Raw genomic sequence first — 113,944 nt, 5'->3', positions numbered from 1 at the left:
ATCGCGGTGCTGACCGTGGTGCTGGTCATGCGCCTGCTGCCGGCCGATCCGGACGAGCCGCGGCAGCGGCCGCTGCGCGAACTGCGCGCGTTCAACCGTCCGCAGGTGTGGCTGGCGCTGGGCATCGGCTCGGTCGGCTTCGCCGGCATGTTCTGCGTGTTCAGCTATCTGGCGCCGACCCTGACCCAGGTCACCGGCGTCTCCGAACGCTGGATTCCGTTCGCGATGGGCGCGTTCGGCTTCGGTGGCCTGCTCGGCAACCTCGCCGGCGGTTGGCTGTTCGACCGCCTGCAGTTCCGGGCGGTGCCGCTGGTGCTGCTGTGGTCGATGGCGGTGCTGCTGGCCTGGCCGCTGGCCGCGCAGTCGCCGTGGACGGTGCTGCCGGTGGTGGTCGCGGTCGGCACCATGGGCGCGCTGGCGCCGGTGCTGCAGACCCGGCTGATGGACGTGGCCAGCGAGGCGCAGACCCTGGCTGCGGCCTCCAACCATGCCGCGTTCAACCTGGCCAACGCGCTGGGCCCGTGGATGGGCGGCATCGCGATCAGCGCCGGGCTGGGCTGGACCTCGACCGGCTACGTCGGCGCGGCGGCGGCGCTGGGCGGGCTGCTGGTGTACCTGTGGGCGCGCCACGACGCGCGCCGCGCGCGTTTGGCGACTGCCAGCTAGCGCGCATCGGCGGACATGGGCAGCGCGCGCTGCGGTGCGCGTGGCGCCTGCATGCGAAGTGGCGGCACATGTTCTGCGCCGAGCGACGCGCCGGTTCGCTCAGCGCCGCGCCTGCGCGTTGTGCGACAGCCGCCGCAACGCGTCCAGCTTGGACTGGTAGCGCGGCTGCGCGGTCTTGTCCGCGTGCTCCAGGGCCTGTTGCATCGCCCAGTTGGCGCGGCGCGGATCGCCGTTGAGCAGGTAGGCGCGGGACAGTGCGAAGTACAGCAGGTGCGCGCTGTCGTACAGGCGCAGCGCATGCCGGTAGTAGCCGATGGCGGCGGGGTAGTCCTGGCGCCGTTCGGCCTCGTTGCCGAGCAGGTACTGGTGGAACGGATCGGTCAGCTGCACGCGCTGCAGCCGCTGCAGCATCGCCGCCTCGCGGCGGCTGTCGCCCAGGCGCCGGTACAGGCTGGCGGCGTTGGAGAGGGTGGAGACATGGCCGGGATCGATCGACAGCGCGGTGGCGTAGTCGGCGGCGGCGCCCTGCGTGTCGCCCTGGCGCAGCGCCAGCACGCCGAGGTTGTTCCAGGCCGCGGCGAAGTCGCGGTCCATCTGCAGCGCCATCGCCAGGTGCTGTTGCGCGGCAGGCAGCGCGCCGTCGGCCATCAGCTCGGCGCCGCGGTTGTTGTAGTAGTGGGCCAGCGCGCGGCGGTCGGAAATCGGCTGCGGCCCGCGCCGTTCCATCAGCACGCTGCGGTCCAGGTCGATGCTGACCCGGCGTCCGTCGATGCGCACGCCGACGTTGACGTGGCCGGCGTTGTACAGCGCGTCGCCATCCTCGTACCAGCTCAGCACGCGGCCCACTTCCTGCACCTGCGCCTCGACCCCGGCGTCGCGCGCCAGCGCCACGAACAGCAGGGTGAAGGCCAGGCAGTTGACGCGGCGGGTGGCGTAGCTCTCGGCGACGCTGTGGGTGGCCTTGGCGTCGTATTGCAGGTTCAGACCGTCGGCGTCGAACGCCAGTTGCACCAGCTGCTCGAGGCGGTGTTCGCGCGAGGCGCGGGGATCCACGCGCTGTTGCACCAGGGCGTGCAGGGCAGGCGGGATCCGCAGCAGCTGCTCGGGCGAGGGCGGTGACGGCGGCGGTGGCGCGATCGCCGTTGCGGCGACCAGGGCGAATGCGGTCCAACCGAACATGGCGCACCTCGCAGCGACCCGGCAGTGGGCCTCCCCGCCAATATAGACCTTCGTCGCCGCCCTGGATGTGCCGGAAGGCATTGCCTCGAAGCCGGGTAGGCGCGCGGCGTGACCGCGGCCCGGTCGCGCGTATTCATCCACAGCCGCTGTGGACGAAACCCGGGCAGCCGTGTGGATAACCGGCTTCGCGTCCACTCACGCAAGGCGGCGCCCTGCCTTGGCGAAAATATCACCAAGCTGTCTGCGCGCAGCGATGAACACCTGTTCATCGCCGGCAACGATGCGTGACGACGATGCGGCTGCGGCTCACGTGCGCTTTATGCCGCCGCGCCCAGCATCGCCCTCAAGACGCAACGCGGCAAACTCTTCATCCGCGGCCGAACGACATCCAGGGGAACACGACCCGACGTGCCCGTTGCGCGATGTCGCCGGCCCACCGCAGCAAGGAGTTCCATTCATGAGCATTCAGAGCAAGACCACCCACAGCCTCAACGACCTCATCGCCATTTCCCGTGACGGCAAGCAGTTCTACGAAGAAGCCGCACAGAAGGTCGGCGACGCGGAGCTGTCGGCGCTGTTCCTGCGCATCGCCGGGGTCAAGTCCGACATCGTCAGCAGCCTCAGCGCGGTGGTGCAGGCGGTCGGCGGCAAGCCCGAGGAACACGGCACCATGGTCGGCAGCATGCAGCAGATGTACGGCAAGCTGCGCGCCGCGCTGGGCGACACCAAGTACGGCTACGTGGCCGAACTGGAAGAGTCCGAGGATCGCCTGGTGAAGGCGTTCAACGAGACCATCGCCGACAGCGACACCCCGGTCGCCGCGCGCGATGCGGCCACCCGCCTGCTGCCGGAAGTGCGCGCCTGCCACGACGTGATGCGCAATCGCAAGCTGGCGATGAAGAACGCGGCGTAAGCCGCCGGCCGGACCGCGCGTCCGGCCGACTTCAGCGGCTCGGCATGGTGCTGCCTTTGCGGGCAGTATCGCGCTGGTGCCGAACAGGCGAAGGCCGACTGGATCCGTCCGGTCGGCCTTCTGCGTTGCGGGCAGGCCACCGCCGCATCGCGGGTTCGCGCCATGCGCCTGCGACAGCGTGCTTGCTACCATGGCCGCCCGATCCATTGCCGAGCGTCCGCGGTTTTTGCCGCACCATGCCGATGGCCCACGATGCTTCCCCCGCAGGCGCGCAGTTCTCGCTGGGCTTCGCCGCGCCGGCACCGCGCGAGAGCCTGTTCTTCGCGCTGCTGCCGGACCCGGCCACCGCGCAGCGCGCGTTCGCGCTAAGCGAGCGCCTGCGTGCTGCACATGGCCTGCGCGGGCGAGCGCTGCCGCCCGAACGCCTGCATGTCACCGTGCACTATCTCGGCGAATACGCCGGCATCCCGCCGCGGCTGCTGCAGCAGGCGCATGGCGCCGGACAGGCGCTGGCGTCGGCGCCGTTCGAGCTGTGTTTCGACCGGGTCGCCAGCTTCGGCAACCGGACCGGTGTACGGCCGCTGGTGCTGCTCGGCGACGCCGAGCCGGCAGGATTGCGCCAGCTACGCGAGGCGCTGCAGCGGCAGCTCGGCCGCCACGGCCTGGCCACGCGCGCCGATGCGGCCTATGTCCCGCACCTCACCCTGGCCTACGACGAGCGCGAGGTGCCGCCGCAGCCGCTGCCGGAACTGCGCTGGACGGTCGCCACGCTGAGCCTGATCCGCAGCGTGCAGGGGCAGGGACGCTATCTGCACGAAGCGACCTGGCCGCTGCGCGCGGACCTAGCCTACGAAGCGGGCGACGGCGGAGCGAACCGATGAGCGATCCGATGCGCGAACCGGCGCCGCTGGTGCTGCCCGACGCGCAATGGACGCAGCTGCAGGCGGCCTACGCCACGCCGCCGCGCGCGTATCACCACTTCGGCCACGTGAAGGCGGTGCTGGGACACTACGCCGAGGTCGCGCACGCGCTGGGCTGGCGGCAGCCGCGCGAGGTCTACCTGGCGGTGCTGTACCACGACGCGGTGTACCAGGCCGGACGCGGCGACAACGAGACGCAGTCGGCGCGCCTGGCGCAGGCGGCGATCGCGCAATGGCTGCCCGATGCCGGGCTGGACGCGGCGCGCGTGACCGCGCTGATCGAGCTGACCGCGCGCCACGGGCAACTGGCCGCCGATGCGGTGGACGCCGAGGCGGCGCTGTTCCTGGATTGCGACATGGCCATCCTCGGCGCCGATCCCGCCGCGTTCGCCGCCTACGATGCCGCCATCGCCGAGGAGTACCGCGGGGTGGTGCCGGGCTGGCTGTACCGGCGCAAGCGCCGCGCGTTCCTGAAGACGGTGCTGGCGCAGCCGCGCATCTTCCTCAGCGACTGGTTCCATGCGCGCTACGACGCGGCCGCTCGCGCCAACCTGCGCCAGGCGATCGGCTGAGCCGTGGCCGTGCGCTCGACACTTGCCTCTGTGCGCACGCTCCGGCGTGCCCTCCGCCGCGCACCGTGATGCCCGATCCCGCGTCCGACCCCGCCATGGCCGATCCGCGCCCGCAGCCGCCCGAGCCGCCGGCGCCCGGCGACTGCTGCAACAGCGGCTGCCCGCTGTGCGTCCACGACCTGTACAACGAGGAGCTGGAGCGCTATCGGCAGGCGCTGGCGGCATGGCGGCTGCGTCATCCCGAGGCCGCGCCGGACGCGTGAGCGCCTGCCGCGCGCCGCCGCCATCCGCGTCGGCACCGCGATGCGGCGGGCGCAGCGGCCAGGCCGTGGCGGTGCGCTCACGTACCTCGCATGAACCGGCGCCGGTGCCGCGCTTCGCGCTGCCGCCGTTCGGGCTTATCTTTACACGCCTTTTCAGGATTGCCGGATGATGCGAATGCGTGGCGGATGGATGTGGGGAAGTGCGTTGGCCGGGCTGCTCGCGTCGGCGGCCGCCTCGGCGGCGCCCGGCGCAGCGACGCCTGCAGCGCCGGCCGCCGCCCCGGAAAAGCTCAGCCATGGCCGCTTCGAACAGGTGCCGGTGCTGTTGCCGCAGGGCGACGCGCAGCGCGTGGTGCTGTGGTTCGCCGGCGGCAAGCGCGATGCCGCCGCGCGCGCGCGCCAGATCGAGGCGCTGCGCCACGACGGCGCGATGGTCGCGGTGATCGACAGCGCGCACCTGCAGGCGGTGCTGGCCAAGATCGACGGCACCTGCGGTTTTTCCGCGGGCGACGTGGAGAACTTCTCGCGCTACGTGCAGGCCTATTACCACATGCCCACCTACCACCTGCCGCTGCTGGTCGGCGATGGCGACGGCGCCGCGCTGGCCTATGCGGTCGCGGCGCAGGCGCCCAAGCAGTTGCTGGCCGGCATAGTCACCGAGGATTTCTGCCCGGTGCAGCTGCTGGACGACCAGATCTGCGGCGCCGGCATCACTGCGCCGGCGCGCGCGCTGCAGCCGGCGACGTTGCCGTTGCCGTGGCTGGCGGCGGCCGCGGCCAAGCCGGCGACGCGCTGCAGCCAGCAGAGCGATGCGTTCGTGCAGAAGGTGGCGCAGGCGCGGCAGTTCCGCCGCAGCGCCAGCGGCGATGTGCTGCCCGGGTTGCGCGCGGCGGTGCGTTCGCTGGGCGCGCAACCCGGGGTCAGCCTGCCGCCGACGCCGGCCGATCTGGCCGGACTGCCGGTGGTGGAAGTCCCGGTCGCGGCCGACACCGCCGCGGTCGGCAATGGCGAGGTGTTCGCGATCTTCGTGTCCGGCGACGGCGGCTGGGCGGGACTCGACCAGCAGGTCGCCGGCGCGCTGGCGCAGGCCGGCATTCCGGTGGTCGGCGTGGATTCGCTGCGCTACTTCTGGAGCGAGCGCACGCCGCAGGGCTTCGCCACCGACCTGGACCGGATCTACCGCCACTACAGCCGCCTGTGGCGGCGCGGGCGGGTGGTGCTGATCGGCTTCTCGCAGGGCGCCGACGTGCTGCCGGCCGCCTACAACCAATTGCCGGCGCCGATGCGCGCGCAGGTGCAGGCCACCGCGCTGCTGTCGCTGGGCAAGACCGCCGATTACGAATTCCACGTCTCCAACTGGATCAGCTCCGGCGACGACGGCCTGCCGATCGCGCCGGAAGTGGCGAAGATGCCGGGCGCGCACACCCTGTGCATCTACGGCGAGGACGACGACGACGCACTGTGCCCGGACCTGCCGCGCGGCGGCGCGCAGCTGGTGAAGCTGCCCGGCGACCATCACTTCGAGGGCGACTACGCGGAGTTGGCCAAGCAGATATTGCAGCGGATCGGGGTGGAAAGCCGGGACCGGGGACCGGGGACCGGGGACCCGAAGAACGTCTCCCGGTAAGGCCCCAAAGCTTTTTCGTTTGATTTTCCGGGTTCCTGGTCCCCGGTCCCGGCTTCACTCCGGTTTCCTGGGATCCAGCGAAATCAGCCGCGTCACGTCCAGCAGCGCCGCCGGCAGGTGCATGCCGCCGGGCGCGGCCAGGTAGCGGGTGCGCCAGACCGGGGCGAACTTGGACTTGAAGCGGCGCAGCCCGGTGAAGCCGTAGAAGCGTTCGCCGTGGCGCACGATCAGGTTGCCGAAGCGGTTCCAGCGCCCGGCCAGGCGATGCTGGGCCAGGCCCGACAGCGGCGCCATGCCCAACGAGAAGCGCTGGTAGCCCTGGTCGCGGCCCCACAGGAACAGCTCGATGAACAGGAAATCCATCGTGCCCTTCGGCGCGTCGGCGATGTGCCGCATCAGGTCCACCGACAGCTCGTGCCCGGCCGGCGCCTGCCACAGGTTGGCGAAGGCGACGATCTTGCCTTCGGCCTCGACCACCGCGATCGGGAAACGGCGCAGATAGGCCGGGTCGAAGCTGCCGAGCGAGAAGCCCTTCTCCTCGCCGGCCTTTTCCTCCAGCCATTGCTGCGAGACCTCGGCCAGCGCCGGCATCAGCGCATCGATTTCCTCCAGCGGCACGATGCGGAAGCTCAGTCCGCTGCGCTTGCCGCGGTTCCAGGCCTGGCGCAGGTCGGCGCGGTCGCGGCCCTCCAGGTGGAAGCCCTCCAGCGACACCATCGCTTCCTCGCCGAGCTTGACCAGGGTCAGGCCAAGGTCGAGATAGGTCTGCCAGTGCTGCTCGCCGACCTGGTAGAACACCGGGCGCAGGCCGAGCCGGTCGGCCTCCTCGCGGAAGCGCCAGATCAGCGCCCGTGCGACGTCCTGCGGCCCCACCGGATCGCCCATCGCCACCAGCGAGCCGCCGTAGCGCTGCATCATCACGAAGCCCCGGCCGTCCTCGGCCGGCAGCAGCGCCTTGTCGCCGGTCAGCACCAGGCAGGCCTGGGTGTCGGTGGCCGTGGCCAATACCGGCGCCAGCGCGTCCAGCTGCGCCGCGTCGGCCGGCGGCAGCGGCGAACGCGTGCTGTGCAGCAGCCGCGCCATGCCGAACACCACCACCGCCACGCTGACCAGCAGCACCGCGCGCAGCGCCCGCGGCGCGTTGGCCGAGGTGGCGAACTGCCACCACAGCTCGTTCTGGTATTCGACATGGCTGTAGACGAAGAACAGCAGCCACACCGTCGCGATCAGCACCAGGCCCAGGTTGCGGATCCATGGCCACGACCAGGCCTCGTCGAGCAGCGCGCCCTGGCGGTAGAACTCGCGGCGCGCGCCCCACAGCCCGGCCGCCACCACCAGCGAGGACAGCGCCACCGAGGCGTGGCCGCCGCGCAGCCAGGCCGGCAACGGCAGCAGCACGCAGATGCCGATCGCCAGCATCCACGCCACATGGCTGCGCCGCTGCAGGCCCTGGCCGATCAGCAGCAGCACCACGCCGCCGAGGCTGGCCAGCAGGTGCGAGGTCTCCACGATCGACAGCGGCGCCATGCCCAGGCGCCGCTTCGGGGTCGGCAGGGTACCGTCGATGACCAGTGCCGCGCCGACCGCGAACACCGCCATCGCGATGATCTGCGGCAGCCACGGGCGCAGCGTGCCCCAGGCCACGCGCACCCCGCCGGCGCTCGCCGCCAGCGGCCGGCGCAGGCCGGAGGCCGCGGCCATCAGCACCGACAGCAGCAGCGGCACCACGTAGTAGGTGATGCGATAGATCAGCGCCGCCGCCAGCAGCGCCGCCGGGGCCACGCCGGGCAGCAGCTTGAGCAGGCTCCATTCGAACACGCCCAGCCCGGCCGGCACGGTCGACATCAGCCCGGCCACCACCGCGACCAGGTACAGGCCGACGAAGCCGACGAACTCGATGCCCGATTCGTTCGGCAGCAGCACGTAGAACGCGGCGCTGGCCAGGCCCAGTTCGACCACGCTCAGTGCGGTCACGCCGAGGGTGGTGCGCCGGTCCGGCAGCCACAGTTCGTGGCTGCGCCAGCGCAGCGTGCGGCCCTCGCGTCCGGCCAATAGCAGCATCAGGCCGAAGCCGGCCAGCAGCGCGATGCCGATCGCGCGCACCGCCGGCGCGGCCAGCGGCAGCGCCAGCGCGGCCGACGCCGGCTCCAGGGTCAGGGCAAGCGCCAGCAGCAGCCACGCGCCGAACACGAAACCGAGCGTGCTCATCAGCACCACCTGGCCGATCTCGGCCAGGCTCAGCCCGACCCGGCCGTAGCCGCGCAGGCGCACCGCGCCGCCGGTGAGCGCGGCGAAGCCCAGGGTCTGGCCGACCGCATGCGCCAGGAACGCGGTGACGCCGATCCGCATCGGATGCAGCTTGCGTCCGCTGCGGTGCAGGCCGACCGCGTCGAAGCCGATCAGGCAGGCGTAGCTGCTCAGGCCCAGCAGCAGGGTCAGCGCGATCTGGCCGGCGCCGAGCTGGTTGAAGGCGTGGCGGATCGCGCCGTAGCCGTGGGTGCTGAACTCGGTGGCCAGCGCGCGCAGCGCCAGCGCCAGGATCACCAGGCTGATCACCACCGGCAGCGCACGGCGCCAGCCAGCGGCCGAGGAGGAGGAAACGGGAGGTGCGGCGTCGGTCATTGCAGGGCAGCGTAAGCGAAGAAGAAGGGCGGCAGCGCGCGGGCGCCGGTAGCGTTGCGCACAGGTGCGGTACTGGCGGTGCGGGCCGCCACTGGGGCGAGCCTGCAAGCAGGGAGGGGCTGGTCCATCGCGATGTCGGGTCGCCTAGGGCTGGTCGGCGCGGCCGCGGCGGACCATGTTGCTATGCGCGGCGCCGCGGCAACATGCCCGCCGGCTCGCGCCGCGCACGCTCGCCCGGGCACCGGCTGCGGCACTCCGGCGGGCCGTGCCTGGGCGCGCATCGGGCCGCGTCATCCTGTGCTGGCTTGTCGGCATACGATCAACTCGTTCTTCCTTACCCGTACGTGCCCAGACATGGCGCGACCTGTTGCAACGGCGTCGACCGGCCCTGGGGGGCTGTGCCGGCGGCGCCGGCGTCGCGCATCATAGTGGAATCGCACGTCGGTACCGCGTCGGTGCGCGCCAACGGTGCCGGCGCGGACCTGCCGCACGCGTCGCATCCCCGATCCGATCCGGAGCCCTGCCCATGCCGTCGCCCATGGACCTCGTCCCCGCACCGCCGCGCTGGCCGTGCGCCGCCGGCGCGCTCGCCACGGTGCTGTGCCTGTCGTTCCTCGGTACCGCGCTGGCGCTGCAACTGCTGCGCGCCGACCTGCACTGGCAGCAGGCGACGCTGAGCCTGTACCTGCACGGTCCCGGCGGGCTGCTGCTGCGCGTGGTCTACGTGCTGCTGGCGGCGGGCATCGTCGCCTTGGCGGCCGGCCTGTACGCGCAGGCTCCGCCGCAGGCACGCAGCGCCGCGCCGCCGTTGCTGTTCTCGCTGGCCGCGCTGGGCCTGTGCGGCGTGGCGATCGGCGACAGCTACCTGCCGCAGCGCGCACCGTTGCTGGCGCCGTTGCTGCATGCGGTGTCGGCGCAGACCGCGTTCCTGTGCGTGACCACGGCCATGCTGTTGCAGAGCGCGTGGCTGCGTCGGCAACCGCGCTGGCGCGGCGCCGCCGTCGCCTTGCCAGCGCTGGCCGCCGCGGCGTTCGTGGCGCTGTGGGTGCACGTGCTGTGGCGCGCGCCGCCGCGCGGACTGACCCAGAAACTGGCGATCGTGCTGATCCTGGCCTGGCTGCTGCTGGCCGCGTATCGGTTGTGGCGTCCTGCAGCGGCGGCGCAATCGCGCGACAATGGCCGCGTTTCCCCTTTTCAGGACAGCCCATCATGATCCAGCGTTTCGATACCGGCCCGCGCATGTCGGAAATGACCGTGCACAACGGCGTGGCCTACCTGGCCGGGCAGATCGCCGACGACACCAGCGCCGACATCGCCGGACAGACCCGCCAGGTGCTGGCGGCGATCGACGAACTGCTGGCGCGTGCGGCCAGCGACAAGAGCAAGGTCCTGCGCGCGGAGATCTTCATGACCGACCTGGCCGAGTTCGCCGAAATGAACAAGGTCTGGGAAGCCTGGGTCTGCCCGGGCAGCACCCCGGCCCGCGCCACCGTGCAGGCCAAGCTGGCCAATCCGGAGTGGAAGGTCGAGATCGTGGTTACTGCTGCCGTGTGAGTTGAAGGCCGGGATTGGGGAGTGGGGATTCGGGATTCGATCCCCACTTCCAGCCGCTTGACCATGCGATCGGTCCAAGGGCCGATCCGCATCACGTCGCGCTTCAGTGCACGCGCCCTGCTTTTGCCAATCCCGAATCCCCACTCCCGAATCCCGGCGCTTCAGCGCCTGACGAACCGGTCCAGCCGCTTGACCATGCGATCGGTCCAAGGGTCGATCCGCATCACGTTGCGCTTCAGAGCGCGCAGCCCGCTTTTGCCAATCTCTAATCCCGAATCCCCACTCCCGAATCCCGGCGCTTCAGCGCCTAACGAACCGGTAATGCGCCACGCCCCATTGCTGGCCCTGGTCGTAGCCGAACAGTTCCGCGCAGGCCATCCAGAACATGCGCCAGCGCTGCCACCAGATCCTGGCGCCGGCGCCGTAGGTGGCTTCCAGAACCGGCATCAGTTCGTTGCGGTGCCGGTCCTGGTTGTGCAGCCAGGCGTTGGCGGTCTTCTCGTAGTGTTCGCCGGACAGCAGCCAGCGCCGTTCGATCGACAGGTCGTCCTGGAACTGCAGCAGGGTGTCGGCCGCCGGCATCAGCCCGCCGGTGAAGAAATGCCGGCCCATCCAGTTGTCCTCGCCCTGCACCTCGAACGGGTAGGCCAGGTCGCGGTGGCAGAAGATGTGCACGAACAGCTTGCCGCCGGGCACCAGCCAGTGGCCGATCCGCGCCAGCAGCTCGCGGTAGTTGCGCATGTGCTCGAACATCTCGATCGAGACCACGCGATCGTAGCTGGCGGTCGGCAAGGCGAGCGTGTTGGCGTCGTGGGTGACGACCTTGACGTTGTCCAGGCCGCGCGCGCGGCACTGCGCCTCGATGTGCTCGCGCTGCGGCCGCGAGTTGGACACCGCGGTGATGCGCGCGCCGGGGAAGCGTTCGGCCATCCACAGCGTCAGCGAGCCCCAGCCGCAGCCCAGTTCCAGGATGCGCTGGCGGTCGCGCAGCTGCGCGCGCTCGGCGTACAGCTGCAGCATGCGTTCTTCCGCCGCGTCCAGGTCGGCGGTGTCGGCGTCCCAGTAGCAACTGCTGTACTTCAAGCGCTTGCCCAGGCACAGCTCGAAGAAGCGCGGCGGCAGCTCGTAGTGCTGGCGGTTGGCGGCGTCGGTTTCGATCGCGATGGCGCTGGTGCGCAGCGCTTCGACGAAACCGCGCTGGCGCTCCCACGCCGCATCCGCGCCGCCGCTGCGCTCCTCGCGCAGGCGCTGCGTGCACAGCTTGCGCATCGCGCTGCGCAGCAGCGCATCGGGCAGCAGGCCGGACTCGGCGATACGCGTGGCCAGCGGTTCGGCTGGCAGCGACGGCGGGGGCGAGGTGGCGAAGGTGCTGGACATCGGCGGTTCTCCTGGAAGCGGGATCATTGCCGCGGCGGCAACGGAAAGAAGGCGCTGGTGCGGCGCTGATAATCGGCGTAGTCCTGGCCGCGCGAACGCAGCGCCTGTTGTTCGGTGTAGGGAATGCCGGTGACGCGGTACAGGAATGCGAACATCAGCAGCGGCCCCAGCGCGGCGACGCCGACCCACAGCGCGCCGCCGCCCACCGCCAGGAACACGTAGGCGAACCAGTGCACGAACTCGAAGAAGTAGTTCGGATGCCGCGAGTAGCGCCACAGGCCGCGGCGGCAGGTCTTGCCCTTGTTGCCCGGATCGGCGCGGAACGCGGCCAGCTGGCGGTCAGCCAGGCTTTCCCCGCCCACCGCCAGCAGCCAGGTGAGCAGCGCCAGCGTGGTCCACACCGTCCATTGCGGGAGCGGATTGTGCGCGGCGACCGACAGCGGCACCGCGAACGCCACCACCACCAGCGCCTGGCCGAGGAAGAACGCCAGGAAGCGGCGCTGGTCGCCGTGCCAGTGTTCGCGCAGCGCGCGATAGCGGCCGTCCTCGTGCGCGTCGCCGAACACGCGCACGCCCAGGTGCCAGGCCAGGCGCGCGCCCCACAGTGCGCCCATCGCGGCCGTCAGCACGCGCGGCAGCGCGGCGCCGTCGGCGCGCCAGGCGCAGTACGCCGCGGCCAGTGCCATGCACGCGGCCCACAGCACGTCGACCACGCCGGCGTTGCGCGTACGCCGCTGCCAGGCCCAGCCGACGAGCATCGCCACCACGGTGAACAGGCCGACGTGCAATAGCGGCCAGGCGTTCATGGCGCGGCTCCGGCGATGCGCGGCGCAGGCTGCGCCGTCGCCGACAGACGCCGCGTCGCCAGGCTCAGCACGGCCAGCGCGGCCGCCCAGGCCAGCGCCAGCGCGAGTACGGCGTGCAGCAGCGGCGCGCCCAGCGTCACCGCCTGCCAGCCGCGCGCGGCCAGTACATAGCCGAGCGGGCCGAACACCGCGCCGAACAGCGCCGCGCGCCACGGGCGGTGCATGACCCAGGCCAGCGAATGGTTGAAGGTCAGCGCGAAGCCAGCCCACAGCGCCAGGATCCACAGCGGCGCCCATGGCGCCGGCGGCAGCGCCGCCGCATAGCGCACCCAGCCGCCGGCGGCCAGCGCGGTGTCGACGCCGGCGCCGAGCAGCAGTGCCAGCGCCATCAGCGTGGCATCGCCGCGCGCGCGGCGGCGCGGCTGCAACTGGTACAGCGCGAACAGCGCCAGTGCCGCCGGTCCGCACCAGGCCAGCCCATGTCCGGCGCCCATCACCGCAGCCAGCCACAGTAGTTGCAGCGCGACGTAGTTGGCCAGGTGGCTCATGCGTCGTGCGCCAACGCCGGCGCGAACTGCGCCGGGCGCGCGCCCGGCTTGCTCAGCCACAGGTGCACGTCGCCGATCGAGCGCTCCAGGAAGCCGCCTTCGCAATAGGCCAGGTAGAACTCCCACATGCGGATGAAGCGTGCGTCGTAGCCCAGCGCGCGCACCTGCGGCAGTTTGGCCATGAAGCGCTGGCGCCAGGCGCGCAGGGTCAGCGCGTAGCTGGGGCCGATGTCTTCCAGGTTGAACAGGCGCAGGTCGCTGGCGCGCGCGATCGCGCCGGTCATCGCCGCCACCGACGGAATGAAGCTGCCCGGGAAGATGTGGCGCTTGATGAAATCCACCGATTTCAGCGCCTGCGCGTAGCGGTGGTCCTCGATGGTGATCGCCTGGATCAATGCTTGGCCATCGTCCTTCAGCAGCGCGCCGACCTTGCCGAAGTAGGTGTCCAGGTACTGGTGGCCGATCGCTTCGATCATCTCGATCGACACCAGCCGGTCGTAGCGGCCATCCAGGTCGCGGTAGTCGCGCAGCAGCACCTCGACGCGCTCGCCCAGGCCGGCAGCATCCACGCGCTGGCGCGCCAGCTCGTACTGCTCGCGCGAGATGGTGGTGGTGGTGACGCGGCAGCCGTGGTGGGTGGCCGCGTACAGCGCGAAGCCGCCCCAGCCGGTGCCGATCTCCACCAGGTGATGGTGCGGTTGCAGGTCGAGCTTGGCGCAGATGCGCTGCAGCTTGCGTTCGGCCGCGCGTTCCAGCGCGGCGTCGCCGAGCGCGGCGTCGTCGTCGCGGAAGATCGCCGAGGAGTACATCAGGTTGCGATCCAGGAACAGCTCGAACAGCGGGTTGCCCAAGTCGTAGTGCGCGGCGATGTTGCGGCGGCTGCCGGCGCGGGTGTTGCGGGTGAGCGCGTGCAGGCCGCGCATCGCCATCCCGCCGAGCCGCGCCAGGCCGGACTCCATCGCATCCAGGCGGTCGCGGTTGCGCACCAGCAGGCGCACCAGCGCGACCAGGTCGTCGCAGTCCCACAGCCCGTCCATGTACGCCTCGCCGACGCCGACGCTGCCGTTGAGCGCGGCCTGGCGGTAGAAGCGCGGGTCGTGGATGCGCAGGTGCGCCTGCAGTGCCTCGCCCTCGGCCGCGGCGCTGCCCAGCGTGGTGATCGCGCCGGGTTCCTCGATGCGCAACTGGCCATCGCGCAGGCCGTCCAGCGTGGCGAACAGGCGGCGTCGCAGCAGGCGGTCCAGGCCGCGCAGCGGTGGTGCCGCCGGGGCCAGCGCGACGGCGTCGGAAGAGGGCGCGTGCGGAGCGTTCATCGGCGTTCTCGCGGAAGGGGAAGGTTGGGGTGGTCGTGCACCGGATTGCCGCGCAGCCACAGGCGCAGCGCCTGCCAGTGGATCTTGGCCACGACTTGCAGGGTCATCGCCGGGTAGCGCAGCAGCGCGCGCGCCAGGCTGGCGCCGCTGAGTTCGCGCCGCTGCAACACCAGCGTGGCGTCGAAGCGCCTGGCCGCCGGCGCGGCGTCCAGCACCTCCATGTGCACGCGCAGCTGCGCGCCGGGCGCGCTGCAGCGCCACGCGTAGTCGTGCGCCATCGCCATGAACGGCGAGACGTGGAAGCACTTGTCGAAGCGCCACGCATGCACGCTGCCGTGACTGCGCGCCGCCGCCACCGGCAGCACGTAGGCGTGGCGCTGCCGCCACGGCGTGTTGGTGATCTCGGCGACGATGCTGTGCAGGCGCTGCTGCATGTCGTGGCAGTAGTAGAACGTGACCGGGTTGAAGCAATGGCCGAAGTAGCGCAGGTGGGTCAGCATGCGCACCGCGCCGAGCGGGCGCTCGCCGGTGTGCTGCTGCACGCGGTCGCGCACCGCCTCGTCCAGCGGCTGCGCCGGATCGCCCAGGTAGTCGCTGCGGCGGAATTCGACCAGGTTGCGGCGGCCGACCGACCACAGCCAGCGCCGCGCGAACACCTGGTCGAGTTCGGCCAGATCCAGGTACATCAGGAACAGCGGATAGCGGAACGCCAGCGCTTTCGGTGTGTAGCGGCGATGCCGGACCCAGCCGCTGTACAGCGCGCTGTGCAGGCCGTGCGTGGTCGTGCCCGCCGCCGCCGGCGTTGTCGGGACGGCGCCAGCCGGCGGGACGGACACGGTAGCGCTGCGCAGCAGATTCATGGCCAGGGTATCCCCAGCCCGGCGGCGACGTCGACCGCGCTGCGCAGGCCGTCCTCGTGGAAACCGAAGCCCCAGCCGGCGCCGGCGAACCAGGTGCCGCGCTGGCCCTGGATCTCGTGCTTGCGCGCCTGCGCGGCCACCGCGGCCTGGGTCTGCAGCGGATGCCGGTAGCGCATGCGCCGCAGCACCTTGGCCGGGTCGATGTCGCCGCTGCGGTTGAGGCTGACGATCAACGGCTGCGGCGCGTCGAGCGACTGCAGCGCGTTCATCCAGTAGCTGACCGTGCACGGCGCCTCCGCATCGGCCGGCACGTGCGCGTTCCACGCTGCCCAGGCGCGGCGGTTGCGCGGCAGCACGCGTGCATCGGTGTGCAGCAGGGTGTCGTTGTCCTGGTAGGTGATCGCGCCGAGGATCTCGCGTTCGGCGGCGCTGGCGTCATTGAGCAGACGCAGCGCGTCGTCGGCGTGGCAGGCCAGCACGACATGGTCGTAGTGCTCGGTGTCGGCATCGGTCAGCACCGAGACGCCCTGCGACAGCCGCTGTACCGAGCGCACCGGCGTGCTCACGCGCTCCTCGACCCGCCAGCGGCTGCGCAGGGTGTGTACGTAGCTGCTGGAGCCGCCGCGCACCACCTGCCATTGCGGCCGCCCGCTGAGCTGCAGCATGTGATGGTTGGCCATGAAGCCGACCAGCTGGCGCATCGGGAACTGCAGGATCCGCTGCGAGGGCGAGGACCACAGCGCCGACGCCATCGGTACCAGGTGCGCGTCGCGGAACACGTCCGAGTAGCGGTGGCGCCGCAGGAACTCGCCCAGGGTCAGCTGCGCCTGCGCGGCGTCGCTCAGCACATGCGGCGCCTGCCGGTAGAAGCGGCGCAGGTCGCGCAGCATGCGCCAGAAGCGCGGGTTGGCCAGATTGCCGCGCTGGCAGAACAGCCCGCCCAGGCTGCCGGCGTTGTATTCCAGCCCGGTGCGCGCCTCGTGCACCGAAAAACTCATCGTGGTCGGCTGCGCCGCCACCTCCAGTTGCGCGAACAGCCGGCTCAGCAGCGGATAGTGCTGCGGGTTGAACACGATGAAGCCGCTGTCCACCGCGTACTGCACGCCGTCCAGCTCGATCGTATGGGTGTGGGTGTGCCCGCCCAGGTAGTTGGCGGCCTCGTACAGGGTCACATGGTGCTGTTGCGACAGCAGCCATGCCGAACCCAGCCCGGCGATCCCCGAGCCGATCACGGCGATGCGGCTCATCGCGCGCGCGCCTGTGCACGCAGCAGCCCGGGCGGCACCGGCTTCAGCTCGCGCACCAGTCCGGTCCACGACAGCACCTTCAGGCCGTACCAGGTCAGGTCGCACTCCCACCAGCGGAAGCCCTGGCGCGCCGCGCCGGGGAAGAAGTGGTGGTTGTTGTGCCAGCCCTCGCCGAAGGTCAGCAGCGCCAGCCAGGCGTTGTTGCGGCTGTCGTCGCGGGTGTCGAAACGGCGGCTGCCGAAGCGGTGCGCCAGCGAGTTGATGGTGAACGTGGCATGGAACAGGGCCACGGTGGAGACGAAGAAACCCCACACCAGCAACTGCGGCCCATCGGTGCCCAGCTGCGGATGGTGGCGCTGCAGCCAGCCGCCGAGCAGGAACAGCGCCAGCGCCAGCAGCACCGGCAGCAGCAGGTCGAAGCGGTCGAGGAAGCGCAGCTCCGGGAAGCGGCGCAGGTCCGGGATCGCCTCCCAGTCGGTGCGGAAGCCGCGCGGGGTCAGGAACCAGCCGCTGTGGCTCCACCAGAAGCCGTGCTGGCGTGGGGAGTGCGGATCGGTTGGCGTGTCGGTGTGGCGGTGGTGGTTGCGGTGGTGCGCTGCCCACCACAGCGGGCCGCGCTGCACACTGGTGGCGCCGAGCGCGGCGAACAGGAACTGCACCGGCCGCGAGGTCTTGAACGCGCGGTGGGCGAAATAGCGGTGGTAGAAGCCGGTGAGCGCGAACATGCGCACGGCGTACATCGCCAGCGCCATGCCCACCGCGAACCAGGACACGCCGACCCAGAACAGGCCCAGGCAGGCCAGGTGCAGGCCGAGGTAGGGCGCGGCGCGCAACCAGTCGATGCGGTCGGCGCGGGCCTCGTCCAGTTCGATCTCCGCACCGGTATCGAACCAGCGGCGCAGCGTACGCGCCACGTTGCCGCGATGCGGCGCGGGCACCGCGGCAGACGCTGCGACGGGTGCACGGGGAGGGTCCGGAACGGCGTTCGGCACAAGTGCATCTCGTGAGGATTCGGATACCGATACGGGCAAAGCTGGAGATCGGATGCACGTGTGACGTGTCTTTCATGCATGGCGTTGCTGGGCGGCCTGGCGTACGCGCATTTCCGAGCTTCGCCCGTACCCTCATCCGCGGCTGCGGGGCACCTTCTCCCGTGGGGAGAAGGGAGCTGCGAGGCTGTGCAGAGAGCGCCGCGGTTAGCCCCTCTCCCCTCGGGAGAGGGGTTGGGGTGAGGGTGCGTCGGCACGAACAGCCTGGCGCACCGAAATTTCCGAGGCTTTCGCCCGTACCCTCATCCGCCCCTGCGGGGCACCTTCTCCCGTGGGGAGAAGGGGAACTGCGAGGCAGTGCAGCGAGCGCCGCGGTTAGCCCCTCTCCCCCCGGGAGAGGGGTTGGGGTGAGGGTGCGTCGGCTCGGACAGCCTGGCGCACCGAAATTTACGAGGCTTCGCCCGTACCCTCATCCGCCCCTGCGGGGCACCTTCTCCCGCGGGGAGAAGGGAGCTGCGAGGCTGTGCAGAGAGCGCCATGGTTAGCCCCTCTCCCCTCGGGAGAGGGGTTGGGGTGAGGGTGCGTCGGCTCGGACAGCCTGGCGCACCGAAATTTACGAGGCTTTCGCCCGTACCCTCATCCGCCCCTGCGGGGCACCTTCTCCCGTGGGGAGAAGGGGAACTGCGAGGCAGTGCAGCGAGTGCTGCCGTTAGCCCCTCTCTCCTCGGGAGAGGGGTTGGGGTGAGGGTGCGTCGGCACGCACAGCCTGGCGCACCTGGATCTGTGAGGCTTCGCCCGTACCCTCATCCGCCCCTTCGGGGCACCTTCTCCCGATGGGAGAAGGAACAGCTGGCACCGCGGCGGCCTGCCTACGGCGCCAGGCGCAGCGTGCTGATGCCGCCCTTGGCGACGACCGGGCCGGTGGCCACGCCACCGGGTGCGCCGCCAGGCGGTTCCATCGTCACCGCCAGCACTGCGCCATCGCTGAGCAACGGCATCAACGCATCGGGAATGCGCGCCGCACGCGCCTGCGCGTCGTCGAACACGCCCATCGAGCGTGCCTTGCCGTCGGCCGGGATCAGCCATAGCTCGGGCACGCGCTCGGCATCGCGGCGGCCGGCCAGCGGGGTCAGGGTAATGCGCTTCTTGTCGGCGTCCATCAGCACCACGTAGCCAGGCTTGCCGTCGTCCTGCATCAGCGTCGAGGTCATCGCGATGCCGGTGTCGGTTGGCACTGTCGCGGCTGGCGGCGTGGGCGTTTGCGGCGGTAGCGGCTGACGCGCGACCATCAGCGTGAGCATGCACGCCGCTGCGGTGGCGAAGCCGCCAGCGCTCAGCCAACGCCAGGCGCGCACGTTTTCCCAGAAGCCAGGCGCTGCCGTCGGCGCACGTGGCGCTGGCGCATCCAGTCCCAACGAGGCACGAATGCGCACCCACACGCGGTCGGGCACCGGCACCGGCGCGATCTCGTCGGCCAGCGGCATCAGGTGCTGCTGCCATTGCGTCACCGATACGGCGAAGTCGCCATCGCTGTCGATGCGCTGCTCGGCGGCGCGGCGTTCGTTTGCATCGAGCACGCCAAGCACGTATTCGCCGGCCAGCACATCGCGCGACGGCGGGATTTCCTGCGGATCGGGCACGGAGGCGTTCATCGTTCCAGGCACGCCTTCAGCTTGGCCAGGCCGCGACGGATCCAGCTCTTGACCGTGCCCAGCGGGGTGCCGCTGCGCGCAGCCAGTTCTTCATAGGTGATGCCTTCGAAGAATGCGGTGCGGATGAGGTCCCCGCGCGGCGGTTCCAGTTCGCCCATGCACACGTCCAGGCGCCGTCCGGCGACGCGCCATTCGGTCTCGGCCAACGGATCGCGGCCCTCGTCGTGCAGTTCGCCGGCATCGTCCAGCGCCACCGACTGCCGCGCCGGCGCGCGTGCGCGCAGATGGTCGATGGCCTTGTTGCGGGCGATCATGGTCAGCCAGGTCAGGCCGCGCGCGCGCAGCGGATCGAACTGCGCGGCCTTGCGCCAGACCGAGGCGAACACGTCCTGCAGCACGTCTTCGGCGTCGCCGCGCTGCGGCACGATGCGCAGGCAGACGCCGAACAGGCGCGGCGAGGTGGTCCGGTACAGGCGCTCGAACGCAACGCTGTCGCCGGCCGCGGTGGCGACCAGCAGTTGTCCCGCTTCGTCGTGGTCTGGCGTCTCGGTCATGCCGGGGAGCGGTGGCGTAGGTCGCGGCGATGCTACAGGCTTTCGGCGTGGACGTCGCTCAACGGCGCTGTCCGCGCCACAGCGCCAGTGCGGCGAGCAGCAGCAAGATCTCGAAGACGGCCAGTCCAGTCGTGGTCGGCCCCACCGGCCACAGCCGCAGCAGGCCGACGCTGCGGTAGAGCACGATCGGCACGTAGAACGCCAGCGCCAGCAGCAGCCCGGTGTGCAGCTGCGCGGTGCGGGCGAAGTAGCCGAACAGGAACGCCATGCCCAATTGCAGGCCGCCGTAGATGACCAGGTACTCGGACTGGCCGGAGCGGTCCAGGCCGACGTAGCCGACCGCGGCGGCGGTCTGCGCCGGCAGCAGCGTGCACCACAGCGCCAGGACCGCATAGAGCGCGGCGTTGAACCACAGATAGGCCTTGGCCATGGATGTTCCTCGTCGTGGGATGGACATGCGTGCATGGGGAGGTCGGCGGCCGTGGCCGCGCTGTCGGCTGCGCTCAGCGCGCGCCGCATTGCGCGACCAGGGGGCGTTGCAGGGCCTGGTTCCAGGCGTCGTCGCCGGCCTGCGCACGCAGGCGCTCAGGAAATTCGATGCGCACCCGCGGATAGCGGCCGTGCGCATCGCGGAGGTTGCCGATGCCGCGGAACTCGAGCAGGCGCCGGTCGCTGCGCGCATAGGCCACCGCGATGTCGGGCAACAGGCCGCCGTACCAGGCGGACAGCGCCAGGGTATAGCGCTGCACGCCGGCATCGACCGCGCCGGGCTTGATCTGGAAGTCGAGCGTGCGCAAGGCGCTGGGCAGCACGAAGGCGATGCGCTGCGGCGCGCCGCTGCCCAGCGCATCCCAGTGCATGCGCAGATAGGCGTCGAACCCGGCATCGATCACCTGCGGGGCGTCCGCCGCCGGCAACGGCGCGCGCCGTTCCGCCTGGCCTCTGGCCTGGGTGAACATCTCGCGGCCGGCGCCGGCGCGGCGCACGCCTTCGCGATAGCCGCTGCGCGCATCGACCAGTTCGAAATCCGGGGCGATGCTGCCGTCGGCGATACGCTTGCGCGCGAAGGCCGTGCCGTCGGCGCAGCGATACAGCACCAAGCGCGCGCCGTCGTCGCGCACCCAATGACGTTCGCGGTACAGCAGCTGGCCGCCGTCGGCGGCGTAGGCCAGCCCGTCGTACTGCAGCATCGCCTGCGCCGGGACGGCGGCGCCGAGCGCGGCGAGGCCCAGCAGCGCCAGCGCGCGCGGCGGCGGGACGAACGGGGAACGGGCGGTCGGCATGGGCATGCGCGGCGCTTCCGAGGTGGATGACAGCTAGCGATACGCGGCGGGCGCCGATCCGGATGCGCCGGCGGTCGCGTCGGCGACGCATGCCGCGCTCAGCGCAGCTCGATGCAGTCCACCGGGCAGGCCGGCACGCACAGTTCGCAGCCGGTGCACAGCGGCGCCAGCACCGTGTGCATGTGCTTGGCGCCGCCGACGATGGCATCGACCGGACAGGCCTGGATGCACTTGGTGCAGCCGATGCAGTCGGCCTCGATCACGAACGCCACCTGCGCCGGCTTGTGCGTGCCGCGGCTGCGGTCGTAGGGCAGCGCCGCGGTGCCGAGCACGCGCGCCAGCGCGCGGGCGCCGGCATCGCCGCCGGGCGGGCAGCGGTCCACCTGCGCCTGCCCGTGCGCCATCGCCTCGGCGTACGGACGGCAGCCGTCGAAGCCGCACTGGCCGCACTGGGTCTGCGGCAGCAGGCGATCGAGGCGTTCGAGCAGGATGTCTTGGGCGGGCTTCATGGCGGATTCGGCGCGTCGGATGCGGCGCGCTGCAGGACGAGGGTCAGGGTCAGGCGACGCGGTGGCCGCCGTACCAGCGCTCGTGGGCGAGCGCCAGCATCGGCCGGTCCTCGCGGCTGTCGCCGTAGGCGTAGACGCGCGGACAGGCGGCCACATCGTAGCGCGCGCGGATCAGCCGCGCCTTGTGCGGCCCGCAATCGCCATCGGCGTAGCGGCCGGTCAGGCGGCCGTCGCGCGCCTCCAGGCGGTTGCAGATCAGGTCCAGCCCGTGTTCGGCGCACCACGGCTGCAGGTACAGGTCCAGCGACCCGGACACCAGCGCGATCCGGTGGCCCTGCGTGCGATGCCAGGCGATGCGCTGCATCATCTCCGGCCGCAGCAGCGTCGGCAGCACCTGGCGCGCATACGCGTCGGCCTGCGCGGCGATCTCGTCGGCCGCACGGCCGGCGAACACGACCCGGGTGACCCGCCTGCGGATCGCCTGCGCCGACACCAGGCCCAGCCGATAGCCGGCCAGCCACGGTCCCACCGACCACTTCGCCCGCGCCAGCTGCTGCGGCGTGGCGATGCGGCGCAGGAACCGCGCATAGCTGTCGGCGGTGGTGACCGTGTGGTCGAAGTCGAACAGGGCCAGGGAGCCGGGATTGGGCATTGAGGATTCGGATTTGCAAAGGCGGTTCATGCAGCGGATCGAGCAAGGGACCCGCTTCAACGAATCCCCAATCCCGACTCCCCAATCCCGGCCTTCAACGCACCGGCATGCCCGGTTGCGCGCCGCTGTCGGCATCGAGCAGCGCCAGCGCGCCGCCGTCGAAGCCGGCCGACAGGATCATGCCTTCGCTCAGGCCGAAGCGCATCTTGCGCGGCGCAAGGTTGGCGATGAACACCACATTGCGGCCGACCAGCGTTTCCGGCTCGGCGTAGCTGCCGCGGATGCCGGAGAAGATCTGGCGCTTGCCCAGTTCGCCGGCATCCAGTTCGAAGCGCAACAGCTTGTCCGAACCTTCGACGAATTCGCAGGCCAGCACCTTGCCGATGCGCAGGTCGAGCTTGGCGAAATCGTCGATGCCGATGAGGCCGGGATTCGGGAGTGGGGATTCGGGATTCGCGGCAGCCTTCGTTTCGGGCTTGGCCGGTGCCGGCTTGGCGGCGGCGGGCGCGGGGGCGAGGGTGTCCTTGGAGGCGTCGGTCATGGCGTCGATCAGCTTGGGGTCGATTCGGGTGAACAGCGGGGCGTAGGGCTGGATGACGTGCGCCAGCAGCGGCGCGTCGAGGTCTTCCCAGGCGGTGAGCGGCGCGGACAGGAACGCCTCGGCCTCGGCGCTGGTGCGCGGCAGCACCGGCTTCAGCGCGCCGGCCAGCACCCGGAACAGGTTCAGGCCCTGGGTGCAGACCGCCTGCAGCTGCGCCTCGGCACCGTCCTGCTTGGCGATCACCCACGGCTTGTGCTCGTCGATGTACTTGTTGGCCTCGTCGGCCAGGGCCATGGTCTGGCGGATCGCGCTGGCCGGGTCGTTGCGCTCGTAGGCCTCGCGGATCGGCGCCAGCGCGGCGGCGAAGCGCGCGTACTGCGCCGGGTCCGGCAGCGCGTCGGCCAGGGTGCCGCCGAAGCGCTTGTCGATGAAGCCGGCGCAGCGGCTGGCCAGGTTGACGAACTTGCCGACCAGGTCGGCATTGACCCGCGCCACGAAGTCGCCCAGGTTCAGATCCAGATCGTCGACGCCGCCGGAGGACTTGGCGGCGAAGTAGTAGCGCAGCGCTTCCGGCTCCAGGCCCACGTCCAGGTAGGTGCGTGCCATCACGAAGGTGCCGCGCGACTTGGACATCTTGGCGCCGTCGACCATCAGGTAGCCGTTGACGTGCAGCCGGGTCGGCGCGCGGTGGCCGGTGCCGTGCAGCACCGCCGGCCAGAACAGGCCGTGGAAGTTGACGATGTCCTTGCCGATGAAATGGTGCAGTTCGGTGGCGGTGCCGGCGGCCAGGTGCGGCTCGAACGGCTCGCCCAGGCTCGCGCACAGGGTCTGGAAGCTGCTCAGGTAGCCGATCGGCGCGTCCAGCCACACGTAGAAGTACTTGCCCGGCTGGCCCGGGATCTCGAAGCCGAAGTACGGCGCGTCGCGCGAGATGTCCCAGGCGCGCAGCCCGCCCTCGCTGTCCAGCCACTCCATCAGCTTGGCCTTGACGCCCGGCAGGGCCACGTCGCCGGCCAGCCATTCGCGCAGGAAACCGTCGAAGCGGCCGACCTCGAAGAAGAAGTGCTCGGAGTCGCGCAATTCCGGCGTGGCGCCGGAGATCACCGACTTCGGCTCCTTCAGCTCGGTCGGCGCATAGGTGGCGCCGCAGACCTCGCAGTTGTCGCCGTACTGGTCGGCGCTGCCGCAATTGGGGCAGATGCCCTTGATGTAGCGGTCGGGCAGGAACATGCCCTTGGCCGGATCGTAGAACTGCGCCACCGAGCGCCGCGCGATGTGGCCGCCGGCGTCGAGCCGGGCGTAGAACGCCTCGGTCAGCGCGCGGTTGGCGGCCGAGTTGGTCGAGTCGTAGTGGTCGAAGGCCACCCCGAACGCGGCGAAGTCGCGCTCGTGGCTGGCCTGAATGTTGGCGATGAAGTTTTCCGGCGTGACCCCGGCCTTCTCCGCGGCGAGCATGATCGGCGTGCCGTGGGTGTCGTCGGCGCAGACGAACCAGGTGCGGTCGCCACGCAGCCGCCGCGCGCGTACCCAGATGTCGGCCTGGATGTAGCCGACCAGGTGGCCCAGGTGCAGCGGGCCGTTGGCGTAGGGCAGGGCGGTGGTGACGAGAGCGGTGCGGGTCATGGCGAACGGCGATCCAGGGGGATCGCGATTATCGCATTAGTCGTGAGGCCGGGACTGGGGACTGGGGACTGGGGACTCGGGACTGGGGACTCGGGACTGGGGACTCGGAAGTCAAAAAAGGCGCCTTGCGGCGCCTTTTTGACTTTGGAGCTGGGTGGGAACCAGGTGATGTCGTTGACGCCTGCTTTAGCCCGCCGTTCCGAGTCCCGAGTCCCCAGTCCCGATTCCCGGCTTCACTCCCTGACCCACGTCTGCGTCCGTCCCAGCGCCTCGATGCCGATGTAGCCGCGCATCTGCAGCTTCTTGCCGCCGTCGCTGAGGGTGACCTTGGCCTTGTAGGTCTTGCCCTTGGCCGGGTCCAGCACCGAACCGCCGCTCCAGGTCGCGGTGCCGTCCGGCTTGAGCCCCCACAGGATGGTCATGCCCTTGATCGGCTTGCCCTTCTGCGCGCCGTCGCACTTGTCGCACAGCGGGTTGGGGCCCTTGTCGGACTGCAGGATCTCGATCACCTTGCCGCTGAGCGTGCCGTTGCCGGCCTGCTCGATCTGCACGATGGACTTGGGCTTGCCGGTTTCGTCGTCGATGGTCTGCCAGCGGCCGACCGGCGAGGTGTCGGCGGCCTGCGCGACGAACGCGGCCACGCTCAACGGCAGGGCCAGCATCAGGGTCTTGAAGGTGGTGCGCATGTGTCCCCTCCCAGGGTGTGTGCGAAGCGGTCGGCGCGATGCCGACCTGGAGCCGACTGTATACCCAAGCGTATGGTGCTGGGAATCGCCGGCCGCGGGCGGTTCAGCGAGTCGCCTGCGCTGCCGGGCTGCCGGGCTGGCGGCCGGGGCCGCCGCGCGGCCGGACTGCGGCGCACGGCACCCCGCCGCCGAAGCGGCGGCGCCGGTTACTGCAGCGTCACCTGCTTGCGGTTGTCGTTCGAGACCCGGTCGATCAGCTTGTTGTACGGATCGAAGCCGGCTTCGCTGGGCAGGCGCTCCACGGTCACGGTGATCGTCGGCGCGGCGGTGGTCACGTGCAGGCGCTGCAGGTACAGCACCTTCTCGTCGCGTTCCTTGCCCGACGGTCCCTTGGCGAAGACGCCGACCTCGATCCAGTCGTCCAGCGCGCCGTCTCGCTCCTTGCCCTTGCCGTCCACATAGTGCTTGGCGGCGTGCAACTGCAGGGTCACGTCGTAGCGGCCATCGGCACGCTTGCGCGCGGTCGCCGCTTCGACCCGGTTGTCGTAGAAGGTGATCTTCTCGAACAGATCGGTGATCAGCGCTTGCTGCTCGGGGCCTGCCTCGGCGCGGATGAACTGCAGCAGTTCGGCCGACGTGGTGTAAGGCGGCTGCTGGAAGGCCTTGGCCAGCAGGAACTTGTGCAGCGCGCGGTTCAGCGCCTGCTCGCCGATCTCCTCGCGCAGCCGGTAGAACACCAGCGAGCCCTTGCGATAGTGGATGTACTGCTGGTTCTCCACGCGGTACAGCGGCAGCTCCTCCAGGCTTTCGCCGCCGCGCCCGCTCAGATAGCGGTCCAGTTCGTACTTCAGGAAGCGGCGCATGTGCGCGCGTCCGTACTCCTGCTCCATCACCATCAGCGCCGAGTACTGCGCCAGCGATTCGGACAGCATCGTCGCGCCCTGCATGTTGGCGCCGATCACCTGGTGCGCCCACCACTGATGCGCCACTTCGTGCGCGGTGACGTAGAACACGTAGTCGATATCGTCCGGGTCGCGCAGGTCGGCGATGAAGCCGATCGACTCCGAGTACGGGATGGTGTTGGCGAAGGACTGGGCGAAGCTCTGGTAGCCGGGAAACTCGATGATGCGTACCTGATGATGCTGGTACGGGGTGAAGTGCTGCTCGTAGTAGGCCAGCGACTTCTGCACGCCCTCGATCATCCGCTGCACGTTGTACGGATGCTTGGCGTCGTAGTAGACCTCGATCGGGATGTCCTTGTAGCGCGCCTTCTTCACCTGCCAGCGTGCCGACAGGTAGGCGTAGAAGTTCAGCATCGGCCGGTCCATCGCGTAACTGAAGCAACGCCGGCCCTGGCGAACGAATTCCTTCTGCAGATAGCCGGGCGCCAGCGCGATCTGGTCCGGCGCGGTGCAGATGGTGGTGGCGAAATCGATCCAGTCGGCATCGTCGCTGATATAGGTGTTGGCGCGCGCAGCCTGGTCTTCGAGCTTGGGCATGCGCGTGGGTTCGCCGAGCCCGCGCTTGCGGCGCTCGTTGCGGTCCTCGATCTGCTGCTGCTCGTTGTAGCCGAACCACGGCAGCATGCTGCTGTTGAAAAAGCTGCCGTTGCCGACGATCTCGCTCTGCGCCTGGCGCACGGTGAGCCCGTGCGGATGGCGATCGACACGGAAGCGGAAGCTGCGTTGCTCGCCGGGCTGCAGCGGCGTGCTCAGCCGGTAGATGCGGTAGCCCAGCGCCTTGTCGTGCTTGACCAGGGTCTGCCCGCCCAGGTCCACTGCGACCAGGGTGCCGTCGCCATCCTCGCCGCTCATGCCCAGGTGCACGTCGCCGATCGGCGTGGCGTGGGTATTGCGCACGGTCCAGGTGGCGTCCACGACGACCGACTGCGTTTCCGGGTGCAGGTCGACCTGGTTGGTGACCGCGACGATGCGCGGTTGCGGCAGGTCCTTGTATTTGCGGTACTCGCGCTCGTAGCGGGCCTGCAGGTCCAGTTCCTGGTCGGGCGAGCGGAACGTGTTGTAGATATTGGTGTTCCAGTAGATCCAGCCGCCGACCGCGGCGAACGCCAGCAGCGACAGCGCGGTCGCGACCCCGGCACCCCCGCGCAGGCGCTGCCGCGCCAGCCGCAGCCGCTGGCGCGGTCCGTTGCCGACGCCGCGCGGCCAGAACGCGGCCGCCAGCAACAGCAAGGTCAGCAGGAACAGGCCCCAATAGCCTTGCAGCCACAGCTGCCCCGGCAGGAAGTGGCCGAAGCCGTTCATGTCCGAATACGGCGCATTCGGCCAACTGCCGAAGTTGTACAGGCTCTGCGTGTAGTCGAGCATCGACAGCGCCACCTGCCCGATCAGCAGCAGGATTAGCAGCGCATAGCCGAAGAACTTGTTGTTGCTCAGCACCTGCAGCACCAGCGCCATGCCGCCCATCAATACATAGAACACCGAACCCAGCGCCAGCGTCTTCAGATACAGCAGCGGCTCGATCCGGGTATAGCCCTTGCCCAGTTGCACCGCGACCGAAGCCAGCGCGCCGACCGCCTGGAACGCCGCGATCACCGCGATCAGGGTCAACAGCTTGCCCAGCAGCGGCACCCAGTTCGGCACCGGCATCGCATCGGTGATGCCGTCGATGCGCACGCCGCGTTCCTTCCACACCAGTTCGCCGGCATAGAACAGCACGATGATCACCAGCAGAAAGCTGTAGCTGTTCTGCAGCCCCTGCAGCATGATCGAGGTCACCGGCCAGATGTCGGTGCCGTAGTAGTTGCCGCCGAACAAGGCCTGCGGCACGAAGTTGGCGATGCCGAGCAGCAGCAGGACCACGAACGGCGCGCTGCGGAACACGCCCAGGGTGTCGAAGCGCACCTGCCGCAGCAATTGCCGCCAGCCGGCGCCGTTCTGCGCGAACGGGACGACTGCCGGCAGCCGCACGGCGCGCGCAGCGATCGCGGCTGCGGCCACCGGCGCCGCGACGGCCGGCGCCGGCTGCTTGCGGCCGAAACGGCGGCGGGTACCGCTGCGTTCGGTGCGGAACAGGGCGAAGGTCGCCGCGAACAGCAGCACCGACACGCCCAGCCACAGCGCACGGTTGGCCAGCAGGTAGCCGCTGAGTTCGGGCAGGTTGTGGTTGCGCTCTTCCGCCGACCAGTAGCGCAGGGTCTGCGCCAGCGCGCGGATGCCGAGCGGGTCGGACAGGGTGGCCGCCCAGACGTTGTCCAGGTCGGCCAGCACCGCGCGGCTGACCCCGTACAGCACCAGGAACACGATGACGCCGACATACACCCACAGGATGTTGCGCGCGGTCACCGCCAGCAGCGACAGCAGCGCGGTGGCGAACAGCACGTTCGGCAGCACCATCACCGCCAGCGTCCACAGGTAGGACGAGACGGCCACCGGCCCCAGCCGGACCGGATCGATCCACGGCATGAACTGGGCGATGAAGATGCCGAGCGCGACGATCAGGTACATCACCATGCAGGCCAGCAATGCCGCGCCGATGCGTCCGACCAGATAATCGCGGCGCCGTACCGGGCTGGAGAACACCAGCTCGGCGGTGCCCAGTTCGAAGTCGCGCAGCAGCGCATTGCTGACGAACAGTGTGGCCACCAGCAGGCCGATCAGGGTGAAGGCGGTCATCATCGTGGCGACGACCGAGGGCGCATTGCGGTGGACGTTGCCGATGCCGCCGCCGATCTGCACCGCGTCGCTGGAGCTGGCGCCGAAGGCGAGCAGGGCGAGCAGCGCGGCCAGCAGCCACAGCAGGGGAGAACGCAACTGCTCGCGCAGCTCGAAGCGCAGGAAAGCCAGGATCATGGTCGGCGCTCCGTCAGGCGGCCCGCGCCTGCTGGCGCAGGCGCTGGAAATACACGTCCTCGAGGTCGGGCGAGACCGGTTCGAAGCCCGCTTCCGGGCACTCGGCGCTGAACACATGGATCACCGGGCTGCCGGCCACCAGCCGGGTGGACAGCACAGTGAAGCGCGCTTCGTACTCCGCCAGCGCGCTCTTGGCCACCTGCTTGCGCCAGACCTGCTGGCTGAGCGTGGCGATGGCGTCGGCGGGCCGGCCGGTCAGCAGGACCTGGCCCTTGTTCATGATCGCCATCGCCGGGCACAGGTCGGTGACGTCCTCGACGATGTGGGTGGACAGGATCACCACCACGTTCTCGCCGATCTCGGCCAGCAGGTTGAGGAAGCGGTTGCGTTCCTCCGGATCCAGGCCGGCGGTGGGTTCGTCGACGATGACCAGCTGCGGATTGCCGAGCAGCGCCTGGGCGATGCCGAAGCGCTGGCGCATGCCGCCGGAATAGGTGCCCAGCTTGCGCTTGCGCGCATCCCACAGGTTGACCTGCTGCAGCAGCCCCTCGACCAGCTCCTTGCGCTGGCGGCGCTCGGTGAGCCCTTTCAGCACCGCGAAATGATCGAGCAGGTCCAGCGCGCTGACCTTGGGATAGACGCCGAAATCCTGCGGCAGGTAGCCGAGTTTGCGCCGCAGCGCGTCCTTGTCGCGCAGCACATCGATCGTCTGGCCATCGGCGGTGGTGAGCGTGGCGCTGCCGGAATCGGCTTCCTGCAGCGTGGCCAGGGTGCGCATCAAGGAGGACTTACCGGCGCCGTTGGGGCCGAGCAGGCCGAACATGCCGTGCGGTATGTCCAGGGTGACGCCCTTGAGCGCATGGACGCCATTGGCGTAGGTCTTGGACAGCTCGCGGATCTGCAGCATGGCGCACCTTCCCCTGGTCGATGCCCGAGTATTGGTGCGATCGCGCGTTGCCGCATGCGCCGGAAGTCATTGCCATCTGTAATGCTGCGTGCCGGCGAGTGCGGCCGCGGGGAGGATGCAGCGGGTGGATGCGGCGGGACCGGACGGCCCCGGGCGTGGCGCCGCTCAGCCGCCCTCGTACAGCTCCAGCGGCAGGTCGTCCGGGTCGGCGAAGAAGGTGAAGCGGCGCCCGGTGTATTCGTCGATGCGGATCGGCTCGGTGACCACATCGTGCGCCTGCAGGTGGGCGACGGCCGCATCCAGGTCGCTCACGCGCAGCGCCAGGTGGCGCAGGCCGCAGGCTTCCGGGCGGCTCGGCCGCGGCGGCGGCGCGGGGAACGAGAACAGTTCGATCTGGGTACCGTCGGGCAGGGCCAGGTCCAGCTTCCAGGAGTCGCGCGCGTCGCGGTAGACCTCGGCGACCACGCGCAGGCCGAGGATGCGGCAGTAGAAATCCTTCGAGCGCGCGTAGTCGGAGGCGATGATCGCCACATGGTGCAGGCCGCGCAGGGTCAGGCTCATCGGCACAGCGCCTGGCCGAACTGCAGCAGGTGGCCGTCCGGATCGTGGATCGCGAACTCGCGCATGCCGTAGGCGAACTCCTCCAGCGGGTAGGCGATGCGCGCATGCGGCTGCAGCCGCTGCCACCACGCGTCCACGTCGTCGGTGCGGAAGTACAGCGAGCCGGGGAAGCCGGAAACCGCGGCATCGCCCTGCGCCTGGCGCGCGGCCAGCATCAGCGCCAGCGGGCCATGCCGCAGCGACGCCCAGCCGGCGTCCGCGCCGCCACTTTCGATGCGGAACTCCAGCAGGCCGGTGTAGAACGCCAGCGCCGCGCCCAGGTCGGCGCTGCGCAGCATCGGGGTCAACGCGGTCAAGGCCATGCGCTGCTGCGTTGCGGAGGGAAGGAAATGAGCCATGCAAGGAGCATAGCGCGGCGTCGGATATCCGGCCCTGAATCGTGCGGGCATGGCGGCGTTGGCGTGCGCGGCGCGCGCATCTGCAGCGTGCGTTGGCCGCTTCAGCACGTCGCCGATGCATTGCAGGAGGGGCTTGTGCCGGTAACGCCCGGTCGGGGCCCAAGCCCCTCCTACGCAAGCGACGTGGATCGCCGCTGCGCTCAGCCCTTCTTGCTCGCCACCCAGCGTTCGATCTTTTCCTGCAGCACGTCCAGCGGCACCGAGCCGTCCTTCAGGATCTCGGCGTGGAACTCGCGGATGTCGAACTTGGCGCCGAGCTGCGCACGCGCGTAGTCGCGCAGTTGCATGATCTTCATCTCGCCGATCTTGTAGGACAGCGCCTGCCCGGGAATGGCCATGTAGCGCTCGGCCTCGGCTTCGGCGTCGGTGCGGCTGGTGGCCGAGTTCTCGAGCATGTAGTCGATCACCTGCTCGCGGGTCCAGCCCTTGCTGTGCAGGCCGGTGTCCACCACCAGGCGGATCGCGCGCCACAACTCGTTCTGCAGGTAGCCGAAGTAGTTGTACGGGTCCTGGTACAGGCCCAGGTCCTTGCCCAGCGATTCGGTGTACAGGCCCCAGCCTTCGATGTAGGCGGTCTCGCCGCCGAAGCGGCGGAACTTGGGCAGGTTGGTCAGTTCCTGCTGCAGGCCGAGCTGGAAGTGGTGGCCGGGAATGGCCTCGTGCAGGTACAGGTCTTCCGCGTCCCAGGTCTTGCGGCTGGGCAGGTCGTAGGTGTTGACGTAGAAGATGCCTGGGCGCGAGCCGTCCTCGCTGGGACGCATGTACGAGCCGCCGGCCGCCGACTGCGCGCGGTACGGTTCCACCGGGCGGATCTCGAACGCCGCTTTGGGCTTGAGCGAGAACATGCGCGGCACCGCCGCGTCCACCCGCGTCTCCAGGCCGCGGTAGTAGGTCAGTAGTTCGTCCTCGCTCTTGAAGGTGAAGCGCTTGTCGGTCTGCATGAACTTGAAGAACTTCGGCATCGAGCCGCGGAACTTCACCTGCTTCATCACCGCCTGGATCTGTCCCTGGATGCGCGCGACCTCGTCCAGGCCGATCTGGTGGATCTGCGCCGGGCTCAGTTCGGTGGTGGTGCTCTGGCGCACGTTGTACGCGTACCAGTCCGCGCCGCCGGGCAGCGCGCCGACGCCGGCGGTGCTGCGCGTGGCCGGCAGGTACTCGGTGGCGATGAAGCCGCGCAGCGAGCGGTACGCCGGCATGATCCGGTATTCGATCATGCGCTTGTATTCGGCGGTGATGCGCTGCTTCTCGGCCTCGGGCATGTCCGCCGGCAGGTTGCGCACCGGGCCCCAGAACAGGCTTTCCTCGGCGGTGGGCTTGATGATCGCGTCCAGCTGCGGCAGCACCTTTTCCATCAGTGCGCGCGGCTGCACCACGCCGGCCTTCATGCCCTCGCGCATGTTGGCGATGGCCTGGTCGAACAGGGCCGGGATGCCGAGCGCGCGCCGCGACCAGTTGTCGTAGTCCTTGGCGGTGCGGAACGGCTGCGCGCCGGTGCCCGAGCCGAGCATCACCATGATGCTGCCGACGTTGTAGAACTGGTTCACCGGCTGCATCCAGCTCGGGTACTTCTCCGACTCCAGTGCGTTGCGTGCGTCGCCGACGAAGATCTCGTAACTGAGCAGGTCCTGCCCGCTGAGCCCGTCCTTGCCGATCGCCTCGGCCTTGCCCAGCCACTGCACGGTGAAGTCGTGCGACTGCTGGCGGAACGCGGGCGACAGGAAGTTCGGCAGCTGGTCGTTGTAGCGGCTGTCGCCCTGGAACGTGGCCTGCAGCGGATTGAGCTTCAGCGAGGCTTCCCAGTAATCGTCGTACAGGCGATTGAGCTGCTCGGCCTTGCTGCGCACCACCGGCGCCGCGGCCGGGCGCGCCTTCCTGGCCTTGCTGGCCTTGGCGCGGGTCTGCGCGGTCTGCTGTTTGGCGGTCTTCTTCTTGGCCGCGTCCGCCGGTACGGCCAGCGACAGGCTCAGGACGGCGGCGATGGCGAGCGACAGCAGACGGGGAAAGCTGAGCGGCATTGCGGGCTCCAACGACAAGCGAGCACGGGAGCTTGCCCGATCCGCACCGTGGAGGCCACCCATCGCCGCATGCGCGGTCAGCAAAAAGCCGGTGCGGCGCCACGCGGCCGGCGCCTGTGCGGCCTGCTTGCGGCGGTGCGCAGGGCCGGCCGGGCGGATGTCTGCGGCGTTTGCGCCGGCCGTGCGTGCGTGGTCGCCGCGGCGCAGCGGCGACGCTGGCGGCATGCGAACGGGCCCGCGCTGGGACGCATAAATCCCAGGCGCGGCGCCGCGCCTGCGCGGACATGGCGCAGGCTCAGTCGGCCGCGGCTTCCTCGCGCAGTTGCGCGGCGCGGGCAGGAGTCAGGTAATCGGTGATCAGCCGCCGCATCAGGTACAGCAGCGGGATCAGCAATACCGCCAGCAGCATCTTGCACAGGTAGTTGAGCGTGCTCACCGCCAGGAACAGCGGGATCGACCAGTGCTGCGGGCCGAGCACGAAGGCGATGTAGATGACCACGAAGCTGTCGATCAGCTGCGACACCGCCGTGGAGCCGGTGGCGCGCAGCCACACGTGCTTTTCGCCGGTGGCGTTGCGGATGCGGTGGAACACCGCCACGTCGATCAGCTGCCCGGCCAGGAACGCGACCAGCGAACCGGCGATGGTCCACAGGCCCTGGCCGAACACCGCCGCGAACGCGGCCTGGTAGTCGGGCACGCCCTGCGCCTGCGCCGCGCCGACCCAGAACCCGGCCGGCGCCAGCGCGATGGCGGCGAACGCGAACAGGAAGCCGTAGCCGATCAGCGCCACCGCCAGCCAGGAAATGAAGCGCACCCCGCGCCGGCCGAAGAATTCGTTGATGGTGTCGGTGAGGATGAACACCAGCGGCCACAGCAGGGTGCCGGCAGTGAAGTTCATCGAGCCGGCCTGGCCGAACAGGTTCCAGTTCAGCGGCGCGATGCCCAGCGTGTCTTCCAGCGCGAAGATCTTGACCCCGATGAATTCGGCCAGCGCGGCATTGACGCAGAAGAATGCGGCCAGGCCGATGAACAGGCGAACGGCGCGATCGTCGAGCGTGCCGTTGCGCATCTGCCTTCCCTCAGCGGTCCATGGTGCGGGTGAACGGTACGCTGTCCGGCGCCACCGCGCCGCCGGAGATGATGAAGCTCATCGCCTGGTCCACGCTCCAGTCGGTGGGGGTCAGCAGCTCCACCGGCACGATCTCCAGGTAGCCGGAGGTCGGGTTCGGCGTGGTCGGCACGTACACCGCGGCCAGTTCGCGGCCGGTGCCCTGTTCCTTGATCACCCGCGTCACCAGGCCCACCGACTTCATGTCGCGGTGCGGGAAGTCGATCAGCACCACGCGCTGGGTGCTGCCGGGCTGGGTCTGCAGGATGTCCAGCAGCTTGCGCGCGCTGTCGTAGACCACGCTGGCCAGCGGAATGCGGCGCATGACCGCCTCGAACCAGCGCAGCAGGCGCTGTCCGACCACGCGCCGGCTGAGGATGCCGACCAGCAGGATCACCGCCAGCGTGGCGATCAGGGCGATGGTGTTCTGCACCCACAGCGCGGTGGCCCAGCCCATCTCGCGCGGGAACGAGGCGGCGATGCGCGCCGACAGCGGCACCACCCACGGGCTGCTGATGCCCGACAGCAGCACGAACACGAACTTGACCACGACCCAGGTCAGCCAGATCGGCAGCAGGGTCAGCAGGCCGGTGAAGAACAGCCGTTGCAGGGACGGGCGGGGGTGCGGAGCGGGGGTTTCGGGCGACATCCGCCTAGTGTAGTGGAGCGCTGCGCCGACCGCTGCGCCCGGCGATCAGGATGGCGCACGCCGTGCAGGTGCGATTGGGGAAAAGCGACGCGCGCTTCGCGCTGGCTTCGGGCCACCGGTCGCAGCGAACGCAAGCCCTTCCCGCGGTACGCCCGTGGGCTGGCGCCGGTCCCTGTGGGAGCGACTTCAGTCGCGACGAGCGCAGCGGATGGCCTGCGGACGTCGGGAGTCGTCGGAGCTGTTCGGCTCGACGCCGCATGGAACTCTTCCAGCTAGGCGGCTACGCGATCGACCGAGCCGCGATCGCGGCAGGTGTCGCTGTCGCGCCGCCGTTACCGCGCCGGCTTGCGCTTGACGTACAGCTGCTTGCGCGTGCGCGCGACCACCTCGCCGTGCGCGTCGAGGATCTCGTTGTCGAACCAGCGCAGGTATTTTTCGCCGCCGGCGGTGGCGGTGCGGATCTCGTCCAGCAGCGCGTCGTCGAGGCGGAACTGCGCGGTCACCGTGCCGCGCCCCGGGCGCACGAACTCGATGCTGCCGGCCTTGTCCCAGACGTAGTAGGCGCTGCCCAGGTTCTGCATCGCCAGCAGCATCCAGAACGGATCGGTCATCGCGAACAGGCTGCCGCCGAAATGGGTGCCGACGTAGTTGCGGTTCCACGGGCGCATGCGCAGTTCGACCCGCGCGTATCGGTAGTCCGCACTCAGCTCCACCAGGTGGATGCCGGCGAACAGGAACGGCGGCCACAGGTTCAGGCCGAAACGGAACAGCGAAGCATTCATGGCGGATGGAGGACAGGACGCGAAGCGGCGAGCTTACCATTCGCATGGGTATGGTGCGCCAGGCCTGCGCTGCCAGCGGGCGATGGCAGCGCAAAATTTCCACGCCGGGGTGCGGACGCGTCGGCGTCGCGGTCGCCTATCGCCGGCCTGCACCCGTTGTTGCTTGCCGCGCGCGCCGAACCACGGCGTGGCGAGTTCATCGCTTCCCAAGGCTTTGGCCGGGCGTGCTGCACGCATAGCCGTCGCGGCCGGCGGTCTTGGCCCGGTACAGCGCCGCGTCGGCCTGGGCGAAGAAGTCGCGGTTGCGGGTCTCGGCGTCGACCGTGGTGCTGTGCACGCCGAGGGTGACGGTGATCGGCACCGGGCCTTGCGGCCCGGGCACGGTCAGTTGGCGGATGTCCTCCAGCAGCGCTTCGGCGATCTGGCGCGCGTCGTCCAGCGCGGTGTCGGGCAGGATCATCGCGAACTCGTCGCCGCCGAAGCGCGCGGCCACGTCGTGCGCGCGTCGCGCATGGCGTGCCACGGCCGCGGCGACCAGGGTCAGCGCGCGGTCGCCGCTGTGGTGGCCGAGGGCGTCGTTGTAGCGCTTGAAGTGGTCGATGTCGACCACGATCAGGGTCAGCGGCTTGCCGCTGCGCTGGGCCATCGCCAGTTCCTGGCGGAACGCCAGTTCGAAGCTGTGGCGGTTGGCCAGCCCGGTGAGGCCGTCGCGGTGGGCCTGGCGCTGCCAGTGCGCGATGCGCAGGCCGAGCCAGCCGGCCGACACCAGCGTCACCGCCGCCAGGCACGCGGTCGGCGCGAACCAGCGGCCGCTGGCCAGCGCGCACAGCAGGCTGCCGGCCACGATCAGCGCCAGCATGACCGGCAGCGCCAACCACGGCCAGCGCCGGTGGCGGACCGAATAAGTCATGCCGAGCACGGCGAGCAGGGCCAGCAGCGCCGAGGTGCCGATCTGCTGGTTCTTCGACAGCGGCGTGATCGCATGTCCGCCGAGCAGCATCGCGGCCACGTTGGCCTGGTATTCGGCGCCGTTCATCCAGCTTTCGTGCGACATCGGGGTCAGGAAGCGCTGGCCCAGGCCGGTGGCGCCGACGCCGACGATCACCCGCCGGCCGCGCAGCGCCTGCGCCGGCACGCGGCCTTCCAGCACGTCGACGTAGGACAGCTGCGGGAAGCTGCCGGGCGGCCCGGCGTAGCGGACCCCGACGTAGTCGTCGCGGTGCCAGCGATACGGCATCGCATCCGCGGCCGGGCCGGCGTCGGAAGCCAGGCCGGGCCACGGCGGGGCCAGGCCGGCCAGGGCCACGCCCAGCGCCGGCCAGTGCGCATTGCCCAGCCCGGCGCGCAGGTAGATGCCGCGCGACACGCCGTCGGCATCGATCTCGATGTCGGTATGCGCCAGCCCGGCCGCGGCACGGGCGATGGCCGGCACCGGCAGCAGTTCCTGCGGCATCTCGCCGGCGTCGGTGCTGCTGGTGGTCACCGGCAGCACGGTGTTGCCGTTGCGGCGCAGCGCCGCGGCCAGCCGCGCATCGTTGTCCGGGTCGGCCTGGTCGGGTTCGCTCAGCACCAGGTCCAGCGCCACGCGCTTGACCCCGGCCTCGCTCAGCCGGTCGAGCAGGCGCGCGTGGGTGCTGCGCGGCCACGGCCATTGCCCGAGCGCCTGCAGGCTGCGGTCGTCGACCATCACCAGCACCACGCTGGAATCGGGCGTGTAGCGCCAGTGCGTCACCAGCGTGTCGTAGAGCGTGTTGTCCAGCCGCCACAGGCCGTCGGACAGGCCGAACCCTGCGGCCAGCGCCGCCGCCGCCGCGGCCGCGAGCCAGCGTAGCGGCGTGGGTGCCTTCACAGCAGCAACCACAACAGCAGCGCGCCGGCGCCGCCGCCCAGGTAACAGCTCCGGCACGGCAGCGAGATCACCTGGGTCGGCGAGAACGGCGCCGCGTAGCCGTCGTCGTCCACCTGCTGCACGCGCACGTACCAGGTGCCGCCGCGCGGTCGCGGCAGCGAGATCTGCGGGGTGTCGAGGGTGCGGTCGAGCAGCAGCGGCGCGGCGAAGTCCGGCTTGCGCGCGATCTGCACGCGATAGCGCTGCCCGGGTTCGCCGGCCTGCCAGCGCAGGGTCAGCTGGCCCTTGGCCGCTTCCGGCGGCTGCAGCGACGGGTCCAGCGGCGCGTCGCTGATCTGCAGCTGCAACGGCTGTCCGAACGGGCCCTGGCGGCCCTGCGCATCGCGCGAGGCCACGCGCCAGAAGTAGTCGCCCGGAGGCAACGGCAGCGGTGCGCGCAGCCGGGTGGCGTCGGTCGTGCGTTCGAACACCAGCTCGCCGAACTGGGCATCGCGCGCCAGTTGCAGCACGGTGGCGGTGGCATCGGCACTGCGGGTCCATTCGAAGCGCGGATGCGGCGTGCGCAGTTGTTGCTGCTGCAAGGGTTGCAGCGTCAGCGGCGGCAGCGGCGTGGCCCAGACCTGCAGCGCCCGTTCGGCGTCCTCGCCTTCCACGCCGGTGGCGGCGATGCCGCGCACCAGCAACAGCAGGCGACCGGTGGGCAGATCGTCCAGCGCGATCTGCGCCTGCGCGGTCTGGCGCGCGAAGCGCAGCACCTGGCGCTGCTCGGCATCCACCGCTTCGACCCGGTACCCGGCCGCGCCTGGCAGCGGCTGCCAGGCCAGCAGGTAGGGCGCGTGGTCGAGGCGGCTGCGCTGCTCGTCCAGCACCGGCGCGGGCAGCAGCCGTTCTTGCAGCGGCGAGGCGTCGGCGGCCATGCGCGAGGCCTCGCCGGGATGCAGCACCTGCCGGCCATGGGGGTTGCCGACCTGCACGACGCCGTGCAGCACCTCGGTGGCGGCCAGCTGGCCGTCGCCGCCGGCGGCGGCGCGGAAGCGGGTGCCGCGCACGCTGCTGGTGCCGGCCGGAGTCTGGATGATGTAGCGCGAGGCCGGGCCCTGGGCCGGGACCACCTCGTTGCTGGCGCGGCCCTGTTCCAGTCGCACCCGGGTATCGACCATGCCGGTGGCGCCGTAGCGGGCGAGCTGGTCGAAGCGCACGCGGCTGTTCTCGCGGACCTGCATCTGCGAGCCGTCGGCGAACTGCACGGTCACGCTGGCCTCGGCCTCGGTCTGCAACGTGGTGCCGATCGGCAGCAGCATGCCCTCACGCACCGGCGCCGTCGCGCTGCCGATGCCGAGCACGCTGGCGCCGCCGCGCAGCGCGATCACCCGCGCCGGCGCCGGCTGCACCCGCAGCCAGGCGATCGGGAAGCGCAACGGCTGCCCCGGCGGCAGCGCATAGGGATCGGCCACGGCGTTGTGCCGACCCAGGCGCTGCCAGTCCACACCGGGCTTGAGGTAGAGATCGCGCAGCTGCCACAGCGTATCGCCGGGGCGGACCCGGTAGACCCAGTCCTGGGCGGCGGCCGGCGGCGGTGCCGCCAGGCCCGCGCAGGCCAGCAGCAGCAAGGCGAGCAGCCGCCACACGGGCATCGGCAGGCGGCGACGGGAGGGGGTGCGGTTCTGACTGCTCAACGTCTCGCCCTGGCAAGGACCGGGTGCGCGACGCCGGACGGGCCGGGCCTGTGGATTTCCCCTGGTCGTGATGTCGCGGAGGGAGCCGGACGACTCGTCCGGCCACTGGGTGGCCGAACCGCGGAATCATCGCCAACCGATCCCGTCCGTGACATGAATCTCAGAACAACAGCGCGGACATCTTACGCCGATAGCGCCCGACCAGGTCCTCGTCCTCAATCACCCGGAACGCATCGATCAGCGATTTCTTGGCCAGGCCGTCCTCGAACGCGCGATCCTGGCGCAGCATGTCCAGGAACTGCTCCAGCGCCGCCTCGTCGTCGCCGGCGATCAGCCGATGCACGCCCAGCAGGTAGCGCGCCTTCAGGTCGGCCGGGTCCTGCGCGATCGCCGCCTGCAGCGCCTCCGCCGGCGGCGCCGCCTGTAGCGCGCTGACGAAGCCCAGCCGCGCCCGCGCCCGCACCGCGCGCTCGTCGGTGGCCAGGTTGGCCGGCAGCGCGTCGATCAGCGTCTCCGCCTCGGCGGCGGCGCCGGTCTTCACCAGCGCCAGCGCCAGGTCCAGCTTCAGTTCGTCCTTGTCCGGCTCGGCCGCCACCGCTTCGCGCAGGCGCAGCACCTCGGCGTGCGGGTCCAGCGGCGCGGCGGGCGCGTCCTCCTCGACCTCGGCCGGCGCCGGCAGCGGCACGATGCCGTGCTGGGTCAGGAACTCGCGCAGCTGGCCTTCGGGCATGGCGCCGGGGAAGCCGTCGACCAGTTGCCCGTCCTTGACCAGGAACACAGTCGGCACCGAACGGATCTGGAAGGCAGCGGCGATCTGCTGCTCCTGGTCCACGTCGACCTTGGCCAGCTCGAACGCGCCGTGGTACTCGGCGGCGAGCTTCTCCAGGATCGGGCTCAGGGTCTTGCACGGGCCGCACCAGGGCGCCCAGAAATCCACCAGCACCGGGGTCTGCAGCGATTTCTGCAGCACCTCGGCTTCGAAGGTCTCGGTCTTGGCGTCGAAAACGTGGGGCATGTCGGACATGGGGGCATCGTGGCAGGCGAAGAAGATGGCTTCTATGGTGACAGACCGGCGGCGGCGCAAGGGGAGCGGCGGCGGGCGGCGGCCTGCGCGCGGCCCCTGCGGCGCGTGATGCGGGCGGCGTCGGCGGACGCCGCGGCGCTTGCCGCCAGGCCGGCGAGAGGGTGCCAGCCGCGGCCGCAGCGGCGACAATGGGCGTTTGGCGCGCCGCAGTGGCGTGGCGGCGCAGTGCCGGGAGACAAGGTGACGAACCGATACGATCAGGCGCTGCGCTACGCGGGGCCGTTGCTGGCGATGGCCGCCGTCGCTGCGGTGGTGGGCTTCGGGCTGGCGCTGCCGGGCTACCTGCCGTGGTCGCACCCGGTCGCGCTGCTCGGTGCCCGCGGGATACCGCATGCCTGGGCGTTCGACCTGCTGGCGTTCGTGTCGCCCGGGGCGCTGGCGGCGCTGCTGGCGCTGCGCCTGTTGCAGCGCGCTGGCCGCGGCGCGCCGTGGACGCTGCGCGTCGGCGGGCAGGCGCTGCTGCTGGCCGGGCTGGCCTTCGCCGGCATGGGCCTGCTGCCGCTGGACCCGGCCGACCTGGAATCGCGCGCCACCCAGCTGCACGCCAGCGTCTGGCTGCTGTGGGTGGTGGCGCTGGTGGCGGCGGCGAGCCTGCTGGCCGCCGGCGCGTGGCGCCAGCCCGGCGCGCGCGGCTGGGCGCGTACCGCGCTGGCGGTGGCGGCGCTGGCCGCGCTCGGGGCGTTCGCGCTGGACGCGCTGCTGTCGGCGGCGGTGGCGCAGCGGCTGGTGTTCGCGCTGTGGTGGGCCTGGCTGGCGCTGTTGGCCTGCTGGCCAGGTCCGCAGGCGCTGCCGGGCGACCGCTGAAACCCTGGCCGTTGCGCAATCGGTGCCGGTCGCGGGCGGTTGCGACGCGGCACTGGACCAGGCTGGCGCGCTGCCGGCATGCCGCTGCGAGCGGCGCGGCGAGCGTGGTTTTCCCCGCAGCGGGCGCGCTGGCGGCCATCGGCGTACGCGGCGCCGCGTCGCGTCCGGGCAGGCGCCGCCGCCGCCGCTCGTCGCCGGGATTGGAGCCGCTTCCTGCGCTGCGGTACCCTTGTCCGCTTTGTTGCCGCCTGGCCCTTGCCCGTTTCCATGTCCGCCGTCGAGCCCACCGCCTACGACCCGCAGCAGGTCGAATCGTCCGCCCAGCAGTTCTGGGACGCCACCCGCGCCTTCGAGGTCAACGAGACCTCCGACAAGCCCAAGTTCTACTGCCTGTCGATGCTGCCGTATCCGTCCGGTGCGCTGCACATGGGCCACGTGCGCAACTACACGATCGGCGACGTGATCAGCCGCTACCAGCGCATGAACGGCAAGAACGTGCTGCAGCCGATGGGCTGGGACGCGTTCGGCCTGCCCGCCGAGAACGCCGCGATCAAGAACAAGACCGCGCCGGCGAAGTGGACCTACGCCAACATCGAGCACATGCGCAGCCAGCTCAAGTCGCTGGGCTATGCGATCGACTGGTCGCGCGAATTCGCCACCTGCCGGCCCGAGTACTACGTGCACGAGCAGCGCATGTTCACCCGGCTGATGCGCAAGGGCCTGGCCTACCGCCGCAACGCGGTGGTGAACTGGGACCCGGTCGACCAGACCGTGCTGGCCAACGAGCAGGTCATCGACGGCCGCGGCTGGCGCTCCGGCGCGCTGGTGGAGAAGCGCGAGATCCCGCAGTGGTTCCTGCGCATCACCGACTACGCGCAGGAACTGCTCGACGGCCTGGACCAGCTGCCGGGCTGGCCGGAGTCGGTCAAGACCATGCAGCGCAACTGGATCGGCCGCTCCGAGGGGCTGGAGATCCAGTTCGAGGTGCGCGACGCCGACGGCGCCGCGCTGGATCCGCTGCGCGTGTTCACCACGCGCCCGGACACGCTGATGGGCGTCACCTTCGTCTCCATCGCCAGCGAGCATCCGCTGGCGCTGCATGCGGCCAAGTCCAACCCGCAGCTGGCCGCATTGCTGGCCGAGCTGAAGCAGGGCGGGGTGTCCGAGGCGGAACTGGAGACCCAGGAAAAGCGCGGCATGGACACCGGCCTGGTGGCGGTGCATCCGGTCAGCGGCGAACAGGTGCCGGTGTGGGTCGCCAACTTCGTGCTGATGGGCTACGGCACCGGCGCGGTGATGGCGGTGCCCGGCCACGACCAGCGCGACTTCGAGTTCGCCAACAAGTATGCGTTGCCGATCCGTCAGGTGATCGCGCTGAAGGCGCCGAAGAACGACGAGGAGCGCAGCTGGGAACCGAGCGTCTGGCGCGACTGGTACACCGACAAGACCCGCGAGTTCGAACTGGTCAACTCGGCCGAGTTCGATGGATTGGATTACTACGGCGCGTTCGAGGCGCTGGCCGAGCGCTTCGAGCGCAAGGGCCAGGGCCAGCGCCGCATCAACTACCGCCTGCGCGACTGGGGCGTGAGCCGCCAGCGCTACTGGGGCTGCCCGATCCCGGTGATCTACTGCGCCAGCTGCGGCGCGGTGCCGGTGCCGGAAGACCAGCTGCCGGTGCTGCTGCCGGAGAACGTGGCGCTGAGCGGCACCGGTTCGCCGCTGAAGACCGATCCGGAATGGCGCAAGACCACCTGTCCGCAGTGCGGCGCGGCGGCCGAGCGCGAGACCGATACCTTCGACACCTTCATGGAGTCGAGCTGGTACTACGCGCGCTACACCTCGCCCGGCGCCAAGGACATGGTCGACAAGCGCGGCAACTATTGGCTGCCGGTGGACCAGTACATCGGCGGCATCGAGCACGCGATCCTGCACCTGATGTACTTCCGCTTCTTCCACAAGCTGCTGCGCGACGCGCGCCTGGTCGACAGCGACGAGCCGGCGACCAACCTGCTGACCCAGGGCATGGTGATCGCCGAGACCTACTACCGCGACAATGGCGATGGTTCCAAGGAGTGGATCAACCCGGCCGAGGTGGACGTGCAGCGCGACGAGCGCGGTCGCATCGTCGGCGCCAGCCTGATCGCCGACGGCCAGCCGGTGCAGATCGGCGGCACCGAGAAGATGTCCAAGTCCAAGAACAACGGCGTGGACCCGCAGGCGATGGTCGGCAAGTACGGCGCCGACACGGTGCGCCTGTTCTCGATGTTCGCCGCGCCGCCGGAGCAGTCGCTGGAGTGGAACGAGGCCGGCGTGGACGGCATGGCGCGGTTCCTGCGCCGGCTGTGGGCGCAGGTGCACAAGCACGTCGCCGACGGTGCCGCACCGGCGCTGGACGCGGCCGCGCTCACCGCCGAGCACAAGGCGCTGCGGCGCAAGACCCACGAGACCATCGGCAAGGTCGCCGACGACTACGGCCGCCGCCACAGCTTCAACACCGCCATCGCCGCGGTGATGGAGCTGACCAACGCGCTAGCCAAGTTCGACGATGCCAGCGCGCAGGGCCGCGCGGTGCGCCAGGAAGCGCTGGAAGCGGCGGTGCTGCTGCTCAATCCGATCACCCCGCATGCCAGCCATGCGCTGTGGCAGGCGCTGGGGCATGCGCCGACGCTGCTGGAAGACCTGCCGTTCCCGCAGCCGGACCCAGCCGCGCTGGTGCGCGACGCGCTGACCCTGGCGGTGCAGGTCAACGGCAAGCTGCGCGGCACCATCGAGGTCGCCGCCGACGCCCCGCGCGAGCAGATCGAGGCGCTGGCCCAGGCCGAACCGAACACCGCCAAGTTCCTGGAAGGCCTGAGCATCCGCAAGATCATCATCGTGCCGGGCAAGATCGTGAACCTGGTGGCGGCGTGAACCATCGCGCCGCGCGCGTCGCCGGCGCACGCCGCGCTCCGGCGCCGTGTCCGCCTGCGCGCGCCGCGGCACGTCTCAACCCTCGTTCACGCGGCATCCGGCAGGCTAGCCGCCTGTTGCCGCGCCCAGCCGGCTCCTCCAGACTGTGTCCATGACCCGACTCCTGCTCGCCCTCGTCCTTGCGACGTCCCTGACCGCCTGCGGTTTCCACCTGCGCGACAAGCTGACCCTGCCGGCCGGCACGCCTTCGGTGAAGGTGGTCTCCTCGGCGCCGTACAGCGAGCTGGTGAAGCTGCTCGAGCGCGGCCTGCGCGCCGCCGGCGCGGAGATCGCGCCGAAGGACGTCAACACCGGCGTGGCGCGCCTGGAAGTGTTGTCCGAACGCTGGGGCGACCTGCCGATCGCGCTCGACGCCGAAGGCCGCGCGCAGGAGTACAGCCTGCGCTACGCGGCGATCTTCGTGTTCCGCCGCGCCGACGGCAGCGTGCTGGTGCCGCAGCAGGTGATCGAGCTGTCGCGCGACTACGTGTCGCCGCCGACCGACGCCACCGGCACCACCACCGAGCGCGAGATCCTCGCCGACGAACTGCGTCGCGAGATGTCCGCCTCGATGCTGCGCCGGATCGACAGCGTGGTGCGTGCCGAAGTGCGCGCCGGCAAGGACGTCAACGCCGCGCCGCCGGCGGCGACCGGAACGCCGGTCGAAGGCAAGCCGGCGACCACGCCGCAACCTTGACCGCCTGGGTCATGCCGTCGCCATCGTCCGTGGCCGGCGGCGCGCCTTGCGCGCGTACAAGGCCCGGCGCCCGGGCGCTGCACGTTTCGCAGCGGCAGCGCGCCTGCGGCGCAGCGGCGCGCCCGAACGGCGGATGCGGCGGCATGGCCGCTCCCAACCGCGCCGACAGGGCGTAGGCTGCCGCCATGGAATTGCGCCCCGAACAACTCGTCACCCAGCCGGCCTCGCAGCCGCTGCACCCGGTCTACCTGATCGCCGGCCCGGAAACCCTGCGCGTGCTCGAAGCCGCCGACGCGGTGCGCGCACGCGCGCGCGCCGAAGGCATCGGCGAGCGCGAGGTGTTCGATGCCGATGGCCGCGATTTCGACTGGAGCCAGCTGTATTCCAGCTTCAACGCGCCGAGCCTGTTCAGCCCGCGCCGGCTGATCGAACTGCGCCTGCCCAGCGGCAAGCCCGGCAAGGAGGGCGGCGAGGTGATCAGCGCGTTCTGCGCCGATCCACCGCCGGACGTGGTGCTGCTGATCACCTGCAACGAATGGAGCAAGGCGCACCAGGGCAAGTGGGCCGACGCGGTCGGCCGGCTCGGGGTGATCGCGGTGGCCTGGGCGATCAAGCCGCACGAGCTGGGCGACTGGATCGAGCGCCGCCTGCGCAGCAAGGGCCTGCGCGCCGATGCCGGCGCGGTGCAGCGCCTGGCCGAACGGGTCGAGGGCAACCTGCTGGCGGCCGCGCAGGAGATCGACAAGCTGGCGCTGCTGGCCGACGGGCAGAGCCTGGACGTGGCGGCGATGGAGTCGCTGGTCGCCGATGCCGCGCGCTACGACGTGTTCCGCCTGGCCGAGGCCACCCTGGCCGGGCAGGCGCCGGCGGTCGGGCGCATGCTCGCCGGGCTGCGCGCCGAAGGCGAAGCGGTGGCGGCGTTGCTGCCGATCCTGATCAAGGAACTGCTGCGCACCGCGGCGCTGGCCAAGGTCCAGGCGGCCGGCGGCAACCTGGCCGCGGAGATGAAGGGGCAGGGCATCTGGGAGTCGCGCCAGGCGCCGTTCAAGCGCGCCCTGCAGCGGCATGCCGAACCGCGCCGCTGGGAACGCTTCGCCGCCGAGGCCGGGCGCATCGACCGCGTCGCCAAGGGTCGCGCCGACGGCGACGCCTGGATCGCGCTGGAGCGCCTGCTGCTGGCCATCGCCGAGGCGCGGGCGGTGCGGTTGTTGGTGGTATGAGTAGGGGCGGGACCGGGGACCGGGGACCGGGGACCCGGAAAAGCGGAAATTTGGCGAGGGCACGCGCTCTAGATTTTGCTGTTCCCGGGTCCCCGGTCCCCGGTCCCCGGTCCCCAAAGCTCCACCTGATCTACGGCGGCACCTTCGACCCCATCCACAACGGCCATCTGGCGATCGCGCGGGCGGCGCGCGAGGTGTTCGGGGTGCCGGTGCGGCTGATGCCGGCGGCCGATCCGCCGCATCGCGACGCGCCCGGGGCCGATGCGCGGCAACGCTGCGAGATGCTGGCGCTGGCGATCGCCGGCGAGCCGGGGCTGCTGCTGGACCGGCACGAACTGCAACGCGCGCTGGCGCAGCCGGGCGTGGCCTCGTACAGCATCGATACGGTGCGCGAGCTGCGCGCCGAACTCGGCCCCGCCGCGCCGCTGGCGCTGCTGGTCGGTGCCGACAGCTTCGTCGGCTTCAACGGCTGGCGCGACTGGCGCAGCCTGCTCGATGCGGCGCACCTGGTCGTCGCCGACCGCGCCGGCAGCGGCTGGGAGCGCGCGCTGCCGGCCGAACTGGCGCAGGCGGTGGCGGGGCGCTGGGCGGCCTCGCCGCAGGCGCTGACCGCGGCGCCGGGCGGCCGGCTATGGTGCCTGCGGCAGCCGCTGCGCACCGAATCGGCGAGCCAGGTGCGCGCGCGCATCGCCGCCGGCGGCGACTGGGCGCCGCTGGTGCCGGCCGCGGTGGCGGACTACATCCGTGCCGCCGGACTGTATGCGCGGGCCCCGGCCGCGGCCAGCTGAATACGCGTCTTCGCGCAGTTCCCTATAATTCGCCCCATTCCATCGAGTTCGCACCTTTGTCCAGTCAACAAGCCCACGTCATCAAGACCCAACTTCCCAACCCGCCGCCGCCGTTGCCGGTGCTGCTGGCCCATGTCCGCAACGCGCTGGAGGAACTCAAGGCCAAGGACGCGGTGGAAATCGACGTGCGCGGCAAGTCCAGCGTCACCGACTACATGATCGTCGTCTCCGGCACCTCCACCCGCCACGTCAAGTCGATCGCCGACGAGGTGATCAAGCACGCCAAGAAGCTGGACGTGATGCCGCTAGGCGTGGAAGGCGAGCGCGAGGCCGAGTGGGTGCTGGTCGATCTCGGCGACGTGGTGGTGCACGTGATGCTGCCGCGGGTGCGCGAGTTCTATGCGCTGGAGCGGTTGTGGACGGTCGGCGACCAGCCGCCGAGCGACGCGGACGACGACGCGCGCGATGCCTGATCCAACGCACCGGCGCGACGCTGCGCCGGTGGCGGATGCAACCCCGGACCTGGCGCTGTCGGCCGCGCTGGCCTGCGCCGGCAGCGCGCTGCGCAGCGCCGCGGGCGCGCGCTTCGACACGTTGGTCGCGCAACTGGAACGCAGCCGCGGCGAACTCGCCGCCTGGCGCGAGGCCTTGCCGCGCTGGCAGCAGCGCTTCCACGAACAGGTGCAGCCCTTGCTGCAGCGGCGCGACCAGCTGCATGCCGAGCGCGTGCTGGCGCTGGACGCGCTGTGCATGGCGCACAAGCTGGGCAAGGCCGACCGCGCCGCGCTGTCGGCGCAGATCTGCCTGTTGGCCGAGCCGTTGATCGAGGACGCCGGCCTGCTCGAGCTCAAACCGCTCCACGACCGCCACGCGGACACGCCGTTCGACCAACGCATCGCCGCCTCCGATGCGGCGCTGCGGGCGATGATCGCCGCGCATTTCGGCGAGGACGCCGACGCGCTGCCGTACCTGGCGACGCCGCAGGCGCTGTTCGAGCGCCTGCAGCAGCGCCGCCGACAGACTCAGGCCGCGGCGTCCGCGCGCAAGGCGAAGCAGGCGCGGCGCGCGGCGTCGGCCGCACCGGTGCCTGCATTCGATCCGCAGACCGCGCTGCGCGAGCTGTACCGCCGGCTGGCGGCGGCGCTGCACCCGGACCGTGAGGCCGATCCGCAGCAGCGCGAACGCAAGACCGCACTGATGCAACGGCTCAACGCCGCCTATGCCGACGCCGACCTGCTCGGCCTGCTCGAATTGCAGCTGCAGGCCGGCCAGCTGGACGCCGCCGCGTTCGCGACGATGGCCGACACCCGCATCGAGCGCTACAACCGCATGCTCGGCGAGCAGATGCAGGCCACGCAGGACGAACTGCGGCGCATCGACGCCGCGTTCAAGGCCGACTACGCCGTGTTCGGCACGCGCCGGCTCAAGCCGGAACGGCTGCAGGCGGCGATGGCCGAGATCAAGCGCGCGCTGCAGGACGAGATCGACGGGCTGGCCGAGGATCTGCGCGAGCTGCAACACGCGCCGAGCCTGCGGTCCTGGCTCAAGCGGCAGGACGCGCAGCCGCCCGAGGTGTCGCGCGAAGCCCTGCTGTTCCAGGCCATGCTGGACGACGCGCAACGCGACGACTAGGCGCGCGCTGGACGGCACACGTGTCGTGATCGTGGCGACGGCGCTGGCCTGCGTCTATGTGGCATCGGTCTGGCCGCAGCAGGTCATGGTCATCACCGGGACGCGCGAATGCCGTACGGCATCCTTGGACCACAATCGCTTCGGCAAACGCTTGCGGCTGCGAATGCGCGAGTCGAAGACGCTCGCGAGTCGCGTCGTTATCCGCCGAAAAATGCGTTGGCCGGATGGATCGGCGCTGCGCCGAGCGTCGCCGGCAGCACGCCGGGGACGGCGGCGCCTCGCGGGCGCCGTCGTCGTTTTGCGGCGGCCGCGTTCGCGCGCGGCCGTCGCATCTGTGGTGCCGCGCCGCCTACAGCGGCCCGCGCTCCCAAGGCCCGGTGATCGCCACGGTGATGCCCGGGGTCTGGATGTTGACGAACAGCGTGCGCGCCAGCGGATCCCAGCATGCGCCGCAGAACTCGCTGTCGCGGTAGTCGCCTTCGGCGACGGTCTTGCCGGCGTTGGCCAGCTGGGTGGAGGTCAGCGCGATGTTGTTCTTGGCCAGGTAGAACGATTCGCCGGCGCGGGTCAGGCCGATCAGCCGCGAGCCGGGGCCGTATGCGTCCGGGCTTTCGCCGCCGTCCTCGCACAGCACCACGCCGCCGCGCGCGCTGACGGTGACGTTGTCGGGGTTGTGCGCGGCCAGCTGGTCGCCGCTGACGAACAGCGCCTTGAGCCGCTGGCTCAGCAGGTCCAGTACCCACACCGCGCCATTGCCGCGGCCCTTGCGTCCCTGCGCGTCGGTGCCGGTGCTGGTGTCGACGATGAACATCTTGCCGTAGCTGTACCAGATGCCCTCGCCGCGGCTCATGCGCAGCGCGCCTTCGCTCCAGGCCTGCGCGAACGGCCCGCTCAGGGTCTCGCCGGCGCCGATGTCGGCGAAACCGCTCGGCGCGACGATGCTGTCCAGGTCCGGCTCGGGGATGTCCACCCACTCCAGGTCGAAGCTCTGCCCGACCGCGGCCACGGTGAGGTCGGCGTTGCGGCGACCCTTGACCCGCGCCGCCTGCAGCCGGCCGCCGTTCTCCAGCGAACCGTAGCGGCCGCGGCGGTCGTTGGGGATGAAGCGGTACAGGCCGGCCTTGTTGCGGTCGTCCTCGGTCAGATAGACGATGCCGGTGCGCGGGTCCACCGCCACCGCCTCGTGGCTGAAGCGGCCCAGGCCCTGCAGCGGACGGCCGCTGGTGCGCGCGCTGTCCGGGTCCACCTCGAACACGTAGCCGTGTTTGCGGCCGCTGCTGGACACCGCATCGCTCTTGATCTCCTCGCAGCTCAGCCAGGTGCCCCACGGCGTCGGACCGCCCGCGCAGTTGACCAGGGTGCCGCCCAGGCTCGGCTCCAGGCGGTCCCAGCGGCCGTTGCGGAAGCTCAGCGTAGTGGTGCCGCCGCCGGCCGGCTGGCCGTCGCCGACGAGGCCGGTGTCGTACATCGCCGGCGCCCGGATCGGTGCGGTGGCGCCGCGTTCGTGGTTGCGGATCAGCACGTATTCCATGCCGTGGCCATAAACGCGTTCGTCGCCGCGACCGCCGCCGCGCGCGCGGCGCACCGCGACCACCGCCATGCCGTCGTGGCGATCGGGGCAGGGCTGGCCATCGTCCATGCGGTCGCCGCTCCAGGCGAAGGAGCGATAGCGGAAGCCGCGCGGCAACTGCAGCAGTGGCAGGCCGGTGCTGTCGTCGGCGACGGGGGCGAGCGGGCCGTAGCGGCTCGGTACCGGCGACAACTGCGCCGCGGCGGTGGCGGCGTGCGCCTGGCGCGACTGCAGCGCGCCCAGGCTGCCGATGGCGCCCATCGCCATCGCGGCGGCGCTGCTCTTGAGGACGTGTCGGCGGGCGGGGTCGAAGACATGCATCATGCGGCTCCTGCTGGCTGAGGTGGCCCCGACCCTAGGCAGGCCGCCTAACGCGTGCGTGACATCGCGGTAGACAATTTCCGGCGCGGCTTCGTGCACGAAGCCGGTGCCGGCGCCGCTGCTTTTCCTGCCAGCAAGGCCAGGCGCTGGTTGCCGCCTGTGCGTGGCGCATGCGTCCGCCGCGCCGCCGTCGGCGCGGCGGCTATCATGTGCCGATGAAATGCCGACTCATCGCCACCGGCGAACGCGCGCCCGCCTGGGTCGCGCAGGGCTTCGCCGAATACCGCAAGCGCCTGTCGCACTGGCTGCCGCTGGAACTGGTCGAGATCGAGCCCGGGCTGCGCGGCAAGGGCCGCGATGCGCAGCGCGCGATCGAGGACGAAGGCCGCCGCGTGCTGGCGGCGCTGCCGAAGAATGCGCTGGTGGTGGCGCTGGACGTGCCCGGCAAGGCGCACAGTTCCGAGCAGCTGGCGCAGCGCATGGAACACTGGCGCGGGCAGGGGCGCGACCTGGCGCTGCTGATCGGCGGCCCCGAAGGCCATTCGCCCGAGGTGCTGGCCGTGGCCAGCGAATCCTGGTCGCTGGGGCCGTTGACCCTGCCGCACATGCTGGTGCGCCTGGTGGTGGCCGAGCAGTTGTACCGCGCCGCGGCGATGCTGGCCAACCATCCCTACCATCGCGCCTGATCGCGGATCACGGCGCGCGACACCGCGCGTCGAGCGAGCGCAGCATCTCTTTGGTGAATCCTGCTGCCACCGGCTCGCCGGCAGCGTGACCGCTGCCTGGCCGATTGGCACAGCTGCGAACGTGCAGGCGCCGATCGCCGCGACGCTGTAGCTGCAGCGCCGGCATCGCAACCGCAGGTCACGCCATGCGGCGCGCACAAAAAAGCCCGGGCTTGCGCCCGGGCTTCTCGTTTACAGCGTAACGCGTTCGATCAGTTGAACGTGTACTTGGCGCCCACCGTGAAGTAGCGGCCGACCGCGCCGCTGAAGTGCAGCGGGTTGTAGTTGACGCCGCCGTAGGTGGCCGGATCCAGCGGAGCGATCCGATCGAACACGTTCTGCACCGAGGCGTTCAGTTCGAACGCGTCGGTCACGTTCCAGCGGCCCGACATGTCGAAGGTGGTGAACGAGGCGATCTTCTCGACCGGGCTGCCGTCCGCGTAGAACGCCAGGTAGTCGCCGCCGCGACGGTCCTTGTTCTCGATGCTGTCGATGTAGTTGACGACGCCGCTGACGCTCCAGTTGCCCTGCTTCCAGGTGGTGCCGAAGTTGATGCGGTCCTGCGGGGTGCCGATGCAGTTGGTCACGTCGCAGTTGCCGTGGGTGCCGACGTAGTCGACCGTGGTGTCGCCTTCGGTCCGCTCGAACTTGAGCAGGTGGCTCCACTGCAGGTCCATTTCCAGCTGGCCCGGGCCGATCTCGAAGGTCTGGCGGACGTCGGCATCGACACCGCGCACACGCGAGGAGTTGGCGTTCACGTACGCGGTGTTGACCGCCAGGATGGTGCCGCTGTTGGCCACGCCGCCGATGTTGTTGCTGTCGCGCAGGACGTTGCCGGAGGCGATCGCGTCGGCGGTGCTGCCCTGGGCGATCTCGTTGGTGCGCTTGATCTGCCACGCATCCACGGTCAGCGAGGTGCTGGCGGTCGGCTGCAGCACGAAGCCCACCGAGTAGCTCTTGGACTCTTCCGGCTCCAGCGCCGAGTTCGGACGGGTGATGATCGCCACCGAACGCGCGGTGCACTCGTTGGCCGGATCGATGGCGCAACGCACCGGATCGCGCGCGTTGGAGAACGCGGCCAGGCCGCCGTCGCCGTTCTCGGCCGGGTTCGGCGCACGGAAACCTTCGGCGTAGCTGGCGCGCAGGGCGATCCAGTCGGTCGGGGTCCACTTCACGCCCAGCTTCGGCGTCGCCTTGCTGTCGCCGCTCTCGTACTTGTCGTAACGCACCGCCGCCGACAGTTCCAGCTGCTCCAGCACCGGCGCCGACAGCTCGGCGTAGGCGGCGTAGACGTTCTGGGTGCCGTCATAGGCCGAGTAGCCCAGGCCGATGATGTCGCCGATGTCGGTGAAGGTCTGCGGGGTCAGGCTGTTGCTGGTCTTGCGCCATTCGGTACCCAGCGCCAGGCCCAGCGGGCCGCCCTGCAGGTCGGCCAGGCTGCGCGACACGGTGAAGTCGAACATGTCCAGGCTGGACTTGGCGGTCGCGCTGATGGTCGGCGAGATGAAGTCGTACAGCGCCTGCGAGTTCAGGCTGGCGTTGTCGCCGATGCGCCAGGTGCCGGCCGGGCAGGCCGGGTTGCCCAGCACGCAGCGCACGGCGCTGTAGCGCAGGAAGCCGGTGCGCTTGTTGATCAGGTCGGTACCCGAATGCAGGTAGGCGGTGTCGTAGCTCCACTCGCCCCAGTTGCCCTTGACCCCGACCAGGAAGCGGTTGAACTCGTTGGTGTTGTCGGTCACGCGCGGGCCCACGTCCCAGGCGCTGTAGCGCACGCGCGCGGCGGTGGGCAGCGGGTTGTCCGGATGGCCGGCATAGAGCATGGTGGCGCCGGCGCCGCTGTTGGCGTTGACCGGGCCGCCGGGATAGCCCCAGCCGCCGGACACGCCGGACGGGGTGTTGGAGAACACGGTCTCCTTCTTCGAGTAGCCGATCTCGGTGTAGATCTCGCCGCCCTCGCCGAAGGCGAAGCTGGCGCGGGCGAACACGTTGACGTACTTCTCTTCCGGGCTCAGGTCGCGGTACTGCTGCGCCGGATCCCACAGGCAGCCCTGGGCCTGCGCGGTGGCATCGGTCTGGCCGGGAATGGTGGTCAGGCCGGCGCAGCCGGGCAGGGCGACCAGGTGGGCGGTGCTGTCGAACACCGAGCCGTTCGGGCCCACCCCGCCGGCAGTGCCGCCGCTGAGGTAGGCGCCGCCGAGGAACTGGGCGTCGGCGGCGTCGTAGCCGTAGCGGCGGATGTCGCCGGTGCCGATCCACTTGCGGTCCTTGCGGTCGCTGATCTTGATCGCGTCGGACTTGCCCACGTCCAGGCTGAAGAAGGCGTTCCAGCCGTCGTTGGCGAGGTTGCCGGTACCGGCGGTCAGGGTCGCCTTGCGGGCATTGCCGTCGCTGTCGCCGGACATGCCGTAGGAGCCGCGCAGGATGGCACCTTCGAAGTCGCTGCGCAGGATGATGTTGACCACGCCGGCGATCGCGTCGGAGCCGTAGATGGCCGAGGCGCCGTCCTTCAGGATGTCGATCCGCTCGACCGCGTCCAGCGGGATGGTGCTCAGGTCGGTGAAGACCTTCTGGCCGTCGTCGGCCAGGCCGTAGGTCGCCATGCGGCGCCCGTTCAACAGCACCAGGGTGGAGCCGGCGCCCAGGCCGCGCAGCGAGATGCCGGCGCCGCCGCCGGCGAAGCCGTTGCCGAAGCTCTTGGGAATCGAGCCGGCGCCGTCGGAGGTCAGGGTCTGCAGGTACTCGGCGACCGTGGACTTGCCGGTGCGGTCGATTTCCTGGCGGGTGACCACCTGCACCGGAGACGGGGTCTCGGTGTTGGTACGGGGAATGTTGGAGCCGGTGACGGTGATGCGGTCGAGGTTGGTCGCCGCCTCCTGCGCGAATGCGGCGGGAACGGCGGCAGCGGTGGCGAGGACGCCAGCGACGGACACGCAAAGGATATGGCGGCGGGTTGCACGCCGTTGGTTCAGGGTGTTCACAGTCTCTCTCCTAACTGGAAGCGCAAGTTTTGATTTCTAATTTTGCTAAAAGCGCCGGCTTATGAAGGCCGGCTGGCTCCCATCTAGGTGTATTTATCGTGAATGAATTGTGAATTTTGAATTAAAAGGCCCCGGCGGGCGCTTCCGCCGCCGGGGCCGCGCCCGCGTTCAACGGCCCAGCGAAAAATCCACCGGCACCAGCCCGTAAACCTGAACCGGGGTGCCTTGCTGCAATGCAGCATGGAATTTCCAGCGCTTCAGCACCTGCTCGCGCGCGGCCTGGTCGAGGATGCGGTGGCCGCTGCTCTTGGCGATGCTGACCTCCAGCGGCTGGCCGTCGACGCCGACCAGCACGCGCAGCAGCACGCTGCCCTGCAGGCCGGCACGCAAGGCGTCGCGCGGGTAGGGCGGGGCCGGCGCGCGCAGGTACTGCAACTGCATGCCGGCCAGCGGTGCGCTGGACGGTCCGGGTGGCACGCTGGGTTCGGCCAGCGCAGGCGCCGGATCGGCGGTCGCCGCCAGCACCGGTGCCGGGCTCGCATCGACCAACGGCGCCTGCACCGGCAGCGGGGTCGGCACCGCGGTCGGCACCCGCGGCTGGGTCATGGGCCGCTTCTCGGGCTGCAGCGTGGGCTTCGGCGGCGCCGGGGTGATCGGCACCACCATCGGCTGCTGCCAGCGCGGTTCCGCCTTGGTCTGTTCCTGTGGCGGCGTCACGTGCGAGAGCGGGATCAACAGCAGCAGCAAGGCGAGCAGGTGCAGGCCGATCGCGGCGCTGAGCGCCAGGATCCGGGACAGGTCGATGCCGAACGAGGGAGCGGGGAGTTGCGTGCGAACCATGATCCACCTCCATGATGATGTGCGTCTTGTGGACTTGCGGTACGACCAAACGCGTCAGCGCGGCGGACGGGGTCAAGGCGGCATCCGTCCGCGTCTCCGACATTGAGCCTATTGCCCTCGACTTGGCAAGCGTCACCGCAAGGCAGCGTCGTGCGGAGGCACCGTGCCCGGCGGCGCCGCGCTCGGCGGCCGCATCGTGCGGGCCGGCGCTGCCCGAACTTCGTGGTGCAGGAACGACGACGGCGCCCGCAGGCGCCGTCGTCGCAACGCATGGAGGCAGGGATTACTTGCCCAGTTCGAACACCACGTCCAGGTTGACCGACACGCTGCTCTCGCCGGTCGCCACCGGGGTGCTGTCCATCTCCGCCTTCATCGCCATCGCGCGCATCATCGGCATCGGCCGCACGCCGCCGCCACCGCCTTCGGAGATGCTGACGATGCGGCGCACGCGCAGGCCCAGCGACTTGGCGTAGGTCTGCGCTCGGGCCTGCGCCTTCTTCAGCGCATCGACCCGGGCCTGGTCGTACAGCGGCTCTGGATCGTCGATCTCGAAGGTGGGGCCGTTGATCTGGTTGGCGCCCTGCGCGGCCAGCGCGTCGAGCACCTTGCCGAGCTTGGCGATGTCGCGCACCTTCAGGTTGACCGAATTGCTGGCCTGGTAGCCGATGACCTGCGGCGCCTGGTTCTCGGCGTACTTGTATTGCGGGCTGAGGTTGATGCCGCTGGTCTGCACGTCCTTGTCGGCGATGCCGGCGGCGCGGACCGCGGCCAGCACCTTGGTCATCTGTTCGGCGTTCTGGCGCATCGCCGCGGCGCTGTCGGTGGCCTGGGTGACCACGCCGGCCGACAGCGTGGCCACGTCCGGCGCGTGCCTGGCCTCGGCCTGGGCGGCGATGTTGAGCATGGTGCCGTCGGCGGGCACGGCATAGGCCGGCGCGGCGGGTTGGGCATGGGCGGTCATCGTGCCTCCTAGGGCGAGGGTCAGGGCCAGCAGCAGCGGACGGACGGACAGTGGACGCATCGGTGTTCTCCTTGAAGATGGGGCGAGGGTGTTGCCGCGACAATGAACGCGTCGTGATGCGTGCCGGGGTCGCGTGCATGGTGCCGGAATTAGCGATCGTTCAGTCAGGCGTGCCGGGTTATCCTTCCGCCATGCTGTATCTCGCTTCCCGTTCCCCCCGCAGAAACGAACTGCTGACGCGCCTGGGCGTACCGTTCCGGATCCTCGATCTGGAGGTGCCGGAAGTGCGCGCGGCCGGCGAACCGGCGCAGGCCTACGTGCGCCGGGTGGCGCTGGACAAGGCGCGCGCCGGCATGGCGCAGCTCGGCGCCACGGCGGATGCGCTGGTGCTCGGCGCCGACACCGAGGTGGTGCTGGACGATCGCGTGTTCGGCAAGCCGGCCGACGCCGACGACGCGGCGGCGATGCTCGCTGCGCTGTCCGGGCGCACGCACCAGGCGATGACCGCGGTGGCGTTGGTCGGCGCGGCGCGCGAGGAGGTGCTGCTGGTGCCGACCGCGGTCAGTTTCGCGGTGCTGTCGGCGCAGGACATCGCCGACTACGTGGCCAGCGGCGAACCGATGGGGCGCGCAGGCGCCTACGCGATCCAGGGAGGCGCCGAGCGCTTCGTCAGCCGTCTGGACGGCAGCTATTCCGGGGTGATGGGCCTGCCTCTGCACCAAACTTCCCACCTGCTGCACGCCTTCGGAGTGCTTTGATGTCGCAAGAGATCCTGGTCAACGTCACACCACGCGAGACCCGGGTGGCCGTCATCGAGAACGGCATGCTGCAGGAACTGCACATCGAACGCGGTTGGCGCCGCGGGGTGGTGGGCAACATCTACAAGGGCCGGGTGCAACGGGTGATGCCGGGCATGCAGGCCGCGTTCGTCGAGGTCGGGCTGGAACGCGCGGCGTTCCTGCACGCCAACGACGTGGTGCGGCCGGCGCCGGTGGCCAACGGCGACACCGACGAGGCGCCGCCGTTGCCGGTGGCGTCGGGCGCGCCGATCGTGGAGCTGCTGCGCGACGGCCAGGACATCGTGGTGCAGGTGGTCAAGGACCCGATCGGCAGCAAAGGCGCGCGGCTGACCACGCAGATCAGCATCCCTTCGCGCTACCTGGTGCTGCTGCCGCAGTCGCGGGTGATCGGGGTGTCGGCGCGGATCGAGGACGAGGCCGAGCGGCTGCGCCTGAAGACCCTGGTCGCCGACCTGGCCGCCAGCCATGGCGGCTTCGGCTACATCATCCGCACCAACGCCGAGGGCCAGCCGGCCGAAGCGCTGGCCGAGGACATCGCCTACCTGTCGCGGGTCTGGAACGTGGTCGAACGGCGCGGCCGCGAAGGCGCGCCGGCCAGCATCATCTACGAGGACCTGAGCCTGCCGCTGCGCGCGGTGCGCGACCTGATCCGCAAGGACGTGGAGAAGGTCAAGGTCGATTCGCACGAGACCTTCGAGCGCCTGCAGGCGTTCGTCGCCAAGTACATGCCGGTGCTGGCCGAGCGCCTGGAGCTGTACACCGGCGACCGCCCGATCTTCGACCTGTACGGCGTGGAGGACGAGATCGCGCGCGCGCTGGACAAGCAGGTGCCGCTGAAGTCCGGCGGCTACCTGGTCATCGACCAGACCGAGGCGATGACCACCATCGACGTCAACACCGGCTCGTTCCTGGGCCAGCGCAACCTCGAGGAAACGGTGTTCCGCACCAACCTGGAGGCGGCGCAGGCGGTGGCGCGGCAGCTGCGGCTGCGCAACCTGGGCGGCATCATCATCATCGACTTCATCGACATGGACGATGCCGAGCATCGCCGCCAGGTGCTGCGCACGCTGGAGAAGGCGCTGTCGCGCGACCACGCCAAGACCACGGTGTACGAGTTCTCGCCGCTGGGGCTGGTGGAGATGACCCGCAAGCGCACCGTCGAGAGCCTGGAGCGGCAGCTGTCCGAGCCGTGCCCGGAATGCAGCGGACGCGGCTCGATCAAGACCGCCGAGACCGTCACCTACGAGATCTTCCGCGAGATCACCCGCGCGGTGCGCCAGTTCGACGCGGCGCGGCTACTGGTGATCGCCTCGACCAAGGTGGTGGCGCGGATCACCGACGAGGAATCCTCGGCGGTGGCCGAGCTGGAGGAATTCCTCGGCAAGAGCATCCGTTTCCAGGCCGACGAGCAATACCTGCAGGAGCAGTTCGACGTGGTGTTGTTGTGAGGCTGAGAGTGGGGAATCGGGAATGGGGAATGGGGGAAGAGCGTGATGTCGGCCCCGACGCATCCTGGTTTCCATCCACGAAGTCGTTTGCGGGATTGCACGCAGCAGTGAGTTGCCCGCGTCCTGCCTTTCCCATTCCCCATTCCCGATTCCCCACTCCCGGCCGTTGATGCCTACCCCCCTGCGCCGCCGCCTGCGCCTGGCCCGCCGTTTCGCGTTCTACGCGGTGGCGATCGGGTTGGTGTGCGTGGCGTTGCTGGTGGGGGCGCTGAGCCAGGCGTTGCCGTTCGTGGAGCGGCACCCGCAGCGGATCCAGGCCTGGCTCAGCGAGCGCGCCGGGCGGCCGATCCAGTTCGACCGGGTCGAGACCGCCTGGACCCGGCGCGGGCCGCTGCTGCGCCTGGACGGCCTGCGCATCGGCGCCGGCGACGGGGTGCGCATCGGCCAGGCCGAGGTGCTGGTGTCGATGTACGCCGGCCTGCTGCCGGGCCGTTCCTTCACCGAACTGCGCCTGCGCGGGCTGGCGCTGACCCTGCTGCGCGGCGCCGACGGCACCTGGTCGGTGCAGGGCCTGCCGACCGCGCCGGCCGGCGATCCGCTGGACGCGCTGCAGGGTCTGGGCGAGTTGCAGGTCATCGACGGCCGCCTGGCGGTGCATGCGCCGGACCTGGGCCTGGATGCGCAGTTGCCGAAGATCGACCTGCGCCTGCGCGTGGACGGCGACCGCCTGCGCGTCGGCGCGCAGGGCTGGATCGACCTGAAGCAGGCGCCGCTGACCGCGGTGCTGGACATGGACCGCCGGCGCGGCACCGGCCAGGCCTACGTGGCCGCGCGCGCGGCCGAACTGGGCGGTTGGTCGGGCTTGCTGCACGCCGCCGGGGTCCGCGTCGAAGGCGGCGCCGGCGCGGTGCAGGGCTGGGCGCAGTTGCAGCGGCACCGGATCGTCGGGGTCAGCGTCGAGGCCACGCTGCGCGACTTGCGCCTGAGCGGCGCGGCGCTGGCCGCCGGCGGCGCGCGGCCGCAGACCGCGTTCACCACGCTGCGCGCCACCGCGCGCTGGCGGCAGATCGACGGCGGCTGGCGGCTGGATGCGCCGCGGCTGCAGATCGGCCAGGCCGGGCTGCCGACACAGCGCCTGGATGGGTTGACCGTGGCCGGCGGGCGACGCTTCGCGCTGCTCGGCGAGCACCTGGATGCGGCGCCGCTGCTGGCGGTGGCCGCGCTCAGCGACGGCCTTTCGCCGAAGCTGCGCGCCTGGTTGCACGCGGCGCGGCCGCGGCTGCAACTGACCCAGGTGGCGCTGACCGGCAGCGCCGGCGGGCCGCTGTATGGGCAGGGCCGGCTGACCGAGCTAGCGTTCGCGCCGGTCGGGCAGTCGCCCGGGGTGAGCGGCCTGCGCGGCCGCTTCGATGGCGATGCGCAGGGCGGGGAGCTGGTGCTGGACGCCGCCAGTCCGGTGCGCTTCGACTGGCCCAGCGGCTTCGGCGTGGTCCACGAGGTGCGGCTGGCCGGGCGCATCGTGGCCTTCCGCGACGGCACCGATGTGTGCGTGGCGACCCCGGCGCTGCGCGTGCAGGGCAGCGATTACGGCGCCGATTTTCGCGGCGGGGTGCGGTTCCAGGCCGACGGCTCGCGGCCGTGGATCGACCTGGCCGCCGACCTGCAGGACGCGCCGGTGACGGCGGCGAAGAAGTTCTGGGTGCATTCGAAGATGAGCAAGGCGGCCACCGACTGGCTGGACGCCGCGCTGCAGGGCGGGCGCCTGCGCGGCGGCCGTGCGCTGGTCTCCGGCGATCTGGACCAGTGGCCGTTCGTCGACCACAACGGCCGCTTCGAGGCCACCGCGCGGCTGGACGACGCCAGGATCCGTTTCCAGCGCGAATGGCCGGCGGTGGAGAAGGTGGACGCCGAGGTCGCCTTCATCGGCAACGGCTTCGAGGTGCATGGCCGCGGCGAGATGGGCGGGGTGCCGGTGGACCGGCTGTCGGCGGTGCTGCCGGACTACAAGCAAGGCCAGCTCAGCGTGCTGGCCAGCAGCCGCGCCGAGACCGGCAAGCTGCTGGCGATGCTGCGGCAGAGCCCGCTGCGCCGCCGCTACGGCGAGACCCTGGACGCGCTCAGCGCGTCCGGTCCGGCCGACGTCAGCTTCGACCTGCTGCAGCCGTTGCGCCGCGACGTGGGCGGCCATCACCTGCGCGGCAAGGTCGAACTGCTCGGCGCGCACATCGCCGATCGCCGCTGGGACGTGGCCTTCGACGACATGCGCGGCAGCGCCGACTACCGCGACACCGGCTTCGAGGCGCCGCAGCTGGCGGTGCTGCACGAGGGCCATGCCGGCGAACTGGCGCTGCGCGCCGGCGATGGCGTGCTCGATCCGCAGCAGGCCTTCGAGGCGGCGCTGAGCGCCTCGGTGGACGCGGACGAACTGCTCGACCGGGCGCCGGAAATGGCCTGGCTCAAGCCCTACGTGCAGGGCCGCTCGCGCTGGAACATCGGCGTCGGTCTGCCCAAGACCGCCGATGGCGGGGTGCAGCCGCCGACCCGCCTGCAGCTGCATTCGGACCTGGTCGGCACCCAGCTGCTGTTGCCGGCGCCGATGGACAAGGGCGTGGCGGCGCCGCTGGCGACCTCGGTCAACGTGCCGCTGCCGGTCGGCACCGGGCGCATCGAGGTCGCCTTCGGCAAGTTGATGGCGCTGGTCGCGCGCAGCCAGAACGGCAAGACCGGGGTCAAGGTGGTGATGGGCAGCGACCACGTGGTCGGCGACCCGCCCGGCGATGGCCTGACCGTGAGCGGGCGCACCGCCTCGCTGAACGCGATCGACTGGATCGGCCTGGTCAGCGGCCCGGATCCGAACGCGTCGGCCACGCCAGGTGCCGCTGACCCGATGCCGCTGCGCCAGATCGACGTGCTCGCCGACCATCTGCTGCTGCTCGGCGGCGTGTTCGACAACACCCGCCTGCGCCTGCAGCCGCAGGCCGACACGGTGGCGGTGCAACTGGACGGGCCGGCGCTGGCCGGCGAACTCAGCGTGCCGAGCAAGCCGGCCGGCGTGCTCGGCGGCCGCCTGGCGCGGGTGCACTGGCGCGCGGCGCCGAGCGCAGCGGCGGCCTCTGCTCCGGCTGCGGCCGCGACTCCTGCGGCCAGCGTCACGCCAGACCCGGCGACACCCGCAGCGGCCGCGGCCGCCGTGCGGCCGCTGACCAGTACGCTCGACCCGGCCAAGATCCCGGCGCTGGCGCTGGACGTGGACGACCTGCGCTTCGGTGCGATGCAGCTCGGCGCGGCCTCGCTGCGCACCCGCAAGCTGATCGACGGCATGCGCGTGGACCAACTGCACCTGCGCTCGGACAAGCAGAAGATCGACATCAGCGGCGACTGGCGCGGCAAGGGCGCCACCGCGCGCACCCAGCTCATCGCCAGCGTGGACAGCCAGGACCTGGGCGCGCTGATGCAGAGCCTGGATTTCGGCGGCCAGCTGCGCGGCGGCGAAGGCACGCTGGGCCTGCGCGCCGCCTGGCCGGGCGATCCGGCCGGGTTCCAGCTGGCGACCCTGCAGGGCCAGCTCGACGTGGCCGCGCGCAACGGCCAGCTGCTGGAACTGAACCCCGGCGCGGGACGCGTGCTCGGCCTGCTGAGCGTGGCGCAGCTACCGCGCCGGCTGATGTTCGATTTCCGCGACTTCTTCTCCAAGGGCTTCGCCTTCAACCGCATCGACGGCCAAGTGCAGTTCGGCGACGGCGTGGCGCGCAGCGAGTCGATGTTGATCGACGGCCCCGCCGCGGAAATCAAGGTGCGCGGGCAGGCCGACCTGCGCGCGCAGCAGTTCGACCAGACCATCGACGTCAATCCAAAGGCCGGCAACCTGCTGACCGTGGTCGGCGCGGTCGCCGGCGGCCCGGTCGGCGCGGCGGTCGGCGCCGCCGCCAACGCGGTGCTGGGCAAGCCGCTGGGCGCGATCGGCGCGCGCACCTACCGGGTCACCGGCCCGTGGAAGGATCCGAAAGTGGAAGTGATCGAGCGCGATGCCTCGCGCCCGCCGGCGCCGCCGGCCGCCTCCGGCAGTCCCTGAATCGGCGCGTGTCCCGCGCCGCCCGCGCTTGCGCTGAGCGCCCCCGTCCCCCATGTTGAGCCCATGACCGAAAACGCCCTCAGCCTCGCCGAAACCCGCCTGTTGCTTCCCGCCGGCCTCGATGCCACCAGCCTGGAGCGCGCCTTCGGCACGCTGCTCGGCCCCGGCATCGACTTCGGCGACCTGTATTTCCAGCATTCGCGGCGCGAGAGCTGGAGCGTGGAGGACGGCATCGTCAAGGACGGCGCCCATTCCATCGAGCAGGGCGTGGGCGTGCGCGCGATCTCCGGCGAGAAGACCGGCTTCGCCTATTCCGACGACATCCACCGCGACGCGCTGCTGGCCGCGGCGCAGTCGGCGCGGGCGATTTCCCGCGACGGCGGCGCGCAGCCGGCGCAGTCGCTGCTGCGCGGCAACGGGCGCGCGCTGTACCCGGCGCTGGACCCGGTGGACGGCATGGGCAACGACCTCAAGGTCGAGATGTTGCGGCGCCTGGACCAGTTCCTGCGCGCCGCCGACCCGCGCGTGCAGCAGGTGATGGTCGGCCTGTCCGGCGGCGTGGACACGGTGCTGGTGGCGCGCAGCGACGGCGTGCTCGCCGCCGACGTGCGCCCGCTGGTGCGGCTGAACGTGCAGGTGATCGTCGAGCAGAACGGGCGCCGCGAGTCCGGCTACTCCGGCGGCGGCGGCCGCTACGGCTACGAGGTGCTGTTCGCCGATGGCCGGCCCGAAGCCTTCGCCAAGGAAGCGCTGCGCCAGGCGCTGGTGAACCTGGAGGCGGTGCCGGCGCCGGCCGGGGTGATGCCGGTGGTGCTGGGTTCCGGTTGGCCCGGCGTGCTGCTGCACGAGGCGGTCGGACACGGCCTGGAAGGCGACTTCGCGCGCAAGGGCACCAGCGTCTATGCCGGCCGCATCGGCCAGCGCGTGGCTTCGCCGGGCGTGACCATCGTCGACGACGGCACCCTCGCAGGCCGCCGCGGCTCGCTCAACGTCGACGACGAGGGCACGCCGAGCAACTGCACCACGCTGATCGAGGACGGGGTGCTGGTGGGCTACATGCAGGATTCGCTGAACGCGCGGCTGATGGGCGTGGCGCCGACCGGCAACGGCCGCCGCGAATCGTTCGCGCACCTGCCGATGCCGCGCATGACCAACACCTACATGCTGGCCGGCCAGCACGATCCGCAGGAGATGATCCGCTCGGTGAAGAAGGGCCTGTATGCGGTCAATTTCGGCGGCGGCCAGGTCGACATCACCAGCGGCAAGTACGTGTTCTCGGCGACCGAGGCCTATCTGATCGAGGACGGCAAGGTCACCGCGCCGGTGAAGGGCGCCACGCTGATCGGCAACGGCCCGGAGACCATGCAGAAGGTGCGCATGATCGGCCACGACCTGGCCCTGGACGAAGGCGTGGGCGTGTGCGGCAAGGACGGGCAGAGCGTGCCGGTCGGCGTCGGTCAGCCGTCGCTGCTGATCGACGGGCTGACCGTGGGCGGGACGGCGTAGGAGCCGGGAGTGGGGATTCGGGATTCGGGATTCGGTAAAGCCGCGCGCGGTCGCCGTGGCGATGCCGATGCGCTTGGTCGGCGTCGTCGCCCAGCGTGCCGAGGCGGTCGCGGGTGCACGACCGTGCGGGGCCGGCGCCGCCGTGGCTCAGTCGCGCGTGTCGTCCTCGGTGTCGATATCGTCGCTTTCGTCGTCCGCTTCTCCGAGTCCCGAGTCCCCGGTCCCGAGTCCCGAGTCCCCCAGCGCCAGTTCGCGCAACTCCCGGAACAACTCCCGATAGGCATGCGGCGGCTTGTTCTTCAGCCGTTCTTCCTTGGCGTTGCGGATCAGCTGGCGCAGGCGCTGGCGGTCGGCCTCGGGGTATTCGGCGAGCAGCTCGGACAGCGCGGCGTCGCCGTCGGCCAGCAGCCGCGCGCGCCAGTCCTCGACCCGGTGGATCGCCGCCACTTCGCGGCGCGCGCCGTCGCTGTTGGCATCCATCGCCTCGCGGATCGCGTCCAGGGTGGCGTCGTCCTCGCGGCGCATCTGCTTGGCCAGGAACGCCAGCTGCCGCTTGTGCGCGATGTGCGAGGTGATGCGCTTGCTTTCCTCGATATGCGGGATCAGCGACTCGGGCACCGGCAGCTTGGCCAGCTGCGCCGGGGTCAGCGCCACCAGCTTCTCGCCCAGGGTCAGCACTTCCAGCGCCGCGCGGCGCTGCTGGCTGCGGCTGTCGCCGCGGAATTCACCGGTGTCTTCGTCGCGTCCGCGCATGGTCGTACTACTCGATCAGTCTGAAACATCAAATTAGAAAGTCCGGCCATGGATGGCCGGGCTCTTGCGAAGGGACTCGCATAACAAGGATAAAGCATTGAACGCGATCACCTCCGAACTGCGCCGCGACGACAGCCTGGAACGCCTGGAGCGGCTGTCCGACACCGCCGAGCGCCTGCTGGCGCGGGCGCGCGAACTGGGCGCCAGCCAGGCCGAGGTCAGCTGCAGCGAAGACCGCGGGCTGGACGTCAACGTGCGCCTGGGCGCGGTGGAAACGGTCGAGGCCACCCGCGACCGCGGGATCGGCGTCACCGTCTACTTCGGCCAGCGCAAGGGCAGCGCCAGCACCGCCGACCTGCACGAGTCCAGCCTCGAGGCGACCGTCGCCCAGGCTTGCGCGATCGCCCGCTACACCGAGGACGACGTCGCCGCCGGGTTGGCCGACGCGACGCTGATGGCGCGCGAACTGCCCGAGCTGGACCGCTGGCATCCGTGGGCGCTGGAGGCCGAGGAGGCGATCGAGCTGGCCCTGGCCTGCGAGGCCGCCGGCCGCGACGCCGACCCGCGCGTGGCCAACTCCGACGGCGCCTCGGCCGGCAGCAGCGAGAGCCTGTCGGTGTACGCCAACTCGCACGGCTTCGTCGGCCGCGAGCGCAGCACCCACCATTCGATCGGCTGCGCGCTGATCGCCGGCCACGGTGACGGCATGCAGCGCGACGGCTGGTACAGCAGCGCGCTGGCGCGCGAGGATCTCGAGCAGCCGGCGGCGATCGGCCGCCGCGCCGCCGAGCGCACCGTGGCGCGGTTGCAGCCGCGCTCGCTGCCGACCGGCGAACTGCCGGTGCTGTTCGCGCCGGAGATGGCGCGTTCGCTGGTCGGGCACCTGCTCGGCGCAGTGTCCGGCGGCGCGCTGTACCGCCGCGCCAGCTTCCTGCTCGACAGCGTCGGCACCCGCCTGTTCCCGGACTGGTTCGCGATCGACGAACTGCCGCACCTGCGCCGCGGGCTGCGCTCGGCCGCCTTCGACGCCGAGGGCGTGGCCACCCGCGCCGCGCCGCTGGTCGCCGACGGAGTGCTGCAGCGCTACGTGCTGGGCAGCTATTCGGCGCGCAAGCTGGGCCTGCAGACCACCGCCAACGCCGGCGGCGTGCACAACCTGCAGGTCGCCGCCAACGCGGACGACCTGGCCACGATCGCGGCGGGCATCCCGCGCGGCCTGCTTGTCACCGAACTGATGGGCAACGGCGTCAACCCGGTCACCGGCGACTATTCGCGCGGCGCCGGCGGCTTCTGGATCGAGAACGGCGCCATCGCCTACCCGGTGGACGAGGTGACCATCGCTGGCAACCTGCGCGAGATGTTCCAGCGCATCGAGGCGGTCGGCCGCGACATCGACGTGCGCTCGCACGTGCACATCGGCGCGGTGCTGGTCGGCAAGATGACGGTGGCCGGCAACTCCTGACCCCGCGCGCGGCGCCGCCATCCAGTCCGGATCGGCGACCGTGGCGCGGCGGTAAGCGGCTGCGGGCAGAGCAGGGGCAGGGGGGGCGGTGCAGCGCAGAACGGTCGGTTCCTGCGGGTGCAAGCCGTTCCCAGCCATGGCGGCGCGCCCACGCCAGCGCCGGTCCGCGCTGCGACTGCTTGACAGGCTTGCGCAGGCCGCCGAGAGTGGCGCGCCAGGCGCCTTGGCCTTGCCCACTCACCACCATAGGAAGGGAAAATACCGATGAGCGAATTCGACAATGTGACCGCCCCGCCGCCGCCGCCGGCCGCCGCTGGCCCGCAGGAAGACCGCACGGTCGCACTGATCACCCATCTGTCGGGCATCATCGCCGGCTTCATCGTGCCGCTGATCATCTGGCTCATCAACAAGGACAACCCGGCCAAGTCGTTCCTCAACGACCAGGCCAAGGAAGCCCTGAACTTCCAGATCACCGTCGCCATCGGCTACGTGATCTGCGTGGTGCTCAGCATCATCGTGATCGGCGGGCTGCTGATGCCGGTGGTGTGGGTGGTGAACCTGGTGTTCTGCATCCTGGCCGGGATCAAGGCCAACGAAGGCGTGGCCTACCGCTACCCGTTCGCGCTGCGCCTGATCAAGTAAGCGCGGCACCGCTTTGCAAAAAAGCCCGGCGCTCGCCGGGCTTTTTTTATGGCGTCTGCAACTGCGCCGAGGGTTCCAGGCCGAGTCCAGGCGTGGCTGCGACGACGGCGGCCACGAAGTCCATCACCGCACGCACCGGTAAAGGCCGTGCATGGCGTTGCGGCAGATGTGCGGCGGCGGGTCAACCTGGCCTGGCGTCGCGCGTTTGCATTGACGACACCGACCGGGAGCGCCGCATGATCCGTCGCGAAACCCTGAGCGCCGCGAACCGCTTCGGCCTGGGCGCGCGCCCAGGCGAACTGGCGGCCATCGACGATCCGCGCGCGTGGCTGATCGCGCAGTTGCGCCCGCTGCCTGCCGCCGTCCCGGCGATGCGGGACCTGCCCGACAGCCTGGAGTACCTGCGTCGCGAAGCCGCCTACCAGCGCGAGCGGCGTCTGGCGCGGAGGCAGGTGCCAGCCGATGCCAAGCCCGCGCAGCAAGCCGCGCGCGGCCTGTACCGGCAGGCGCAGGCGCAGGAACTGGCGGCGCGTTACGCCGTCGCGGTAGGCAGTGCGGACGGCTTCGCCGAGCGCCTGGTGCATTTCTGGTCCAACCATTTCGCGGTGTCGGTCGACAAGCGCGCGGCCGCGCTGTACGCCGCGCCGATGGAACGCGAGGCGATCCGTCCGCACTGCATGGGCCGCTTCGCCGACCTGCTGCTGGCGGTGGAACGGCATCCGGCGATGCTGCGCTACCTGGACAACGCCAACTCGATCGGTCCCGACTCGGTGCTGGCGCAACGCGCGCAGCGCCGTGCGGCGCGGCAGGGCCTGGAGGCGCCGCCGCGCCGTCCCGGCCTCAACGAGAACCTGGCGCGCGAGATCCTGGAATTGCACACGCTGGGCGTGGACGGCGGCTACACCCAGCCCGACGTCACCGAACTGGCGCGCGCGATCACCGGTTGGGGTGTGCCGGCGCCGCGCGATTTCGAGCAGGGCGTACCCGAGCGCGCCTTCGTGTTCCGCGCGGCGGCGCATGCCGCCGGCAGCCGCCACCTGCTGGGCCGGCGCTACGCCGAAGGCGGGCTGGAACAGGGCGAGGCGATCCTGGCCGCACTGGCCCGGCACCCGGCCACCGCACGCCACGTGTCGCTGAAACTGGCGCGGCATTTCGTCCGCGACGATCCGCCGCCGGCGCTGGTGCAGCGCATGGCCGACGCCTGGCTGCGCAGCGACGGCCACTTGCCCAGTGTGTACCGCGCGCTGATCGACAGCGCGCAGGCGTGGAGCGCGGATGCGCGCAAGTTCAAGCAGCCGCAGGATTTCGTGCTGTCGGCGCTGCGCGCCGGCGGCGAATGGCCGCAGGCGCCGGCGCAGCAGAAGCAGGTGCTCGCATTGCTGGCGCGGATGGGGCAACCGCCGTTCACGCCGCGCTCGCCGGCCGGCTATGCCGACGCGGCTGCCGAGTGGAGCGGGCCGGATGCGTTGTGGAAACGGGTGCAGGCGGCCGAGGCGCTGGCCGGCATGGCATCGCCGACCGACCCGCTGGCCCTGGCCGGCAGCGTGTTCGCCACCAGCCTGGATCGGGACACCGCCAATGCCTTGGGCCGCGCCGAATCGCCGCGCGACGGCGTGGCCTTGCTGCTGGCCAGCCCGGCCTTCCAATGGCGCGCCTGAGCGGCGCGTCGCAACCGATCGCGGAGAACGCCCGATGCAGCTGACACGCCGCCGTTTTCTCGCCGCCAGCGGTGCGGCCACGTTGTTGAGCCTGTGGTCCGGTCCCGGCCCGGCCGCGCCGGTCGCGGACACCCGGCTGCTGGTGGTGTTGCTGCGCGGCGCGCTGGACGGACTGCATGCGCTGGTGCCGCAGGGCGATGCCGACTACGCGCGGCTGCGCGGCGCGCTGGCGCCGCAGCAGACCTTGGCCCTGGACGGCAGCTTTGCGTTGCATCCGGCACTGGGCTTCGCCCATGAACTGTATGCGCGCAAGCAGTGGCTGCCGGTGGTGGCGGTGGCGCCGCCGTATCGCGAACGCTCGCATTTCGAAGCGCAGGACTGCCTGGAGAACGGCACCGCGCGGCCCAGCGGCGCCTCCAGCGGCTGGCTCAACCGCTGTGCGGCGGCGCTGCACGGGGCCGAGGCGCTGTCGGTGAGCGCGGTGACGCCGCTGATCATGCGCGGCCCTGGCGCAGTCAGCAGCTGGTCGCCGCCGCTGCCGAGCGCGGTCAATCCGATCCTGCTGCAGCGGTTGCAGCCGCTGTACGCCGCCGACGCGCAGTTGGCCGACGGCTTCGCGCGCGCAGTGCGCGGGCAGGGCATGCAGGTGGACAGCGTCAAGGGCGGGCAGCTGCCGCAGGCGATGCGCGCCGCCGCCAGCTTCATGGCCACGGCCGATGGCCCACGCCTTGGCTTCGTCGAGGATTCGGGCTGGGACACGCACGGCAACCAGGCCGCGGTGCTGCAGCGCAAGCTGGGCGAGCTCGATGCCGGATTGCGCGCGTTCCATGATGGCGCCGGCGCGAGCTGGCAGCGCAGTGTGGTCGCGGTGGTGACCGAGTTCGGCCGCACCGCGGCGGTCAACGGGACCGGCGGCACCGATCACGGCACTGGCGGCGTCGCGTTCCTGGCCGGCGGCGCGGTGCGCGGCGGGCGCATTGCCGGCGACTGGCCGGGGCTGTCGCCGCGCGCGTTGAACGAAGGCCGCGATCTGCGCGCCACGGCCGACTTGCGCGGCCTGTTCAAGCATCTGCTGGGCGCGCACCTGGGCGTGTCCGAAGCGGCGCTGGAAACGCAGGTGTTTCCGGGCAGTGGTGCGGTGCGCGCGATGGATGGACTGGTGATGTCGCGCTGAGGCAGTGCGTGCCGATGCTTGCCAACTGGGCCAGCTATGGCGATTATCAGGGCATCGTGTTGTATCAAATGGCAGGGCAGGGATGCGGGCGCTATCGGGAATGATCGCCGTTTTGTTGGCAGGGGGCATCAGCTGCACTGCCCACGCTACAGCTAGCTGGATCATTGCAGGCGGCGGGGTGAAGCCCGATCGCGACGTATTTGTCGTAGACGAACAATCTATGGTCAAAAGCGATGACGTCGTAGGCTTTACCGAGACATTGACGACTGACCAGCAGTTGGCCTATGTACGGCAACTCATGCGCAAGGGGAAGCCGAAAAGCGGTGAAACGCGCATTGGCCCCGATCGGGAATTCGAAATCAACGCCGATCAAGTGTTTGAAGGTGTCGCTAAACCCGAGGTCATATCCCGCCTCTACCATGTGAATTGCACCCGATCGACGATCAGGACCGTCCACGGCCTGATCGGATGGCGCAACAAGGCGGCCGAGATTATTACGGGAGGTGAAGCCGCCCCTCCGGAAGGGATCGGCGAGATGCAGGTGATTAAATTCGTCTGCGATCGTGGCGAGGATGGGCGCAGCCGAGACCCGGCACAATCTCCCGATCGGCTTGGTTTCATGTTTGTTGGCGATGTCGGCATTTCGCCGGTCGATTTTGTCTGGAAGCAACTCTGGCGCGATGGGCAGCGCCCACCCACCACTTACAGACCGAGCAAGGAAGAGACACAGGAGATCGAGCAGCGTTTCCGGGACAGCATGGCCGGTGCCGCCAGCACGGCTGCTGAGGCGATGGATTCCAGCAATCGCCGTAACTCGCGGGTTGGGCGCAATTTCGCTCTGGAAAATTGGGTCGGACGGACGGAGCAAGAGTTTGCGGCCATATGGGGCAGGCCTGACCGCTACGAGGAGAGTGGCGATGGTGCGCGGACGCTCTACTTCCGCAAAGGCTACGTAAACCGTACCAGCAACGGGTACGGCCAGGTCTTGCGGGAAGATGCGCACTGGTGCGACATCTCGGTCCTCGTGCGCAATGGCGTCATCAAGGACTATACGACCAGCGGCAATAGCTGCGACGAGCTGATACGCTGAGCCGCCGCCTTGGCGCAGACAGTGAGCATAGCCCCGCGCTGGACGATGCCGATCCGCCGGGCGATGCGGTTGCCGTAACGCAATACCCGGCTTGAGGGAGATTGCTGCGCGTTCCGTTGGACGCTCGATGAGTGACCAGCAAGCATGTGCTGGACGCGCACCTGGGCGTCTGCGAAGCGGCGCTGAAACACAGGTCCCCGGCAGCGCGGCGGTGCGGCGATGGACGGGCTGGTGGCGCCGCGTTGAGGCATTGCGTGCCGATGGCGGACGTTGCCACGCCCGATCCGTTGCAGGATGCGCGGCGAACATGGCAATCGACGCGGCCGCCATCGCACAGCGCAGCACTAGAACAACGGTGCCGGCATCGCCTGCCGGCACCGCTCGCGCGAGCGTCGTGACGCTGCCGGGACTCAGTTCTGCGCCGGCGTGTTCTCTGCGAAATACTCGTGGCTGTCGGCGTTCTTCACTGCGCGCGCCGGATTGCTGGTGGCCAGGTTGCGCGCCGCGCTCTGGCCGTAGGCGTAGTCCTGGGTGCCGGCGACCACGGTGAAATGGCTCATTTCGTGGATCAGCGTGCCGGCCTTGGAGTCGGTGCCGGTCAGCGGCGCGCTCCAGAACGCGTTGCACACGTAGATCTGGTACGGCTGGTTGGCATAGACATAGGCATAGGCGCTGTCGCTGCAGCCGCAGTTGATGGTGACTTGGCCGTTGTTTTGGTCGATCGCCGCGTCGATGTTGACGAAGTTGGAGGTGGCGGTGCTGTAGCGGCTGGCGTTGTAGGCGCCGAACCAGGAGGTGTAGCGCGCGCCGGTGCTGCCGCCGTTGAGATAGGTTTTGGCGTTCTGCGAATAGGTGCGCGCCGCGTTGACCGCGCTGCCGATGGTGCTGATCTGGCTGCTGCTGCACGAGGCGTAGTTGATGCCGTTGACCACCGCCTGCGGGCCGGCCATCAGGTCTGTGCGCGTCGCGCGGCCGCGGCCGTCCAGCCACAGCGTCAGCGGCGCGCTGGAGACCGTCTGCGGCTGGCCGTCGGCGCGCAGCATCTTGTTGCCGTCGGAGAACGAGGCGTACTGCAGCGAGGCGTTGAGATGGATGCTGTAGTTGCCGCTGCGCGACAGGTCGTAGGCGCTGCCCAGGTCGATCTGCGCATGCCGCGCTTCGCCCGGCTGCAGGATCACGAAGTCCTCCGCGCGCGGTGCGGCGCGCTTGACCAGGCGCCCGACGTAGTCGACCGCGTTGCCGTCGCGCACCACCTCGAACAGGCTGGCGTCGAGTTCGCCCAGCGGCAATTCCCACCTGGGCACGCGCGCGATGCGCTCGCCGGTATTGCGCACGGTGACCGCGAGCTGGCCGCGGTGCTGGCCGTCGGCGTCGGCGACCGGCGCCAGTTCGACCTGCAACGGCGTGGCGTTGCGCGACAGCTGCGATTGCGCGGTGGCCGCCGAGATGCTGCCGACCAGGCTGAAGCCGATTGCCGCCGAGATCAGGGATGCGCGTTTCATGCAGGCTCTCTCCATTCGGAAAAGGGGGCGCCCATGCGAGGGCGTATGCAAACTAGCCCGGCATGCCGCGGGCAAGCGGCATTTGCGCGTTTGTCTGCGATTTCGTCCAGCGAAGCGGGCGCCGAGTCCCACAATGCGCGTTCGCGCATGCGCTGACGGCATCGATCCGCCGCAGCGAATCCGGCGGGTGCTGCGCCGCATCGCACGACGACGCATGCGGCGTCGGTTTGCCGATTCGCATGCCGATCACTAGAGTCTGTCGCTTGCGCCCTGGAAGAAGGAACGTCATGCGACTACTGCGCCTGGTGCTGGCGGTTGCACTGACTGCGCTGGCCGCGGTGGCCGCTGCGCAGCCGGCGGCCCGCGAGATCGCGCTCGACGTGCAGGGGCCGACGGCGCCGCGCGACCGCTTCTACGATCTGTCGGTGGGCTCGGACTATCCGGGCACGCTGCTGCGCGAAGACAGCCTGGCGCAGCTGCGCACCGCCCGCGACGAACTGGGCTTCCGCTACCTGCGCTTCCACGCGATCTTCCACGACGTGCTCGGCACCTATCGCGAGGTCGACGGGCGGCCGGTCTACGACTGGAGCAAGATCGACCAGCTCTACGACCGCATGCTCGGCATGGGCATCCGTCCCTTCGTCGAACTGGGCTTCACCCCGGAGGCGATGAAGCGTTCCGACCAGCGGATCTTCTACTGGAAGGGCAACACCTCGCATCCGCAGCTGGACAAGTGGAGCGCGCTGGTCGATGCCTTCGTGCGCCATGCGCGCCAGCGCTACGGCGAAGAGGAAGTGCGGCGCTGGTACTTCGAGGTCTGGAACGAGCCGAACCTGGCCGGCTTCTGGGAGAACGCCGACCAGCCGGCGTACTTCGCGCTGTACGCGGCGACGGCGAAGACGATCAAGCGCATTGACCCGCAGCTCAAGGTCGGCGGGCCGTCGACGGCCGGCGCGGCCTGGATCCCGGAATTCATCGCCCATGCGCATGCCGCCGGCACGCCGCTGGATTTCATCACCACCCACACCTACGGCGTGGACGGCGGCTTCTTGGACGAAAAGGGCGAGAGCGACACCAAGCTGTCGCCGTCGCCCGATGCGGTGGTCGGCGACGTGCGCCGCGTGCGCGAGCAGATCCAGGCCTCGGCGATGCCGGGCCTGCCGCTGTACTTCACCGAGTGGAGCAGCAGCTACACGCCGCGCGACCCGGTGCACGACGCCTACCTCAGCGCGGCCTACATCCTGAGCAAGCTCAAGGCGACCGAAGGGCTGGTGCAGGGCATGAGCTACTGGACCTACAGCGACCTGTTCGAGGAGCCGGGCCCGCCGACCGCGCCGTTCCAGGGCGGCTTCGGCCTGCTCAATCCGCAGGGCATCCGCAAGCCGGCGTACTTCGCCTACAAGTACCTCAACGCGCTGGGCGAGCGGGAGCTGCGCAACACCGATTCGCAGAGCTATGCCACCTACGACGGCGGCGTGCTGAAAGTGCTGGCCTGGGACTTCGTCACCCCGCAGCAGGACAAGAGCAACCGCCCATACTTCACTCAGGTGCTGCCGGCGGCCGCGACCGCGCCGCTGCGCCTGCAATTGCGCGGACTGGCGCCGGGCACCTATGCGTTGGCGATCCGTCGCACCGGTTTCGATGCCAACGATGCGTACAGCGCGTATCTGCGCATGGGATCGCCGAAGGCGTTGAGCGCCGAGCAACTGCGCAAGCTGCAGGACATGACCGCCGATACGCCAGAGCTGCGCCGCGTGTGCGTGGGCAAGGACGGCAATGCGCAGGTGAATGTGCGGATGCGCGCGAACGATGTGGTGCTGGTGGAGTTGCGCCCGCGTTAGCGGGTTCTCCGCGCGAAAACCTGCAGTCTGCGAAATGTTGTGGGAGCGACTTCAGTCGCGACGGGGCGTTACCGGTGACGCCTGTCGCGACTGAAGTCGCTCCCACACGTACCTACAGGCGGCCGGTGCGCTGCGTGCACTGTAAACAAGGCTTCAGCAGGGATAGGCATTGTCGGTGAAGCCTGTCGCGGCTGATGGCCCGAGGCCACGTGGAGCCGCTCCTGCAAGGGCAGCGCCTGGGTCAGTGCGAGCGATCCACCGCCAGCCGTGCCAGCGCCGCCAGCGCGTCGGCGCGGGGGCCGTGGCCGTGCAGGCTGTCGCGCATCGTTGCCGCCAGTTCGGCCAGCTTGGCCTTGGCGCCGTCCATGCCGAGCAGCGCCGGATACGTGGACTTTGCCTGCGCCGCATCCTTGCCGGCGGTCTTGCCGAGCTGTTCGGAACTGGCCTCGATGTCGAGGATGTCGTCGCGTACCTGGAAGGCCAGGCCCAGCGCGCTGGCGAAGGTATCCAGCTGCGCGAGCGCGGCCGCATCGGCGCCGCCGCCGAGCGCGCCCAGGCGCACGCTGGCGCGGATCAGCGCGCCGGTCTTCAGCGCATGCATGCGCTCCAGCGCGGCCAGCGGCTGCACCGCGCCGGTGGTGTCGATGTCCAGCGCCTGGCCGCCGCACATGCCGGCCGCGCCCGCGGCCTCGGCCAGGGTCTGCAGCCAGCGCACGCGCAATGCCGCATCGGCAGCGTCGGCGCCGGCCAACAGCGAGAAGGCCAGGCTCTGCAGCGCATCGCCGGCCAGGATCGCGGTGGCTTCGTCGAAGGCGATGTGCACGGTCGGGCGGCCGCGGCGCAGGGCGTCGTCGTCCATCGCCGGCAGGTCGTCGTGAACCAGCGAGTAGGCGTGGATCAGTTCCACCGCCAGCGCCGGCGCATCGAGCTGCGCTGCATCGACCTCGAACAACGCGCCGCTGGCGTAGACCAGCAGCGGGCGCATGCGTTTGCCGCCGCCGAGGGTGGCGTGACGCATCGCCGCGTGCAGGCGCTGCGGCGCGGCCGTGGCGGCGGGCAGGTGCGCATCCAGGCCGGCTTCCACGCGCTGGCGCCAGCGCGCGAAGGCGGCATCAGCCGCCATGGAGCGGGGCGGGATCGAACGGCTCGGCGGCGTCCGGCTGCTCCGGGTCGCTGAGCAGGCGCACGCGCAGTTCGGCCTGTTCCAGCGCCTGCTGGCACTGCCGGTACAGGCCGACGCCGCGCTCGTAGGCGCTCAACGACTGTTCCAGGCTCAGGTCGCCGGTTTCCATCTTCTCCACCAGCACTTCCAGTTCCTCGAGCGATTGCTCGAAGCGGGCGACCGGGGAGGCATCGTCTAGGGACTTCTTGGGCATCGCGGAAGTGTGCGCGGCGTCGGCGGCAGGGTCAATGCGAGGCAGGTGACGATGGCGTCGCGGCGGCGTCGAGCAGCAGCCGTGCGCGCCGCGCCTGCAGCCAGGCGTGCAGCGGCGCGGCAACGAGGCCGGTGCCGGCCGCCAGCAGCCGATCGCCCTCGAACAGCAAGGGCAGGCGCGCGCGCTGCCAGGGCGGGACCGCGTGTTCCTGCAGCAGGTGCTTGAGCGCCTGCGAGTGGCTGCGACCGGGCAGCACGATGCGTTCGCCGCCCTGGCGCATCCGCACCAACAGTGGGGCATCGAAGCCCAGCGGCGCGGCGCCGCACAGGCGCAGGCGGCGGCCGTCGGGCAGCGCCAGCGGCGCGCGGCCGTCCCACTGCGCCTGCCAGTCGGCGGGCAGTGGCGGCGGATCGCGTTCGGCATGCAGCGCGTCGCGCCAGCTGCGCAGCGTCGCGCCGTGCCAGGCGAACTGCGCGGACGCGTCGGCACGTGCGTGCAGCAGGCTGCGTTCGACCGCCGCCAGGCCGGCGGCCGGCAGCGGCGGCAGGCCCGCTTGTGCGATCCAGCGGCGCAGCACGCGCGCGCGGCGCGGCGCCGGCAGCGCGCGCAGACCAGGCAGCGACAACGGCGCCGCAGGGTCGTCGCGCAGCGCCTCCAGCGCGGCCTGGTCGCCGTCGTCCAGCAGGGCGCCGGCCTCGCCGCACAGCTGCGCGCTGCGCGCCAGCGCGGCATCGGCATGCGGCCAGCGCTGGCGCAGCAGCGGCAGCACGTGCAGGCGCAGGAAATTGCGGTCGAAGCCGGGATCGGCGTTGCTCGGGTCGTCGATCCAGCGCAGCGCATGCCGCTGCGCATACGCATGCAGATCGCTGCGCGGCAGCGCCAGCAGCGGCCGCCACAGCATGCCGTGGGCGAAACTGCGCAGGCTCTGCATCGCCGCCAGCCCGTCCGGGCCGGAGGCGCGCAGCGCGCGCAGCAGGAAGGTCTCGGCCTGGTCGTCGCGGTGCTGTGCCAACGCCAGCCACTCGCTGGCGGCCAGCGCCTGGGCGAAAGCAGCGCGCCGCGCCTGCCGCGCCGCCGCCTCCAGGCCGTGGCCGCTGTCGCGCGGGACCTGCACGTGCAGCACCTGCAGCGGGATCGCCAGCGCCGCGCAGACCGCGGCGCACTGCGCGGCCCAGGCATCGGCGTCGGCGTGCAGGCCGTGGTGCACGTGCACCGCGCGCAGCCCGGCGCGGCGGTAGTACGGCTGCTGCGCCAGCGCATGCAGCAGCACGCTCGAATCCAGCCCGCCGCTGAAACCCACCAGCACCGCCGCCGGCGCCGGATCGGGCAGGGCGGCGCTCACGGGGCAGGGCGGTGCGCTGTGGGAACGGGCGGTCATCGCGTCACTTTAGAGGCTGGCGCCGGTCGGCGCGATTGGGAGCATGCCGGGTGCGCCGCGGCGCGTGCGGTACGACGCGACCTGCATGCCGATCGCGTGCGGGGGCGATGCGCTGTGTCTGTGCCGTGCACGACGTGTCGCGCGCCGGGCGCGTCGCCCATCTGGCGGTGCGGCAATGCGCGCGGCCGGGCATAGGCCCGCCAGAGTACGGCGTGGAGCGGAGCACGGCGGTGCGTCGGTGCGCGTGCGTAGAAGATCCATCGCCGCGCTGCGTGCGTGTCGCATCTCGACCGCCGGTCATTGCGCAACGCACCGAACCGCGGCGAGCAGGTCCACAGGTTCAGGAGTGGGATGGAAGCAAGCGGCTATGCATGCCGAAGATCCATCGCCGCGCCGTGCGTGTCGCATCTCGACCACCGGTCATTGCGCAACGCACCGAACCGCGGCGAGCAGGTCCGCAGGTTCAGGGGTGGGATGGAAGCAAGCGGCTGTGCAAGCCGAAGATCCGTCGCCGCCCACACCAATGCGCGATTGTGCACCGACGCGACAGCGCGCCACCGGCGCGGACCTGCCACGTCGGTCAGCGGGCCGGTTCGGGCACTTCGCGGTTGCCGCGGTCGATGAAGTACCAGCGCCCGCCAAGCATCGGGGTGTGCCCGTCGAGTCCGGGCGTGCCGCGATGGCAGCCGTCGCAGACCTGCGCCACGCCGTTCTCGAACGGCCAGGCGAAGTCGTGGACCGGCGCGACCACTTCGCGCAACTGTTGGTCGTAGAAGCCGATGCGGCCATGGAAGATGCCGCGGGTCAGGCCTTCGACGAAATAGTCCGGCCCGTTGTCCCAGAGGATCACCGGCAGGCTGCTGCCGTCGGCGCGCACATAATAGAACTGGTCGTTCACGGTCAGCACGGACAGTCCTTCGGCATCGAACTGCAGGCCTCGCAGTGCCTGCGGCGACAGCGTCAGGCGCCCGTCGGCACCGACGCTGCAGCCGGGCACGATGTCCCTGTCGGTGTTCGGATCGGCCAGCCGGCAGGCGGCGTCGGCCTGCGCCCAGGCGGACGGCGCCGCGGCGATCGCCGCCAGCGCGAGCAGCCAGGGTGCGCCGCGCCCGACGACCGTGCGCTGCGGCCGTATCGCCGTCATTTCGCGGTTGCGGCGTCGGCCATGAACGCGGCCGGCTTCGGCAGCTGCACCGGCACGCCATCGCCGTTGCAGGTGCCGGCCTGGCACAGGCGGCTGCGCAGCTTCGGCGTGGCCTGCACGATCACGTGGTAGATCACGTTCTCTTCCAGGCTGCCGCGGAACGCGTCGCTGCCGGGGCCGCGCGCCCAGATGCCGACGTCGTCGCCGCCATGGGTCTCGGACTTGGTCGGCACCAGCGCTTCCTGCATGAAATCCGGCTGCTCGGTGTCGACATGGGTCAGGTCGGGGCGGCCCTTGGCAGGCTCGAAGCTGCTCGGCGCATGCGGGAACTGCTTGATCCCGGCCGGCTGCTGGTTGCTGGCGCCGGTGTGGCCAGGGCCGTTGGCGTAGCTGAGCGTGGCGTACGGCTGGCCGTTGCCGTCCAGCGCCAGTTCGCCGGTGTTGGCGTCTTCGCCGCTGGTGCCGCGCACCTTGCCCAGGATCGGGTTGCCGCGCTGCGGGTAGCCGACGAAGTTCAGCGTGTGCGAGTGGTCGGCGGTGACCACGATCAGCGTGTCCTCGGCCGAGGTCGCGTCCACCGCGGCCTGCACCGCCTGCGACAGGGCGATGGTCTCGTCCAGCGCGCGGTAGGCATTGCCGGCGTGGTGGGCGTGGTCGATGCGGCCGCCTTCGACCATCAGCACGTAGCCGTCGTTGCCGCGCGACAGGGTGCGGATCGCGGCGCGGGTCATCTCGGCCAGGCTCGGGTCGCCGCCGGCGCCCTGGTCGCGGTCGTGGTCGAACTGCATGTGGTCCGGCTCGAACAGGCCGAGCAGCGCCGGCGCGTTCTGCGCCGCTTCCAGCTGGCCGCGGTTCCAGGCATAGGCGCCCTGCGGGTGGCGCTGGCGCCATTCGCCGACCAGGTCGCGGCCGTCCAGGCGCAGGCCGACCTTGTCGTCGTATTCCGGGTCGCGCTGCTCGACGGTGGTGAACTGGCTGCGGCCGCCGGCCAGCATCACCTGCGGGCCGCGGCCGAAGCGCGTGCCCACCATCTGCTGGGCGATGTCGCGGCAGCCTTCGGCCACCGCTTTCTCCGGCAGGTCGGTATCGCTTTCCCAGTTGCGTTCGGGCACGTGCGTGTAGGTCGCGGCGGGCGTGGCGTGGGTCAGCCGGGTGGTGGTGACGATGCCGGTGTTCAGGCCGGCGCTGTCGGCCAGTTCCAGCCAGGTCAGCAACTGCTTGCCGAGGCTGTCGGCGCAGGCGTCGCGCTTGCCGGCGGACACGCCGATCGCGCCCATGTGGGTCTTCACCCCGGTGGTGATCGAGGTCATGGTGCCGGCCGAGTCCGGGGTCTGCGAATCGGTGTTGTAGGTCTTGCTTAGCGCGGTGGCCGGGAACGCCTCCCACGACAACTGGTTCTCCTCGCCGGAGGCGCCCTTGCGCTGGCCGTCGAGGATGCGTGCGGCGGCGACCGTGGTCAGGCTCATGCCGTCGCCAAGGAACAGGATCACGTTCTTGGCCTTGCCGCGCATCGCGCCGTTGTTGGCGGCCTTGGCCGCGCCGCTGCGGTACCACCAGTCCGGGGTCTCGCCACTGGGATGGGCGACGGCGGGCACCTGGATCGGGGCGATGGCGGCAGCGGAGGGAGCGCGCGGCGCGCTGGCGCAGGCCGCCAGCAGCAGGGTGGAGGCGGCGGCGAAGGCGGGAACGAGGTAGCGCATACGAAAAGCGGGCCCTGGGCACGAAGTCCCACGCATTATGCCGGCTGCGACAAGGCACGCCGATGACATCGCGCCTTTCCAGCCATGGCGTCGTCGCCCGCGTCGCCTTGCGTTATGGTGCAGGATCTCGGATTTTTTCTGGACAGTCTCGATGAAAGTGGTGACCGCCTGGTTGCGCATTCCGTTCTGGCAGCGTGTGGTGGCCGGCTTCGTGCTCGGTGCGCTGGCCGGCTGGGCGATGGGGCCGGCCGCGGAGACCTGGTTCGGGCCGCTGGGCGACCTGTACGTGACCCTGATCAAGATGATCGCGGTGCCGCTGGTGTTCTTTGCGGTGATCAATGCGATCTCCTCGCTGCACGGCCAGCAGTCGGTGGCCAAGCTGGGTGGGCGCACCTTCCTGTGGTTCGTGCTCACCGCGGCGCTGGCGGTCGGCGTCGGCCTGGCTGTGGGCACGCTGCTGCAGCCCGGCGCCGGCCACTTCGGCCTGAGCGTGGACAGCGCATGGAAGCCGCGCGACGTGCCCAGCCCGATCCAGGTGCTGCTGGACGTGGTGCCGTCCAACCCGTTCTACGCGCTGACCGGCATCGGCACCAAAACCAATGCCGCCGGCGAGACGGTGTTGGCCGCAGGACGCGGCTCGATCCTGCCGGTGATCTTCTTCGCCGCGCTGCTCGGCTTTGCGATGGTCAAGCTCGGCGAGCGAGTGGCGCAGGCGCGGCAGCTGACCGCGCAGATGAGCGACATCATGATCCAGGTCACCCGCTTCGTGCTGGAGATGACCCCGCTCGGCACCTTCGGCCTGATCGCCGGCCTGGTCGGCACCTACGGCTTCGAGAAACTGCTGCCGTTCGGCAACTTCGTGCTGGCGCTGTACCTGGCCTGCGCGATCCACATTGTGGTGGTGTACGGCGGGCTGCTGCTGGCGCATGGGTTGAACCCGTGGAAGTTCTTCCGTGGCGCCGCGCCGGGCATGCAGGTGGCCTTCGTCAGTTCCTCCAGCTTCGCCGCGATGCCGGTGGCAATGCGCTCGATCACCCACAACCTGGGTGTCAACAAGGACTACGCCGCGTTCGCGGTGCCGCTGGGCGCCAGCATCAAGATGGACGGCTGCGGCGCGATCTTTCCGGCGCTGTGCGCGGTGTTCATCGCCCAGTACACCGGGGTGCCGCTGACCGGCAACCAGTACTTCGTGGTGCTGATCGCCTCGGTGCTCGGCAGCTTCGGCACCGCCGGCGTGCCCGGCACCGCGGTGGTGATGGCCACGGTGGTGCTGAGCGCGGCCAACCTGCCGCTGGAAGTGATCGGCTACCTGTACGCGATCGACCGCATCCTGGACATGATGCGCACCATGACCAACGTCACCGGGCAGATGCTGGTGCCGGTGCTGGTGGCCAAGGAGACCGGCCTGCTCGACCGCAGCGTGTACGAGGCGGCGTCGAGCAACGTCGGCCTGGAAGATCCGCCTGCAGACGGATCCGGCCAGATGCGTTGATGTTCCGGTGAGTACGTCCGTGACCAGCTTGCGCGAACAGCTGCAACAGCTTCCCGGGCTGGTGCCGATCAATGGCGTGCTGGTGCAGCAGGCGCTCGCCGCCGATCCGTTCGAGCGCCAGTACCTCGCGGTCCGGCAGCAGGAAGGCCGCGTCTACAGCGACGCGCAGGTGCGCACGCTGCCGCATCCCGATGGGGCGCTGGCCGCCAGCCACGAGTGGCGGGTGCGCGCCGAATCGTGCCGGCGCCTGCTGCGCCACCTGCAGGCGCGCGGCGGCGGCGGGCCGCTGCTCGAACTGGGCTGCGGCAACGGCTGGCTGTCGCAGCGGCTGGCCGACGGCCTGCAGCGCGAGGTCTGCGGCGTCGACGTCAACCGCACCGAACTGGCGCAGGCCGCGCGCGTGTTCGCGGCCAGTCCGCGCCTGAGCTTCGTCGCCGGCGACATCCACACGCTGTCGCTGCCGCCGCAGCGCTTCGATGTGGTCGTGCTGCCGGCCTGCATCCAGTATTTCGCCGATCCGCGCGCGCTGGTCGCGCGCCTGCTCGGCCTGCTGCGGCACGACGGCGAACTGCACGTGATCGACAGTCCGTTCTATGCCGATGCCGCGCAGGCGCAGGCCAGCGCCGCGCGCAGCCTGCGCTACTTCAGCGGCTTGGGCTGTGCGGAACTGGCCAGCCAGTACCACCAGCACACCTGGGCCGCGCTGGACGGCATCGCGCTGCGCATGTTGTTCGATCCGCGCAGCCTGCGCGCCCGCTGCCTGCGCGCGCTGCGCCGGCCGCAGCCGCACTTTCCGTGGCTGTGCATCCGCAAGCGCGACAACCCGGGACTGGCGGATGCCTAGGCCGTCGCGATCGCGCGGCGGGGCTGCCCGGCGAGGCGAGGGCGCTCGCCACTGACTGCTCCTGCGCGGCGCCGTCGCCGGCCCTGAACCGCCGATCCGTGCGTTGCGGCGGTGCGGCGCCTGCAGCGCCGGTACGTGGCAGACTTCAGCTTCTTTATCTTCCCTGGAGCCCCGATGAGCGGCACGCAACGCGAACTGACCTTCCGCTTCCTGGCCGAGCCGATCGACGTCAACTACGGCGGCAAGGTCCACGGCGGCGTGGTGATGAAGTGGATCGACCAGGTCGGCTACGCCGCGGCGGTGGGCTGGAGCGGGCACTACAGCGTGACCGTGGCGGTCGGCGGGATCCGCTTCGTCTCGCCGATCCGGATCAGCGACATGGTCACAGTCAGCGCCAAGCTGGTCTATACCGGCAGCACCAGCATGCATTTCGCGATCGACGTGCGCGCGCGCGACCCGATGGGCGGCGACTCGCGGCTGTGCACCCATTGCATCATCGTGTTCGTGGCCCTGGACGGGGTGGAAGGCAAGCCGACGCCGGTGCCGTCGTGGACTCCGGATACGCCGGAGGACCATCGCCTGTCCGAGTACGCGTTGAAGGTGATGGAGCTGAGCAAGGGGATCGAGGACACCATCTCGCACTACCAGGCCTGAGCTGGCACTGGCCGCGGACGCGCCCACCGGCGCGACCGCGGACGCGGGCCGGCACGCCGCAACGAAAAAGGCCGCTGTCCCCAGCGGCCTTTCGCTTGCCTGGCGTGTGCCCGCGGCGTGCTTACATCGCCACGCGCCGCGCCTGCAGGAACTTGGCGCTCCAGTAGCCGGTCGCCAGCGTGTCCACGCGCACGTCCTTGCCGCGGCTCGGCGCGTGCAGGAAGCGGCCTTCGCCGACGTACAGGCCGACGTGGTCGACCCGGCCCTTGCGGCCGAAGAACACCAGGTCGCCCGGCGCCAGCGCGGCGCGGTCCTTGATCAGCTCGGCATTGGCCTCGCGCGCCATCTCGCGCGACACGCGCGGCAGCTCGATACCCAGCGCGGTGCGGAACACGTAGCCGACCAGGCCGCTGCAATCGAAGCCTTCGGTGTCCTCGCCGCCCCAGCGGTAGGGCGTGCCGAGCAGCGCCATGGCGCGCTTGAGCACCGACTGGACCTTGTCGCCGCCCGGCACCACGCCTTCGCGCAGCGGCGCCTGGGACACGTCGTAGTTGGCCAGCAGGCGGCTGATGTCGCCGGCGAACATCGCCGAGCGGTCCATCAACGGAATGGTGTCGTTGGCGGCCAGATGCGGGAGCAGGGCGGCCAGGGTCGCGGTCGCGGCGGCATCGGCCTTGCTGCGGGCCGGGGCCTGCGCCTGGGCGGAGGCGGCGACCGGCTTGGCGGTCGCGGGCTGTGCGGCGTTGGGGTTGGTGCTGATGGTGCTGGTGGTCGCTTGCGCCGGCGCGGCGGCAGCGATGGCTTCGGGAATCACGATGTCGGCGGGAGCCGACTGGGCCAGGGCCGGAACGGCCGACAGGCAGAGCGAGGCGGTGCAGATGAGGCGGAAGGCGGCCCGGCGGGGGACGGTGGTCTTGCCTGGAGAGGTCTTGGCTTCAGTCGTCACGCGTTGATCACAAATTCAAACGATGGGCGATCATGCCCTGTAGACGGCAAGACGAAGTTCAAATAGCGTTAATATTTCGTGATTATGAATGTGAGCGCAACCACAGTTCAGTGCAGGACCCGCTTGGCGCCGGTGTAGTGGTCGCGCCAGTAGGCCCCATCCAGGAAGTCCAGGCGCACCGTTCCGCCGCTGCTCGGGGCATGCACGAAGCGGCCCTCGCCGACATAGATGCCGACATGGCTGACGCTGCCGGCGCTGCCGAAGAACACCAGATCGCCGGTGCTCAGGCGCTGCGGATCGATCCGCGGACCCTGCACCGCGGCCAGCTCGCGCGAGGTCCGCGGCAGCTGCAGGTCGAGCATGTCGCGGTAGACGTAGGCGACCAGGCCGCTGCAGTCGAAGCCGGACTCGGGGGTGTTGCCGCCGTAGCGGTAGGGCGTGCCGACCAGGCCCAGCGCGCGCATCAGCACCGCATTGGCCGCGGCCGGATCGGCCGGCACCACCTGCGGCCAGCTGCGCATCGCCGCCGGCGGCGGCCGCGACGGACGCACCTCCTGGCGGCCGCAGGCGGCCAGCACGGTGATGCACAGCAGGGCGGTCCAGGACGCAAGACGGCGGCGCGCGGCGGGTGAAACTGGCTTGTTGTGCATGTAGCCCGGATAATGCGCGACCTCAGATGGCCGCCATCATGGCGGCGCTCCCGTCGGCCGACAAGCCGTCCACACCGTCTGCCTTCGGCAGCCACAGCGCAGAGTTGCACATGAAGATCGAAAAAGACCGCGTCGTCCGTTTCCACTACACCGTCTCGGAAGCCGGCCAGGCGCCGATCGAAACCTCCAAGGACCGCGATCCGCTGGTGATCCTGGTCGGCCACGGCAACATCATCCCGGGCCTGGAGAACGCGATGCTGGACAAGGAAGCCGGCGCGAGCTTCGGCGTCGACGTGGCCGCCACCGACGCCTACGGCGAATATCGCGAAGGCCTGACCCAGCGGGTGCCGAAGAAGCATTTCGGCGCGACCAAGCTGCAGCCGGGCAGCCAGGTGGTGTTGCAGACCAACTTCGGCCCGCGCGCGGTGACCGTGCAGAAGGTCGGCATGAGCGTGGTCGACGTCGATCTCAACCACCCGATGGCGGGCAAGGACCTGCATTTCGACGTGGAGATCATCGACGTGCGCGAAGCCAGCGCCGAAGAAATCGAGCACGGCCACGTGCACGGCGATGGCGGCCACCACCATTGAGTGAGCGCGGCGCGGCTCCCGTCCGCGGGAGCCGTGCCTGCCGCGCGGCGGCGCGCTGCGTCGCGACCGCTGCCTGATCGGCGTCGCCGGGCGGCGCCGCGGCGGTCGCCGTTCGCGCCCGCCCTGTCCTTCGCGCAGTGCGCCTCGGCGCATGCGCGCCGCGGCGATGGATAATCGCCGGTCCTTCGTCCGGTGCCCGCCTTGGCTTCCTCCGCTCCCGTGCTGCAGCCCGTCGCGCCCGCCGAGCGCATCGCCACGCTGGACGTGCTGCGCGGCTTCGCGTTGCTCGGCATCCTGCTGATGAACATCGAGGGCTTCGTCGGTCCGCTCGACGAAGCGCTGACCGGCCTGGACCCTTCGTTGCGCGGCGCCGACCGCATCGCCGACGCGGCGGTGTACCTGCTGGTGCAGGGCAAGTTCTACACCTTGTTCGCGTTGCTGTTCGGCATGGGCTTTGCGGTGATGGCGCAGCGCGCCGAGGCGGCGCGGCGCGAATTCGGCGGCTTCTTCGTGCGCCGCAGCGCGGTGCTGCTGCTGATCGGCGCGCTGCATGCGGTGTTGCTGTGGTCCGGCGACATCCTGGTCAGCTATGCGCTGCTGGCGTTCATGCTGCTCGCCTTCCGCGAGGCGCCGACGCGTTGGCTGCCGTGGATGGCGCTGGCGGTGTACCTGTGTTCGCCGCTGCTGTCGCTGTTGACCGGCGCGGTGGGCTCGGCGGCGCAGGCCGATCCGCACGCCGCCGTGCAATGGCGGCAGGGCATGGCCGAACAGGCGCAACGCGCGGCGGCGGCACTGGCCGAGCAGCGCCAGGTGTTCGGCCATGGCAGCTACGCCGCAGCTACCGCGCAGCGCCTGCGCGATCTGGTCGATGCGCTCGGCGTGCTGGTGTTCAACGCGCCGACCATCTTCGGCATGTTCCTGCTCGGCGCGTGGTGCGTGCGCAGCGGTCTGGCGCTGCAGCCGCAGCGGCGTCCGCGGTTGCTGGCGGCGCTGCGCTGGGGCGTGCTGCCGCTGGGCCTGGCGCTGATGCTGCTGAGCTTCCGGCTGGAGCCGTGGATGGATCCGGCGCGCCTGGATCTGCGCCTGGCCAGCGCGTTCGCGCTGGCCACGGTGGCCAGCGGCATGATGGCGCTGGGCTATGCGGCCTGGATCGCGCGTTTCACTCCGGCGCTGCGCTGGCTGGCGCCGGCCGGGCGCATGGCGCTGAGCAACTACCTGCTGCAGTCGCTGCTGTGCACCACGCTGTTCTACGGCTACGGCCTGGGCTATTTCGAGCGCCTGCCGCGGGTCTGGCAGATCCCGTTCGCGTTCGCGCTGTTCGCGCTGCAGGTGGCGCTGTCGCAGCTGTGGCTGCGGCATTTCCGCTTCGGTCCGGTGGAATGGCTGTGGCGTTCGGCGAGCTACCTGCGCTGGCAGCCGCTGCGGCGTCGCGATGCACTCTGAAGCAGCGCAATGAACGCGGCTTGCCACCACGCGCTGCGCAGCGCCGGTCGCGGTGCGCGCGCTGGCGCGGCCGGCGGTCGATCGCCCGCGATGGCCTGCGAATACGCGGCGTCGCCGCGACCTCCTCACATGTGGCGTGCCGTGGCCCATGGCATGCTCGGAATCCGCATCGACAGCGCGACAGGACACACCCGATGGCCGACTTGAGTTGCGGGCACAACCCCGCGATCGACCCCATGCCGCACCACGTGGAGCGTTTCCAGTGAGCGCGGCGCTCTACGACTACGACCTGCTGGTGCTCGGCGGCGGTTCCGGCGGCCTGGCCGCCGCGTTCCGCGCCGCCGGTCTCGGCGCGCGCGTGGCGATCCTGGAGCCGGACGCGCTCGGCGGGACCTGCGTCAACGTCGGCTGCGTGCCGAAGAAGGTGATGTGGCTGGCGGCCGATCTGGTCGGGCGCATCGATCTGGCGCGCGGCATCGGGTTTTCCATTGCCGATTCCACGCTGTCGTGGCCGGAGCTGGTGGCGCATCGCCAGGGCTACATCGGCAACATCCATGGCAGCTACCGGCGGCGCCTGGACGCCGACGGGGTGGTGCTGATCCCGCAGCGCGGCCGGCTGCTGGACGCGCACACGGTCGAGTGCGGCGACGGCGTGCGGGTCAGTGCCCGCCACGTGGTGATCGCCACCGGCGCGCACGCATTGCGGCCGCCGATCGAGGGCGCGGAACTGGGCCTGGTGTCGGACGATTTCTTCAATCTGTGCGAGGCGCCGGCGCGGGTGGCGATCGTCGGCGGCGGCTATATCGCGCTGGAGCTGGCCGGCCTGCTGCAGGCGCTGGGCAGCCGCGTCGAGCTGTATGTGCAAGGCGAACGCCTGCTGGAACGCTTCGATGCGGAACTGGCGCGCCAGCTCGGCGAGAACCTGCGCCATCAGGGCGTGCGCCTGCATTTCGGCTACCGCGCCAGCGCCTTGCGCCGCGGCGACCAGGGCTTGCAGCTTTACGACGCGGAAGGGCGGCCGGGCGAGGCGGTCGACCAGGTGTTCTTCGCGATCGGGCGGCGTCCGAACAGCAAGGGCATCGGCCTGGAGGAGCTGGGCGTGCGCTTGGGCGACAAGTGCGAAGTGCTGGTCGACGACTACCAGAACACCGACGTGCCGGGGCTGTACGCGATCGGCGACGTGGCCGGCAAGATCGGCCTGACCCCGGTGGCGATCGCCGCCGGACGCAAGCTGATGGAGCGGCTGTTCGGCGACCGGCCGCAGGCGCGGCTGGACTACGAGAACGTGCCTAGCGTGGTGTTCTCGCATCCGCCGCTGGGCCAGGTCGGGCTCGGCGAGGAGCAGGCGCGGGAACGCTACGGCGAGGCGGTGACCGTGTACCGCAGCAACTTCCGGCCGATGCTGCATGCGCTGGCCGACTCGCCGCAGCGCAGCCTGTTCAAGCTGGTCTGCGTCGGCGAGGACGAACGGGTAGTCGGGTTCCACCTGCTCGGCGACGGCGCCGACGAGATCCTGCAGGGTTTCGCGGTGGCGCTGAAGCTGGGCGTGACCAAGCGCCAGCTGGAAGACACGGTGGCGATCCATCCGACCTCGGCCGAGGAAGTGGTGCTGATGCGCTGAGGCGCAACGGCAGCGCGGCGCTGGCGCTGCTGGATGCGGCGCCGCGGGGAGGCGGCGAGGCAGTACATTGTCCGAAGCCATTCGCCCCACGGATTCGCTCGTCGCGACTGAAGTCGCTCCCACAGGGAGCTGCGGCGAGTTGGCTGGGTGCGCCGATGCCATTGCCTTCGTGTTCGCGTGGTGTTCCGCACGCCGTGAAGGTGCCCTTGTGCTTGAGATGGATGCTGTCGTTCGCACTGCTGCAGCGCTGCAACGCTGGGCATGGCGTGCCGCGGCCGTAGAATGGGCGCATGCCCGATGTCCGTTTCCGCCTCGGCGCCGGTCCGCGATGAACGCGCCTGGACGCCCGACTTCCGCTGCGTTGCCGACGGCGCATGCCGACCTGGGCGGCGTGCTGCTCGCCGCCGGCGGCGCGATCGCGTTTTCCGGCAAGGCGATCATCGTCAAGCTCGGCTATCGCTACGGCGTGGACGCGGTGACCCTGCTGGCGCTGCGCATGCTGGTGGCGTTGCCGTGTTTCGCGGCGATGGCGCTGTGGGCGGCGCGCCGCGTGCCGCCGTTGCAGCGCGGCGATCGTTGGCGCATCGGCGCGCTCGGCGTGCTCGGCTACTACCTGGCCAGCTACCTGGATTTCCTCGGCCTGGCCTACATCACCGCCACGCTGGAGCGGCTGATCCTGTATCTGACCCCGACCCTGGTGCTGCTGATCGGCGTGCTGGCGTTCCGCCGCCGGCCGCAGCGCCGCCAGCTGTGGGCGCTGGCGCTGAGCTATGTCGGCGTGCTGCTCGCCTTCGGCCACGACCTGCAGGTCGGCGGCGCGCGCACCGCCTGGGGCAGCCTGCTGGTGTTCGGCAGCGCGCTGGCCTATGCGCTGTACCTGGTTGGCAGCGGGCAGATGGTGGCGCGGATCGGCGCGGTGCGGCTGACCGCCTACGCCAGCCTCGTCGCCTGCGTGCTGTGCATCGCCCAGTTTCTGCTGCTGCGGCCGCTGCAGGCATTGGTGCTGCCGCACCAGGTGTACTGGCTGTCGCTGCTCAACGGCACCGCGTGCACCGCGGTGCCGGTGCTGGCAACGATGCTGGCGGTGCGGCGGATCGGTTCGGGCCTGGCCTCGCAGATCGGCATGCTCGGCCCGGTCTCGACCATCGTGCTCAGCGTGCTGCTGCTGGGCGAGGCGATGGGGACGTGGCAGATCGCCGGCACGCTGCTGGTGCTGGGCGGGGTGCTGATGGTGTCGCGGCCGGCGCGCACGGTGGCGGCATGAGCGGGGGCCGTCCCGCGCCGGGTGCCGAGGCCTCGGCCGCGGCCCAGGCGAAGATCCTGGCGACGATCCGGGCGATCCCGTCCGGTCAGGTGCGCGGCTACGGCGAAGTCGCGATGCTGGCCGGGTTGCCGGGCCGCGCGCGGCTGGTCGCGCGCGTGCTCGGCGGCAACGACGACCCGGCGCTGCCCTGGCACCGGGTGCTGCGCAGCGACGGACGCATCGCCTTCCCGGAAGGCTCGCGCGGCTTTCGCGAGCAGTGCCAGCGGCTGCGTGCCGAGGGCGTGGCGGTGCAGGGCGGGCGGGTGAAGCGCGCCCCAACGCCGGCGCGCGACCTCGACGCCGCGTTATGGGGGCCGCAATAGCGAGCGGCTATGATGGTCGGCAGTTGCCACGGACACGACCATGTTCCCCAGACTTCCGCCCGTTACCCAAGCCTTGCTGATCGGCAATGTGGTGTTGTTCCTGCTGCAGATGCTGCTGGGCAACGACACGTTCGCACCGTTCATGCTGTGGCCGATCGGCGCCTTCGATGCGTTCTCGCCGGGGCAGAACTTCCAGATCTGGCAGCTGCTGACCTACGGCTTCCTGCACGGCGGTTTCTCGCACCTGCTGTTCAACATGCTCGCGCTGTACATGTTCGGCGGCCCGCTGGAGCAGACCTGGGGCAACAAGCGCTTCCTGACCTACTACCTGGTGTGCGTGGCCGGCGCCGGCCTGTGCCAGGTGCTGGTGGGCTGGTGGACGGTCAGCAACGGCGGCGAGCCGTACCCGACCCTGGGCGCGTCCGGCGGCGTGTTCGGCCTGTTGCTGGCCTTCGGCATGCTGTTCCCGAACCAGCGGGTGATGCTGCTGTTCCCGCCGATCCCGATGAAGGCGCGCACCTTCGTGATCGTGTTCGGCGCGCTGGAGCTGATCATGGGCTTCACCGGCTGGCAGCCGGGCGTGGCGCATTTCGCGCACCTGGGCGGCATGCTGTTCGGCTGGCTGCTGATCCGCTACTGGCGCGGGCAACCGCCGTTCGGCAAGCGCAAGCCGCCGGGGCCGCGGATCGTGCGCTGAGCGGCGCCTGCGTGCATCGACGGGCGTCGTAGCGAGCCCGCGCCGGTGTGTGCCGTACGCGATCGTGGAAGGCGATCCGAATAGGCCATAGCGTGGCCGGCGATCTGCGTCGGTGACCACGTCCCGTGTGCGTGCTTTCTAGAATTGGTGGATCCGCACCACTGCCATTGTTCGAGCGTCCGCCCGCACATCTTCTCCGGGTAACGCGTTGCCGCAGGAAGCGGCGTCGTTGTAGGACGTTTTCGGCGTATCGCTCGGCGCGATGCCTTGGATGAGCCGTCGGCCGTCGGCAACCGCGGCGATGCTGGCGGCCTCTGTCGATCGTCGCCAAACGCACGACGGCGCGGTTGCCCGCGCCGTCGTGCATGCATTGCCTATCGAACCCCGATTACGGCCAGAGGCGGATCTGCTCGGCGTCGCTGCGCACCATCGGCTGGCCGGCCTTGCAGGTGAAGGTGGCGGCGAAGGACGGCAGGTTGGCCAGCGGGCCGTTGGCGCGCCAGCGGCCCGGCGCGTGCACGTCGGCGGTGACGCGTTGCACCGCTTCGTTCGGCGACAGCTGCTGCGCCCACAGGCCGGCCCAGGCCTTGTAGAACGCCTGCTTGCCGGCGTCGGCGGCGGCGGGCTGGGCGGCGGCGTAGGCCTGCCAGGCCAGCTCGACGCTGCCGATGTCGGTCAGATCCTGCTCCTGGGTCAGCGGGCCGTTGACCTTGGCGCCCTTCACCCCTGGGAAGTCGTAGGCGCCGTACTGTGCCGCCGCGCGCGCGCCCAGCGCGTTCCACGCGCTCTTGTCTTCCGGCGTCCACCAGTTGCGCAGTTCGCCCTTGGCGTCGACCTGGCTGCCCTTGCTGTCGATCGCGCCGATCAGCTCGTGCGCGACCAGCGCGCCGTAGCCGCCGTACAGCGCGGCGGCATCGCCGCCGGCGACGAACACCGGCGGCTGCAGCACCGCGGCGGTGACGATCAGGCGGTTCTGGGCCAGGTCGTAGGTCAGCGCCGGCTGCTGCGGCAGCACATCCCAGCGGCGGTCGGCGTTGCCCTTGCCGATGCGCTTCATTTCCTCGCGGTGGCGCCAGGTGGAGGCGATCAGCATGTTGCCGCCGAAGCTGCCGCGGCCCATCGGCTGCACGCTGTAGTCCAGGTCGCGGCGCGGCGCGCCGATCTCGATCTTCAGCGCGGCCAGCTTGGCCTGCGCTTCGGCGCGGGCCGGCTCGCTCAGCCAGGTGTTGCGCTTGATCGCGGCGATCTGCGTCTCGCGCACCTGGTCGGCGATGCTCTCGGCCTGGCGGCGGGCGTCGGCGCTGAGATAGCGGCCGACGTACTCGCGGCCCAGCATCGGGCCGGCGGCGACGTTGATCGCGTCCAGCACCTGCGTCCAGCGCTGCGGCGGCAGGGTCTGGCCTTCCAGCACGCGGCCGCGGAACTCGAAGCTGGCGTCGCGGAAGCTCTTGGACAGGTACGGCGCCATCGCGTCGCCCACGCGCCAGCGCAGGTAGGCCTTCCACTGCTCGGGCTTGATGCTGGCGATCATGCCGTCGAGCTGCTTGAACATCTCCGGATCGGCCAGCGACACCAGGTCGTCGTTGACGCCCTGAGCCTTCAGGAACGCGTCCAGCTTCAGGTTGCGGTATTGCTTGTTCAACTCCTTGGTGGAGATCGGCGCGTAGTTGTTGAACGGGTTGTTGATGCCGGCCAGCGACTTGGCGCTGCGCGCCAGCGCGGTCTCGATCTGCAGCACCGACTGGGCGTCGGCCTCGAGCTTGGCGGCCGGGGTGCCGGTCAGGGTCAGGATCTGCTTGACGTAGGCGCGGTAGCGGCCCATCAGCGCCACGGTGTCGGCATCGGTGCGGGTGTAGAAGGCCGGGTCGGGCAAGCCCATGCCGCCCTGCATGAAGTAGCCGATGTGGCGATCCAGCGCCTTCAGGTCGACGTCGGCGCCGAAGTTGAACGCGACCGGGATACCGATCTGGTGCAGCGCGGCGATCGAGGCCGGCACGTCCTTGGCCTTCTTGATCGCGTCGATGCGGCTGAGCAGCGGCGCGATCGGGTTGGAGCCGTCCTTTTCCACCGCCGCTTCGTCCAGGCCGCTGGCCCAGAAATCGCCCAGCGCCTTCTGCACGTCGTTCTGCGGCGCGCGCATCGACGCGTCGAGCAGGTCGCGCTGCTGTTGCTGCGCGCGCGCGGACAACTGGCCCAGCGCGGTCACCGCGCCGGTCTGCGGCAGCGGGTTGCTCTTCAGCCAGTCGGCGTTGGCGTAGTCGTAGAAATCGGTGCAGGCGGCGCTGACGACGGGCGCCTTGGCGGCGGCGCGCTTCTTCTTGGGCGCGGCATCGGCGGTGGACGCCAGGGCGATCAGGCCGAGGGCGACAGCGAGGGCAAGCGGACGGGCGTTGAGCATCGGGAGCGAATCCGGTCAGGATTAAAGTCGGCGGAGTTTAACAAGCTGCGGCGCGCAGCTGTGTCCGCGTGCGGCGCGCCTGATCCCTGATCTGTTCAGATGGGCGGGCAGGGGGAAAGGCCGGCGGCCGTCCGGATCGCCGATCGGCTGCGCCGCTGCGGCCGCCGCCGCCCGTGCGGCAGTGACGGCGGCGCAGCGGACGCTTGGCATCGGACCGGACCGCCGTCCGCGCGCATCGCCAAAGAAAAGGCCCGGACATGCCGGGCCTTTCCGTGTCGCGTCGCTACGACGTGCTTACCAGATCACGACCTGCCGATCGCCGGCGCGGACCATCGGCGAGCCGGCCTTGCACTGGAACGCGGCGGCGAAGGCCGGCAGGTTCGACGGCGCGCCCATCGCGCGGAACTGCGCCGGGGCGTGCGGGTCGGTGGTCAGGCGCACCATCGCGTTCTGCGGGGTGTACTTGGTGCGCCACACGGTGGCCCAGTTGAGGAAGAAGTTCTGGTCGCGGGTCATGCCGCCGACCTTCGGGTCGTCCTTGCCCTCGGTGGCCTTCTTCAGCGCGTCGTAGGCGGTGGACAGGCCGCCCAGGTCGGCGATGTTCTCGCCCAGGGTCAGCTTGCCGTTGACCGGCTTGCCGTCGACCTTGTACTCGTCGAACTGCTTGACCAGCTTGCCGGTGAGCGCGGCGAAGTTCTTGGCATCGGCCGGCGTCCACCAGTTCTCGAAGTTGCCGCTGGGCCCGAAGCGCGCGCCCTGGTCGTCGTAGCCGTGGGTCATCTCGTGGCCGATCACCGCGCCGATGCCGCCGTAGTTGAACGCGTCGTCGGCGTTGGGATCGAAGAACGGCGGCTGCAGGATCGCGGCCGGGAACACGATCTCGTTCTGCAGCGGGTTGTAGTAGGCGTTGACCGTCTGCGGGGTCATGCCCCATTCGGTCTTGTCCACCGGCTTGCCGATCTTGCCCAGGTTGTACTTGTAGTTGAACGCGGTGGCGGCGCGCACGTTGTCCAGGTAGCTGTCGCGCTGCGTGCTCAGGCCGCTGTAGTCGCGCCACTTGTCCGGGTAGCCGATCTTCGGGGTGAAGGTCTCCCACTTGGCGATCGCCTTGGCCTTGGTCTCGTCGCTCATCCAGCTCAGGTGCTCGATGCGCCCCTTCAGCGCCTGGCGCAGGTTGTCGACCAGCTGCTGCATCTTGGCCTTGGCGTCGGGCGAGAAGGCGACCTTGACGTACATCTGGCCCATCGCCTCGCCGGCGCCGTCCTCGATGCTGCCGAGCACGCGCTTCCAACGCGGCTTCATCTCGGCCTGGCCGTTGAGTTCCTTGCCGTAGAACGCGAAATTCTCCTGCGCGAACGCATCGCTCAGGTACGGCGAGGCGCTATCGACGGTGTGGAAGCGCAGGTAGGCGCGCCACACCGACGGATCGGCGTCGCCCAGCGCCTTGCTCACTTCCTGATGGAACGCCGGGATCGCCAGCGAGAACTTCTCCGGCACCGCCACGCCCTGCGACTCGAAGAACTTGGTCCACGGGAAGTTCGGGGTCAGCTTGTCGGCCTCGGCCGGGGTGATCGGGTTGTAGGCCAACTCGGCGTCGCGCGACATCTCTTCGCTGGACTTGGAGACCTTGGCCAGGCGCGTTTCCAGCGCGATCACGTCCTGCGCCTGCTTGGCCGCATCGGCCGCCGGCACGCCGGACAGCTCCAGCACCTTGGCCACGTGCGCCTGGTAGGCCTTGAGCTTGTCCTTCTTGTCGGCGTCGAAATAGTAGCCGCGGTCCGGCAGGCCCAGGCCGGCCTGCATCGCGTAGGCGATGTTCATCGACGAGTTCTTGAAGTCGGCCTCGGCGCCGAAGCCGAACAGGCCGTTCTCGCCCTTGGCCGCGCTCTGACGCAGGTATTCGGCCACCGCCGGGCCGTCTTTGAGCCCGTCGATCGCGGCCAGGTCGGCCTTCAGCGGCTCGATGCCCTGCGCGTTGACCTTGGCTTCGTCCATGCCCGAGGCCCAGAAGTCGCCGACGATCTTGTCCACGCCCTGCGCGTTGGCGGCGGCGGCCTGCTCGGCCAGCTGGTGCTGCACGGCGACCGAGCGCTCGTCCAGGATCGAGAACGCGCCCCAGCTGCTGCGGTCCTTGGGGATCTCGTTGGCGGCCAGCCACTTGCCGTTGACGTAGCCGGCGAAATCGCCGCAGGCGTCCTTGGCCGGATCCAGGTCGTTGGCGTTGAACGCGTTGTAGGCCGGCAGCTTGCTGGCGTCGAGCTTCAGCTCGGCCGGCGCCGCGGCGGGCGCCGATGCGGCGGCTTCGGTCTTGGCGGCGTCGGCGGCGGGCGCTGCCGCGTCGGGCTTGTTGCAGCCGCTCAGCGCGGCGCTTACGGCCAGGGTCAACAGCAGCAGTTGGGGATTGCGAAAGGTCACAAGGAAGCTCCAAGCCGTGATATGGGATGGCCCGCAGGCCGTGGCGAGACTGTACGCCGCTGTCCCGGGTTTCAGGGGTGTCGAAGGTCATGGGCCGGGCGCAACGGTCAGCCAGCGCAGGGCTGGACGCACCGTCGCCGTCGCCAGGTCGCATGCACCACGTCGTTGAATCCGCGCTGCGCTGGCCGGTTGTTGCGAGGCACTCGCATATAACTCGCATAGTATTGCCGGCATGAAGCGCGAATCGTCCTGCGATGCCCTGATCGTCGGCGCCGGCCACAACGGCCTGGTCTGCGCCGCCTACCTGGCGCGCGCCGGCTGGAAGGTCACTGTGCTGGAGCGGCGCGGCGTGGTCGGCGGCGCCGCGGTCACCGAGGAGTTCCACCCCGGCTTCCGCAATTCGGTGGCGTCCTACACGGTGTCGCTGCTGCAGCCGAAGGTGATCGCCGATCTGGACCTGGCCGCGCATGGCCTGCGCATCGTGCCGCGCCGCTGCAACAACTTCGTGCCGCTGCCCGACGACCGCTACCTGCTGGCCGGCGCCGGCATCACCCAGGCGCAGGTGGCGAAATTCTCCGCCCGCGACGCCGAACGCCTGCCGGCCTACGAAGCGCAACTGGAACGCATCGCCGACGTGCTGCGCGCGCTGGCGTTGCAGCCGCCGCCGAACGTCACCGATGGCGGTTGGCGGCAGGCGCTGCCGGAACTGCTGCGCGCCGGCCGCCTCGGCCGCCGCCTGCATGCGCTGGGTCCCGGCCTGCGCCAGGAGTTGCTGGACCTGTTCACGATCTCCGCCGCCGAGTACCTGGAGCGCTGGTTCGAGAGCGACCCGGTCAAGGCCTTGTTCGGCTTCGACGGCATCGTCGGCAACTACGCCAGCCCGTACACCCCGGGCTCGGCGTACGTGCTGCTGCACCACGTGTTCGGCGAGAGCAACGGGGTCAAGGGCGCCTGGGGCCACGCGCTCGGCGGCATGGGCGCGATCACCCAGGCGATGGCCAAGGCGGCGATCGCGGCCGGCGCGCAGATCCGCACCGACGCCGGCGTGCGCGAGATCCTGGTCGAGGACGGGCGCGCGGTCGGCGTGGTCACCGAACATGGCGAGCGGCTGTACGCGCGCCGCGTCGTCGCCAACGTCAATCCCAAGCTGCTGTACGAACGCCTGCTCGACCCGGCGCACGTGCCGGCCGCCACCCGCGAGCGCATGGCGCACTGGCGCTGCGGCTCGGGCACGTTCCGCATGAACGTGGCGCTGTCGCGGCTGCCGCAGTTCCGCGCGCTGCCGGGGCAGGGCGACCATCTCACCGCCGGCATCATCCTGGCGCCGAGCCTGGACTACATGGACCGCGCCCACCGCGATGCGCGCGACCACGGCTGGTCGCGCGACCCCATCGTCGAACTGCTGATCCCGAGCACGCTGGACGCGTCGCTGGCGCCGCCCGGCCAGCACGTGGCCAGCCTGTTCTGCCAGCACGTGGCGCCGCAGCTGCCGGATGGGCGCAGCTGGGACGCGCATCGCGACGAGGTCGCCGACCTGATGATCGCCACCGTCGAGCGCTACGCGCCGGGCTTCGCGGCCTCGGTGCTGGGCCGCCAGGCGCTGACCCCGCTGGACCTGGAACGCACCTTCGGCCTGGTCGGCGGCGACATCTTCCATGGCGCGTTGAGCCTCAACCAACTGTTCAGCGCACGCCCGATGCTCGGTCAGGCCAACTACCGCGGGGCGATTCCCGGGCTGTACCTGTGCGGTTCCGGCACCCATCCGGGCGGCGGCGTGACCGGTGCGCCCGGGCACAATGCGGCGATGGCGCTGCTGGGGAAGTGAGCGCGCGCCGCGTCGCGCAGCGCGACGCGGCGTCGCAATGGCCCTGAGGTGTTTGGAGCGCACGCGGACGGACATCGGGACGAGACCACTGGCCCAACCCTTGGCGTTCGCACTGTCGAGCTCCAGGCGCGATATGTACGGCGGGCGCGCCTACGGGTAAGTCCGTGCCGGGCATAATGCGAAGCTGCTCACGACCGGCGACTCCGGACATCAGGCGCATCCATGACCGAACAGGTTCAGCTCTACAACCAGGCCGTCGCCGCGCTCAACCAGCGCGACTGGGGCCAGGCGCAGCGACTCGCACAGCACCTGCTGCAGTCGTTGCCGCAGCATCCGGGCGTGCATTTCGTGGCCGGCGTGGCCGCGCTGGAGTTGAAGCAGATGCAGCCCGCCGCGGCGCATCTGTACCAGGCGACGACGTTGAATCCGCAACGCGCGGACTACGCCACGCAGCTGGCCAAGGTGCTGGCGATGGGGCGGTTCATGCAGGAGGCGCAGCACTTCGCCGACAAGGCGATGGCGCTGCGGCCGACCGACGCGCATACGCTGGATACGCTGGGGGTGGTCTATACCCAGGTCAACGAGCATGCCGCGGCGCTGGAGGCGTTCACCCAGGCGGTGCAACTCGCGCCGCAGCACGCCAGCTTCCATTACAACCTAGGCACCTCGCTGCTGTTCTCCGGGCGGCTGCAGGAAGCCGAGCAGGAATACCGGGCTTGTCTGGCCCTGGAGCCGCGCTACTGGAAGGTCTATCTGTCGCTGTCGCAGTTGCGCAAGTGGAGCGCGGACGAGAACAACCTGGCCTTGCTGGAGCAGGCGCTGGCTTCGGCCGGCGACGCGCCGGAAGCGGTGCTGTATCTCAACCTGGCACTGGCCAAGGAGCACGAGGATCTCGGCGACTACCATGCCGCGTTCCGTGGCTACGTGCAGGGCAAGGCGGTGCAGAAGCGCGCGCGCGGCTATACGTCCGAACGCGATGCGGTGCTGTTCGAGGCATTGCAGCAGGCCTTCCGCGCCGACGCTGCGCCTGCGTCCGGCTTCGACAGCCAGGAGCCGATCTTCGTGGTCGGCATGCCGCGCAGCGGCACCACCCTGGTGGACCGAATCCTGTCCAGCCATCCGCAGGTGCATTCGGCGGGAGAGCTGCAGAATTTCTCGGTGGCGCTCAAGCGCCTGGTGCGCACGCCATCGCCGGCGATCCTGGACGTGGCCACGCTGACCCGGTTGCAGGGGCTGGACTGGCGCGAACTCGGCCGCGCCTACGTCGAGTCCACCCGTCCCGGCACCGCAGCCAAGCCGCGTTTCGTGGACAAGCTGCCGCACAATTTTCTGTACGTGGGGCATATTGCGCGCGCGCTGCCGAACGCGCGCATCGTCTGCCTGCGGCGCGACCCGATGGACACCTGCCTGAGCAACTTCCGCCAGCTGTTCGCGCTGTCCTCGCCGTACTACGACTATTCCTTCGACCTGATGGACGTCGGCCGCTACTACCTGATGTTCGAGCGTTTGATGGCGCATTGGCGCGCGCTGTTCCCGCAGCGTCTGCTGGAAATCGACTACGCAGACCTGGTGCTGGAACAGGAGCCGACCACGCGCCGCTTGCTGGAGTTCTGCGGCTTGCCGTGGGACGAGGCCTGCCTGCGTTTCGAGCAGAATCAGGCGCCGGTGGCCACCGCCAGCGTGGTCCAGGTGCGCACCTCGATGACCCGCGCCTACATGGGGCGTTGGCAGCGCTACGGCGAGGATCTCGCCGAGCTGAAACGGCTGCTCGATACGCAATCGCTCGAAGCGACGGAGCAAGGCAGCCGCTGAGGCGGCACGTATCTTCCGATAGCGAACTGGCCGAACGCCAAAGGCCGCACCATTGCGCGTGCGGCCGTGGTTCATTGCGGACGCCAAAACGGGCGCTTGCAGCCGCTGTCGCATAGATCCCGCCAGCACGCGCCACGCATAAAAAAAGCCCACCCTCGCGGGTGGGCTTTGGTGTCGCTTGAGGCTCGATTACTTGCCGAACGCGTAACGCATTTCCAGGTAGTACGCGCGGCCGTACACGTCGAAGTTGTACGAGTTGTACGGCGAGCTCGCGCTGCCCGGGTAGGACGCGTCGAAGGGCGGCATCTTGTTGAACACGTTGTTGACCATCAGCGACAGCTCCATGCCCTCGAACGCCGTGTAGGTGATGCTGGCGTTGTGGGTGATGTGCGACGGCAGCTTGCCGGCGCGCGGCGCATCGTAGCCGGCGACGGCGAGATTCGCCGCATAGTTCGGGGTCTTGTCGAACCAGCTGGCGTACCAGGTGGTCGAGAAGTCGCCGATCTCCCAGGTCAGCGAGGCGTCGGCCTTGCGCTTCGGGTCCACGCTCCAGTACGGATTGTTGAGCAGGTCGACCGGTTCGTCACCGGCATACTGCGTGTACTCGTGGCTGATCTTCTGCGTGTAGCTGGCGATCATGCTGAGGTCGCCCCAACGTCCGAAGTCGTAGCCATAGCGGAACGAGGCCACGGCCATTTCCAGCTTCTGGTTGGAGACGTTGATCTTCGGCGTATAGATCTCCGTGATCTGACCCGCTGCGTTGCGGGTGACCTGCGCCATCGCGCTGGTGCACAGTGCCGAGCTGATGTCGTCGATGCCGGCGCGGCAACGGTAATCCTGCAGGCTCAGCGCGTCGGCGCTCTGCTGGGTGACTTCATCGCTGATGTCCCAGTTGAGGTAGTCGACGGTCAGCGCCATGCGGTCGACCGGCGACCACACGAAGCCTGCGCTCCACACATCGGCGTTGATCGGCTTCAGGCCGAGGTTGCCGGACTGCGTACCGAAGAACTGGCGACTGGAGTAGGCGGCCGGGCAGTTGTCGGTGTTGCCGGGCAGGTAGCCGCGCTGCGCGCACTGGTAGTAGTCGACCACCGAGTTGTAGTAGCCGCTCTCGCCCTGGTACTGGTCGGACAGGGTCGGTGCGCGGAACGCGGTGCCGTACTTGCCGCGCAGCAGCAGCGACTGGAACGGACGGTATTCCAGCGCGACGCTGTAGGTCGGCTTGTCGACGGTGGTGCCGCTGGCCTTGAACGCGTCGTAGCGGCCGGCCAGGGTGATGGTCAGCGGATCGAACACCGGCATGCGCAGTTCCGACGTCACCGCATAGCGGTCGCGGTCGCCGCCGCCGGCCACCGAGGTCAGGCCCCAGACCTCGCCGTTGAGGATTTCCGGCGCCGGATCGTAGCTCCACTTCTGCTTGCCGTACTCGGCGACCACCGCCAGACCCGCGTCGCCGCCGGGCAGGGAGAACAGCTTGGCGTTGGTGGCCTGCAGGCGCAGCATGCCGTCGGAGGTCTTGCTCTTGTTGGTGGCGTGGCCGGTGAAGCTGGCGAATTCTTCCGGCGTGATCGGCGAATAGAACGCCGCGTAGTTGGGGGTATAGACCGGATAGGCGTCGTAGTACGGATCCAGGCCCTGCTGCGGTCCGAGCACCTTGTTGATGAAGAACTGGTCGATCGGGTCCTTGAGGCGGACGAAGTTGCGCTCTTCCAGTTCGTACTGGGTGTAGGTGACGCCGGCGTCGTAGTCCCAGTTGGACTGGCCGAGCGTACCCTGCGCGCCGAAGGTCACGCGCACCGATTCGCTGGTGTCGCGGCTCATCGTGTCGTTGAAGCCGTTCGGGCCGACTTCCTCAGGCGCGAACGAGCGCTGCAGGTTGACCAGGTCGTCCAGGTTCGGGTCGTAGTAGTAGCCGAAGTCGGAAGCGGTGCCCCACCACAGATAATTGCCGCCGGAGTTGTACTTGACCTGGTCCTTGCTGTAGAGCACGTCGCCGTACAACTGCACGTTGTCGTTGAGGTCGAAGGTGCCGTGCACGTACGCCTGCAGCGACTTCTGGCCGTTGTCCAGGGTGCGGTAGCCCGGGGTGTACTTGGAGCCGCAGTAGTACTCGTCGCCGAAGCCCGGGCGCTGCTGCAGGGCCATGGTGCCGCCGAACAGGCCGGAGACGTTGCCGCAGTTGGCCGGGTCGAGGAACTTGTAGCTGGTGAACGGGCTGTACACCAGGAAGTCGCGGCTGATCAGCGGCGCGCTATAGCCCTGCGTGTTGTATTGCCTGGTCAGGCCGCGGTCGTAGGCCCAGATCGGGTCCTTCTCTTCGTACTGCACGCCGCCGAGCACGGAGGTGCGGCCGTCGGCGGAGGTCCAGCCATCGGCGAAGGTGGCGCGGAAGTTGCTGCCGCCGCCTTCGGAGAAGCCGCCGCCGCGGATGCTGAACACCGCGCCGTCCATCTTCTTCTTGAGGATGACGTTGATCACGCCGGCGATCGCGTCGGAGCCGTACAGCGACGACTGGCCGCCCGGCAGGATCTCGATGCGGTCGACCAGGTCGATCGGAATGCCGCTGATGTTGTTGAAGGTGTCGCTGCCGTTGTACAGCGCCGGGTAGTTCGACATCGGCCGGCCGTCGATCAGGTACTTCACGTAGCCCGGCGACAGGCCGAACAGGCTGACCGTCTTCGCGCCCTGGGTGAAGGAGCCGGAGGTCTGGCCGCCCTGGACCGCGCCGGTCGCGAACGAACTCTTCTGCAACACATCGGCCACCGAATTGAAGCCGCGGGCCTTGATGTCCTCAGCGGTGATCGTGGTGACCGGCGTGGCGGTCTCGATCTCGGTCTGCGGGATCAGCGAGCCGGTGACGGTGATCTTTTCCAGGTCGGTCGCCTTGGTGTCGGTGCTGTCCTGCGCGAAGGCGCTGAACGCGGCCGGCACGACCATGGCGGTCACCAGCGCCGCGCTCAGGCGGCTGTGCTTGAAACTACGTGTCTGACGAGCAGTCATTCTCTCTATCCCCATAAAACAATAAAGAAAAGGCGAGGGGCGTCGTGCCACGACATATGCCTTGAAATCGGTTCCGCATCCATGCGAGCAACCCAAACGTAACATGAACTTAACGCCATTTGTACAGCCGTGTCACCTTTTTCGTCTACAGGGGGGATCTGCGGCTATCTGGCAGCAAACGCCCGCCAAATGTGGCGTTGCGTGCCCGGCGCGACAGCTTCCACGCTGCTTTGCACCATTCGGGGGCGTGGCATCGGCCCTATAACTGAATAGGCATTTGTGATAGCGCGGCAATTGGCCGAAAGGGCGACAAGCCGGGCATCCGGCGACCGAGCACGGCTTGCAAGTGATGGTGGTCTCCCGCACCAATTCGGTGAGTACGCTTCGCCATAATGGGGCGCCTGATCGGTAACGAATGGTCATATCGCGGCGCGCTTGCCGACCGACGCTACCGTCCTGGCAGAAGACCGATGTCCATGCCTGGGTTGCCGGCTCGCTGGCCGAGGCCGCGATTGCGCGCTGCCGGGACAGGACTGCGCTGGCCCGACTTCGCGCGCCTGCCTGGCGGCTCCACCGACATGGACGGCACGCCGCACTTGTATAGTCATGCCCCAATTCGATCCGCTGCGACGCCCTCCGGACAGGCGGCGCTCGCCGCCGCCATCCCTGTTCCTGCCGCGCGCCCGGCGCGCTGCGGCGTTTTCCTCGACGAGTTTCCGATGACCGACCGCCCCCGCATTCCCGCCCACGCCGTCCAGCCCAACCTTTCGCCGTTGCCGCGGATCCGCAATGTCATCGCCATCGGTTCCGGCAAGGGCGGGGTGGGCAAGTCCACCACCGCGGTGAACCTGGCGCTGGCGCTGCAGCGCCAGGGCGCGCGGGTCGGGGTGCTGGACGCCGATGTCTATGGCCCCAGCGTGCCGGCCATGCTCGGCCTGAGCGGACGCCCGGACAGCCCCGACAACAAGTCGATCGAGCCGATGCGCGCGTTCGGCATCGAGGCGATGTCGATCGGGCTGCTGGTGGACCAGGACACGCCGATGATCTGGCGCGGACCGATGGCGACCTCGGCGCTGACCCAGCTGTTCACCGATACGCTGTGGGACGACTTGGACTACCTGCTGATCGACCTGCCACCGGGCACCGGCGACATCCAGTTGACCCTGGCGCAGAAGATCCCGGTGGCCGGCGCGGTGATCGTCACCACGCCGCAGGACATCGCCACGCTGGACGCGAAAAAGGCGCTGAAGATGTTCGAGAAGGTCGAGGTGCCGGTGCTGGGCATCGTCGAGAACATGGCGGTGCATACCTGCACGCAGTGCGGCCATGTCGAGCACCTGTTCGGCGAAGGCGGCGGCCAACGCATGGCGCAGCAGTACGGCGTGCCGCTGCTGGGCTCGCTGCCGCTGGCGATCGCGATCCGCGAGCAGGGCGACGCCGGCACCCCGATCGTGGCCGCGGCCCCGGATTCGGCCGCCGCGCAGGCCTATCTGGCGACCGCCCAGCGCCTGACCGAGGAGCTGCGCAAGCGCCCGCGGGCATCGATCCCGATTTCCGCCTCGCTGCTGTGAGCGGGGCCGCGGCTGCCGCGAACGCTCCGCGACCGGCTAGAATCGCCGGTCACTGCGGCCCGCTCCGGCGTCGGCCGCGCTCCCGGCAGGCGGGTTTTTCGGTCTGCCGCCACAGGCATCAGGAATACGCATGAGCATCAAGAGCGACCGCTGGATCCGCCGCATGTCCGAGCAGCACGGCATGATCGCGCCCTACGAGCCGGGCCAGGTGAAGCAGGTCAACGGCGAGCGCATCGTCAGCTACGGCACCTCCAGCTACGGCTACGATGTGCGCTGCTCGCGCGAGTTCAAGGTGTTCACCAACATCAACTCGACCATCGTCGATCCCAAGCGCTTCGATCCGAAGAGCTTCGTGGACATCGAGGCCGACGAGTGCATCATCCCGCCCAACAGCTTCGCTCTGGCGCGCACGGTGGAATTCTTCCGCATCCCGCGCGACACGCTGGTGGTCTGCCTGGGCAAGAGCACTTACGCGCGCTGCGGCATCATCGTCAATGTCACGCCGCTGGAGCCGGAGTGGGAAGGCCACGTCACCCTGGAATTCAGCAATACCACGCCGCTGCCGGCGCGCATTTACGCCAACGAAGGCGTGGCGCAGATGCTGTTCTTCCAGTCCGATGCCGACGACGTTTGCGAGACCAGCTACAAGGACCGCGGCGGCAAGTACCAGGGCCAGACCGGCGTGACCCTGCCCAGAACCTGACTTTTCCCTGCAGCACACGGAGCGCGCAATGAACGATCCCAATCCCTATCAGGCGCCCGACGCGCCGCTGCCGTCGGCGCCGCTGGCGCTGGACGGCGCCGACGTGCTGGCCGGCCGCGGCGAGCGCCTGGGCGCATCGCTGATCGACGGCGTGATCGCGCTGGCGACCTTCCTGCCGCTGGCTGCGGTCACCGGCTATTTCGGCAAGGTCATGGATGCGGCGCGCGGCGGCGAGGCGATGTCGTTCCTGACCATGGCCGGCTACGTGGCGTTGGCGTTCGCGACGTTCGTGGTGGTGCAGGGCTATCCGCTGGCCAAGACCGGGCAGACCTGGGGCAAGAAACTGCTGTGGATCCGTATCGTCGATCTGGACGGCGCGCAGCCGCCGCTGTGGCGGCTGATCGTGCTGCGTTACCTGCCGACCCAATTGCTGTCGCTGGTGCCGGTCGTAGGCAACTTCTATGCGCTGATCGATGCGCTGTTCATCTTCCGCCAGGACAAGCGCTGCCTGCACGACCTGATCGCCGGCACCCAGGTGGTCAACGTCCGCCGTTGATGCGGACGTGCCGGCCGCCGCGCATCGGCGGCCGGCAGCCAGGGGGGGGGAGATCGCCGGATCCAAACCCCAATCCCGAATCCCCAATCCCGGCAGTTACTACTTGCCGCGGCCGAACAGCATGCCCACGCCGACCGCGACCAGGATCGCCGGCCACCAGGTGGCGATCAACCGGCCCAGGCTGAGGTTGGTCCAGCCCAGGTTGTTGGCCAGGAACACCAGGCCGATCACGATCAGCACGATGGCGGCGATCACATTGGATTTCATGGGCACGCGGGTTCCGCTAAAAGGGCGCCTATCGTAGCCGTTGCCGCCACGCCGCAACACGGGTCTGCAGGACATCGGCGTCCAGCCGCTGCGCCGGGCCGCTGCCCCATACCGGCCCGGGCCAGGCCGCATCGCCTTCGTGGCGCCCGATCACGTGCACGTGCAGTTGCCGCACGATGTTGCCCAGCGCGCCGAGATTGAGTTTGCGCACGCCCGGCTCGTTGCGCAGCAACTGCGAGAGCTGGTTGATCTCGGCCAGCAGCAGGCGCTGCTGGCCCCCGTCCAGGTCGATCCATTCGCTGGCGTCGGCGACGCGCGGCACCAGCAGCAGCCAGGGGAAACGCGCGTCGTCCATCAGCCGCACCTGCGACAGCGGACCGTCGGCCACGAACGCGCTGTCGGCCTGCAGCCGCGGGTCGAGTACGAAGTCGGCCATCGCCGCGGCTCAGCGCAGGTGTTCGGCGAGGAAGGCGAGGCTGCGCTGGCGCGCGCTGTCGGCGCTGTCGGCGTCGTGGTGGTTCGGATCGACATGGCGGTCGAAACCGTGTCCGGCCGGATACACGTAGGTCTGCATCTGCGGCAGCTTCTCGCGATGCTGCTGCACCGCCTCCGGCGGGATGCTGCTGTCCTGCGCGCCGAAGTGGAACAGCACCGGCGCCTTCGGCGTCTCGTCGAGGAACTGGGTGTTGCGCCCGCCGTAGTAGCTCACCGACGGCAGGCCCAGCCGCAGCGCCGCCAGCAACGCGACGCTGCCGCCCCAGCAGTAGCCGACGGTGCCGACCTTGCCGGCCGGCGCCAGCGCCTGCGCCGCGGCCTGCACGACGTCCAGCGCCTTGTCGAAGCCGAGCGCGCCGACCAGCTCCAGGCCCTTGCGCACGCCGTCCTGGCCGTACTCCAGCTGCACGTCCTTCTCCACCAGGTCGAACAGGCCCGGGGCCAGCACTTCATAGCCTTGCGCCGCGTAGCCGTCGGCGACCTGCTGGATGTAGGCGTTGACGCCGAAGATCTCCTGGATGATCACCAGCCCGCCGCGCGGGACGCCGTCCGGCAGGGCGTGCCAGGCGGAGACTTGGCCGTGAGCGGTATCGAGGGTAGTCCAATGGCCCATGGTGGGTTCCTGCAGCGGAAGAGAGAGGCGCCGATTATCCACGCTGGCTGCGAAGGCCGGTTAACAGATCCGGCGGTCCACTCCGTGCTGGGGCAGGCCGCTCGCCGGTCGCATTGCAGGCTGAACTTATCGGCCAGGTTGGCCCATGATCCGCGGAGTTTCTCCAGGGCCCTTCGATCCAGGTACTGCATGCCACTGGCGAACCTCAAGGTCCCGGCTTCGCCAGCTGGCTGCGTCCACTGCGCGGCCAGGTCCGAACGTCCCCTCACCAACTGCGCGTAGAGCGCCATGCGATCGTGCCCAGCCGCGCTGCGGCCGGGGCTGCATCGATCGGCAGTGGTCGACGCGATGGAGGCGTTCAGCGCGCCGTGTAGTCCACCGACACCACCACGAAGCTGTGGCGACCGCCGGGCAACTGCGCCTCGACTTCGTCGTCGATGCGCTTCTTCAGCAGCGCCCGCGCCAGCGGCGAATCGATGCTGATCCAGCCGCGGCCGGCATCGGTCTCGTCCGGGCCGACGATGCGGTAGCGCACCAGCTCGCCGCTGTCGGCGTCCTCCAGTTCGACCACGGCGCCGAAGAACACCGCCTGCGGATCGGATGGCGCGGTGTCGACCACGCGCAGCGCTTCCAGGCGCTTGCTCAGGTAGCGCACGCGGCGGTCGATCTCGCCCAGCTGCTTCTTGCGGTAGGTGTACTCGGCGTTTTCCGAACGGTCGCCCTCGGCCGCCGCGGCGGCCAGCGCCTTGACCACCTCCGGGCGGCGCACGCGCCACAGCTCCTCCAGCTCGGCCTTGAGCCGGGCGTGGCCTTCGGCGGTGATCAGGGCGGTGCTTTTCTCGGCAGGGGGACGCCAGCGGCTCATCGGGAGCTGTTCATCGGATTGGGGCACTGCGGTGGAGCGGGGTGGCGATGCTAGCGCGTGCGCCCGGCTTGCGCACCCGCGGGCGATCGCCGAAGCTGGCGCGGCCATCCACACGGACGTTGTTCGATGCTGATCCTGCCGTTGCACAAGCCGCTGTCGCGGGAGAATTTTCCGCTGGTCACGCTGCTGCTGGTGCTGCTCAATGCGGCGGTCTATTTCGGCTGGCAGCGCCAGGACGTGGCGCCGCTGCAACAGGCGCAACGCTACTACCTCGATTCCGGACTCGCTGACTACGAAGCGCCGGCCTATGCGCGCTACCTGCAGCGCGGCGGACGCAAGGACGCGCTGGTCCAGTTCGAGCGCGTGCCGGCGGCGCAGCGGGCGCAGTTCGTCGGCACCGCCAGCTTGAACGACGTGCGCTTCGTGCAGGCGCTGCGCAGCGGCGAGGCGTTCGCGGACCCGGACGCGCAGCAGGCCTGGGCGCCGCTGCGCGCCCGCTATGACGCGCTGCTGGACCGCGTGTTCACCCTGCGCCATGTGCAGCGCAGCTCGGAGTGGTCGCCGGCGCGGATGCTGTCGGCGACGTTCCTGCACGGCGATGCGCTGCACCTGTTCGGCAACATGCTGTTCCTGGTCGTGCTCGGCACCTTGCTGGAAGGCGCGATCGGCCGCTGGCGGTTCCTGCTGGTCTACCTGCTCGGCGGGTTCGGGGCGAGCGCGGTCAGCCTGTGGTGGCGCTGGGGCGAGGCCGGCGGCGGGCTGGGCGCGTCCGGTGCCATCGCCGCGCTGATGGGAGCGTTCTGCGTGGTCTGGGGACGGCGCCCGGTGCGCTTCTTTTACTGGTTCGCGGTGGTGTTCGACTACGTGCGCGGTCCGGCCATCGCCTTGTTGCCGCTGTGGCTGGGCTGGGAGCTGTACAACCTGCTGGCCAACGGCGATAGCGGGGTCGGCTTCGATGCGCATGCCGGCGGCATCGTGGTCGGCGCGTTGCTCGGCGCGGCGCTGGTGGCGGCGCGGCAGACCCGCGAGGCGTTCATGTGCGACGAGGCCACGGTCGCCGCCGACGATCGCTGGGAGCGCGCGCAGCGGCACCTGGGGCGGCTGGAGAACCGGGAGGCGGCGCGGCTGCTCGACGAACTCGCCGCCGAGCAGCCGCGCCGCTTCGACGTGGCGCAGGCGCGCTACCGGGTCGCGCGCAATGCCGGCGACGCGCGTGCCGCGCAGGCGCGCGCGATCGAACTGCTGCGCCTGCCGGCGGCCACGGAGCAGGAGACGCGAGCGCAGGCGGCGTTGCTTGGCGACTGCGCTGCCGGCGCCATCGCCGTGGACGCGGCGACGCGTGCGCTGTTGTTCGACCGCTGGCTGGCGCTGGGACGGCTGCGCGATGCCGAAGCGCTGCTGGCGCAGGATGCCGCCGCGCTGCCGCGCAGCGAACAGGCGCAGCACTGGTTCCGGCTGGCGCTGGGCCACGGCGAGCGGCAGGCCGCGTCCGAATGGCGGCGCCTGCTGCTCGCGGTGATCGAGCGCTACCCGGACCTGCCGCAGGCGGACAAGGCGCGATTCCTGCTCGCCAACGCCTGAGCGGCGGACGCGGCGGTGCGGTCGGCCCGATCGCGACGCCAGCCGCTAGGCCGGCGCGATCGTCACTGCCTTCAGCGCCGCCTCCAGCTTGCTGCGCTGCGCGTCGTCCTGGCAATGCGCGAGCGCGTCCTGCAGCAACGCGCGCGCCTGCGCGTCGTCGCCGTAGCGCTCGGCGAGCAGCAACGCCGCGCTCAGCGACCAGGCGCCGAATTCGGCCGCCTTCGGCCAGGCGCGCAGTGCGGCCAGCAAGCCGTCGAGCGCGAGCTTGGACTGTCCCGCCAGTTGCGCGCGCTCGGTCATCAAGGTGGCTTGCTCCGGCAGCGACGGGACGAAGTCGGGATCGGCGTCCAGCGCCTCGCGCAGCAGCGCCAGCGCACGCCGTTCCTGCTTTTCCTGCAGCAGGCGGTTGATGTACTGGCGGGTGTGCTCACGCAGGTCGTCGGCGCGGCCGCCGTTGCGCAGCAGGCGCTGGTACAGCTCGTGCACCGCCAGGCTCACCGCGCGCGTGCGCACTTCGCCGCGCAGCAGCTGCAGCGCTTCGGCGGTATGCCCATCGCGCACGAACTGCTCGGCCTCGTCGAGCACGCGCTGGTCCGGATCGTGGCGGCGCGCGCCGTCGTCGATGCTGGCCGGTTCGTAGCCCAGCACTTCGTGGTACTGGTAGACCAGATAACCCATCAGGTGGAAGGTGGCGAACAGGCCCCAGATCGTCACCACGCCGACCGCCAGATCGCTGGCCAACGGCGGCAGGTAGTGCTGCAGCCAACGGGCCGCGGTCAGCGCGCTGGCCTGGATCACGAACAGCAGGCCGAACGCGGCCAGGTACGGCCAGCCGATGCGCAGTGCCAGGCCGATCGACACGGCCGGATTCAGGGCGCGGCGCAGGCTGCCGTCGATGGCCAGCGAGATCAGGAAGCCGGGCTGCAGCAGCACCACTGCCAGCAACATCAGCAAGCCGGCGACCGGGCCGGCGAGCAGCGCCGCGGCGGCGACCACCATGCCGAGCACGATCATCAGCGCCAGCAGCCGCAGCACCACCCCGTCGCCGATGTCGAAGCCGCGCTCGGGCGCATCCATGTGTCCGTCGGCGGTATGCCGCAGGATCTCGAAGGCGTATTTGTAGATCGCCAGCGTGGTGACGATGCCGAGGATCCAGCCGATGCCCGGCAGCATTCCCAGCAGGCGGCACAGGGTCAGCGCGATCAGCGCGAACAGCGCGCCGCCGCGCAGCGGGTACAGCGCGATGGCGCGGGTGCGCGCCCAGAAAGGTTCGGGTGTGTTGCGGCGCGCGCGGCTTGCGCCGGCGCGATGACGGTCTTCCATGACGCCCCCTGCGTTCAATGTGCGCCGATTGTGCGGCGGAGCGGGCGTGTGCGCAATCGGGCGCGCAGGCGGATGCATCGGCTGAACGCAGCCGTGCAAGGGAGGCTGGAGGCGGGTTCTTCCGGTTGTTGGAGGCCGCCATGCCGATGCCCAGCAGGGCTGGCGTGTGCAAGACGCCAGGCGGCGCCGATGCAACGGCGGCCGGCGTTGCGGTCGGACGGGCGCTGCGCCGGCACTGCGTTGCGTGGTTCTGATGGGGCGCACGGTGCGGACCTCTAGAATGTCCGGCCGGCGGCGGGTTCCGGCGCTGCGCTGGCGGCGATCCGCTGCGCGTGCCGCCGCCGCTGTCCTTTCATCGCATGGAGTGTTGCTTGAACCCCACCGCCACAGGCAATCCGCGTGTGCGTCTCGGCAAGGTCGAGGTGCTGTCCGACAACTGGTATGTGCTGCGCAAGGTCACCTTCGATTTCCAGCGCAACGACGGCAGCTGGCAGACGCTGTCGCGCGAGGCCTACGACCGCGGCAACGGCGCCACCATCCTGCTCTACAGCCGCGCCAAGCAGACGGTGATGCTGACCCGGCAGTTCAGGCTGCCGACCCTGCTCAACGGCAACCCCGACGGCATGCTGATCGAAGCCTGCGCCGGGCTGCTGGACCAGCACGATCCGCAGACCTGCATCCGCAAGGAGACCGAAGAGGAGACCGGCTACCGGGTCGATAACGTGCGCAAGGTGTTCGAGGCGTTCATGAGCCCGGGTTCGGTCACCGAACGGCTGTACTTCTTCGTGGGCGAGTATTCCGATCGCGACAAGGTGGGCGCTGGCGGCGGCGTGGCGGCCGAAGGCGAAGAGATCGAGGTGCTGGAGCTGGCGCTCGACGCGGCGCTGGCGATGATCGAATCCGGCGAGATCGCCGACGGCAAGACGATCATGTTGCTCCAATACGCAAAGCTGAAGGGGGTGCTGGCCTAGCGGAGTGCTGTCGGTTTTTGTATCTGCGCGTGGCAACGCCTGGATCGAAGGTGCCTGCCGTGCCTGTCGGCGCGAGCTGTACACGCACCTGCGCCGCAGCGTGACCCGCGCCGCGTGGCCCTGGTTTTGGGCGCGCTGCGCCGATCGGGTCAGCGCACGCGCCGCAGGCGCTTGTCGGCATGCTCCGGCGGCATGCCGCTATGGCAATTGATGCCGTCCTGGGCCAGATCGTAGTCGGCGGCAGCGGCGCGGCGGCCGCGCGCCTGGGCCTCTTCGACACGGAACCCGTAGATGTTGGGGCCCACCTGCGGACCGTCGGGGTCCTCGAAGCCGAGCGTCAGGCAACTGCTGGCCATCTGGTCGATTCCCCACACGCCGGTGATGGTCCTGGGCGCGACCTGCCGCCCGGCTCCGGTGATGCAGGTGGTCGTCAGCGTATAGCGATGGACCGTCTCGCTCGCCGATCCCACCTCGAGCCTGAGATCGGCGCGAACGGTCTCGCAATCCCGCGTGTATCCCTGGAGTTTGCCGACGTAGCGGCCGGCCAGCAGTTTCTGCCGTTGCGGCGGCCAGTCATCGCCCGACGCCGGTTGCGGGGAATCGGCGGCCATTGCGGCTGTGGCGGCCGCCAAGCCTAGCAGCAGGGCGCTCATCGCTTCCTTGTTCATGGTGGAGCTCCTTGTGGTGGTCGGCTGCGCTCAGCGCTTGCCGCCGAAGATGCTGCCGAAGATGCCGCGCACGATCTGCTGGCCGATGCGGTTGCCGACGGTGCGCGAGGTCTGCTTGGCCATCGTTTCCAGCATGCCCTGGCGGCGCTTGGTGCCGAACACCGCGTCCTTGACCGCCTGGCCGAAGCCGCTGTCCTGCGCGTCGTCCTGCTCGCGCGTGCGCGCCGCCGGCGCCGCCGTCTTCTCGGCCACCTGCTCGACCCGGCGCGCCAGCATCTCCGCCGCCGAGTCGCGGTTGACCGCGGTGTCGTAGCGGCTGCCGACCACGCTGCCGGCGCGCACCTGCGCGCGCTCGGCGTCGGAGATCGCGCCCATCCGGCAGCGCGGCGGGGCGATCAGGGTCTGCTGCACCGGCGACGGCACGCCCTTGTCCTGCAGGGTCGACACCAGGGCTTCGCCGGTGCCGAGCTGGGAGATGGTCTTGGCCACGTCCAGCTTGGGATTGGCGACGAAGGTCTCGGCCGCGGTGCGCACCGCCTTCTGGTCGCGTGGGGTGTAGGCGCGCAGCGCGTGCTGCACGCGGTTGCCGAGCTGGCCGAGGATGTTGTCCGGCACGTCGTCGGGGAACTGCGAGCAGAAGTACACGCCCACGCCCTTGGAGCGGATCAGCCGCACCACCTGCTCGATGCGCTGCACCAGCGCCGGCGGCGCGTCGTCGAACAGCAGGTGCGCCTCGTCGAACACGAACACCAGCTTGGGCTTGTCCAGGTCGCCCACTTCCGGCAGCCGTTCGAACAGCTCCGACAGCAGCCACAGCAGGAAGGTCGAGTACAGGCGTGGCTTGAGCACCAGTTGTGCGGCGGCGAGGATGCCGATCACGCCGCGGCCGTCGCTGCCGACCCGCATCAGCTCGGCCAGGTCCAGCGCCGGTTCGCCGAAGAAGCCTTCGCCGCCGTCCTGCGCCAGGCGCAGCAGCGCGCGCTGGATCGCCGCCACCGACGGCGCGCTGACCAGGCCGTATTCGGTGGAGATGTCCTTGCGCTGCTCCACCACCAGCGCAAGCAGCGCGCGCAGGTCGTCCAGGTCGAGCAGCAGCAGGCCGCGGTCGTCGGCCAGCTTGAACACGATGTCGAGCACCCCGGCCTGGGTGTCGTTGAGTTCCAGGATCCGCGCCAGCAGGGTCGGCCCCATTTCGCTGACGGTGGTGCGCACCGGGTGCCCGAGCTGGCCGTACAGGTCCCAGAACACCACCGGGTTGGCCGCCGGGACGTAGTCGGTCACGCCGATGTCCTTGGCGCGCTGCAGCACTTTCTCGCTGCCGTCGCCGGCCACCGCCAGCCCGGCCACGTCGCCCTTCACGTCGGCCATGAACACCGGCACGCCGATCCGCGAGAAGCCTTCGGCCAGGGTCATCAGGGTCACGGTCTTGCCGGTGCCGGTGGCCCCGGCGACCAGCCCGTGGCGATTGCCCAGGCGCGGCTGCAGCAGCACCGCGATGTCGTCGGTCACGCCTTTGCCCAGCAGGATCGGGTCCATGAACAGCTCCGCGGTGAGGTGGGCGGATTCTAGGCGTTCGCGCCGGCGCCCGCTCGCGGCGGGGGCGCCAATGGCCGGGTTTGCCGGGCCGCAGCGATGAACGGATGCCCCGCCGGCCTGGTGCCGGCGCATGCCCGACCTTGCCGCGATGTGACAGCGGCGGCTACCCTGCGGCCTTTCCGTCGTCGCGTCCCATCATGCCCCTTTCGTTCCGTATCACCCATGGATGGCCCGCCGTGGCTGCCCTGGCGCTGGCCTGCGCCGCGCCCGCTGCCCACGCCGAACGCGTCTCCACGCGCGACAAGGCCGCCATCGCCGTCCTCGACCAGCGCCTGGCGGCGGCCGAGAAGCGCTACAACGACGCGATGGTGCTGGTCGGCAACAGCGACCCCAAGGGCACCCAGGAAAGCGACGCGGCGCTGGAGGACATCGAGGACGTGGTCGATGCCTGCATCAAGCAGCGCGGCTGCCAGGTCGGCACCTACCTGAGCGCGTACAAGCGCCTGCTCAAGGCCAAGGCCGACGCGCAGGATGCGGCCACCGACGCCGATGCGGTCGACGAAGGCGCCGCGCCGCTGCAGGCCGACCCCGACCACATCAGCCCGCTGGCGGCCAACGTGCCGGAAGCCGCGCGCGCGGCCAACCTGCTCAACGACCAGCGCCATGCCTTCGACGCGATGGTCGAATACAACCCGGCGGTGCAGGCCGGCATCCGCCGCTGGCTCACCGACATGCGCCCGTCGCTGATGAACAGCTACGAGAACTACCAGAACCTGCGCGCGGTGATGTGGCCGGAATGGGAAAAGCGCGGGCTGCCGGAGGCGCTGCTGTTCGGCATCATGGCCAAGGAATCCAACGGCCGCGTGCACGCCAATTCGCGGGTCGGCGCCGCCGGGCTGATGCAGTTCATGCCGGCCACCGGGCGCCGCTTCGGGCTGGGCCCGGACGGTACCGGCTTCGATACCCGCTACGACGCGCGCAGCGCCGCCGAGGCCAGCGCGGTGTACATCAACGAGCGCATGGCCGGGCTCAACCGCAGCATCGAGCTGTCGCTGGCCGGCTACAATGGCGGCGAGGGCCGCGCCGCGCGCGTGTACAACCAGATGCAGGGGCGCGGTTTCTGGGATGCCTCGGTGTACAACCAGTTCCCGGCCGAGACCAAGGACTACGTGCCGATGGTGATCGCCGCGGCGTGGATCTTCCTGCACCCGCAGCAGTACGGCGTGGCGTTCCCGAAGATCAACGCGCAGCCGGCGACGCTGCGCCTGGCCAAGTCGACCACGATCTACGAACTGACCATCTGCCTGGGCAGCGACGGCACCCGCGACGGCTACATGCGTGCGCTGCGCAACCTCAACCCGCGCTACGAGCCGGATGGCTGGATCCCGGCCGGGGTCACCCTCAACGCCACCACCAAGATCGTCGGCCTGTACAACCGCTATTGCGTCAGCGGCCCCCGCGCCGACCTGGCGCGCGCGCTGATCACCGCCGACGTCAACGCCGCGATCCGCAGCAGCACGCCGGTGCTGGCCGATCCCACCGGCAACGTGGCGGTGGGCGACGTGACCCCGGTGGCCGGCGTGCCGACCACGGTCGCCACCGGGCGCCCCGCGCCGGTCAAGCCCAAGCCCAAGCAGGTGCGCAGCTACCGCGTGGCCAAGGGCGACACGCTGGGCCGCATCGCCGACCGCTACAACTGCGACATCAAGCAACTGGCCAAGGCCAACGGCCTGCGCGCGCCGGGCTATGCGTTGAAGCCGGGGCAGTCGCTGAAGATGACCGGCTGCGACAAGTGACGGCGAGCAGCTCGTTGGAAAGCGGCGTCGACGCGGACGCTGTCCGCGTTTCGCCTCCCGCATAGCTCGGCACTTGGTGCTGGCGCGGGACTGGC

95 protein-coding genes (1 of these 95 only partly in view) are annotated in these 113,944 nt (G+C 70.1%); 44 read left to right on the top strand and 51 right to left on the bottom strand.

The features are described 5' to 3' along the window. Positions 1-666: the 3' portion of an MFS transporter gene (locus tag VDQ83_RS07255; protein WP_455434388.1), read on the top strand. It extends 540 nt beyond the left edge of the window; the window shows 666 of its 1,206 coding nt (coding positions 541-1,206); its start codon lies beyond the left edge, outside the window; its stop codon occupies positions 664-666. 99 nt (positions 667-765) lie between these two features. On the opposite strand, the gene VDQ83_RS07250 is transcribed toward VDQ83_RS07255, so the two are convergent. Beyond that, the gene (locus tag VDQ83_RS07250; protein ID WP_309912770.1) at positions 766-1,845 is read right to left on the bottom strand and encodes a tetratricopeptide repeat protein; all 1,080 of its coding nucleotides are present in this window, start codon (positions 1,843-1,845) and stop codon (positions 766-768) included. Positions 1,846-1,953: 108 nt separating this feature from the next. Between VDQ83_RS07250 and VDQ83_RS07245 the strand changes: the two genes are divergently transcribed. The 6 genes from VDQ83_RS07245 to VDQ83_RS07220 all read left to right on the top strand — a co-directional run bounded on the left by VDQ83_RS07245 (position 1,954) and on the right by VDQ83_RS07220 (position 6,140). Further along, positions 1,954-2,133 carry a hypothetical protein gene (locus VDQ83_RS07245; RefSeq protein ID WP_455434387.1) on the top strand — a complete coding sequence of 60 codons (180 nt, stop codon included), beginning with the start codon at positions 1,954-1,956 and terminating at the stop codon, positions 2,131-2,133. Between the two features lie 169 nt (positions 2,134-2,302). Further along, complete coding sequence (locus VDQ83_RS07240; RefSeq protein WP_263397768.1) at positions 2,303-2,758, top strand: PA2169 family four-helix-bundle protein; 456 nt, start codon at positions 2,303-2,305, stop codon at positions 2,756-2,758. A 236-nt stretch (positions 2,759-2,994) separates the two neighbouring features. Continuing rightward, positions 2,995-3,639 (top strand): 2'-5' RNA ligase family protein, encoded by a 645-nt coding sequence (locus tag VDQ83_RS07235; protein WP_455434386.1) that lies wholly within the window; start codon positions 2,995-2,997, stop codon positions 3,637-3,639. An 8-nt stretch (positions 3,640-3,647) separates the two neighbouring features. Continuing rightward, complete coding sequence (locus tag VDQ83_RS07230) at positions 3,648-4,250, top strand: HD domain-containing protein (protein WP_455434416.1); 603 nt, start codon at positions 3,648-3,650, stop codon at positions 4,248-4,250. 68 nt (positions 4,251-4,318) lie between these two features. Next, the gene (locus VDQ83_RS07225) at positions 4,319-4,513 is read left to right on the top strand and encodes an oxidoreductase-like domain-containing protein (protein ID WP_309912776.1); all 195 of its coding nucleotides are present in this window, start codon (positions 4,319-4,321) and stop codon (positions 4,511-4,513) included. A 190-nt stretch (positions 4,514-4,703) separates the two neighbouring features. Next, entirely contained in the window at positions 4,704-6,140 is a 1,437-nt protein-coding gene (locus tag VDQ83_RS07220; protein ID WP_455434415.1) for a virulence factor family protein, read from the top strand. 54 nt (positions 6,141-6,194) lie between these two features. Here the strand turns inward: VDQ83_RS07220 and mprF are convergent, their stop codons facing one another. Continuing rightward, positions 6,195-8,762, bottom strand: coding sequence for a bifunctional lysylphosphatidylglycerol flippase/synthetase MprF (gene mprF, locus VDQ83_RS07215; RefSeq protein WP_455434385.1), 2,568 nt, complete (start codon positions 8,760-8,762; stop codon positions 6,195-6,197). Between the two features lie 526 nt (positions 8,763-9,288). Here mprF and VDQ83_RS07210 point away from each other — a divergent pair. Both VDQ83_RS07210 and VDQ83_RS07205 read left to right on the top strand, forming a co-directional pair. Continuing rightward, the gene (locus VDQ83_RS07210) at positions 9,289-9,975 is read left to right on the top strand and encodes a DUF998 domain-containing protein (protein WP_455434384.1); all 687 of its coding nucleotides are present in this window, start codon (positions 9,289-9,291) and stop codon (positions 9,973-9,975) included. Continuing rightward, positions 9,972-10,316: a RidA family protein gene (locus tag VDQ83_RS07205; RefSeq protein WP_455434383.1), complete on the top strand. Its 345-nt coding sequence runs from the start codon at positions 9,972-9,974 to the stop codon at positions 10,314-10,316. Before VDQ83_RS07210 ends, VDQ83_RS07205 begins: the two co-directional genes overlap by 4 nt. Before the next feature lie 300 nt (positions 10,317-10,616). Here VDQ83_RS07205 and VDQ83_RS07200 read toward each other — a convergent pair whose 3' ends face one another. From VDQ83_RS07200 to trxA, 26 genes are all read right to left on the bottom strand, one after another. Next, on the bottom strand, positions 10,617-11,693 hold the full coding sequence (locus VDQ83_RS07200) for an SAM-dependent methyltransferase (RefSeq protein ID WP_455434382.1): 1,077 nt from the start codon (positions 11,691-11,693) through the stop codon (positions 10,617-10,619). A 23-nt stretch (positions 11,694-11,716) separates the two neighbouring features. After that, positions 11,717-12,499 carry a DUF1295 domain-containing protein gene (locus VDQ83_RS07195; RefSeq protein WP_309912783.1) on the bottom strand — a complete coding sequence of 261 codons (783 nt, stop codon included), beginning with the start codon at positions 12,497-12,499 and terminating at the stop codon, positions 11,717-11,719. Continuing rightward, on the bottom strand, positions 12,496-13,047 hold the full coding sequence (locus VDQ83_RS07190; protein WP_455434381.1) for a DUF2878 domain-containing protein: 552 nt from the start codon (positions 13,045-13,047) through the stop codon (positions 12,496-12,498). The genes VDQ83_RS07195 and VDQ83_RS07190 overlap by 4 nt, the downstream gene beginning before the upstream one ends. After that, entirely contained in the window at positions 13,044-14,360 is a 1,317-nt protein-coding gene (locus tag VDQ83_RS07185) for a class I SAM-dependent methyltransferase (RefSeq protein ID WP_455434380.1), read from the bottom strand. The genes VDQ83_RS07190 and VDQ83_RS07185 overlap by 4 nt, the downstream gene beginning before the upstream one ends. Then, positions 14,357-15,220 (bottom strand): DUF1365 domain-containing protein, encoded by an 864-nt coding sequence (locus VDQ83_RS07180; protein ID WP_455434379.1) that lies wholly within the window; start codon positions 15,218-15,220, stop codon positions 14,357-14,359. The genes VDQ83_RS07185 and VDQ83_RS07180 overlap by 4 nt, the downstream gene beginning before the upstream one ends. Further along, positions 15,217-16,467: an NAD(P)/FAD-dependent oxidoreductase gene (locus tag VDQ83_RS07175; RefSeq protein WP_455434378.1), complete on the bottom strand. Its 1,251-nt coding sequence runs from the start codon at positions 16,465-16,467 to the stop codon at positions 15,217-15,219. The genes VDQ83_RS07180 and VDQ83_RS07175 overlap by 4 nt, the downstream gene beginning before the upstream one ends. Then, the gene (locus VDQ83_RS07170; RefSeq protein ID WP_455434377.1) at positions 16,464-17,405 is read right to left on the bottom strand and encodes an acyl-CoA desaturase; all 942 of its coding nucleotides are present in this window, start codon (positions 17,403-17,405) and stop codon (positions 16,464-16,466) included. The genes VDQ83_RS07175 and VDQ83_RS07170 overlap by 4 nt, the downstream gene beginning before the upstream one ends. Before the next feature lie 920 nt (positions 17,406-18,325). Further along, complete coding sequence (locus VDQ83_RS07165; protein WP_455434376.1) at positions 18,326-19,108, bottom strand: anti-sigma factor; 783 nt, start codon at positions 19,106-19,108, stop codon at positions 18,326-18,328. Then, complete coding sequence (locus VDQ83_RS07160; RefSeq protein WP_263397783.1) at positions 19,105-19,662, bottom strand: sigma-70 family RNA polymerase sigma factor; 558 nt, start codon at positions 19,660-19,662, stop codon at positions 19,105-19,107. Before VDQ83_RS07160 ends, VDQ83_RS07165 begins: the two co-directional genes overlap by 4 nt. Before the next feature lie 58 nt (positions 19,663-19,720). Then, positions 19,721-20,092 (bottom strand): DUF4345 domain-containing protein, encoded by a 372-nt coding sequence (locus VDQ83_RS07155; protein ID WP_455434375.1) that lies wholly within the window; start codon positions 20,090-20,092, stop codon positions 19,721-19,723. Between the two features lie 73 nt (positions 20,093-20,165). Next, on the bottom strand, positions 20,166-20,951 hold the full coding sequence (locus tag VDQ83_RS07150) for a hypothetical protein (RefSeq protein ID WP_455434374.1): 786 nt from the start codon (positions 20,949-20,951) through the stop codon (positions 20,166-20,168). Between the two features lie 92 nt (positions 20,952-21,043). After that, positions 21,044-21,454 (bottom strand): Rnf electron transport complex subunit RnfB, encoded by a 411-nt coding sequence (gene rnfB / locus VDQ83_RS07145; protein ID WP_309912798.1) that lies wholly within the window; start codon positions 21,452-21,454, stop codon positions 21,044-21,046. A 49-nt stretch (positions 21,455-21,503) separates the two neighbouring features. Then, positions 21,504-22,106 (bottom strand): HAD family hydrolase, encoded by a 603-nt coding sequence (locus tag VDQ83_RS07140; protein WP_455434373.1) that lies wholly within the window; start codon positions 22,104-22,106, stop codon positions 21,504-21,506. Between the two features lie 94 nt (positions 22,107-22,200). After that, complete coding sequence (gene metG / locus VDQ83_RS07135; RefSeq protein ID WP_455434372.1) at positions 22,201-24,270, bottom strand: methionine--tRNA ligase; 2,070 nt, start codon at positions 24,268-24,270, stop codon at positions 22,201-22,203. Between the two features lie 233 nt (positions 24,271-24,503). Then, on the bottom strand, positions 24,504-24,956 hold the full coding sequence (locus tag VDQ83_RS07130) for a DUF2147 domain-containing protein (protein ID WP_455434371.1): 453 nt from the start codon (positions 24,954-24,956) through the stop codon (positions 24,504-24,506). 206 nt (positions 24,957-25,162) lie between these two features. Next, complete coding sequence (locus VDQ83_RS07125) at positions 25,163-28,768, bottom strand: ABC transporter permease/M1 family aminopeptidase (protein WP_455434370.1); 3,606 nt, start codon at positions 28,766-28,768, stop codon at positions 25,163-25,165. A gap of 13 nt (positions 28,769-28,781) precedes the next feature. After that, a complete protein-coding gene (locus tag VDQ83_RS07120) occupies positions 28,782-29,675 on the bottom strand; it encodes an ABC transporter ATP-binding protein (protein ID WP_263397791.1) in 894 nt (297 codons plus the stop codon). A gap of 165 nt (positions 29,676-29,840) precedes the next feature. Beyond that, positions 29,841-30,236, bottom strand: coding sequence for a VOC family protein (locus tag VDQ83_RS07115; protein ID WP_455434369.1), 396 nt, complete (start codon positions 30,234-30,236; stop codon positions 29,841-29,843). Then, positions 30,233-30,598: a VOC family protein gene (locus VDQ83_RS07110; RefSeq protein WP_455434368.1), complete on the bottom strand. Its 366-nt coding sequence runs from the start codon at positions 30,596-30,598 to the stop codon at positions 30,233-30,235. The genes VDQ83_RS07115 and VDQ83_RS07110 overlap by 4 nt, the downstream gene beginning before the upstream one ends. A gap of 236 nt (positions 30,599-30,834) precedes the next feature. Further along, positions 30,835-32,712, bottom strand: coding sequence for a DUF885 domain-containing protein (locus tag VDQ83_RS07105; RefSeq protein WP_455434367.1), 1,878 nt, complete (start codon positions 32,710-32,712; stop codon positions 30,835-30,837). A 295-nt stretch (positions 32,713-33,007) separates the two neighbouring features. After that, the gene (locus VDQ83_RS07100) at positions 33,008-33,781 is read right to left on the bottom strand and encodes a queuosine precursor transporter (RefSeq protein WP_455434366.1); all 774 of its coding nucleotides are present in this window, start codon (positions 33,779-33,781) and stop codon (positions 33,008-33,010) included. Positions 33,782-33,791: 10 nt separating this feature from the next. Further along, entirely contained in the window at positions 33,792-34,469 is a 678-nt protein-coding gene (locus VDQ83_RS07095) for a DUF502 domain-containing protein (RefSeq protein WP_455434365.1), read from the bottom strand. 332 nt (positions 34,470-34,801) lie between these two features. Further along, positions 34,802-35,251 carry a DUF4442 domain-containing protein gene (locus tag VDQ83_RS07090; protein WP_455434364.1) on the bottom strand — a complete coding sequence of 150 codons (450 nt, stop codon included), beginning with the start codon at positions 35,249-35,251 and terminating at the stop codon, positions 34,802-34,804. A gap of 196 nt (positions 35,252-35,447) precedes the next feature. Beyond that, on the bottom strand, positions 35,448-37,100 hold the full coding sequence (locus VDQ83_RS07085) for a CHASE2 domain-containing protein (protein WP_309912818.1): 1,653 nt from the start codon (positions 37,098-37,100) through the stop codon (positions 35,448-35,450). After that, on the bottom strand, positions 37,097-38,734 hold the full coding sequence (locus tag VDQ83_RS07080; RefSeq protein WP_455434363.1) for a FecR domain-containing protein: 1,638 nt from the start codon (positions 38,732-38,734) through the stop codon (positions 37,097-37,099). The genes VDQ83_RS07085 and VDQ83_RS07080 overlap by 4 nt, the downstream gene beginning before the upstream one ends. A gap of 202 nt (positions 38,735-38,936) precedes the next feature. Further along, complete coding sequence (trxA, locus tag VDQ83_RS07075) at positions 38,937-39,800, bottom strand: thioredoxin (protein ID WP_455434362.1); 864 nt, start codon at positions 39,798-39,800, stop codon at positions 38,937-38,939. Positions 39,801-40,091: 291 nt separating this feature from the next. Here trxA and VDQ83_RS07070 point away from each other — a divergent pair, with 291 nt between their 5' ends. The 7 genes from VDQ83_RS07070 (at position 40,092) to VDQ83_RS07040 (ending at position 47,950) form a co-directional block, all read left to right on the top strand. Beyond that, positions 40,092-40,664 (top strand): DUF998 domain-containing protein, encoded by a 573-nt coding sequence (locus VDQ83_RS07070; protein ID WP_263398416.1) that lies wholly within the window; start codon positions 40,092-40,094, stop codon positions 40,662-40,664. A gap of 267 nt (positions 40,665-40,931) precedes the next feature. After that, complete coding sequence (leuS, locus tag VDQ83_RS07065; protein ID WP_455434361.1) at positions 40,932-43,574, top strand: leucine--tRNA ligase; 2,643 nt, start codon at positions 40,932-40,934, stop codon at positions 43,572-43,574. Between the two features lie 151 nt (positions 43,575-43,725). After that, positions 43,726-44,310, top strand: a complete 585-nt coding sequence (locus tag VDQ83_RS07060) for an LPS-assembly lipoprotein LptE (RefSeq protein ID WP_309912826.1) — start codon at positions 43,726-43,728, stop codon at positions 44,308-44,310. Between the two features lie 185 nt (positions 44,311-44,495). After that, positions 44,496-45,530 (top strand): DNA polymerase III subunit delta, encoded by a 1,035-nt coding sequence (gene holA, locus VDQ83_RS07055; protein WP_455434360.1) that lies wholly within the window; start codon positions 44,496-44,498, stop codon positions 45,528-45,530. After that, a complete protein-coding gene (gene nadD, locus VDQ83_RS07050; RefSeq protein WP_455434359.1) occupies positions 45,527-46,318 on the top strand; it encodes a nicotinate-nucleotide adenylyltransferase in 792 nt (263 codons plus the stop codon). The genes holA and nadD overlap by 4 nt, the downstream gene beginning before the upstream one ends. 56 nt (positions 46,319-46,374) lie before the next feature. After that, entirely contained in the window at positions 46,375-46,791 is a 417-nt protein-coding gene (gene rsfS, locus VDQ83_RS07045; protein WP_263397804.1) for a ribosome silencing factor, read from the top strand. Beyond that, on the top strand, positions 46,784-47,950 hold the full coding sequence (locus tag VDQ83_RS07040; RefSeq protein WP_455434358.1) for a J domain-containing protein: 1,167 nt from the start codon (positions 46,784-46,786) through the stop codon (positions 47,948-47,950). Before rsfS ends, VDQ83_RS07040 begins: the two co-directional genes overlap by 8 nt. Positions 47,951-48,299: 349 nt before the next feature. On the opposite strand, the gene VDQ83_RS07035 is transcribed toward VDQ83_RS07040, so the two are convergent. After that, a complete protein-coding gene (locus VDQ83_RS07035) occupies positions 48,300-49,841 on the bottom strand; it encodes an alkaline phosphatase PhoX (RefSeq protein WP_455434357.1) in 1,542 nt (513 codons plus the stop codon). Between the two features lie 215 nt (positions 49,842-50,056). Between VDQ83_RS07035 and rlmH the strand changes: the two genes are divergently transcribed. Further along, positions 50,057-50,527, top strand: coding sequence for a 23S rRNA (pseudouridine(1915)-N(3))-methyltransferase RlmH (gene rlmH / locus VDQ83_RS07030; RefSeq protein ID WP_263110001.1), 471 nt, complete (start codon positions 50,057-50,059; stop codon positions 50,525-50,527). Between the two features lie 251 nt (positions 50,528-50,778). Here the strand turns inward: rlmH and VDQ83_RS07025 are convergent, their stop codons facing one another. From VDQ83_RS07025 to VDQ83_RS07015, 3 genes are all read right to left on the bottom strand, one after another. Continuing rightward, the gene (locus VDQ83_RS07025) at positions 50,779-53,544 is read right to left on the bottom strand and encodes a TonB-dependent receptor (protein WP_455434356.1); all 2,766 of its coding nucleotides are present in this window, start codon (positions 53,542-53,544) and stop codon (positions 50,779-50,781) included. A gap of 168 nt (positions 53,545-53,712) precedes the next feature. Next, positions 53,713-54,384 carry a TonB family protein gene (locus VDQ83_RS07020; protein WP_455434355.1) on the bottom strand — a complete coding sequence of 224 codons (672 nt, stop codon included), beginning with the start codon at positions 54,382-54,384 and terminating at the stop codon, positions 53,713-53,715. A 283-nt stretch (positions 54,385-54,667) separates the two neighbouring features. Continuing rightward, the gene (locus VDQ83_RS07015) at positions 54,668-55,405 is read right to left on the bottom strand and encodes an SIMPL domain-containing protein (RefSeq protein WP_455434354.1); all 738 of its coding nucleotides are present in this window, start codon (positions 55,403-55,405) and stop codon (positions 54,668-54,670) included. Between the two features lie 131 nt (positions 55,406-55,536). Between VDQ83_RS07015 and VDQ83_RS07010 the strand changes: the two genes are divergently transcribed. The 4 genes from VDQ83_RS07010 (at position 55,537) to tldD (ending at position 63,171) form a co-directional block, all read left to right on the top strand. Then, complete coding sequence (locus tag VDQ83_RS07010; protein ID WP_309912840.1) at positions 55,537-56,103, top strand: Maf family nucleotide pyrophosphatase; 567 nt, start codon at positions 55,537-55,539, stop codon at positions 56,101-56,103. Then, positions 56,103-57,593 (top strand): ribonuclease G, encoded by a 1,491-nt coding sequence (rng, locus tag VDQ83_RS07005; protein ID WP_309912844.1) that lies wholly within the window; start codon positions 56,103-56,105, stop codon positions 57,591-57,593. Before VDQ83_RS07010 ends, rng begins: the two co-directional genes overlap by 1 nt. 169 nt (positions 57,594-57,762) lie before the next feature. Then, positions 57,763-61,665 (top strand): YhdP family protein, encoded by a 3,903-nt coding sequence (locus VDQ83_RS07000; protein WP_455434353.1) that lies wholly within the window; start codon positions 57,763-57,765, stop codon positions 61,663-61,665. A gap of 63 nt (positions 61,666-61,728) precedes the next feature. Next, the gene (gene tldD, locus VDQ83_RS06995; protein ID WP_309912850.1) at positions 61,729-63,171 is read left to right on the top strand and encodes a metalloprotease TldD; all 1,443 of its coding nucleotides are present in this window, start codon (positions 61,729-61,731) and stop codon (positions 63,169-63,171) included. 147 nt (positions 63,172-63,318) lie between these two features. Here tldD and yjgA read toward each other — a convergent pair whose 3' ends face one another. Further along, positions 63,319-63,924: a ribosome biogenesis factor YjgA gene (yjgA, locus tag VDQ83_RS06990; protein WP_455434352.1), complete on the bottom strand. Its 606-nt coding sequence runs from the start codon at positions 63,922-63,924 to the stop codon at positions 63,319-63,321. Positions 63,925-64,021: 97 nt separating this feature from the next. Here yjgA and pmbA point away from each other — a divergent pair, with 97 nt between their 5' ends. From pmbA to VDQ83_RS06965, 5 genes are all read left to right on the top strand, one after another. After that, entirely contained in the window at positions 64,022-65,386 is a 1,365-nt protein-coding gene (pmbA, locus tag VDQ83_RS06985; protein WP_455434351.1) for a metalloprotease PmbA, read from the top strand. 264 nt (positions 65,387-65,650) lie between these two features. Next, a complete protein-coding gene (locus VDQ83_RS06980) occupies positions 65,651-66,028 on the top strand; it encodes a DUF4870 domain-containing protein (RefSeq protein ID WP_263397815.1) in 378 nt (125 codons plus the stop codon). Between the two features lie 236 nt (positions 66,029-66,264). Further along, positions 66,265-67,686, top strand: a complete 1,422-nt coding sequence (locus VDQ83_RS06975) for a DUF1800 domain-containing protein (protein ID WP_455434350.1) — start codon at positions 66,265-66,267, stop codon at positions 67,684-67,686. A 34-nt stretch (positions 67,687-67,720) separates the two neighbouring features. Beyond that, positions 67,721-68,860 carry a DUF1501 domain-containing protein gene (locus tag VDQ83_RS06970; protein WP_455434349.1) on the top strand — a complete coding sequence of 380 codons (1,140 nt, stop codon included), beginning with the start codon at positions 67,721-67,723 and terminating at the stop codon, positions 68,858-68,860. 100 nt (positions 68,861-68,960) lie between these two features. Then, positions 68,961-69,950, top strand: coding sequence for a hypothetical protein (locus VDQ83_RS06965; protein WP_455434348.1), 990 nt, complete (start codon positions 68,961-68,963; stop codon positions 69,948-69,950). Between the two features lie 410 nt (positions 69,951-70,360). Here VDQ83_RS06965 and VDQ83_RS06960 read toward each other — a convergent pair whose 3' ends face one another. Then, on the bottom strand, positions 70,361-71,452 hold the full coding sequence (locus VDQ83_RS06960) for a M35 family metallo-endopeptidase (RefSeq protein ID WP_455434347.1): 1,092 nt from the start codon (positions 71,450-71,452) through the stop codon (positions 70,361-70,363). A 287-nt stretch (positions 71,453-71,739) separates the two neighbouring features. On the opposite strand from VDQ83_RS06960, the gene VDQ83_RS06955 reads away from it, so the two are divergent. Beyond that, on the top strand, positions 71,740-73,293 hold the full coding sequence (locus VDQ83_RS06955; protein WP_455434346.1) for a GH39 family glycosyl hydrolase: 1,554 nt from the start codon (positions 71,740-71,742) through the stop codon (positions 73,291-73,293). Between the two features lie 241 nt (positions 73,294-73,534). On the opposite strand, the gene VDQ83_RS06950 is transcribed toward VDQ83_RS06955, so the two are convergent. The 5 genes from VDQ83_RS06950 to VDQ83_RS06930 all read right to left on the bottom strand — a co-directional run bounded on the left by VDQ83_RS06950 (position 73,535) and on the right by VDQ83_RS06930 (position 78,891). Then, positions 73,535-74,416, bottom strand: coding sequence for a polyprenyl synthetase family protein (locus VDQ83_RS06950; RefSeq protein ID WP_455434345.1), 882 nt, complete (start codon positions 74,414-74,416; stop codon positions 73,535-73,537). Then, a complete protein-coding gene (locus VDQ83_RS06945) occupies positions 74,406-74,669 on the bottom strand; it encodes an exodeoxyribonuclease VII small subunit (protein ID WP_263397821.1) in 264 nt (87 codons plus the stop codon). The genes VDQ83_RS06950 and VDQ83_RS06945 overlap by 11 nt, the downstream gene beginning before the upstream one ends. 31 nt (positions 74,670-74,700) lie before the next feature. Beyond that, positions 74,701-76,011: a tRNA lysidine(34) synthetase TilS gene (gene tilS, locus VDQ83_RS06940; RefSeq protein ID WP_455434344.1), complete on the bottom strand. Its 1,311-nt coding sequence runs from the start codon at positions 76,009-76,011 to the stop codon at positions 74,701-74,703. 616 nt (positions 76,012-76,627) lie between these two features. Continuing rightward, positions 76,628-77,191 carry a WG repeat-containing protein gene (locus tag VDQ83_RS06935; protein WP_455434343.1) on the bottom strand — a complete coding sequence of 188 codons (564 nt, stop codon included), beginning with the start codon at positions 77,189-77,191 and terminating at the stop codon, positions 76,628-76,630. Continuing rightward, on the bottom strand, positions 77,188-78,891 hold the full coding sequence (locus VDQ83_RS06930; RefSeq protein ID WP_455434342.1) for an alkaline phosphatase: 1,704 nt from the start codon (positions 78,889-78,891) through the stop codon (positions 77,188-77,190). Before VDQ83_RS06930 ends, VDQ83_RS06935 begins: the two co-directional genes overlap by 4 nt. A gap of 151 nt (positions 78,892-79,042) precedes the next feature. On the opposite strand from VDQ83_RS06930, the gene VDQ83_RS06925 reads away from it, so the two are divergent. The 3 genes from VDQ83_RS06925 to VDQ83_RS06915 all read left to right on the top strand — a co-directional run bounded on the left by VDQ83_RS06925 (position 79,043) and on the right by VDQ83_RS06915 (position 81,881). Next, positions 79,043-80,383, top strand: coding sequence for a dicarboxylate/amino acid:cation symporter (locus VDQ83_RS06925; protein ID WP_455434341.1), 1,341 nt, complete (start codon positions 79,043-79,045; stop codon positions 80,381-80,383). A gap of 7 nt (positions 80,384-80,390) precedes the next feature. After that, entirely contained in the window at positions 80,391-81,227 is an 837-nt protein-coding gene (locus VDQ83_RS06920; protein ID WP_455434340.1) for a class I SAM-dependent methyltransferase, read from the top strand. A gap of 174 nt (positions 81,228-81,401) precedes the next feature. Next, the gene (locus VDQ83_RS06915) at positions 81,402-81,881 is read left to right on the top strand and encodes an acyl-CoA thioesterase (RefSeq protein ID WP_455434339.1); all 480 of its coding nucleotides are present in this window, start codon (positions 81,402-81,404) and stop codon (positions 81,879-81,881) included. Positions 81,882-82,002: 121 nt separating this feature from the next. Here VDQ83_RS06915 and VDQ83_RS06910 read toward each other — a convergent pair whose 3' ends face one another. Then, positions 82,003-82,827, bottom strand: a complete 825-nt coding sequence (locus VDQ83_RS06910) for a C40 family peptidase (RefSeq protein WP_263397827.1) — start codon at positions 82,825-82,827, stop codon at positions 82,003-82,005. Between the two features lie 107 nt (positions 82,828-82,934). After that, positions 82,935-83,477, bottom strand: a complete 543-nt coding sequence (locus VDQ83_RS06905; RefSeq protein ID WP_263397828.1) for a C40 family peptidase — start codon at positions 83,475-83,477, stop codon at positions 82,935-82,937. A 110-nt stretch (positions 83,478-83,587) separates the two neighbouring features. Between VDQ83_RS06905 and VDQ83_RS06900 the strand changes: the two genes are divergently transcribed. The 6 genes from VDQ83_RS06900 (at position 83,588) to VDQ83_RS06875 (ending at position 89,454) form a co-directional block, all read left to right on the top strand. Beyond that, positions 83,588-84,067: an FKBP-type peptidyl-prolyl cis-trans isomerase gene (locus VDQ83_RS06900; RefSeq protein ID WP_263397829.1), complete on the top strand. Its 480-nt coding sequence runs from the start codon at positions 83,588-83,590 to the stop codon at positions 84,065-84,067. A 219-nt stretch (positions 84,068-84,286) separates the two neighbouring features. Then, positions 84,287-85,510, top strand: coding sequence for a DUF418 domain-containing protein (locus tag VDQ83_RS06895; RefSeq protein WP_455434414.1), 1,224 nt, complete (start codon positions 84,287-84,289; stop codon positions 85,508-85,510). Between the two features lie 262 nt (positions 85,511-85,772). After that, positions 85,773-87,131 carry a glutathione-disulfide reductase gene (gene gorA, locus VDQ83_RS06890; RefSeq protein WP_455434338.1) on the top strand — a complete coding sequence of 453 codons (1,359 nt, stop codon included), beginning with the start codon at positions 85,773-85,775 and terminating at the stop codon, positions 87,129-87,131. A 328-nt stretch (positions 87,132-87,459) separates the two neighbouring features. Further along, positions 87,460-88,395, top strand: coding sequence for a DMT family transporter (locus VDQ83_RS06885; RefSeq protein ID WP_455434337.1), 936 nt, complete (start codon positions 87,460-87,462; stop codon positions 88,393-88,395). Continuing rightward, positions 88,317-88,757 (top strand): MGMT family protein, encoded by a 441-nt coding sequence (locus VDQ83_RS06880; protein ID WP_455434336.1) that lies wholly within the window; start codon positions 88,317-88,319, stop codon positions 88,755-88,757. Before VDQ83_RS06885 ends, VDQ83_RS06880 begins: the two co-directional genes overlap by 79 nt. 40 nt (positions 88,758-88,797) lie before the next feature. Beyond that, the gene (locus VDQ83_RS06875) at positions 88,798-89,454 is read left to right on the top strand and encodes a rhomboid family intramembrane serine protease (RefSeq protein ID WP_455434335.1); all 657 of its coding nucleotides are present in this window, start codon (positions 88,798-88,800) and stop codon (positions 89,452-89,454) included. Between the two features lie 388 nt (positions 89,455-89,842). Here the strand turns inward: VDQ83_RS06875 and VDQ83_RS06870 are convergent, their stop codons facing one another. Beyond that, the gene (locus VDQ83_RS06870) at positions 89,843-91,852 is read right to left on the bottom strand and encodes a M13 family metallopeptidase (protein WP_455434334.1); all 2,010 of its coding nucleotides are present in this window, start codon (positions 91,850-91,852) and stop codon (positions 89,843-89,845) included. Between the two features lie 294 nt (positions 91,853-92,146). Further along, positions 92,147-94,267: a M13 family metallopeptidase gene (locus VDQ83_RS06865; RefSeq protein WP_455434333.1), complete on the bottom strand. Its 2,121-nt coding sequence runs from the start codon at positions 94,265-94,267 to the stop codon at positions 92,147-92,149. A 232-nt stretch (positions 94,268-94,499) separates the two neighbouring features. Between VDQ83_RS06865 and VDQ83_RS06860 the strand changes: the two genes are divergently transcribed. Then, positions 94,500-96,092: a phytoene desaturase family protein gene (locus VDQ83_RS06860; RefSeq protein ID WP_455434332.1), complete on the top strand. Its 1,593-nt coding sequence runs from the start codon at positions 94,500-94,502 to the stop codon at positions 96,090-96,092. A 222-nt stretch (positions 96,093-96,314) separates the two neighbouring features. Continuing rightward, on the top strand, positions 96,315-97,904 hold the full coding sequence (locus VDQ83_RS06855; RefSeq protein WP_455434331.1) for a sulfotransferase: 1,590 nt from the start codon (positions 96,315-96,317) through the stop codon (positions 97,902-97,904). 189 nt (positions 97,905-98,093) lie between these two features. Here VDQ83_RS06855 and VDQ83_RS06850 read toward each other — a convergent pair whose 3' ends face one another. Next, positions 98,094-100,841: a TonB-dependent receptor domain-containing protein gene (locus VDQ83_RS06850; protein WP_263398419.1), complete on the bottom strand. Its 2,748-nt coding sequence runs from the start codon at positions 100,839-100,841 to the stop codon at positions 98,094-98,096. 782 nt (positions 100,842-101,623) lie between these two features. On the opposite strand from VDQ83_RS06850, the gene apbC reads away from it, so the two are divergent. The 3 genes from apbC (at position 101,624) to VDQ83_RS06835 (ending at position 103,734) form a co-directional block, all read left to right on the top strand. After that, the gene (gene apbC / locus VDQ83_RS06845) at positions 101,624-102,475 is read left to right on the top strand and encodes an iron-sulfur cluster carrier protein ApbC (RefSeq protein WP_263397838.1); all 852 of its coding nucleotides are present in this window, start codon (positions 101,624-101,626) and stop codon (positions 102,473-102,475) included. A gap of 130 nt (positions 102,476-102,605) precedes the next feature. Continuing rightward, a complete protein-coding gene (gene dcd, locus VDQ83_RS06840; protein ID WP_053834874.1) occupies positions 102,606-103,178 on the top strand; it encodes a dCTP deaminase in 573 nt (190 codons plus the stop codon). A 28-nt stretch (positions 103,179-103,206) separates the two neighbouring features. Then, positions 103,207-103,734: an RDD family protein gene (locus tag VDQ83_RS06835; protein WP_263397839.1), complete on the top strand. Its 528-nt coding sequence runs from the start codon at positions 103,207-103,209 to the stop codon at positions 103,732-103,734. A 99-nt stretch (positions 103,735-103,833) separates the two neighbouring features. Here VDQ83_RS06835 and VDQ83_RS06830 read toward each other — a convergent pair whose 3' ends face one another. The 4 genes from VDQ83_RS06830 to greB form a co-directional block, all read right to left on the bottom strand. Continuing rightward, complete coding sequence (locus VDQ83_RS06830) at positions 103,834-104,001, bottom strand: LiaI-LiaF-like domain-containing protein (protein ID WP_003467495.1); 168 nt, start codon at positions 103,999-104,001, stop codon at positions 103,834-103,836. A gap of 28 nt (positions 104,002-104,029) precedes the next feature. Continuing rightward, entirely contained in the window at positions 104,030-104,437 is a 408-nt protein-coding gene (locus VDQ83_RS06825) for an HIT domain-containing protein (protein WP_263397840.1), read from the bottom strand. Between the two features lie 9 nt (positions 104,438-104,446). Beyond that, the gene (locus VDQ83_RS06820) at positions 104,447-105,109 is read right to left on the bottom strand and encodes a dienelactone hydrolase family protein (RefSeq protein ID WP_455434330.1); all 663 of its coding nucleotides are present in this window, start codon (positions 105,107-105,109) and stop codon (positions 104,447-104,449) included. 358 nt (positions 105,110-105,467) lie between these two features. Continuing rightward, positions 105,468-105,974, bottom strand: coding sequence for a transcription elongation factor GreB (greB, locus tag VDQ83_RS06815; RefSeq protein WP_455434329.1), 507 nt, complete (start codon positions 105,972-105,974; stop codon positions 105,468-105,470). A 126-nt stretch (positions 105,975-106,100) separates the two neighbouring features. On the opposite strand from greB, the gene VDQ83_RS06810 reads away from it, so the two are divergent. Beyond that, the gene (locus VDQ83_RS06810; protein ID WP_455434328.1) at positions 106,101-107,555 is read left to right on the top strand and encodes a rhomboid family intramembrane serine protease; all 1,455 of its coding nucleotides are present in this window, start codon (positions 106,101-106,103) and stop codon (positions 107,553-107,555) included. 45 nt (positions 107,556-107,600) lie between these two features. On the opposite strand, the gene VDQ83_RS06805 is transcribed toward VDQ83_RS06810, so the two are convergent. Then, positions 107,601-108,878 (bottom strand): hypothetical protein, encoded by a 1,278-nt coding sequence (locus tag VDQ83_RS06805; protein WP_455434327.1) that lies wholly within the window; start codon positions 108,876-108,878, stop codon positions 107,601-107,603. 371 nt (positions 108,879-109,249) lie between these two features. On the opposite strand from VDQ83_RS06805, the gene nudK reads away from it, so the two are divergent. Further along, complete coding sequence (gene nudK, locus VDQ83_RS06800) at positions 109,250-109,849, top strand: GDP-mannose pyrophosphatase NudK (protein ID WP_455434326.1); 600 nt, start codon at positions 109,250-109,252, stop codon at positions 109,847-109,849. Positions 109,850-109,998: 149 nt separating this feature from the next. Here nudK and VDQ83_RS06795 read toward each other — a convergent pair whose 3' ends face one another. Continuing rightward, positions 109,999-110,517 (bottom strand): hypothetical protein, encoded by a 519-nt coding sequence (locus VDQ83_RS06795; RefSeq protein ID WP_455434325.1) that lies wholly within the window; start codon positions 110,515-110,517, stop codon positions 109,999-110,001. A 30-nt stretch (positions 110,518-110,547) separates the two neighbouring features. Next, positions 110,548-112,185, bottom strand: coding sequence for a helicase HerA-like domain-containing protein (locus VDQ83_RS06790; RefSeq protein ID WP_455434324.1), 1,638 nt, complete (start codon positions 112,183-112,185; stop codon positions 110,548-110,550). Between the two features lie 65 nt (positions 112,186-112,250). Here VDQ83_RS06790 and VDQ83_RS06785 point away from each other — a divergent pair, with 65 nt between their 5' ends. Then, entirely contained in the window at positions 112,251-113,849 is a 1,599-nt protein-coding gene (locus tag VDQ83_RS06785) for a transglycosylase SLT domain-containing protein (RefSeq protein WP_455434323.1), read from the top strand. Positions 113,850-113,944: the final 95 nt, after the last annotated feature.

The organism is Xanthomonas sp. WHRI 7945 (assembly GCF_035026585.1).
Note: the sequence above shows the minus strand (reverse complement) of the source record. Positions and strands in the feature narration are given on the sequence as shown.

What these genes read in the sequence shown, in the direction of transcription:
- VDQ83_RS07250 (WP_309912770.1), bottom strand. Translation starts at nt 1,845, where the DNA reads ATGTTCGGTTGGACCGCATTCGCCCTGGTCGCCGCAACGGCGATCGCG.
- VDQ83_RS07240 (WP_263397768.1), top strand. Translation starts at nt 2,303, where the DNA reads ATGAGCATTCAGAGCAAGACCACCCACAGCCTCAACGACCTCATCGCC.
- VDQ83_RS07235 (WP_455434386.1), top strand. Translation starts at nt 2,995, where the DNA reads ATGCCGATGGCCCACGATGCTTCCCCCGCAGGCGCGCAGTTCTCGCTG.
- VDQ83_RS07230 (WP_455434416.1), top strand. Translation starts at nt 3,648, where the DNA reads ATGCGCGAACCGGCGCCGCTGGTGCTGCCCGACGCGCAATGGACGCAG.
- VDQ83_RS07225 (WP_309912776.1), top strand. Translation starts at nt 4,319, where the DNA reads ATGCCCGATCCCGCGTCCGACCCCGCCATGGCCGATCCGCGCCCGCAG.
- VDQ83_RS07220 (WP_455434415.1), top strand. Translation starts at nt 4,704, where the DNA reads ATGTGGGGAAGTGCGTTGGCCGGGCTGCTCGCGTCGGCGGCCGCCTCG.
- mprF (WP_455434385.1), bottom strand. Translation starts at nt 8,762, where the DNA reads ATGACCGACGCCGCACCTCCCGTTTCCTCCTCCTCGGCCGCTGGCTGG.
- VDQ83_RS07210 (WP_455434384.1), top strand. Translation starts at nt 9,289, where the DNA reads ATGCCGTCGCCCATGGACCTCGTCCCCGCACCGCCGCGCTGGCCGTGC.
- VDQ83_RS07205 (WP_455434383.1), top strand. Translation starts at nt 9,972, where the DNA reads ATGATCCAGCGTTTCGATACCGGCCCGCGCATGTCGGAAATGACCGTG.
- VDQ83_RS07200 (WP_455434382.1), bottom strand. Translation starts at nt 11,693, where the DNA reads ATGTCCAGCACCTTCGCCACCTCGCCCCCGCCGTCGCTGCCAGCCGAA.
- VDQ83_RS07195 (WP_309912783.1), bottom strand. Translation starts at nt 12,499, where the DNA reads ATGAACGCCTGGCCGCTATTGCACGTCGGCCTGTTCACCGTGGTGGCG.
- VDQ83_RS07190 (WP_455434381.1), bottom strand. Translation starts at nt 13,047, where the DNA reads ATGAGCCACCTGGCCAACTACGTCGCGCTGCAACTACTGTGGCTGGCT.
- VDQ83_RS07185 (WP_455434380.1), bottom strand. Translation starts at nt 14,360, where the DNA reads ATGAACGCTCCGCACGCGCCCTCTTCCGACGCCGTCGCGCTGGCCCCG.
- VDQ83_RS07180 (WP_455434379.1), bottom strand. Translation starts at nt 15,220, where the DNA reads ATGAATCTGCTGCGCAGCGCTACCGTGTCCGTCCCGCCGGCTGGCGCC.
- VDQ83_RS07175 (WP_455434378.1), bottom strand. Translation starts at nt 16,467, where the DNA reads ATGAGCCGCATCGCCGTGATCGGCTCGGGGATCGCCGGGCTGGGTTCG.
- VDQ83_RS07165 (WP_455434376.1), bottom strand. Translation starts at nt 19,108, where the DNA reads ATGAACGCCTCCGTGCCCGATCCGCAGGAAATCCCGCCGTCGCGCGAT.
- VDQ83_RS07160 (WP_263397783.1), bottom strand. Translation starts at nt 19,662, where the DNA reads ATGACCGAGACGCCAGACCACGACGAAGCGGGACAACTGCTGGTCGCC.
- VDQ83_RS07155 (WP_455434375.1), bottom strand. Translation starts at nt 20,092, where the DNA reads ATGGCCAAGGCCTATCTGTGGTTCAACGCCGCGCTCTATGCGGTCCTG.
- VDQ83_RS07150 (WP_455434374.1), bottom strand. Translation starts at nt 20,951, where the DNA reads ATGCCCATGCCGACCGCCCGTTCCCCGTTCGTCCCGCCGCCGCGCGCG.
- rnfB (WP_309912798.1), bottom strand. Translation starts at nt 21,454, where the DNA reads ATGAAGCCCGCCCAAGACATCCTGCTCGAACGCCTCGATCGCCTGCTG.
- VDQ83_RS07140 (WP_455434373.1), bottom strand. Translation starts at nt 22,106, where the DNA reads ATGCCCAATCCCGGCTCCCTGGCCCTGTTCGACTTCGACCACACGGTC.
- metG (WP_455434372.1), bottom strand. Translation starts at nt 24,270, where the DNA reads ATGACCCGCACCGCTCTCGTCACCACCGCCCTGCCCTACGCCAACGGC.
- VDQ83_RS07130 (WP_455434371.1), bottom strand. Translation starts at nt 24,956, where the DNA reads ATGCGCACCACCTTCAAGACCCTGATGCTGGCCCTGCCGTTGAGCGTG.
- VDQ83_RS07125 (WP_455434370.1), bottom strand. Translation starts at nt 28,768, where the DNA reads ATGATCCTGGCTTTCCTGCGCTTCGAGCTGCGCGAGCAGTTGCGTTCT.
- VDQ83_RS07120 (WP_263397791.1), bottom strand. Translation starts at nt 29,675, where the DNA reads ATGCTGCAGATCCGCGAGCTGTCCAAGACCTACGCCAATGGCGTCCAT.
- VDQ83_RS07115 (WP_455434369.1), bottom strand. Translation starts at nt 30,236, where the DNA reads ATGAGCCTGACCCTGCGCGGCCTGCACCATGTGGCGATCATCGCCTCC.
- VDQ83_RS07110 (WP_455434368.1), bottom strand. Translation starts at nt 30,598, where the DNA reads ATGGCCTTGACCGCGTTGACCCCGATGCTGCGCAGCGCCGACCTGGGC.
- VDQ83_RS07105 (WP_455434367.1), bottom strand. Translation starts at nt 32,712, where the DNA reads ATGCCGCTCAGCTTTCCCCGTCTGCTGTCGCTCGCCATCGCCGCCGTC.
- VDQ83_RS07100 (WP_455434366.1), bottom strand. Translation starts at nt 33,781, where the DNA reads ATGCGCAACGGCACGCTCGACGATCGCGCCGTTCGCCTGTTCATCGGC.
- VDQ83_RS07095 (WP_455434365.1), bottom strand. Translation starts at nt 34,469, where the DNA reads ATGTCGCCCGAAACCCCCGCTCCGCACCCCCGCCCGTCCCTGCAACGG.
- VDQ83_RS07090 (WP_455434364.1), bottom strand. Translation starts at nt 35,251, where the DNA reads ATGAATGCTTCGCTGTTCCGTTTCGGCCTGAACCTGTGGCCGCCGTTC.
- VDQ83_RS07080 (WP_455434363.1), bottom strand. Translation starts at nt 38,734, where the DNA reads ATGCCCGTGTGGCGGCTGCTCGCCTTGCTGCTGCTGGCCTGCGCGGGC.
- trxA (WP_455434362.1), bottom strand. Translation starts at nt 39,800, where the DNA reads ATGTCCGACATGCCCCACGTTTTCGACGCCAAGACCGAGACCTTCGAA.
- VDQ83_RS07070 (WP_263398416.1), top strand. Translation starts at nt 40,092, where the DNA reads ATGGCCGCCGTCGCTGCGGTGGTGGGCTTCGGGCTGGCGCTGCCGGGC.
- leuS (WP_455434361.1), top strand. Translation starts at nt 40,932, where the DNA reads ATGTCCGCCGTCGAGCCCACCGCCTACGACCCGCAGCAGGTCGAATCG.
- VDQ83_RS07060 (WP_309912826.1), top strand. Translation starts at nt 43,726, where the DNA reads ATGACCCGACTCCTGCTCGCCCTCGTCCTTGCGACGTCCCTGACCGCC.
- holA (WP_455434360.1), top strand. Translation starts at nt 44,496, where the DNA reads ATGGAATTGCGCCCCGAACAACTCGTCACCCAGCCGGCCTCGCAGCCG.
- nadD (WP_455434359.1), top strand. Translation starts at nt 45,527, where the DNA reads ATGAGTAGGGGCGGGACCGGGGACCGGGGACCGGGGACCCGGAAAAGC.
- VDQ83_RS07040 (WP_455434358.1), top strand. Translation starts at nt 46,784, where the DNA reads ATGCCTGATCCAACGCACCGGCGCGACGCTGCGCCGGTGGCGGATGCA.
- VDQ83_RS07035 (WP_455434357.1), bottom strand. Translation starts at nt 49,841, where the DNA reads ATGCATGTCTTCGACCCCGCCCGCCGACACGTCCTCAAGAGCAGCGCC.
- rlmH (WP_263110001.1), top strand. Translation starts at nt 50,057, where the DNA reads ATGAAATGCCGACTCATCGCCACCGGCGAACGCGCGCCCGCCTGGGTC.
- VDQ83_RS07020 (WP_455434355.1), bottom strand. Translation starts at nt 54,384, where the DNA reads ATGGTTCGCACGCAACTCCCCGCTCCCTCGTTCGGCATCGACCTGTCC.
- VDQ83_RS07015 (WP_455434354.1), bottom strand. Translation starts at nt 55,405, where the DNA reads ATGCGTCCACTGTCCGTCCGTCCGCTGCTGCTGGCCCTGACCCTCGCC.
- VDQ83_RS07010 (WP_309912840.1), top strand. Translation starts at nt 55,537, where the DNA reads ATGCTGTATCTCGCTTCCCGTTCCCCCCGCAGAAACGAACTGCTGACG.
- rng (WP_309912844.1), top strand. Translation starts at nt 56,103, where the DNA reads ATGTCGCAAGAGATCCTGGTCAACGTCACACCACGCGAGACCCGGGTG.
- VDQ83_RS07000 (WP_455434353.1), top strand. Translation starts at nt 57,763, where the DNA reads ATGCCTACCCCCCTGCGCCGCCGCCTGCGCCTGGCCCGCCGTTTCGCG.
- tldD (WP_309912850.1), top strand. Translation starts at nt 61,729, where the DNA reads ATGACCGAAAACGCCCTCAGCCTCGCCGAAACCCGCCTGTTGCTTCCC.
- yjgA (WP_455434352.1), bottom strand. Translation starts at nt 63,924, where the DNA reads ATGCGCGGACGCGACGAAGACACCGGTGAATTCCGCGGCGACAGCCGC.
- VDQ83_RS06980 (WP_263397815.1), top strand. Translation starts at nt 65,651, where the DNA reads ATGAGCGAATTCGACAATGTGACCGCCCCGCCGCCGCCGCCGGCCGCC.
- VDQ83_RS06975 (WP_455434350.1), top strand. Translation starts at nt 66,265, where the DNA reads ATGATCCGTCGCGAAACCCTGAGCGCCGCGAACCGCTTCGGCCTGGGC.
- VDQ83_RS06970 (WP_455434349.1), top strand. Translation starts at nt 67,721, where the DNA reads ATGCAGCTGACACGCCGCCGTTTTCTCGCCGCCAGCGGTGCGGCCACG.
- VDQ83_RS06965 (WP_455434348.1), top strand. Translation starts at nt 68,961, where the DNA reads ATGATCGCCGTTTTGTTGGCAGGGGGCATCAGCTGCACTGCCCACGCT.
- VDQ83_RS06960 (WP_455434347.1), bottom strand. Translation starts at nt 71,452, where the DNA reads ATGAAACGCGCATCCCTGATCTCGGCGGCAATCGGCTTCAGCCTGGTC.
- VDQ83_RS06955 (WP_455434346.1), top strand. Translation starts at nt 71,740, where the DNA reads ATGCGACTACTGCGCCTGGTGCTGGCGGTTGCACTGACTGCGCTGGCC.
- VDQ83_RS06950 (WP_455434345.1), bottom strand. Translation starts at nt 74,416, where the DNA reads ATGGCGGCTGATGCCGCCTTCGCGCGCTGGCGCCAGCGCGTGGAAGCC.
- VDQ83_RS06945 (WP_263397821.1), bottom strand. Translation starts at nt 74,669, where the DNA reads ATGCCCAAGAAGTCCCTAGACGATGCCTCCCCGGTCGCCCGCTTCGAG.
- VDQ83_RS06935 (WP_455434343.1), bottom strand. Translation starts at nt 77,191, where the DNA reads ATGACGGCGATACGGCCGCAGCGCACGGTCGTCGGGCGCGGCGCACCC.
- VDQ83_RS06930 (WP_455434342.1), bottom strand. Translation starts at nt 78,891, where the DNA reads ATGCGCTACCTCGTTCCCGCCTTCGCCGCCGCCTCCACCCTGCTGCTG.
- VDQ83_RS06925 (WP_455434341.1), top strand. Translation starts at nt 79,043, where the DNA reads ATGAAAGTGGTGACCGCCTGGTTGCGCATTCCGTTCTGGCAGCGTGTG.
- VDQ83_RS06915 (WP_455434339.1), top strand. Translation starts at nt 81,402, where the DNA reads ATGAGCGGCACGCAACGCGAACTGACCTTCCGCTTCCTGGCCGAGCCG.
- VDQ83_RS06905 (WP_263397828.1), bottom strand. Translation starts at nt 83,477, where the DNA reads ATGCACAACAAGCCAGTTTCACCCGCCGCGCGCCGCCGTCTTGCGTCC.
- VDQ83_RS06900 (WP_263397829.1), top strand. Translation starts at nt 83,588, where the DNA reads ATGAAGATCGAAAAAGACCGCGTCGTCCGTTTCCACTACACCGTCTCG.
- VDQ83_RS06885 (WP_455434337.1), top strand. Translation starts at nt 87,460, where the DNA reads ATGAACGCGCCTGGACGCCCGACTTCCGCTGCGTTGCCGACGGCGCAT.
- VDQ83_RS06875 (WP_455434335.1), top strand. Translation starts at nt 88,798, where the DNA reads ATGTTCCCCAGACTTCCGCCCGTTACCCAAGCCTTGCTGATCGGCAAT.
- VDQ83_RS06870 (WP_455434334.1), bottom strand. Translation starts at nt 91,852, where the DNA reads ATGCTCAACGCCCGTCCGCTTGCCCTCGCTGTCGCCCTCGGCCTGATC.
- VDQ83_RS06860 (WP_455434332.1), top strand. Translation starts at nt 94,500, where the DNA reads ATGAAGCGCGAATCGTCCTGCGATGCCCTGATCGTCGGCGCCGGCCAC.
- VDQ83_RS06855 (WP_455434331.1), top strand. Translation starts at nt 96,315, where the DNA reads ATGACCGAACAGGTTCAGCTCTACAACCAGGCCGTCGCCGCGCTCAAC.
- VDQ83_RS06850 (WP_263398419.1), bottom strand. Translation starts at nt 100,841, where the DNA reads ATGGTCGTGCCGGCCGCGTTCAGCGCCTTCGCGCAGGACAGCACCGAC.
- apbC (WP_263397838.1), top strand. Translation starts at nt 101,624, where the DNA reads ATGACCGACCGCCCCCGCATTCCCGCCCACGCCGTCCAGCCCAACCTT.
- dcd (WP_053834874.1), top strand. Translation starts at nt 102,606, where the DNA reads ATGAGCATCAAGAGCGACCGCTGGATCCGCCGCATGTCCGAGCAGCAC.
- VDQ83_RS06835 (WP_263397839.1), top strand. Translation starts at nt 103,207, where the DNA reads ATGAACGATCCCAATCCCTATCAGGCGCCCGACGCGCCGCTGCCGTCG.
- VDQ83_RS06830 (WP_003467495.1), bottom strand. Translation starts at nt 104,001, where the DNA reads ATGAAATCCAATGTGATCGCCGCCATCGTGCTGATCGTGATCGGCCTG.
- VDQ83_RS06825 (WP_263397840.1), bottom strand. Translation starts at nt 104,437, where the DNA reads ATGGCCGACTTCGTACTCGACCCGCGGCTGCAGGCCGACAGCGCGTTC.
- VDQ83_RS06820 (WP_455434330.1), bottom strand. Translation starts at nt 105,109, where the DNA reads ATGGGCCATTGGACTACCCTCGATACCGCTCACGGCCAAGTCTCCGCC.
- greB (WP_455434329.1), bottom strand. Translation starts at nt 105,974, where the DNA reads ATGAGCCGCTGGCGTCCCCCTGCCGAGAAAAGCACCGCCCTGATCACC.
- VDQ83_RS06810 (WP_455434328.1), top strand. Translation starts at nt 106,101, where the DNA reads ATGCTGATCCTGCCGTTGCACAAGCCGCTGTCGCGGGAGAATTTTCCG.
- VDQ83_RS06805 (WP_455434327.1), bottom strand. Translation starts at nt 108,878, where the DNA reads ATGGAAGACCGTCATCGCGCCGGCGCAAGCCGCGCGCGCCGCAACACA.
- VDQ83_RS06795 (WP_455434325.1), bottom strand. Translation starts at nt 110,517, where the DNA reads ATGAACAAGGAAGCGATGAGCGCCCTGCTGCTAGGCTTGGCGGCCGCC.
- VDQ83_RS06790 (WP_455434324.1), bottom strand. Translation starts at nt 112,185, where the DNA reads ATGCGCCGGCACCAGGCCGGCGGGGCATCCGTTCATCGCTGCGGCCCG.
- VDQ83_RS06785 (WP_455434323.1), top strand. Translation starts at nt 112,251, where the DNA reads ATGCCCCTTTCGTTCCGTATCACCCATGGATGGCCCGCCGTGGCTGCC.